Source organism: Macrococcus sp. DPC7161 (assembly GCF_004117835.1).
In the GTDB taxonomy this organism is placed as follows: Bacteria; Bacillota; Bacilli; order Staphylococcales; family Staphylococcaceae; genus SDSC01.
In genome coordinates this window covers 57,672-139,708 of sequence record NZ_SDSC01000005.1, presented here as the reverse complement: position 1 = coordinate 139,708, position 82,037 = coordinate 57,672, and the positions used below count along the sequence as shown (strand labels likewise).

The following is an 82,037-nucleotide window of genomic DNA, read 5'->3' as shown; positions in this document are numbered from 1 at the left end:
TCAAGATGAGATTTCCCAACTTCGGTTATAAGATCCCTCAAAGATGATGAGGTTAATAGGTTCGAGGTGGAAGTGCAGTAATGTATGGAGCTGACGAATACTAATCGATCGAAGACTTAATCAATTTAAAAGATTTTTTACACGGTAATGTTTGGTTACCTAATTTTCTTACTTATCTAGTTTTGAAAGTATAATATATATTTTCATTTGTCTGGTGACGATGGCAAAGAGGTCACACCTGTTCCCATACCGAACACAGAAGTTAAGCTCTTTAGCGCCGATGGTAGTTGGTCTTACGGCCCGTGAGAGTAGGACGTTGCCGGGCAATATAAAAAGAGATCCGAAAGGGTCTCTTTTTTTGTTTATTATTTGTTTAATTTATTACTGAGTGGGCTGTAAATAGCAAATACAGCCCACTCACCACGAATTTTCAACATTAAATAAAAAGCAGTTATAAAAGTATGTTAAAATAAATATTATTTATAAAAAGGTGACAATATGAATTTAACGATTAATGATATTAATGATACAAAATGTATTGCAACGATTTTAGCACAACATGTTAAACCGAATAATGTAATTTTATTAAAAGGAGACTTAGGTGTTGGTAAAACAACATTTAGTCAATTTTTTGGTGAGGCTTTAGGTGTTGAAGGTATTATCAGTTCTCCAACTTTTAATATTATTAAATCTTATGATGCACGTTTGCCTTTTCACCATATGGATTGCTACCGCTTAGAAGGTGCGGAGGATGATTTAGGTTTTGATGATTATTTCTATGGTAATGGTGTGTGTTTGGTTGAATGGCCACAGATGATTGAAGATTTTTTGCCTGAAGATTATTTAACAATCGAAATTTTGCGTGTAGATGAGATGCGTAGAGAAATGATGATTGTTGCTAATGGAAAACAATCGGTGCAGTTGTTGGAGGTTTTAAATGATGAAATTACTAAACATTGATACGAGTAACCAGCCATTGTCTGTAAGTATTACAGATGGTATCGAAGTATTGGCTGAATTTAATAGTGGTATGCGAATAAATCATTCTATTACTTTAATGAAAAAAGTTGAAGAACTTTTGGCATTTTGTAATTTAACGATGAAGGATATTGAAGGGATTTGTGTAGCAAAAGGACCTGGTTCGTATACGGGGTTAAGAATTGGTGTAACTGCTGCTAAAACTTTGGCATATACTTTGAATATTCCGTTGTATTCTGTGTCTAGTTTACAAGTGATGGCTGCTACTACGAGAATGCATGATTTTTTAATGATTCCAGTAATTGATGCTAGAAGAGATCACGTATTTACGGGTACATATCGTTTCAAAGGAACACATTTAGATACAATCACTGAGGATCGATATATTTCTATTGATGCATTAAATCAGGAATTAATGGCACAGCATTTGCCTTATTTATTTATCGGTGTGGATGCTGAAAAATTAAAAGATAAATTAAAGGGGCCGACTTTTTACACACTACCTAAAAGTTCAGAAATGCGTCGCATCATCAATAAAGAGTATCCTGAAAATGCATTTACTTTTGAGCCGGCTTATTTAAGAATGTCGGAGGCGGAACGTAATTGGATAAAAGCGCAGGATTAACAATTCGTAAAATGATAGAGACTGATGTACCTGCAGTCTTTGAAATAGAAAAGCGTGCATTTCCTAAAGGTTCGTGGACGATTGATGCTTTTTATCATGAAGTGTTACATAATGAGCATGCACATTATTTTGTGATGACTTTAGATGATATGGTCATTGGTTATTTAGGCATGTGGATTGTGATTGATCAAGCTCAAATTACTACAGTCGCTGTTTCAGAAACAGTACGTGGTATGGGCTATGGTGCATTGTTATTAGAATATGTGATGAATTATGCACGTTTGACTTGTGAGATGATGAGTTTAGAAGTAAGAATTGAAAATATTGCGGCACGTGGTTTATATGAAAAGTTTGGATTCACATATGGTGGAGTAAGACGTGATTATTATGGACCAGGTGAAGATGCTAAAGTAATGTGGGTGAAATTAAGATGAGTGATACTAAAATATTAGCAATTGAAACAAGTTGTGATGAGACAGCTGTCAGTATTGTGCAAAATGGTTACCAAGTGCTTAGTAATGTAGTAAATAGCCAAATTGAATCTCATAAACGATTTGGTGGCGTTGTACCTGAAGTCGCTAGTCGTCATCATGTGGAGAATATTACAATGGTGATTGATGAGGCGTTGCAACAAGCACAAATGTCAATGGATGATATTGATGCTGTTGCAGTTACTGAAGGACCTGGATTGATAGGTGCTTTATTAGTTGGCATCAGTGCAGCGAAAGCATTGGCTTTAAGTCATAATAAGCCATTAGTACCTGTCCATCACATTGCTGGTCATGTTTATGCAAATCATATCGAGAAAAGATTAACATTTCCTTTATTAGCGCTTGTCGTGTCTGGCGGCCATACTGAATTGGTTGTGATGAAAGATCATTTAGACTTTGAAATTATTGGTCAAACACGTGATGATGCAGTAGGAGAAGCATACGATAAAGTTGCGAGAACAATTGATTGCCCGTACCCGGGTGGTCCACATATTGACCGCTTGGCTACCTTAGGTGAAGATAATTTAGAGTTACCAAGACCTTACCTTGATGACAGTTATGACTTTAGTTTTAGTGGTTTAAAAAGTGCTGTCATTAATAAATTACATAATTTAAATCAAAAAGGGATATCTTATAAAAAAGAAGATGTTGCAGCGAGTTTTCAAGCGAGTGTGATTGATGTTTTAACTGAAAAAACATTTAAAGCTCTAAAGGCATATGACATCAATCAATTATTGATTTGTGGTGGTGTTGCTGCAAATAGAGGATTACGTGAAAGAATGACAACTATGTGTGAAGCTGAAGGCATCGAATTAATGATTCCTAAAATGAATTTATGTACAGATAATGCGGCAATGATTGGTGCAGCTGCTTATTATGTATATCAAAATCAACACTTTGCTGACATGTCATTAAACGGAAAATCAAATATGAGCATACATTAAGGAGTGAGACATTATATTGTCTCCTCCTTTTTTGTACACATTTTCCCTACAGAACATATGTACTTATGAACAAGATGTCAACAAATTGTGGATAACTTTTTGTCAATAGGTACTTATACACGATAAATAACTTTATTTTTATGTGAAAAAATGTGGATAACTAGGATAACTTTGTGGATTATTGTAGTTATGGGCTTTTTCTTGTGAATAAAAATGTGCACAAAAAAACCGACAAAAAGTCGGAATTTTTGCTTAAGATTCTAATTGTATTTCTAGTTCGCTCCATTGTTCGATAAGCGATTCAAGTTCACTTTGATTTTTTGTTAATGTTTCATTTAAAGCGTATGCTTTTTCATGATCATTAAAATTTTCTGGTAATGTTAATTGGTGCTCAATTGTTTCATTCTCTTGTTCGATTTGCTCAATCATTTGTTCTATTTTTTCTTTTTGACGCTCTAATTTACGTCTCTCTTTTTGCGAAGATTTTTGAGCTTGGTAATCGTTCGGTTGCTTTTCAATTATTTTTTCATCAACTGCTGACTCGAGCACACGTTTTTCTTCAAGTTTTTCTAAATAATATTGATAATCGCCTAAATACAAATCATTACCTTGTGGGTGAATATCTACGATTTTTGTTGCGATTTTATTAATGAAGTATCGGTCATGGCTGACAAATAGTAATGTACCTGGATAATGAATTAATGCATCTTCAAGCACTTCTTTTGCATCTATATCCAGATGGTTTGTCGGCTCATCAAGAATAAGTACGTTATTGTTCTCAAGGGACAACTTTGCAAGTTGTAGTCTTGCCTTTTCGCCACCTGATAAATCATTTACAATTTTCTTTACATCATCTTGCACAAATAAAAATCGACCTAATACTGTTCTGATTTCTTTCTCAGGTAATGTCGGATAGTACTGCCATAATTCTTCTAAAATTGTATTATTCGATTCAAATTCTGCTTGCTTTTGGTCATAATAACCAATTTGTAAATTGGCACCATACTTCACTTCACCGCTTAATGGGGGAATTAGTTTGGCAATCGTCTTAATTAATGTCGATTTACCGATACCATTTGGTCCAATAATCGCAATACTATCTTGCTTAGAAACATCTAATTGGATATGAGAACTAATCGGTGCATCGTAACCAACTGTTAAGTCATCTAATTTAAGGACGTCATTGCCTGTTTCTTTATCGAAAGTAAATCTTAAAGTCATTGAGTGGTCATCTAATTTTGGATTATCGATTTTCGTCATTTTTTCTAAGACTTTACGTCTTGATTTAGCCATTCCTGAAGTAGAAGCTCTAGCGATATTTTTTTGTACGAATGTTTCAAGACGTTTGATCTCATCTTGTTGCTTTTCATAGGCTTGCATCATTTTTTCATAATGTGCATCACGCTGTTCGATAAACTTTGAATAATTCCCAACATATTTTGTAACTTGGCCAAGCGCAACATCATATACAGTATTCACGACTTTATCCAAGAAGAAACGGTCATGAGAGATGATGACAATAGCACCTTCATAAGTTAATAAATAATTTTCTAGCCAAGCAGTTGTTTCCATATCTAAATGGTTCGTCGGTTCGTCTAGAAGAAGTAAATCAGGCTTTTTTAATAACATTTCTGCTAAGGCAAGTCGTGTTTTTTGTCCGCCAGAAAAAGTGTCAATTTTTTCATTGAAATCAGCTTCTGAAAAGTTAAGTCCAGTTAGGACCTGTTTGATTTTATGTTCGTAAGTATAACCATCAAGTGATTCAAATCGATTGTGTAGTTGATCATATTGTTTTAATTTATTTTGATATTCAACAGAATCAGCTTCGTGGCTATGTTCACTTAAATATGAAGTAATATAATCGATTTCATTTTTGAGTTGATCAAGATGTGCAAAAGGTTTTTTCATGGCTTCATACACAGTTCCTTCTGCATTAAGTGTCATTGCTTGTGTTAAGTAACCTAATTTTATATTTTTTGAAATACTTAAATTGCCTGAGTCAAAATTTTCTACGCCGGCAAGAATTTTCATTAAAGTTGTTTTCCCAGCACCATTACGACCAACAATGGCAATGCGGTCATTTGATTTGACTTCAAATTTCACATTCTGAAAAATATCGTCACCTGAGAAACTTTTTGTTAAGTTCGATGCTTGTAATAATATCAATTGATTCACCTCGTTAATATTGTACATTAGTTATCATTTATAGGGAATTCCTTTAGTGATTTTTGTGAAATAACTCATAGTAAATGCATAATGAATCTGTTATAATATTTATGCTGTGAAAAATATCACAAATAAAATTGGAATCAGGTGGACGTATGACTAAGGAAGATGTAAAAATTCCAAAAGCAACATTAAAGCGACTACCATTGTATTATCGTTTTGTTAATACTTTATATAATTCAAATGTAGATCGTGTTTCTAGTAAAGAATTAAGTGAAGGGTTGCAAATTGACTCAGCTACCATTAGACGTGATTTTTCTTATTTCGGAGAATTAGGGAAAAAAGGTTATGGTTATAATGTAAATTTCTTATTAAACTTTTTTAAAACAACATTACAACAAGATATGATAACAAAAGTAGCAATTATTGGTATTGGTAATTTAGGGACTGCGCTTGTGAAATATAACTTCTCAATCAATGACCGCATGAAAATCACTGCAGCATTTGATGCAAGCCCTGAAATTATTGGCAAAAAAGTGGGAAATTTAGAAGTATTCGATATGAAGAATTTCGAAAAAATTGCCAATGAAACTGGGGTACAAGTTGTGATTTTAACGGTGCCAGGAAATGTCGCACAAGATGTCGCAAATTTAGTGACAAATGCCGGAATTAACGGTATATTAAACTTTACACCAGAACGTTTAACTGTACCTCATGGTGTACACGTACACCATATTGATTTAGGTGTCGAGTTACAGTCATTAATATTCTTTATGAAAAATCATTAGGGGGATTTAAATGTTATTCATTAATACACTTGGTATGGTTACACCAGCTATCGCAATATTTTTAGGTATTGTTGCCTTAATTATTTTTGGACCTAAGAAATTACCTGAATTCGGACGCTCTATGGGTGAGACGTTAAAAGAATTTAAAGATGCAACAAATGGCATTTTAGATGATAAAGACGACAAGAAAGATACAGATCAAAAGTAATGCTTAGAACGGCAAATGTTTGCCGTTCTTTATTTTAGGGGTGTATGCATGGATAAAAATAATTTAACCGTTGTCGAACATTTAGAAGAGTTACGTGCAAGGTTAATGATAGTAGGTTATTTTTTAATCGGTGGTTTGATTTTAGGATTTCTGGTCGGAAAACCAGTCATGAAGTATTTAACACATGACAATGTGCCAAAAGGAATTGTGTTAAATTTCCAAAAGGTGTCTGACCCATTAACTGTTTACTTATCAATAATTATGATTATCGCTGTGATTATCATTTCACCAGTGATTTTATATCAATTGTGGGCTTTTATCTCACCTGGGTTACATCCAAGAGAGCGCAAAGTAACATTAAGTTATATACCAATCAGTTTAGTATTGTTTTTAGCAGGTTGTTCATTTAGTTACTTTATAATATTCCCATATTTTATTGTGTTTTCATTACAACTTGCATCTGAGATGGGACTGAATGCAGTAATAGGTGTGAATGAGTATTTTAATGAACTTGTTAAAATAACAATCCCATTTGGTTTAGTATTTGAGTTACCAATACTATTACTGTTTTTAACACGACTGGGTATTGTAACACCGAAGTTTTTAAAGAAAAATAGAAAATACGCATACTTTATTTTGATGGTCATTGCCGCGGTAATCGCACCACCAGATACAATGACTTATATCATCTTTGTGTTGCCGATGATTTTCTTATATGAAGTAAGTATACAAATCAGTGCGATTGGCTACCGACAGTATTTAAAAGCCGAGCAGAAACTTATCGAAGAAGAAATTAATAACATGTAGAATCAATCAAGAGCATCCAAGGGGTGCTCTTTTTTTGTTGGGGTAGTGGCACGAACGCAGAGTGACTCGCTCGGAAAATGTAACGAACTGGAAAAAGCGGCGCGAACTCAGAGTATTTCGCGCCGAAAATGTGATTAACTGGATAAAGTGGCGCAAATCCATAGCGACTCGCGCTGAAATTGTAATGAACTGGAAAAAGCGGCGCGAATCCAGAGAAACTCGCGCTGAATTTGTAACAAAATGGAAAAAGCGGCGCGAACGTAGAGTGACTCGCGCCGAAAATGTAACGAACTGGAAAAGACAGCGCGAAATAGCCGGACATCCTCATACACACAGTACCCAACGCCTTATCAAATGATATACGTACCTCTTTTTGGACCAGGTCGATAGTGTGCTCTTATATATTTTTCAAATAGATGCGATCTGTTTTCAAAACCTGCGAATTGCTGTAGTGCTTTTACAGTTGCAGTATTTGTTAGGTATATATGTTTATAGTCTTTAACCAATAGCGCAAACAATTCATTTTTAGTAAATACATTTCCACAACATTTACAAATACCAAGGTTTCTCTCAAGTTGAATGGTATTGATTTGCTTACACTTTGGACAGCGTAATCCTTTTTGAATTTCAATACAATTTAAATCAGTAGCATGATCATATTTTGAAACATCACGATGATGTGCAATTAACCATTTGGCGATTGGTAATGAATCATATGTGACAAACTGTGATTGATTGTTCGCAATGAATCGTGGTAAATCTTTTAATGTAATACATGAGCCATCGTGTATTGCGTAGCCACTTTTCATATTCGTAAATACTGTAATGGCATCTATATCAGGTACATTTTTAAAATGCTGTTTTAAATATTTTCTTAAAAAAATTGTTGATCTATTCGCTTGTGTAAAAGGGTGTTCGTGGGGATTTCCGTTTAATAAAAAGGCTTGTTGAGTGACTTCGATATTTCCTGTGTAGTACTTTGCATCTACGATTAAAATTTGATGATTAAAAAATAGCAATGTATCAAACTGTCGTTCGACGCCATTGTTCAGAAGGCGAATATCACTAAGTTCAATACCACTAAATTGGATTGTATTCATGACTTCATCAAGCAGTTGTTCGCCGTAATATCCTCTCATTCGTAGTTCATGTTTATCAAATATCACTTGTGTACGATATTTCAAATGCTCTAATTGCAGGTCATATTGATTTAATTTCCTTGTCTTGAGTCGCATATATCCTCCAAGATGATTCGTGTTGTTATTTTCTTTATACCATATTTTCATTTCATGCTAAACTAATATATAAGGGGTTGATAAAGTGAGTAATATTAACGATATTGCAAAGTTAGCCGGCGTGGCAAAGAGTACGGTATCAAGGTATTTGAATGGTGGATCGGTGAGTGAAAAGACACGTTTAAAGATTGATGCTGTTGTAAAAGAAACAGGTTATCAACCCAATCAGTTTGCACAAAGTTTAAAAAGAAAGCGTACGAATATGATTGGTGTTGTAATACCAAGGTTAAATTCTTATGCGAGTAATGAAACTTTGATTGGTATTGAGTCCGTGATGCGAGAGATCAATTATCAAATACTAATTGCCAATACGAACTTGGATACTAAACGTGAAATCGAAGCTTTAAAGACATTTGAAACGAGTAAGATTGACGGCATTATTTTACTTGCAACAATCATTACACCTGAACTATTAGCTTGTATTAAAAAAATAAAAGTGCCTGTGATGATTGTCGGACAAAATCATCCGAATTTGTATACAGTCATTCAAAATGATTATGAAGCTGCAAAAATGTTAGGGGCATATTTTAAAACGCACCAAAAAGATAATTTAGCTTATATCGGTGTGTCTGAAACTGATGAGGCAGTAGGTGTCAATAGAAAACACGGCGTCATTGATGGTTATGAATATCCTTTAGATATTTATGAGACGACATTTAGTTTGAATGATGCATATCAACTTGGTCTTAAAGTTTTAAATGAGAAAGATTATAACGGTATTATTTGTGCAACAGATAATATTGCTTTAGGTATTCTAAAAGCAGCACATGAACTGAAGATTAATGTACCTAAGACATTATCGATTGCAGGTTTTGGTGGGTATGAAACAACTTCTATTGTCTCACCACAAGTGACAACGATGAAATACGATTATATTGCGACTGGTGAAGTTGCAGCACGTGCTTTATTAAAAAGAATTAATGATGAAGAAATTCCCCAAATACATGTGATGCCTTTTACACTAGAAGAGAAAGAAAGCGTTGACATCATTCGTGATGCAACCTAAAATGAAGGTAAAATAGAACCGGTTCCACAAAGTGGACGAATAACGATATAAGGAGAAAATTATGATTGAATGGGACAGAGCAGCACGCTATAAAAAGTTATCAGAAATAACTGAAGCGGAATTTGAAGCTTTACAATTGAAGACCGATCAGTCACCTTGGAGACAAGCATTTCATATTCAACCGATTTCAGGTTTACTTAATGATCCAAATGGTTTTTGTTATTACAATGGTGAATATCATTTATTTTATCAATGGTTTCCACTTGGACCTGTACATGGTTTAAAGCATTGGTATCATACAACGAGTAAAGACCTTGCAACGTTTAAAAATAAAGGACTTGCTGTAACACCTGATACAAAGTGGGATTCACATGGTGCTTATAGTGGTTCTGGTATTGTTGTAAATGGACAATTTTATATCGTATATACTGGTAATCATAGAACTGAAGCATGGAAACGTGTACCTTATCAAGTGATTGCACAAATTGAAAATGGTGAAGCCATCAACAAAACAAAGATTATTGATGGTCCACATGAGGGATATACAGATCATTATCGTGATCCAAAAGTTTGGTATGAAAATGGATTATATTACATGGTACTTGGTGCTCAGCGAACGAATGAAACAGGGACGATTGTTGTATATACTTCAATGGATTTTAAAGAATGGACTTTTAAAGGTGAATTAGAAACAACGTATGATGACTTTGGTTACATGTGGGAATGTCCTGATGTATTTTCATTAAATAACCAAGATGTTGTCCTATTCTGTCCTCAAGGTCTTGATCCTGTTGATGGCAAATATCAAAATATTTATCAATCAGGTTACTTGATTGGCCATATCGATAGAACAACTTTAGAGATGACACATGGTGAATTCCAAGAGTTAGATCATGGATTTGATTTTTACGCACCTCAAACGACGTTAGATAAAGATGGCAATCGTATTCTTATTGGTTGGATGGGCTTACCAGATACGGATTATCCAACAGATGAATATGGATGGGCGCATTGTTTAACGTTACCTCGTGTATTAACGATTGAAGATGGAAAGTTACGACAAAGGCCTGTTCCAAGCTTACAAAAATTGCGTCGAAATGAAGAAACAGCATTAGGCTATGCAACGCGTAGAAATGTGAAGTTACATCCATACGAAGGTAAAGCTTACGAATTGATTGTTGATATTTTAGAAAATGAAGCACCAGAATTTTATTTAGAATTAAAGGTATCTAAAAAAGAATCGACGCTAATGACTTATAATAAAGCAGAACGTCGATTAACATTAGAACGCTTTGATTCAGGACGTGTGTCACAAGAAGTGGTTGGAACTTCAAGAAGCATCGTATTGGAAAAAGATTTATCTCAACTACAAATCTTTGTAGATCATTCAAGTATTGAGATTTTTATTAATGATGGTGAAGCGGTAATGACGTCACGTATTTTTGCATCAGAACAAGCAACAGGTATTAGAACAAGCACAGCCAATGGACAAGTGTATTTAAAGTTTACAAAATATGATTTGATAGGTGAATAATATGGGTAAATTATACGCAATTGGAGAAGCATTGATTGATTTTATTCCGCATACTAAAGGTGTTAAGTTAAAGGAAGTTAAAGACTTTGAAGTGCAAGTTGGTGGTGCACCAGCGAATGTCAGTGCAACAGTGGCTAAATTAGGTGGACAAAGTGCATTGATTTCACAATTAGGTGAAGATAGTTTTGGTGATTTAATTGTAGACACATTATCTAATATTGGAGTAGATACATCACATATTTCTAGAATTAAACATGCGAATACTGCACTTGCTTTCGTTAGTTTAACAAGTGATGGAGAGCGTGACTTTTCATTTTATCGCAATCCATCTGCAGACATGTTACTGAGTGAAAAAGCGATTCAACTTGATATCCAGCGTGATGATATTTTGCATTTCTCATCAGTAGCACTGGTGCCATCACCGATGAAAGAAGCACATGAATATTGTATCGACCAGTTTACAAAAGCAGGCGCAACGATTGTATTTGATCCTAATTTAAGATTCCCACTATGGCCAAACCTAGATGCGCTAAAGGAAACGGTTCAAGCATTTTGTAAAAAAGCGCACATTTTAAAAATTTCTGACGAAGAATTAGAATTTATTACTGGTATTAAAGATGAAAAATTAGCGATTCAAAGTTTATTGAACGGTGTGACTGAGGCAGTTATATATACAAAAGGGAAACATGGTGCTGAAGTTCACTTTAAGGATGGTTTTGAATCATCTGAAGGATTCACTGTTCACGTTGAAGATACTACAGGTGCTGGAGATAGTTTTATCGGTGCAATCAATTATCAACTATTGCAACATGAAGATAAGTTAGCTGCATTAAGAACGCATGCGACAGCGATGTTAAGATTCGCTAATGCGGTTGGTGCCATTACAACTACGAAAAAAGGTGCGATTCAAAGTTTACCAAGTATAGATGATGTAAACGAAATATTAGAATTGTAAAATATTTGTAATAGGGATACCGGGAACTTTAGAAATCATTTATAATAAATGAAAATTCATCTAAGAGGTAGATTATGGATTCTTTATTATTGTCGATTTCAAAAAGGTATCAACAATTTTCTTCTGTAGATAGACGCATTGCGGATTTGATTATAGAACAACCTAAAGAAATTGTGCATATGCCAGTGAAGTTACTCGCTGTGAAAGCATGCGTGAGCGAATCAGCATTAGTGCGCTTTGCGAAACGTATTGGTTTATCTGGTATTAAACAGTTAAAAGTTGAAATTGCAAAAGAATTACACACGATAGATGTTGTCACAAGTGATGAACATACGGTAGGCCATATGATAGATGAAGCAACATATTACTTACAATTTGCGCAAAAGTTTATTCAACAAGAAACGATTAGTCATTGTGCGAAGAGAATTTCTAATGCCCGAAAAATACTGTTGTTTTCATCGGCACAATATCAATTAGGCATTCAATATTTAGATGAACGATTGAAGCAGTTAGGTTATACACCGATATATTGTAGTCAAGAATGCTCATTACCTCAGTATCTAAAATATATGAATGAAATGGATTTATTAATATTAGGTACTAATGATAAGTTGCAGATGACAACCAATGTACCGATGATTAATGTTACAAATCAAAAGGCATATAAAGGACGAGAAGTGATACGAATCATTCCACATGAACGATTACCTCAGTTTGATATATTAATCTTTATGCTTATTGTTGAAATGTTAATAAAGGAACTCAAAAAGGATTAAGTTGATTTCAACTTAATCCTTTTTTATTTATAGACTTATTATTTTTTAATAATCAAACGATTTTCAACTGGTGAAAATTCTTTAGGACCCGCTTGTGAGCCGATTGAACCGAATGGCATTTGTGCAACAAATTCCCAAGTTGAAGGAATATCAAATAATGCACGAATTTCTTCATCACAAACGCCGTTATAATGTTGTAAGCTTGCACCTAAATCTACTTCACTGAATGCTTGCCAAACTGCATATTGGTGCATAGCATTTGAATGATGTGCCCATTCTGGGAATTTTGCAGCATAGCTTGTGAATTGTTCTTGTAAACCTTCAGTTACTTTTGTATCGATGTAATAAAGCACTGTGCCGTATGCAGCTTTAAAGCTGTTTAACTTTTGTTCTGTGGCAGAAAAATCACGATCTGGACCCATTTTTTCTTTAAGTGCATGCATTAATGTATCCCAGAACTTTTTGTGTTCATTATTTAATAATAAAACCATACGAGTACTTTGAGAGTTAAATGCACTTGGTGTATGTTTAATCACATCAGTTAAAATATTTTCAATTTCACTGTCTGAAACAGTCGACTTTGGTTCTAAATGATAAATTGAACGACGCTTTGATAAATCTTGAGTAGCTTTCTGTTTATTAAATAATCCCATGAAAAACACTCCTTTTATTGTTTTACCATTACTTGAATGGCAATATTATTTGGATCTAATATAGTATCTGAATTCCCGTCTTTTAGTGTTTTTAATCCTAAAGATTCAATTTTACTTGTGAAGTAAGCTAAATCCTCTTCATTTGGGATATTGATTTCATACTTTCTTAAACCAGGTAATGAGATAGAAGCGGGCGCTGTTTGACCTTGCCAAGTGTTTAATCCTAAATGATGGTGATACCCACCAGCAGACATAAATGCCGCTTGATGACCGTAATAAGTCATAACATCCATACCGAACACGTCTTCATAAAATTTAACCGTATTTTCAATGTTTAAAACTTGTAAATGCATATGCCCTACAATTGTATCTTCAGGCATACCGTTGAATAGACGATTTTGGTTGGCATCCAATACACCTTGGTAATCCATTTCAACGGTACCCATAACGATATCTCCGTTATCACGCCATTGCCATTCTTTAGAAGGTAAATCACGGTAGATTTCAATACCGTTACCTTCAGGGTCTGCTAAATAAATAGCTTCTGAAACATCATGGTCACTAGCACCGTGAAGTGGATATTGTGTTTTAATTAAATGAAAGAAGATATTGCCTAAGTCTTCACGACTAGGTACTAAAAATGCCATATGGAATAACCCAGCTGTTTGTGTTCTCTTCTCATTTGTTTGATATAAATAAACTAACTTTCTTTCGCCAACACCTAATGCAACATAGGTATCTGTTTGTTCGATAATATTCATTCCTAAAATTTCATTATAAAAACGTACGCTATTCTCTAAAAAATTAACATTTAAATGCACAGCACCGATATGTGTATCCGTTGAAAAAAATTTTTGTTCCATATTGATCTCCTTTAATATACTTTTTATACTTGATATAATTATTATATTTTAAATTAATCTATTTGTAAACTAAAACATATTGCAATAATAAATATTATATTAAGACTGTGTAACATTCGCCATTCTGAATAGAATTATTTCACTTTCTCTATTATAATTGAATTAATTGTAATTTGGAGGAGAGCGTATGAAAAAAAAGAACTTCCATTCAATATTGATTTCAACAGGTATCGCAGTGATCGTATCACCGATGTTACATATAGATGCAACTTATGCAAAGACAAACAACACAATTGAAATTGTAACGACTGAAACACCGAAAGTGGATCAATCGAATGAAACTAAAAGTACAGAAACTTCTGTTGAACCAAAGACACAAGAAGCGAAAACTACAGAAGTAACTACAGAAAAGCCATCAAAAGAACAACCAACCATTCAGTCACCTAAAACTGAAGAAGTAAAAACAACGGAACAACCTACAGAAGAAACAACATCAGAAATTGTTACCGATGAAGTGCCGTCAACCAATGAACCAACGCCTTCGACAGAACCGGCTAAACCATCTACACCAAGTGCACCAGTAGATACACCACAGCCAACACAACCTCAAGAACCAACAACGAGTGAACCTTCAGTGCAAGAACCAACGACCAATGTTCCTGATTTAGATTTGCCGCAAATTGATGCAATCAAACCTGGAAAGTTTAAACCTTTAAATGGGGAAGATTATTATCGTGATTTGGATGAACAAGTTGGTTTATTTGTAACGAAAAAGATTAACGGTGAAAAAACAATTAAAGACGAAGTGAATGAAGATACAGATAAATCTTCATCTAAAGAAAAAACTTCGAAAAAAGAAAAATCAAAAAAAGAAAAAGAGCCTAAATCATTACCAGATACAGGTGAATCAATGCCACTAGTATTAATGAGTATGAGTTTAATGGCTGTTGGATTTTTATTAATAACAAGAAAAAGAAGCGCGTAATTGCGCTTCTTTTTTTAGAATGAACTTGTATCGATATTTTCGATATATTGATCTAAAAATGTCATGATTGTTGATAAAGTACCTGATTCAAATGGTGATACTAAGTTACCTTCTTTAACTAATGCATTAAATGGTAATGAGCCACCAATTTTACATAAGTGTAAGTAGTCTTTCCAAGCGCTATCAAAGTCCTCTGTTGAACGTTTAAAGAATTGGAAGGCACATACTTGCGCTAAAGTGTAATCGATATAATAGAATGGTGAAGCAAATATATGACCTTGTTTATGCCAGAAGCTACCATCAACTAATGGTGCAATGCCATCGTAATCTCTATTCGGTAAATATTTAGCCTCAAGCTTTTTCCACTCAGCTCTTCTTTCCTCTTTCGTTAATGTTGGATTCTCATAAACAATGTGTTGGAATTCATCAACAGCAACACCATATGGTAAGAATTGAATCGCATCACCGATATGTTTATAAATGAATTTCTCTGGATTCTCAAAGAATAATTTCATCCAAGGATACGTAAAGAATTCCATACTCATTGAATGGATTTCACAAGATTCATGTGTTGGCCATAAATAGTCAGGTACTTCTAAATGTTGAGATGAATATACTTGGAAAGCATGACCAGCTTCATGAGTTAACACGGTAATATCCCCATCTGTACCATTAAAGTTAGAGAAGATGAATGGTGAGTTGTAATTGTTGATGAACGTACAATAACCACCAGCTTCTTTACCTTTTTTCGCTTCAACATCAAACAATTCTCTTTCCATCATAAAGTCATAAAATTCAGCTGTTTCTTTAGAAAGCTCGTGATACATTTTACGACCATTTTCTAAAATCATCTTCGCATCATCTTTAGGCATTGCATTACCGTTATTGAATTTAAAGTCTTCATCATAAAACTTCAATGTATCAACACCGATGCGTTTTGCTTGAGCTTGATAAAGTTTTGTTGCTAAAGGTACGACGTGTGTAGCGATTTGTTCGCGATAATTTTTAACCATTGCTTGATCATAGTCAACGCGACGCATTCTCACATAACCTAATTCGATAAAGTTCTTAAAACCAAGTGTCGTTGCAATTTGATGGCGTACTTTCACTAATCGATCGTAAATATCATCGAAGTCTTCTAAATGTTTACCACGGAAATCTTGAGTAGCAATTAATGCAGCTTTTCTAACTTCACGATCAGGATTTTGCATATATGCTGCAAGTTGCGCTAAGTTTAATGTTTTACCATCAAATTCAATTTCAGCACTCGCTACTAATTTACTGTATTCTGAAACAATTTTATTTTCTTCATTAATCAAATCTTTCACTGAATCATCGTATTGTTTAACATAAAGTTCAGCTAGTGCAAATAATTGTTCGCCATATTTTTCGATTAATTCAGATTTGAATTGAGATTTAGTGATGGCATTATAATAAGCAGATTCTAACCATACAATTTCTGCACCATTTTCATCAAAGAAGTCACGTTCTTTTGAATAAAATTCATCAGTCGTGTCGATAGAGGCACGCACATATACAAGTGCAGACTCTGAATCAACGGCTTTACGGATTTCATTCATTTGATCAATTAACTGAATTTGAGTTTCAACATCTTGAGCATCTTCAAATTGTTGAATTAATGCTTTGAATTCAGTTTTTACTTTTTCTAAATCTGGTCGAGTATACTTGTAATCTTGAAATTTCATCTAAATTCTCCTTATATTTTGAAAATTAAAACTATTAATACTATTGTACGCGATGATACCAATAAAAGGAATACTTTTTAAAAACAAATGTTGTATAATAAAAGTGTTAAAAGGAGGATGGATCATGACAGAAATTAAAGAAGCACTCGCATTAAAGGTTGCAGAATTAGTAAGAGCAACGCATGAAGCAAAGATTCCGGTAATGGTACTATTCGAAGGGATACCTGCAAGTGGGAAGTCAAGATTATCAAATGAATTATTGTTAACACTTGATGCAAAATATACGCAATTTTATGCAACAAAAACACCAACTGCAGATGATTTACGCATGCCATTTTTATATCCATATTGGAAGAACATGCCGAAAAAAGGGGATGTAACGATATTCTTTAGAAGCTGGTATGCATCAAAATTAGATTATGAAGTACACGGATTAAAAAAGGAAATTTATAAAGATTATGATGTATTAAATCACGAAATTAAAGGTTTTGAGTCAATGCTTCAAGACGATGGCTATGAAATCATTAAATTCTATTTAACAGTTAATGAAGAGAAACGATTAGAGCATATCGCTCAAACAAAAGAAAATCCATTAACAAGATGGAAAGCGCAAGAATACGAAACAGCCATTCCGACAAAAAGCTATGAAAAAGGCATGAAGCCATTAATGAAACTGACTGAAGACTTATCACCATGGGTACATATTGATTACACTGAACGTGGTAAAGCAGTGAATGAAATGTATGAAGTCATTATTGAACGTTTAGAGAAAGCATTAAAGGCACAACAAAAGAAAAAAGATACAAAAGTCGTAGATGGCAAATTCTCAGATAAATTCGAAACCGATATGTTTGAAGATACAGAAGATGAACTAAAGAAAAAAGATTACAAAAAACTATTGCCAGAATTACAACATCGTATGCGTGAAATTCAGTATGCATTGTATGACAGAAAAATACCATTAATATTAGTTTATGAAGGTATGGATGCAGCAGGTAAAGGTGGAAACATTAAACGTATCCGTGAAAGTTTAGACCCAACAGGATATGAAGTCAATGCCATTTCAGCACCTACAGAAACAGAACTTGCATATCATTACTTATGGCGATTTGCTACAGATATGCCAAGAACAGGTCATATAGAAATCTTTGACCGCAGTTGGTATGGCCGTGTGTTAGTAGAACGTGTAGAAGGCTTTGCAAGTACAGAAGAATGGTCACGTGCTTACAAAGAAATCAATCAATTTGAAAAAGCACTTCAAATTGAAGGTGCAATCATCATTAAATTCTTCTTAGTATTAGACAAAGAAGAACAACTCGTCCGCTTTGAAGAACGTCAAAATACACCAGAAAAACAATGGAAAATCACTGATGAAGATTGGCGTAACCGTGAAAAATGGGATTTATATTTAGAAGCTAGTAAAGATATGATCGATAAAACATCAACAGATGAAGCACCGTGGGTTATCGTACCAGCAAACAATAAAAAAGCAGCACGTATCAAAGCATTGAAAACAATCATCGAAGCATGTGAAGAAAGACTTTGGGGCGTAAAACGTTATTAAGAATAGCTAGAAAAAACCGGACAAAGTCCGGTTTTTGTTTGTTTGTGATATATGTAATGTTTTATGAGTGTCGAGTGAGCGAAGTTACTTAATAGTCGCTCACTCACTATCAAATATGATTGATTTATGTGTCGAGTGAGCGAAGACACTTAATAAACGTTCACTCACTATCAAATATCGTTGATATTTATATGTCGAGTGAGCGAAGACACTTAATAGTCGCTCACTCACTATCAAATATATGATTGATTTATATGTCGAGTGAGCGAAGTTACTGAATAAACGCTCACTCACCATCAATAAATAAATAAATATCTCCATAAACAAACAATATCACCGTAGATTCACTAGAAGTAATCTACGGTGATATTGTTATTGTATGATATGTAAAATGATTTGTGCAGTTTGCTTTGCTTGTTGTTGTAAGTGCTCTAATTTATCAGCAAAGACTAATTGTACTAAAACAACCGTCGTATTCATCATCGCATGTGCGAACATTGGCACGATGATGCGCTTTGTTGCGACATATAAGCCACTAAATACAAAGGCCATTCCTAAATAAATTAATGTATGATCAAAGTCACCATGTGCTGCTGCGAAGATCAATCCACTGATTAAACCACTAATAATAAATGCAATTACACGGTTAAATTTCAAGAACTCAAATAACTCACCAAATATGACTTTCCTAAAGACATATTCTTCTAGAATCGGACCAAATACCGAAATTAATATGATAAACATTGGCATCTTTTTAGCGACTTGCATTAAATTCTTTGTATTTTGGCTTTCGATTGGTTGATTTAAAATATATACATTTATCATACCCATAATCATTTGTGCGAAGAATGCTAAAAACACACCTGCGAACATCCAAATTAATGTTTCTGTCCACTTTGCTTTTTTAGAACGTTCTAATCGTGTTTCATTCTTAACGCGTGTATGCAAAAAGACGATTAAAATTGTAGCTACTATAAATGTCGGTGGTAACCAACTGAGTGCGATTTGATTAATCTCATTATAAGATAGACCTTTAGATTTATAATACAACCCAGGAATGAGTGTAATAAATTGTGCACCTAAGTAAATTAAAAGGGTCAAAATATTAACAGATAAGCGATTCAACTTCATAATTAACTCCATTCATTAATAATACTACTATTGTACATTAGATTTGATGAAATGATAAATTTTTTAGTAGAAACAAAATCATTTGCATTTTTGACCTTCTTTGATTATTATAAAAAGTAGATTAGCACTTTATAAGTTAGAGTGCTAACACATTACATCAACATCCAATGTAGGATGTACTACAAGGAGGAAATACTGTGTTAAAACCATTAGGAAATCGTATTGTCATTGAGAAAACTGAAAAAGAGCAAACTACTAAAAGTGGTATTATCTTAACAGATTCTGCTAAAGAAAAATCAAATGAAGGTACAGTAGCAGCAGTAGGACCAGGTCGTTTATTAGAAAATGGCACACGTGCAGCAATGGAAGTTTCAGTAGGCGATCATGTCGTATATTCACCATATGGTGGCACAGAAGTTAAAGTTGGCGATGCAACTTATTTAGTATTAACTGAAGAAGACGTATTAGCAATCGTGCAATAATACTAAGTTAATTATACATAATCAATTGATGAAAAATAATATAGAACATAACGGAGGATAAATCATGGCAAAAGAACTTAAATTCTCAGAAGATGCAAGACGTTCAATGCTTGCAGGTGTAGATAAATTAGCAAATGCAGTGAAAGTTACATTAGGACCTAAAGGACGTAATGTCGTTTTAGATAAAAAATTCGTTGCACCATTAATTACAAATGACGGTGTTACAATCGCGAAAGAAATCGAATTAGAAGATCCGTACGAAAATATGGGTGCAAAATTAGTTGCAGAAGTTGCAAACAAAACAAATGAAATTGCTGGTGACGGTACGACAACTGCGACTGTATTAGCACAAGCAATGATTCAAGAAGGACTTAAAAACGTAACAAGTGGTGCAAACCCTGTTGGTATTCGCCAAGGGATTGATAAAGCCGTTGCTGTTGCATTAGATGCTTTAAAATCAATTTCAAAAGAAGTAAGTAGCAAAGAAGAAATTGCACAAGTTGGTGCGATTTCAGCTGCAGATGAAGAAATTGGGCGTTTCATTTCAGAAGCGATGGAAAAAGTAGGTAACGACGGTGTTATTACAATCGAAGAATCAAAAGGATTCAAAACAGAATTAGAAGTTGTTGAAGGTATGCAATTTGACCGTGGATATGCATCACCATACATGGTAACAGATTCAGATAAAATGATTGCAAACTTAGAAAATCCATACATCTTAATCACAGATAAAAAGATTTCATCATTCCAAGATATCTTACCTGTATTAGAGCAAGTTGTACAAACATCACGTCCAATCTTAATCGTAGCAGAAGACGTGGATGGCGATGCATTAACAAACATCGTATTAAACCGTTTACGCGGCACATTTACAGCAGTAGCAGTAAAAGCACCAGGATTTGGTGACCGTCGTAAAGCAATGTTAGAAGACTTAGCTATCTTAACAGGTGGACAAGTCATTACAGATGACCTTGGCTTAGAATTAAAAGAAACAACAATCGATATGTTAGGTACAGCTGCGAAAGTACACGTTACTAAAGACGATACAACAGTAGTTGAAGGACGTGGCGACGCACACAATATCGATGCACGTGTTTCACAAATTAAAGCACAAATCGAAGAAACAACATCAGACTTTGATCGTGAAAAATTACAAGAGCGCTTAGCGAAATTAGCTGGCGGCGTTGCAGTCATCAAAGTCGGAGCAGCAACTGAAACAGAATTAAAAGAACGTAAATTACGAATTGAAGATGCATTGAACTCAACACGAGCAGCTGTTGAAGAAGGTATCGTTGCAGGTGGTGGTACTGCTTTAGTATCAATTTATAACGAAGTAGCAGCAATCGAAGCATCAGGTGATGTACAAACAGGTGTGAACATCGTATTGAAAGCATTAGAAGCACCAATCCGTCAAATCGCTGAAAATGCAGGATTAGAAGGATCAATCATTGTAGAAAAAATTAAACACGCTGAAACAGGCGTTGGTTACAATGCAGCAACAGATGAATGGGTGAACATGCTTGAAGCGGGTATCGTAGACCCTACAAAAGTAACACGTTCAGCATTACAAAACGCAGCATCAGTAGCAGCATTATTCTTAACAACAGAAGCGGTAGTTGCAGACATTCCAGAACCACAACCAGCAATGCCAGATATGAGCATGGGCGGCATGCCAGGAATGATGTAAAGGTACTTTGGCAGCTAAAAAATAAGAAGTATTGTGCTTTTTAATATATTTTTAATGCAATAACCACTTTTCAATTAATTTTGAAAGGTGGTTTTTTAATGTTGTTATAGTTTGCAATTTTAGATTTTATTGATGATAAATACATCGAATTTGTTAAATAAAAATAATCATTGAAAATGGAACTAAAATAACAATAATGTTAATAACCATAGAAACAATTGATAAAGTTTTCTTTTCAGTAATACTCATTCCATATGCACTTAAACATAACAATATTATTGCTAAAAGTAATGGAACCCCAAATGGCACTGCGAAAAACGAATCATTGGTTCCATGGTCGATAAAACCAGTACTTACAGAATAAATTAAATTCAATATAGATAATACCAGAGCAATTAACTGAAACCTGTTGGTATTTACCATGTCTACACACCTCCTTATATGCAAGTTACTTGCATTGTAACAATACTTGTATTGTATTTAAATACTTATACTGTAATTTTAAGGTAACATTAAGGTTTAGTTCTGGTTATACAGAACAGTAGTGTGGCATTAGATGTAACAAAACATATTTGTGGAACTTTAAACCCAAAAACCACTTTTCTAAATTTTTATTTTGAAAAGTGGTTTTTTATGTTTTCTTAAATGTTCTAAACAAAACACTTTGAAACATTATTAAAGTTTTTCATTCAATTATATAATTGAATAATACTTATTGTTAATGTATACTTTATTCAATTAATTAATTGAATAAGGGGTATTTTTATGTCTAATAATGATATGTGTAGTGTAGTATGCAATAATTTAGAACAAGTCAATCGAGTGAAACGACATTTGGATCAATTACCGATGAAAGAAGTTACGTTGTTTCTAAAAGCCATCGCTGATGAAAATCGTTCGAAGATTGTCAGTGCATTATGTACTGAAGAAGAACTATGTGTATGTGATATAGCCTGTATCCTAGATATTTCAATTGCCAATGCATCAAGTCATTTGCGTAAGCTTCATAAACAAGGGGTTGTTAAAACAAGGAAGGACGGTAAATTGGTCCATTACAGTCTTGATGATCGACACGTTAAATTAATTATGGAAACGACAATAGAACATATGGAGGAAAAATTATGAGTAAGAATAATGAGAGAAAAACTTATCGTATACAGAACCTTTCCTGTTCTAACTGTGCAAAAACATATGAAGCTAATTTGAAAGCATTACCTAATGTGATAGATGCAGAAGTTAATCATGCAGCTGCAAAGATATATATCACTGGTGAAGCAACGATTGCTGAGATGGAGAAAGCAGGAGCTTTCGATAATATAAAAGTTAGAGACGCGAGTGAACGTAAGGTTGAAAAAGAAAGTTTTTGGAAGAAGAAAGAAAATTATTCTGTTTATGTGGCAGCAGTCATCGTAGTTATCAGCTTGATACTTTCCTTTACTTTAGGAGAAAAACATATTCTGCCGACAATTGGTTATTTAATAGCAATCATCATTGGAGGATATTCTTTATTCATTACAGGATTTAAAAACCTGATACGATTGAAGTTTGATATGAATACTTTGATGACCATTGCAGTCATCGGTGCTGTTTTAATTGGAGAATGGCAGGAGGGTGCAACTGTAGTCATTTTGTTTGCTATAAGTGAAGCGCTGGAACGTTATTCCATGGATAAAGCGAGACAATCTATCAATCTTCTTATGGATGTCGCACCTTCAGAGGCATTAATCCGAAGAAATGATACTGAACAGACAATGAATGTCGCAGATATTTGTGTCGGGGATATTATGATTGTCAAACCAGGTAAAAAAGTTGCCATGGATGGTATCGTCATTAAAGGTAATTCTACAATCAATCAGGCTGCTATTACTGGGGAAAGTGTCCCGGTAGTCAAAGAGATAAATGATGAAGTTTTTGCAGGTAGCCTAAATGAAGAAGGATTACTGGAAGTTAAAGTCACAAAACTTGTTGAAGATACGACAATCTCAAAAATTATTCATCTCGTTGAAGAAGCACAAGCTGAACGTGCACCTTCTCAAGCATTCGTTGATAAGTTTGCAGAATATTATACACCAGCCATAGTAATAATTGCTGTATTAGTCATGCTGATACCACCGTTATTGCTAAACGGTTCATGGCATGAGTGGTTGTACCAAGGCCTTGCAGTGCTCATCATTGGATGTCCATGTGCACTCGTTATTTCTACACCTGTTGCAATAGTAACAGCAATTGGGAATGCAGCACGTCAAGGTGTTTTAATTAAAGGTGGGATACATCTAGAAGAAGCAAGTCATATTGATACGATTGCTTTTGATAAGACTGGCACATTGACTGAGGGGATTCCTGCAGTAACTGATATCTACCCTAGTGATAATGAATCACTTATCAAAGCAGCTGCACTTGAAAATGGTTCACAACATCCACTAGCTGCAGCAATCTTGCGAAAAGCAGAAACAGAACAGTTACATTATCAATCTGTGACAGTCGAAAATTTTCAGTCGATTACAGGAAAAGGTGTTAAAGGTGACATTGATGGTAGAACATATTATATAGGTAGCCCGACATTATTTGAGAATCTAGGGTTCGATGTTGATGAGAGGATTGAAACGTTACAAGCAGATGGTAAGACAGTGATGTTATTCGGCAGTGATAAAATTGAATTGATTATTGCTGTAGCAGACGCACTACGACCTGATGTGATAGACGTCCTCAAAGAGTTGAATCAGATGCAGATACAAACGATTATGTTGACAGGTGATAATGAAAGAACAGGTCAGGCAATTGGAAGACGTGCTGGACTGACATCTGTACAGGCGAACTTGATGCCTGAAGATAAACTTAATATCATACGTGAAATAAAAAAACAACATAAAGTTGCGATGATAGGTGATGGTGTAAATGATGCACCTGCGCTTGCAGCAGCTGATATTGGTTTTGCAATGGGTGGCTCGGGGACAGATACAGCATTAGAAACTGCAGATATCGCCTTGATGTCAGACGACTTAAAGAAACTCCCTTATACGATTAGACTAAGTAAAAAAACATTAACAGTTATTAAACAGAATATTATCTTCTCTCTGCTTATCAAACTGATTGCCTTACTACTTGTCATTCCTGGATGGTTGACACTTTGGATTGCCCTCTTCTCAGATATTGGAGCTACTTTGATAGTCACACTCAATAGTATGCGTCTTATCAAGACCAATAATAAATAATATGAATTGAAACCGAACAATATCTAACAATGTCGTTCGGTTTCAATTCTATCGATCATTAATTCAACAACACTTTAAAAAAATCTAAATATGCTTGTGGCATGAAGTCAAAGCCAGTTCTACAGAAAACATTAACCAATCATAATGAATAATAATAGCGATATATATACATTCGAATACACCCATTAAATTAACGATTTGTATAGATACCTATCATAATAGTGCTACTTTTCCTCATTTTGAAATATTACCCTTTTTACCGTATTCCTTATTAAATTGTATAAGATTATAATTTGTATGTATGAATATATAGACAAGGAGATATGGGATGAGTTTTAAGAGAATAATTACTTCAATCATTACGCTGATTCTTCTTGCCATGCTCGGCATCATGGCATTGCCTTATATGAAAGGTGAAAAGCACATATTCAATAAAGAATCACATGAAGTGAACAAAGTAAAAGCGACAACAAAAGAGAAAATTTTATCAGCAGCAAGTCAATTAGAAAAAGATTTAAAAAAACAAGATTTGTATGCATATGATTCGAAGTATGTGGTGCAAGATGAAAAATATAAATCATTATATCCAGATATGCTGCAAGCTTTGATTAAGAACAACACAAATAAAGATATTAGAGACGTGCAATTTGGATTTGTTGCATGGGATAAAAATGGTTTGCCAATAAAATTAAAAGGTAACATAGATTTAGGAAAAAGCTACATACGTGGTGTGAATGGAGATGCAGTAAATTTAACTGCGAAAGGTACATTCGGTGAAGCACATGGCTTTGAAATCGATAAAGATTTAGAAGTCGATACATTTAAACCAATCGTTGTGAGTTATACAGATTTCAAAGGCAACAAATGGCACAATCCAAAGTTTGATGAATTTTTTAAAGTATACGAAGGTAAACGACTAAAAGACATTAAAGATAGTGATAAATACATCTATTACAAAAATAAAAAATCAAAAACACCTGAAAAAGTTACTTTGAAAAATGATGCGAAATTACCAGAGAACTTAAATCAAAAGAAATTTGACGAAATCAGTAAGAACATTCAAAAGAAAAGTGAAGCATCGCCAGAAGAATTAGAAGCTTATATCGCATATTTAAAGTTAATGGGATTACTAGCGTATTTAGATGCATATGAAGCAATGTATGGATTAGATGATATTTACAACTACTACGACATCGAAGAAACAAATCCAGATGACTACAACTTCGATGATTATGACTTCTCATCAGAATACGATGATTCAAGTGAATATTCAGATGAAAGTTATGACGATACATATGATACAGAAGAAACACCTGATGAATACAGTGATGAAGAAAACTACGAAGATACCACTGAATCATCTACTGATGAGTACACAGATGAAACGTACACAGAAGATACTGAAGAAGCACCAGTTGATGATACATACAGTGAAGATACTACAGAATTATACGATTCAAGTGAATATGTAGAAGAATAAACGTACTTAATGCACCCGTTATGGGTGCTTTTTTTCATAAAAAATTAACAAAGTGTGTAAATTCTACTATTGTAAAAGAAAAAAAGTCCTATATACTTAAATCGTAAGTATTTCGATTTAGAAAAGAGGAAAATAAAATGACAAGTAAAATTTCAAAGATTGTATTATCAACAGGACTCGTATTTAGCGCAGTAACACCAATCGCAACAATACAAACACATGCAGAAGAAACACAAATGGCAAAAGTGTTTGTAAATAATGAAGATGCAGAAAGCATTGCAAACGTAAAAGTAAGCTTACTATTAAACGGAAAAACAGTAGCAACAAGTAAAACAGATGCGCAAGGAATGGCAGCATTCTCAGAAAAATTAAAATCAAAAACGGATTATGAAATTCAAGTAGAAGGCATCAAAATGACAAATGCTAACATACGCATTGGAAGAGAAGTACGCGTATCAGTCGACTCAAACCAATTAAAAGAACAAATGAAAAAAGGGATTACATTTAAAGCATATGTGATCAACGATAAATATGAATATGTTAAAAATCAAAAAGTAACAATTAAAGCTATTTCAGGTAAAAGACAAACACTAAAAACAGTGAAAACAAACAGCAAAGGATTAGCACAATTCACTAAATTACCAGAACAACGTAGCATGACTGTATACTTAAACGGAGAAAAAACAGGATATAACTTACGAGGCATCGAAGGAAGCCAATTTGCTTATACATTCTATGTGAATAAAAAAGGAAAAGGCAAATACGATGTAAAAACAAAAGGTGCAAAAGTAACTGTTATAGATGAAAATGATAATCCATTAAACAAACAAAAAGTTGAAATATATCGTGGAAAAACAAAAGTAAGAACAGGATACACAAGTAAAGACGGCCATGTTTCATTCTACAAATACATTACAGTAGGAACAATGTATAACATCAAAGTAAACGGCAAAATGATACCAAATAAATTCACAAAATCAGGTGCAAATGAATTTGTATATGTAGCAAGTAAGTAGTAGCGAAATTCAAATCGATTTGGTAAAATAAGGGTGAAGTAGCAAGAGATATATTAGATACTAAAATATCCAAATGCATAAGGGGTGGCATATGAAGTATATTAAAATGTATCCGAAACAATTTATCCTATTATTTATATTAACATCATTATATATACTGTTAAACATGTATGGAGTAAGAGATTGGATCGTTACTATAATATATGCATTATTTGTTTTTGCATACACATACACAATGTTCTACTCTAGCAGCCAAGAAGAAGAACTGAACAAATTGATTGATGAAGAAGTAAGACGATTGGGTTATTCACGAGAGCAATTGTATCAAGTAACAGGATATAATCGATTTGAAGTCAGTGAGAATTCATTAGGCCAGACGCAATTTTGGATAACTCCTAATAAGAAGAAAGCACTACTGAAGAAATTAAGAAGTATTGAAAACTAAATCAACAAAACAAAAGTGCATTCATATGGATGCACTTTAAGGTGCTTATTTAATTCCATGGTTTGATAGAGATATTGAATCAAAATATTAGTGACAATTTCATATTATTTGTTGAGAACACTGCATTATTTTTAATGTGGTGTTCTTATTTTATTATTTAAATTTTTTTGAAAATCTTTTTTGTTGTACTCAAAAATTGTACAAATTATTGTTGACATGTATTTTTGTTAATATTACAATTGATAACGGTTATCAATGATAATGATTATCAATTAGGAGGAAATGAGATGAAAAGGTTATTTGTAGTGTTATTATCATTTGTCACATTACTTGCGGCATGTGGTAAACCATCTGATTCTAAGGATGTTAATAAAGGTAAGGAAACAATCGCTGTGAAACATGCGATGGGGACAACGGATGTGCCTAAGCATCCGAAACGTGTTGTTGTTTTAACGAATGAAGGAACTGAAGCACTTGTAGCTTTGGGAATTAAGCCAATTGGTGCTGCGAATTCGTATGTTGGTGATCCTTGGTATGATCATTTAAAGGATAAATACAAAGGAATTGAACCTGTTGGGAATGAAAGTGAAATTAATATTGAGCGTATTGTTAAGTTAAAGCCTGATTTAATTATCGGTAATAAGTTTAGACAAGAGGCACAATATAAGAAACTATCTGCAATTGCACCGACTGTATTTTCTGAGGAATTACGTGGTGATTGGAAAGAGAACTTTAAGTTATATGCGAAAGCAGTGAATTTAGAAGATAAAGGTAACAAAGTGTTAGCAGATTATAATCAACATGTGAAAAAGACGAAAGAATCACTTGGTGATAAGGTAAATTCAAAAATTTCTATGGTGCGTTTCATGCCAGGGGATGTGCGTATTTATCATAAAGATACTTTCTCAGGTGTGATTCTTGATGAAGTTGGTTTAAAACGTCCTAAAGGTCAAGATAAGAATGATTTTGCTGAAAAAGGTTTAACGAAGGAAAGAATTAGCGCAATGGACGGCGATTATTTATTCTACTTTACGTTTAATACACCTAAAGAAGATGTGACGACTGTAGAGAAGGAATGGGTGAATGATCCTGCATTTAAAGCGTTAAACGCCTCTAAGAAAAATCATGCGATGAAAGTTGATGACTCGATTTGGAATACTTCTGGTGGTGTGTTATCTGCAAATATGATGTTAGATGATTTAAAGGAGAAGTTATTAAGTGAAAAATAGGCATTTGCTGAATTTTTCGTTTGTCATTTGTTTTTTGATTGTATTGATTTTCTTAAGTTTTATGTTAGGGTATCACCGTTTTAGTGTCGTGGATTTATTTCGTGTTTTTTTGATGCGTGAGTCTATTTCACATGATGAAATATTGTTTGATTTAAGATTACCTCGCACAACGATTGCGATATTAGTCGGTATGCTCTTAGGTGTGAGTGGTGTTTTAATTCAGACGATTACGAGAAATCCTTTTGCCAGTCCGGGTATTATGGGCATCAATAGCGGGGCAAGTTTATTTGTAGTTTGTGCCATTGTTTGTTTTCATATAACGGGTTCGTTTTGGTTAAGTTTGATTGCATTTATGGGCGCATTTATTGTGAGTTGTTTAATTGTTGTTGCAACGATATTCCCTAAAAAGCCATTGTCCATTATGGAACTGACATTGTTTGGTGCAAGTATCAGTGCATTTTGTATGGCCCTTACGCAAGGGTTATTGATTTACAATGAATCGGCGATAGAACAGGTCATTTATTGGTTAAGTGGTTCTGTGAGTAATCGTAAATTAACAGTGCTCACTTATTTATGGCCATTGATTGTTATAGGCTTATGTTTCGCATTTTTTAATATCAAACATTTGAATTTGTTTCATTTAGATGAAACAGCAATGTCAGGTGTTGGTGGTGATTTTGTAAAGATAAAGTTAATCGTGATGATGATTGTTGCATTACTTAGTGGTGCAGCTGTTGCGATTGCTGGTCCGATTGCTTTTATTGGTTTAATTACACCACACCTCACACGCTTATGGTTTAAAAGTTATAATCATTTAATGTTAATACCCGCTTCAGCGCTTGTAGGTGCTTGTGTATTACTGTTAAGTGATATATTAAGCAGGTTTATTTTATACCCTCAAGAATTGCCAGTAGGTATTGCGACTGCATTAATCGGAGCACCAATATTTTTCTATTTAATCTTGAATCGAAAGGCGCAAACACTATGAGATATGTGATACAAATTTTAATAGGCGTTTGTGGGCTATTTATAGCTTTAATGTTTGGCGATACGATCATTTCACCGATTGAAGTGTTTAAGAGTTTATTTTGGATGAGTGACGATTATATTCATTTAATTATCCATACCCTTCGTTTGCCAAGGGTGTTACTAGCAATGATAGTCGGTGCAGCATTAGGGATTGCGGGTTGCTTATTGCAACGTATTACGAAGAATGCCCTTGCATCTCCAGATGTCATTGGAATTTCTCAAGGTGCAGTTGTTGGCAGTTTGTTCTTCTTAATCATACTGACAACTAAAAGTGAAAAGTTATTGTTTCCAATTGCATATCAAAGTGTTAGTGCAATGATAGGTGCAACGCTTGTGACCATTTTATTGTATGTGTTTGCGTTAAGAGGGCAATTTAAGAAAGAACGTTTAATTTTGTTAGGTATTTGCTTTAATATTTTCTTTCAAGGTTTGACGATGTTACTCATAATGTCATCTAGTAAACGCAGTGCACAAGCACAAATTTGGATAACAGGCTCTGTACATTTAGCAGAATACTATCAAGTCATTGTGATGCTGATTGTTACGATATTGACAGTACTCATCATGATTGTAATCGGAAGACATCTTGATATTCATCAACTTGGAAGTCAAATGTCTAATGGACTTGGCTTGAACTATCAAATGATTACAGTTATCACCTTATTACTCGTGAGCATATTAACAGGTTTAAGTATGAGTTTTGTTGGTGGTATTCAGTTTGTTGGTTTAATCGCACCACATGTTGCCAAAAGATTTAAAGCAACATCTTTTGTGTCATTGATGTCAATGAGTGCACTTATAGGGAGTTTAATTGTGTTATTTAGTGATTTGATTGGCCGCACATTGTTTAGTCCCATTGAAATACCAGCCGGCGTATTTACAGCTTTTATCGGCGCACCATTCTTTATGTATGTCATGTTTAGAAATAGGGCAATGAAGTCCTAACGGATCGCTAAATGATTGAATTTTTAAATCCGAATAATGATAAGAAAATAACATTTATTTTCAAATCATTGTTCGGATTTTTTATTTTATAAAAGCTTTAAAAGGAGAAAAATTTATGAGTTTAAATCATTCCGAATATAAAGAGACAGCTCTAAAGTATTTTAGGGATGTTTCTGAAAGTAAATATAATGAATTATTTGAAGCGGCAAAAGCTGATATTTGTAATCGTGTCATTAGTTGTGAACAATTAGAACACATTGAAAATACAAATACTTGGGAAGTGTTGCATGATGAACTGGAGCAATCAGTACAAAATCTTACTTTCAGTTTATTGCAATATCACGTTGACCATCAAAATTATTTTGGTCGTTATGAAAATATATTTGAATTTGTGAATGCGTTTAAAATGAAAGATTATTTCTTTGAACAAAGTGTCACATTGGGTCATGCGACGCATCCTATGACTAAAACTAAATTAGGGTTTATACCGAAAGAGGTATTACGTTATGCACCAGAGTTTAGAAATGATGTTGAAGTGATTCCGCTTTTATGTCGTAAGGAGGATGTCGTGAGCCATGGGGTAAACACTATTCCTAAATCATTTACTGCACAACTTCAAGCTCACATGGAGCAACATCATCTAAATATAGATGATTACGCATTGATTTGGCTGCATGAATGGCAATATGAGCACTATTTAAGGAAACGTCAAGAATCATTAATTGATACAGGTATTGTGCTTCCAATACCATCATTGAAAGTAAGCGGAAAGCCATTACTATCGTTTCGTTCGTTACATGTACCAGCGTTTGATTGTGTCATTAAAACAGCAGTGAATGCGCAAGCAACAAGTGCAGTGCGTAATGTGTCGATGGCGTCAGTTACAAATGGCATGCTGTTAAGTGATTATGTGTCAAAAATATTTGAACGTGATTATCCGAATTGCTTTATTCAAAAAGATTTAGGTGGTGCTTCATTGAATATTGAACCTCATCAAAATAAACTGAGTTGCATCTATAGAGAAAGTATTCCAGTTGAATCCAATCAATATGCGATGGTTGCAGCAAGTTTAATTACGAAAAGTTTTATTACAGATCAATTTATTATTTTTGAAGCAATTGAAATGATAATGGCGCATCAAGATATTAATTTTGAAACTGCTGCATTGAAGTTTTTTGAAAGCTATACGTCACTATTAATCGATGCAACATATCGATTGATGTTAGAACATCAAATCAGTTTAGAAGCACATATGCAAAACACGTCGATTGTATTAGAACAAGGGATGCCAGCGCGTATTTACATTAGAGATTTCGGCGGTGTTCGAATTAAGAATCCATCCATTCCAGTAGATAATACGACAGGGTTAATTACCGATTCATTTCAAGATTTACTGAATGTGTTTACACATGCCGTATTATACAATCATTTATTTCTTATTATCGATGTATTAGGAAAGCATATTGATTGTACTGAATTGTATGAAGTGATTAGAAAACATATACAACATATTAATATGTTGATGACTCCTGAAATCGATGTTTTACAAATGGATAGATTACCTATTAAATCGCTTCTTAAGATGCGACTGTTTGATGATGGTTACAGCTATCAATACGCTACCATCCGTAATCCATTAAAAAGTGAGGCTGAAGTATGTGGGAAACAGTAGTACAACAATATAGTAAGACATTTTCTTCTGAAGAAATCACAAAAAGTATACAGCAAGCAAAAGTCGAAACGATGCGTAAAATCATCCGTTGTATCGTTGATGAACAGATTTATCCTGTGAAAATCACAAAAACGGGATATTGTATAAACTTATTTAATGGCATAGCAAACTATGATGCCAATCATTCTATTGTAAAGTTTGAAAATGATGTGATAGAAGACCCATTAATCTTTTTAGAACAATGTCTTGAACGTAAAACGGATCATCCAACAAATCATCCATTCATATTAGAAATAGAAAATCATTTGATTCATCAATCGTTGAGTTATCTACATTGTAGTCATGTGCCTAAAAGTGCACATCCTATATTAAGTGGGGATCAATGGGTGATTACAGGACATAATATTCATCCTTGCTCTAAAACAAAATTGGGGATGCCAATACAAGAAGTGATGCGATATGCACCAGAATACAATCAATCCTTTAAATTAAATTGGATCATGGTTAAAAAGTCATTACTATTTAATAATTTATGTGATGATCATATGGAAAAACTTAAGGCATTTAGTGAATTTGATGGTGAAATATCGGATGATTATTATCTTGTACCGGTGCATCCATATCAATATCAATATGAACTGGCATCAATATATGAAAGTGAAATTAAAGAGAACTCTATCATCATGTTAGATCATCAAGGCGGTGTTGTGAAGAGTACCTCTTCATTTAGAACGGTTTGTCCTTTAGATCATACATTCCCTATGATTAAACTGCCAATCAATTCACAAATGACGTCAACGGTACGTTCTATTAGTAATAACAGTGTAATGAACAGTAAAAATATCAGCACATTCATTGATGAAATATACGAACACGATCCTTTATTAAAAACAATTAGTTCACCAATGGCTGAATATGGTGGTATGACCTATTGTCACTCGAATGTATTGAAGCAACGTAATTTATCGTTTATATTGCGAGAAAATCATGCAAAAGCATTACAAGGTAAATCAATGTATACAGCAACATGTCTTTTTGAACGTGATCATACTGGCACAAAGATTTATCAACAGTTAATAAATAAATCACAATTGAATCCTTATGAATGGTTTGAAAACTATATACAATTATTGATTAAAACAACGATTACACTAATGACTAAGTACGGTGTAGGGATAGAAGCACATATGCAAAATATTTCAGTATGTTTTCAACAAGGGAATCCTGTTCATTTATTCATCAAAGATTATGGCGGTGTTAGAATCGATATATCTAGGACGGGTAATCGATTGAAAATCAATGAAGGGCATACACATGCAACGACGAGTAGCATGCATGAGAAAGTACAAAATACATTGATTTCAAATCATATATCAACCATCATTTCTCATCTTGTCGCTGATTATCCATTGGAAGAAATGGCTTTATGGAAAATCGTATGTCTCTATATTCAACAAGTATTTGAACAACTATCGAAAGAGCAAATTCCTTGGCTCGATGATGATTTTTGTATATTTAATGCAAAGACTTTAAAACAAAAAGCACTCATGTCAATGCGACTTACAAATGCAAAAAATGATATTTATATCGAAAAGGAAAACCCGTTGTATGTGTACATTCATTAAAGAAAATAAAGCACTTCAACGTTTCTTGATAGGACAAATCATTCAACGAACGAGTGATTGGATTGATATTATCGTTTTAAACTGGGTCATGTTACATATATTCAAAGATCCAATGTCAATTGCTTGGTTAAATGCAGCAAGATTATTACCACAATTATTACTTTCAATGATAACAGGGAAATTAGTCGATCGTTTGAAATCAAATGTATTACTATATTGGACACAATCATCTATTTTTATATGTACCATTATTATCATGTTGTCGTTTTATACTCAAAATTTACTGAGTATTTATATCTTTGTTGCAGTGAGAGCTTACTTTCAATCTGTAGATAATGTACAACGCAATAAAGTTTTTCCTTACTTTGTGTCGCAATCATATTTAAAACAAATCATAAGTTTGAATGCACTCATTATTAATTTAACACGCATCATCGGCCCTTTTATTGGCGGGTTATTACTAGGACTATTTGATGATTATGTTTTATTGCTAATACCAATGTTGAGTAGTATTTGTGTTGTATTACTGAATAAGACCTTACCAGACAATCAATGTGAACGAACGAATCAGCATCAAATTATGAAATATTTAAAAAATCATCCCCTTATTGTACACATCATGATCAGTAGTATATTATCAATGCTATTTGGCTTTTCGTTTACGATATTATTGCCGATGATTGTAAAATATTCGTTTCAACAATCAGCAACGATGTATGCACTGTATACAGCATTGATTGCTGCAGGTTCTGTGATTGTTTTATCAATGTTTATTAAAAGTAAGCGAACGTGTTCCATCCAAACATTATTATTTTGGTCCGTGATTTTTACGATATCTGTCGTGATGTTAATGGTAGCAACACATCCTTATTTTGTGATGATTTCATTGTTTGTTATGGGATTTGCATCACAGGGATTTCGAACAACACACCGTGTTTTAGTTCAACAACATACAAGTGAGCAATATAAAGGAGCGGTATTAGCTGTGACGATGATGGATAGGGGATTTATTCCAATTGGAGGCGTGTTGCTTACTTATATTTATAAAACTTTTGGCATCAACGTTACATATATGACCATGCTCCTAGGACTCGTGTTAATGACATTGATGTGTATTTATATGTTAAAGGAGGTAAGAAACAATGCATCATATATATCAGGAACTTAGGAATACTAATAAAGACTATTATATTTATGATTTAAATGCATTAAAGCAACGTGCTGCTTATATTACTGATAAATTGAATCACAACGTTTACTATGCGGTGAAAGCAAATAGTCATCACCGTATATTAAGCACATTGTTGCCATACGTTGCTGGATTTGAAGTGGCATCGGTCGGTGAAATAATGAAGGTAAGACAAATTTCAAGTGATGCGCATATCATTTTTGGTGGCCCAGTAAAGACTTATGATGATTTGAAGTATGCAATTGATCATCACGTTTCAAGTATTCAAATTGAAAGTTTATTTGAATTAGATCATTTAATAGCATTAACCGAACAAAAAGAATCATCGATAGATGTATTAATAAGAATCAATTTGAAAGATATTCAAACAAGTGCAAAATTAAAGATGGCTGGTGCAACACAGTTTGGAATGCCAGATGAAGATATAAAAGAGGCAATGAATTTAATCAAAAGTTCCCCTTGGATAAACTTTAAAGGATTGCATTTTCATGCGATGAGCAACAACTTAGATGCAAATGCACATATTGCATTCATTCAGCAGGCACTTCAATACCATCATTCAGACATAAATGTACCAATAGAGACAATGAATGTTGGTGGTGGGATTGGAATTGACTATCAGCATAAGGTAGCCTTTGATTTTGAACATTTTGCTGAGCGTGTTCATCATATGCCAAAACTGACATTTGAAATAGGAAGATATCTTGTTGGGCCGATTGGATACTATGCGGCGAATGTATTTGATATCAAAAAGAATCAAGAGAGTAATTTTGTATTGCTTAACGGTGGTACAAATCACTTTAGATTTCCAAAAGCATGGCATCATCAACATTATCACACAGTATATCGTCCAACCAAAACGCAACGTAAAGGTAGAACAAAAATACTTTCAAATGAAGAAGCCTTTTTTGCTGGGAAATTATGTACACCAAATGATGTGTTTGGTACAAAATATCATATAGATAATATTCAAACAGGCGATTGGGTTGTTTTTCATTTTGCAGGCGCATATGCTTATGATATTAGTCATATCAATTTTTTATCACACCCTGAACCTGAAATTATTTTTGTGACTACATAATCGATTATTTCAATCCCATATTGCCGATACGTCTTTCTATGCTTATAATTATGGGTATCGAAATTAAAGGATGAGGTTCATGTATTTTATTGTTGGTGATGTTCATGGTTGTTTTCATACTTTAAAGAAGGTATTGAAGGCTTGGGATCGTACATGTGAACAACTCATATTTGTTGGTGATTATATTAATAAAGGAAAACACTCTAAAGAAGTAGTGCAGCTGGTTCGTCAATTAGAACGTGAAGGTGCAATTTGTATTATGGGTAACCATGAATATCAAATGAGTCAATATATAATGCAGCACACAGCGTTTGATGATATGAAAGAAAATTATCAATATACGATTAAGCATTATGATTTAAAGAAGAAGTATCGTGATGACGTACATTGGATGGGGCATTTGCCTTTATATTATAAAGATGCACGCATTTTTGTTTCACATGCGGGAGTTAATTTTCTTGGATTCAGGAAGTTTAATAAAGAAAGCAGTTATTCTGTATTAAGATATCGTGGTAAATTAAAGCGTATGAAGCAATTGCAAGTTATTGGGCATACACCTGTCATGCAATCTAAACCTAAATTCGATGCGAAATCGAATGTGTTAAACATTGATACCGGTGCTGGCAATTATCAATATTTATCGGCAGTACGCATTAATCATAAAGGTGAAGTGGTGGAGACCATTTCTAAGAAAATAGAGAAGGAAGACGAAATTTAATCGTCTTCCTTTTTTAGTGTTGATTCTAATATTTTTGCTATTACTCTAATTTATCAATTTGTTGTATTTGTTGGTTAAGTTGTTCAGCATCAATTGTTTTATCGATGGATACTGCTGAGTCAATGATGGTTTTGTCTTGGATGGTAAGTGTACGTGTTTTGATTTGATTACTGAAATAGTCATCATGACTGACGAATAGAATGGCAGACTCAAATCGATTCAACATATTGATTAAGATGTCTTGCATTTCGATATCAAAGTAGTTGGTTGGCTCATCTAATATGAGTATATGTGCAGGTGTAAAATACAGCTTAACGAAAGAGAGTCGACATTTTTCTCCCATAGATAAATCTTTTACAAGTTGATTCATTTGTGATTCAGTAAACCGAAAAGATGCTAAGATGGTTCTTAATTTACTTGTGTCTATTAAAGTTTCTTGTACTTCTTCTAATACGGTACGTTCTGGATTTAAATTTTCTAGTTGTTGTGAGAAATAACCGATTTTTAAGTTCGGGATTTGTTGAATGCTTTGTTGCTCACCGTAATCACCTAAGATGAGTTTAAGTAAGGTCGATTTACCACTGCCATTTTTTCCTTTTAGATGGATGCGTTCTTTCGGTTTGATTTGAAATGTGACGTTATTGAATATTGTTTTATCGTCATATTGAAAATTCAACTGGTTCACTGTAATGAGGTGATTTTTGTTGATGTTTTCATGGTTTAAGTTGTAATCTGTACGCTTTTCTTTTTCTATTTTGCCTTCAAATTTTTCGATTTTTTGTTCTAGTTGATGGGTTTTTGTTTTCATCCTCTTTGCAAGTCTTGCCATTTTCTTTTGTTCATCTGGATTTCTGTTACTTGTGTTTTGATCCATCGTATGATGCCATTCTTTCATATTTTGAATCATGGCTTTCATGCGTTTCTTTTCTTTTTGTTCTTTATGGATGCGTTCTTGATTCGTTTTATGTTCGAGGTCTTTTTGTATTTTATATTGATCGTAATTCATTTCAAATTTGCGAATACCATCATGTGTGAGTTCAAGAATTTCGTGTGCGGTTTGATTGATGAAATCACGGTCATGTGTTGCATACAAGATGGTATGATCTGATTGATTCATCCACTGAATCAGCCATTGTTTCGTCTCAATATCAAGATGGTTAGTCGGTTCATCAAATAACAATGTCGTTTTCCCTGATATTAATAATTTGATTAATGCGATTTTTGTTTGTTCTCCACCAGATAGTGTTTGGATACTTCTATCTGCATCTGTTTCACTGAATCCAAAGCGTTTCATCATCGTGATGATTTCTTGTTCAATTTGATAACCATCTTGTTCGATATATGCTTCGATATACGTATAATCTTCGTTCATTTTCTTCTTAATTTGATAAAGCGTTTCACGTGAACTTAAAATATAATCCAATACGTTATCTGTGGTTTTAGGCAATGTTTGTTCAAGTATGCCGATATTGTGATCTTGAGTTAATAGCGTCTTTAAAAGTGTTGTTTTGCCAATACCGTTATTGCCAATGAGTGCCACATGTTTGTGTGTGTCAATAACAAATGTTAAATCGTTAAACAGTCGTTTATCTCCTGCATTAATGTTTGTTTTATTAAGTTTAAGCATGATATCACCTCATAAAAAAATGTATCTCGCACAACGCACAGAGATACACTAAATAGACGGATATCTAATTTTAGACACCACAATTTAGACAGACTTATCCCAATAATAAAAACGTTGTGCAAGTTGTTGTTCAATTTGCTGAGTTTTCATTATTGAATAATCATCTCTAAATATAGATGCCTCCTTCTTTTGAATTAGATGTAATATAACACAATTTTGATTGTATTTCAAATGAATGGTAATTAGTCGCTACTAAGCTTTAATCGTTGTATAATTATGAGATAGAGGTGGATTATGAAATATAAATATTTGTTTTTTGATATTGATAATACTTTATTAGATTTTAACAAAGCGGAAGAAAATGCACTCCGTAAGATGTTTGAGGCGCTTGGTTTAGCATATCATCATGAAATACTAACAGATTATAGACGTATTAATGGAGCATTGTGGAAAAGGCATGAAACAGAAAACTTACCCATTAAAGAAGTATTAAATACACGTTTTGCGAAATTATTTGAAACTTACGGCCAAACGGTTGATGGTGAAAAGATGGAGAGGCAGTATCGCAAGTTGTTAGAAGAAGGGCATGATTTAATGCCGAATGCGATGTCGATATTGGATGCATTATGTGATTATCCATTGTATATTGTGACCAATGGTGTTAAAGAAACACAACATAAACGACTTAAGTTAGCAGGTATTCATGATAAGTTTGAAGCATTGTTTATTTCATCTGAAATTGGCTACCAAAAGCCGAATCCAGTATTTTTCGAAAAAGCTTTTTCAACGATTTCTGATTTTGATCATAAGCATGCACTCATTATAGGTGATACGTTAGGTGCAGATATTTTAGGTGGGAATAATGTCGGTGTAGATACGGTTTGGTACAATCCACAACGAAGAGAAAATATCTCTGAGATTCGACCAACATTTGAAATTCATGATTTAATGGCGTTGCAATCTATTATAAAGGGTGTGTAAGGAATGTGGATGGATATTTCTCAAGAGTTACACAATGGTATTGCCAACTGGCCTGGGGATACACCATTTAAGTATCAATTAGATACGACGATTGATGAAAGTGGTGTAAATGTAGGGCGTGTTGAGGCGTCGTTTCATATTGGTACACATTTAGATGCACCTTACCATTATGATAATGATGGTTTAAAGATTCATGAACTAGATATCAATAAATTGATTGATCGCGCACAGATTATTGAATGCTTAGATATCGATTGTATTACGGTATCAGATATTGAAGGAATTGAAATTGAAGCACCCATTGTTTTGTTTAAGACACGTTATACGAAACAATTGGATGCTTTTACAGAGAGTTTCTCTATCCTTTCAGAAGGCTTAATTGATTATTTAAAGCAGCATAATGTCGGAATTATTGGTGTAGATACGCCGAGTGTTGATGCTTATGAGGACGATGCCTTACCTGTTCATCATGCATGTAATCGTGCCAATATTTTAATCATTGAGAATTTAGAATTAAGTAAAGTGAGAGCAGGCATTTATGACTTTATTGGATTACCGATTAAAGTGATTGGTGATGCCAGCCCAATTCGAGCAGTTGTGAAACGTGTCTAAAGGAGGCAATATGAAAGTAGGAATTATTGGTGCAGGATTTAGTGGAATGACTGCTGCAATATTGTTAGAACAGCTCGGAATCGACGTCAAGATTTTCGAAAAAAGACATACATTAACACAACTTTCAGTCAAAATTGGATTCAACCAAAATGTATTTAAAATTTTTGAAACTATCGGTATTGCACAAGAAGTTCAAGCACAAAGTTCTAGTGCGCCCGCATTAAACATTTATACTAGTGAAAATAAACAATTGAAACATATTCCGTATGCATCTACGGAATTCGAACAAGGTTTTATTGATAGAGATGTGTTATTTCAATTACTAAAGTCGAAGTTACAATCAGATATTCAGTTGATACACGAAGTCGTAAAAGTAGATGAAAATTCAGGGACGATTTATTTTTCTGATGGGACTCATGAAACATTTGATGTCGTCATTGCGAGTGATGGTGGTTTTTCTAAAGTGCGTCAACAATTCTTTGGTATAGAGCCGACATTTCGTGGCTACACTTGCTTTAGAGGGATTGTAAATGATATTGATATGACAACGGATGTTCATGAATATTGGGGGAAAAAGGGACGTATACAACTTGTGAAAGTACAAGATGACGTGTATTGGAGCGCGTATATTAATGCATATGAACAAGATAAAAACTATAAACAATACACAAAATATTCATTACAAAAGCACTTCGTACATTATCCTCCATTAGTTCAACAAGTGTTTGAACAAACGAGTGAGTATTTCACACAACAAGATATTTATGATTCAAAGCCATTAGATGCATTTACAAAAGGGAAAGTCGCATTGATCGGTGATGCGGCTCACATGTTAACACCCAATTTAGGGCAAGGTACCGCATTTGCCATTGAAGATGCAGTTTGTCTTGTTCAACAGTTGATGAAATATGATGATGTTGAAAGTGCATTAAAGGCATATGATAAACTCAGTGTAAGCTATATGAAGAAAGTGACATTAAACGCAAGAAGAATCGGTAATTTGGCACAGTTGGATGCCAATCGACAAATTGCAATACGCAATAAAATGATGAAGACATTACCATCTCGCTTTGTAGAGAAATGGTCATTTTCACTCAATCATCGTTTTATCAATTAAAAAAAGAGCCATTGGCTCTTTTTTTAATTGAATTGATTAAGTATATCGTCTTTAACAGCTTCCCAAAATTCAGGTGAATTTAAGTATTTATCATGAATTTGATGATGTTTCTCTTTTTGTAATGCTTCAAAATCAGGATGTGATTTGTCAGGTAAATCACTTCTTACTTCAGTAACGAAGTCTTGAACGACTTGAGCACGTGGGCCCCATTTTGCAACTTCTTCAAAATCATCATTTAAGAAAATAAAAATAGGAATACTGCGTGCCGTACCATTTGTTAAGTATGCATCCATTAAATCTAAATTGCTATCTCTTAAAGAAAACTTCACTTCTAAATCTGTAGCTTCGGCAATACGTAATAATACTGGGATGTTCATCATCGCATCGCCACACCAGTCTTCAGTGATGACGATAACTTTAGATGCTTTTTCTCTTACCATTTGTAATCTCGCGTCCGCTTCATCTAAATGAAAGGCATTGTAAATCGACTCAGACTCAGAACGGTTGACTTGCATGTGATTGAAATATGCTTCTTTTGTTAAACCTTTTTCGAAATAATGTTTTAATGTTTCCATAATCGCACTCCTTTTTATTTTAGTATAACAATGTGATATATTATTTCAATTTTAAGGTATTATTCATGTACAATTAATGCGCAGTGTGTAATGATATTGTTGAATAAATGGAAAGTAGTGATGACATGAAACGAAATATAGTAATTGGTGCAGTTATCATTGTATTGATTGCAATAGGCGTATGGATTTATCAATACACAACAACACCAGATACTTCTTTAGCAGATGAAGCCATTGATAATATACGTATTGGCGATACGGTAGATCATTTGAAAGAAGATTTCATTAAAGATCAACAAATCGTATTAGAAGGTAAACAGTTCTACAAATCACGCCAACATAAAGGTATGATTGTCCGAGTGAGTGATAAATCAAAGAAAGTTTCAGCAATAACAGTGTTTAAGAATAAAGATGTTGCGACAAGTAGAAATGTTCATGTTGGTGACACGACAGATGAAGTCACTGAAGTATATGGTGACACATATAAAAAATCAGTACTACCAAATAAAAAAAGCAGCATTACTTATAAAGATCGAGAACATAAAATGACATTAAAATTTACAATCAGTAAAGACCATGTTAAACGTATTGAGCTCTTCTCAGAATAATAGAAATATTATAAAATAAAGATATGTTTCGGAAATCGATATAAATGTAAGGGGGAAACATATTGGAATATTTAGAGTTAGTTAAAAAATATGCAGAAACAGTAGTACGAGTAGGTTTGAATGTACAGCCTGGACAAAAAGTTGTACTGAATGCAGATATTGATGCAATTGATTTTGTACGTGCGGTTACAAAGGCATCATATGAAGCAGGCGCATCTGAAGTCATTCAAAAGTTAACAGATGGTCCATCAACTCAAATGAAATTTGAATATGCACCGATGGAAGTGTTTGAAACGATTGAACAATATAAAATAGATGAGACAAGTGCATACTTAAAAGAAAAAGTAGCACATTTAAGAATCTATTCTCAAACACCAGAATTATTAAAAGATGCAGACCCTAAAAAGATTGCCGCAAATGCGAAAGCTTTAGGTGAAGCGAATAAAGACTTTGCACGTGCAGTAGGTAGATATGATTTTTCATGGTGTATTGTGGCGTTTCCTAACGTTGCATGGGGAGAACTTGTATTCCCTGAATTAAAGGGCGAAGCAGCACGATTAAAATTGTTAGATGCAATGATTAAAGCAGTGCGTGTGGATAATGAAGACCCAGTAGAAGCATGGCGCATTCATAATGACAATTTAAACACACGTGCAAGACAGTTAACTGAAAAAGCATATGACCGCTTGCATTATAAATCATCGAGAACAGATGTAGAAATCGGTTTAACTGAAAATAACATTTGGTTAGGCGCAAGTGCAGTGAATAGTGATGGTGTTGAAATTCAAGTGAATATGCCAACAGAAGAAATCTTCACATCACCAGATTATCGTAGAGTAAACGGTGTGATTGGAAATACAAGACCACTTGCATACCAAGGTGCGATTGTTGATGACTTTAAATTGACATTTAAAGATGGCGTTGTCGTGGACTTTGAAGCGGGCGTTGGTTATGACGTATTAGAAAATATGTTAAACAACGATGAAGGTGCAAGAAGATTAGGAGAAATCGCATTAGTACCAGACGATTCACCAATATCAAATTCAGGCATCTTATACTACAACACATTGTATGATGAAAACGCATCATGCCACGTCGCATTAGGACGATCATTCCCGAATACGATTGAAGCGGGTAAAGACTTATCGAAAGAAGCATTATTTGAACGCGGATTAAACCAATCAAATATCCACGTAGACTTTATGATGGGTTCAAGTGATTTATCAATCGATGGCATTAAAAAAGACGGCACAGTAGAACCCGTATTTAGAAATGGAAATTGGGTAATATAAGATTTGAAAGGATGAGTTGTTTTGATGACTCATCCTTTTTTTGTTTGGTGTTATGAATTTAAGTGAAATGTGAGTGAGTAGCTAGTATTCGATAAATACTAGCCAGTCGGCCATGAAATCAAGTAAAAATAGGGTTGAGTAGCTAGTATTCGTTAAATACTAGCCAGAAACATTTTTAATATCATATCAAATGTATGTTAAAATGGAAACAAATATTCTAGGAGATGATTCAAGTGACAGGACCAAGTTTAAAGCAATTACATGCACATAAACAAATTCATGATACAGGGTTAGGTTTAGCGATTGAAATGACGGATGATTTGATTGTGAAATTCCGTGAAGGTGATGAAAAAGAAATCGTAACGCAAGTTGTAGAAATCGTTGAATTTTGGGAATCACGTGTGTTAAGTCATGCGGAAGCGGAAGAAGAAGCGGGTGGTTTATACGCTGAGATGGAAGCGAAATCTCCTGAGCTACATGATAAAGTTCAAATGTTAAAACGCGATCATGATTTATTAAAGCAAGTTGTTACTAAAATTAAAATGCAAATGGAGAACGAAGGTTTTTCAACGCAAATCATCGATTACTGCCGTACATTAATTATTTTAAACGAAATGCATTCTCGTGATGAAGAAAAGTTTTTATTAGCATAACATAAATAGAGAAGTTCCTATTATTTTAGGGACTTCTCTTTTTTAATTTAATTTATTTTAATAATACTTCCAATAAATAATCAACTGTAGCAACAATATGTGTTGGGTTTGCTGCTTTAATTTCTTCTAAAGAACCGTAGCCATATAATACACCTATAGAGTCGATTTGATTGTCATGTGCACCATTGATGTCAAATTTACGGTCACCAATCATTATCGTTTCTGCTTTGTTCAATTGATGTGTTTCAATTACATGTTGAATAATTTCTGCTTTATGACTCATCGTACCATCAAGTTCACTACCTTGAATCATTTCAAAGAAGTGGTCTAAATTAAAGTGTTGTAAGATGCCTTTTGCAAATACAGTCGGTTTACTAGTAGCGACAAATAATCTGCAGCTTTGTTGTTTTAATGCTGCCAGTACAATGTCGATCATTGGATAAGGTGCATTCTCATACATACCTTGCTCTTTAAAGTATTCACGATACATACTAACGGCACGTAAGTTTTCATCACCAATTAAACCGTAATCCGCTTCAAAGCTATCTGCTAGTGGCGGTCCAATAAAATGTAATAGATCATCATTTGTTGGTGCTTCGATGCCCATTTTAGTGAGCGCATAAATGATTGAATTGGTAATGCCTTCTTTTGGATCAGTAAGTGTACCGTCTAAGTCGAAGAGTATATTTTTGTACATTTGTGCCTCCTTTATGCTTTTTATTTTATTTTAAATTAATTTTATTATTTTTAAAGGGAATTATTTGATTATATGCATTTTGTTCAATAAAATGGAATTATCAATATGATTGGACGTGGGGATTATGTACGAAGTTAAAACTGAAATAAAGATTATCCCAGATGGCTTTGAATCTGTTAACGCTTATTTTCACCGCTATGTATTAAGAAATTATATTGAACTTGGTGCCAAATTAATTGGTAGATGGATTGATGATGATCATACGGTGATTGTAGAGATTTGGGGATTTGACGATCAGTTACATTACCAAAATTTCTTTGAAATGCGCAAAAAAACGTCTCATTATCAAAAGAGTTTATTCGAAAAAGTAGCTAATGATAAATGGATTATTTCTAAGAAGGAAGTTCATTTGACGCCTACGGGTGATTACTTTCAACCGAAATACAGTGTATCTGCAAGTGTGTATGTAGAAAATGAAGAGGGTGAAGTATTATTAGTACGCAGTTTGCATCGCAGTGATACGTTAGAATTGCCAGGCGGTACTTTAGATCCTGGTGAAACATTGATGGACTGTGCGAAACGTGAAGTGAAAGAAGAAGCGGGATTAGATGTAGAGATTGTTGGATTGGTATACGTTGCTCAGAATGTATCCAATGGTGTAATTTCTTATGTGTTTCATGGTAAAGTCGTTGGGGGAACACCAACCAATTGTGCAGAAGAAACAACTGATGTGGCATTTTATGAAGTGAATGATTTTAATATTGATACTTTAATTACAAGACCGCATTTTAAAGAGCGATTGGTTGAGAGTAGAAAGTTAAATTATCAAAATATGGATTTCATTAAAATTAGACCATATGAATTATTACATAGAAGTTAAAAACAGTGAGACCTGTCTCACTGTTTTTTATTGGTTTTGTTCCAGTCTTTTATTCAACGGAACAAAAACAGCAACTTCGGTAAAGAACTTCACACTCACCCAAAATCAAAAAGCGATTTTGGTTCATGTTCAGTTTTTACTCGTTGCTGATCGTTTTGTCCCAGTCTTTTATTATTCACTGGCAAATGTAAGTTGTGTTCTGAGTGTGCCTTCGATGGCTGTAAATTCAGGGAGTTTCCCTTGATGAAAGTCTTTCAATGATAGTGTATAACGTTTGCCTTGTCCTAATGTGATATGCATGGCTAACTTTTTCGGTTCATATGCAGTAGTATGAATCGTACCACTCCAACTTGCATAATTATCACAGAAGATGCCTTTATCAGGATGATTCATAATATGAAATGCTTCATCTAAAGTGAGTGTATCATTTACTTGGTTGGTTAAATGATGCATTCTTGATTGTGATTCTTCTAAATATCGTCTATTCTCATGTGTTAATACTTCAAAGTGGTTAGTACAGTAATGATGGTCTCTTACAATCACATCTCTTGGTGTCGCTTCTACAATCTTTGTTACACCACTTTTGTCTAGTAATATATAACTAAAGCTTGCACGATGTGGGATTTCCTTTAATAAATCCACAGCCATCTCTACAGAATCACACGTTTCTAATATTAATCTACCAATCATAAAGCATACAAAGCCGTCTCCAGGGACTTTGCGATGCATAAAGTTATATCCCATGGCGAGTCCTTGAAGATTGATGCCATCCATGCGACCAGTAATTCGGCTTACTGGTGCTAATGTAGGTATGCCGCCATCTGTTGGTTCAAAGTATGTGATGCGACCATCATAAGTTGAAGGATGATAATCGTAATTTCTAACAAGATAATCTTCGGTCGTAAATACTGAACAGCCACTTGGTTTCTGGTAAACACGGTAGTGCCCAAAGTTTAATAGGACATTGTGTAAATCCATTTTCAATCCATCTTGTAAGCCCATTAATTCGTCCCATATATACGGTGCAAACTGATTGTATGCGGCTTTAGTTGCTTCTACATCGATATCAAATCGAGGTCTTCTAATACGCCAATCTCTTTCTCTATTTTTCATCATCAATGTTTGTTTAATCCATTCACTTTGATATAGCCCAAAGTCATAATGATTGCCGCTAAAATAGGTAATGTCACTTTTGACGTGCTGTATTATTTCTGATTCACTCATTTTTATCATCCTTATTTAAAGCTTTCGGTAACGAGGTTAAGTACATCTTTTAAATGCATTGTTTTCATATGTCTGATATTTTGACCAGCCCACATGCTCATATAATTTGAATTGTTTTGTGCTTTACTTGTACTTCTGATCGGTTTTGTCATTTGATGCATGACAGGGTAATTCGGCACGTCATATTTTTTGAGTTGATCAATTAAATCATTTCGAATACCACGCGCAGTTTTACCCGTGATTTTATCAGTTTCGACGGTTGCAGTTTCTATTGCTTGTGAAATCGCATTTTTATGAATATCACTTGCGATAGATTCATACGTGTTTAAGAATCGTGTCCCCATTTGGAAATAATCTGCACCTAAAATATTGGCAGCTTGAATGGTTTTATTATCTACAATGCCACCTGCTGCAATGATCGGTATAGAAACAGATTGCTTTACTTGAGGGAGTAGGGCAAATAAACCGATACTTGGTTGATTTAAAAAGCCACCACGATGTCCACCGGCTTCATAACCTTGACAAACGACGAAATCCATTCCCGCTTCTTCAATTCTAATTGCTTCCTCAACACTATTCGCAGTCCCAATTGTAATAATACCGTTCTTTTTCAATCGTTGAATAAGTTGAATGTCTGGTAAGCCAAATGTAAAGCTCACAATAGGAACCGCTTCTTGAATACAAAGCTCAACATATTGTTCTGTCGTTGGATACGTTTGATATTCATAGGTTGTTTGAATACCGAGTTCCTTTTCAATTTCATTTAGGTGTGTCTTTACAGTTTCAAATTGTTCAATAGTTTTGTAATGATGATCGAGTACAAACAAATTTACCATAAAAGGCTTTTCTGTCAGTTGCTTTACTGCTTGAATCTCTTCTTGAAGTGCTTCAATCGATAAATTACCACCTGCAATGGCACCAAGACAACCATAGTTACTGATGGTACTTACAAATTTTGCATCAGTAATCCCGCCGGCCATCGGTGCTTGAATAATTGGAAATTGTATTGGAAGTTTCATTTGCATCACCTCAACTTTATTGTAATCAAAGTAGCGCACATTGCCAAAAAATATGACAGTTAAAAAATACAATCATAAATTTATTCAAATGTATGACTTTAAAATAGACTATTAAATCAGAATGATTGTGATATAATAAATGACAAATATTAGAATTGAGGGGATTATATGAGTATTATTGATTCACAGTTACGCCAAGGGGAACAAGTTATTAATAAAACAGAAGCAGCAATGCAATTACATAAAGCACCTCAAAGTTATCCAGGGTTTATCGTGTTGACCAATCAACGTATTTTTTGGGTAGCAAGTGGTGGGTTACATGGCTATGAAGTAGACAATTCATTCGAATTAGAAGCAATCAGTAAAGTTAAATGTGGTACGGTCATTATTTTTTACCGCATTGTGATTTATTTGAAAAATGGGGACAGCATACTCTTTAATCAAGTCGACAAAAGAAGCGCAAAAGCCTTTGTTGAAGCTTACAATCAATTAACAAATTAGAAAAAATAACAAAAAAACTTGATATTACTTATTCGTAACATCAAGTTCAATATATGCGCGAACCAATTGGCGTTTATCAACGACTGTATCAAATGTGAAAATACAAAGTGCACCGGTTGGAGATTGTGTAAATTTCAAATCGCCTGTGGCAACTTTGATTACGACAATATTTGCACTACATCGTTCGGTTTTATAGAGCACATCGAATTGCCATTCACGATCATTTAAATCGACGGCATCGAGTCTTTTTTTCAATAGGCCAACAAAATCATCATAAGATAATGATTTTTCAGTACCATCTTGATACACGATATTTGTTTTGATATCTTTAGCTACTATTGATTTGATTGTTTCAATATCATTGCTTTGCCATGCGGCAAGAAAATGTACGTGTGGCATCGTATCCTCCTTAATTAGTTTATCTGTTTTATTATATCTATAAATTATAAAAGTGCAAGGTATTATTCGTGTTTGTAATCTTATTGTGTGATAGAATAAGTCAAAAGAAGTAAGGAGGACGTTAAGATGAAGTGTTTCTTAAAAGGACTATTCCTATTTATTTTAATTTTATCAATTATCGCTACAGCAAGTATCGCATTCTTCTTCGTAAGTTTCAAAAAGGATTTCGAAGATATCGAACGTCGTACACGTGATATCGTTGCTAAAATCGAAGCAGAAAATGCGTAAATATTATAAAAAATTGAGTGGAACGAATGTGTTTCACTCAATTTTTTTATTAATATTTATTTGTGCATTGTACATTATATAATAACTACCTAATTGTATCTTGTTATATCTAATGATTATTGTTATTTCTTTTTGTTACAAATAACAATAATAAACCTGAACCTAATGCAATGATTGCAGCGATAGGAAGTAATGTTTTCATCGCTTCACCTGTTGATGGTAATTCTTCTGAAGACGCACTTTCACTTGATGGTGTTTCAACCGGTTGTCCACTTGATGCGTTATCGCTATTACTTGAACTACTAGAAGCCACACGATCATCTGGATCTGTAACGACTGGCTTACTGCTGTATGATTTTAGAGGAGAAACATTTGGTTTTTCAACCTTCACTTGAGGTTTTTTAACGTTTGTTTCTTTTTGATGTGTACTTTTGATTTCTTTTTTTGTTGATTCTTTATTGTCTTTATCTGCTTCATCTTCAGTTGATGAATTTGGTTTATATAATCTTTGGATCGTTGTACGTTTACCTTCTTGAGATGGGGTAATCGGTGTGATTTCATGTTTAGTATCTAGAGTTTCCATAATGAAATGGACATGTGTATCAACTTCTACTGATTTTGCATCTTCACCAGATACATCTTGTGAAACAGTATAATGACCATCAGCTTCTAAATCATCAAATTGGACCTTAGCAGTCTCAATCTTAGCAGATTGTACGAATTCACCATCTTTGAATAAATACAATACATCAGTAGCTTCATCATTCGTATCGACTTCTTCAACACTAGTTGTTTCTGCCTTTTTTTCCTCAGCCGTTAATGCCTCGGTACTTTTATCTTCAGTATTATTAGATACATTTAATGATTGAAATGGCGTATAGTCTTCATTCACGATATCTAGAGTAATTGAATGTGTTTTTTTATCTTGATGACTTACATCACTATTCTCTACACTGCTATCGTTATCCTTTTTAACTTCTTTAACATTATCAGCCTTTAAATGAATATGATTGACTTTTGTCGGTGTAACATCATAAGTTACATCATCAACTTTAATTTGGTTAACATCTTCAATATTTAAAACACGGATACCGTCATCTAGTGTTGTATATATTTCTGTTTTATTGTGATTGATGATTTCAAATGAATGTACTTTATGATCATCAAATGCAATCACAAGTGGTTTGGATGCAGCATGTGTCGGTAATGACATCATGAGTAATGGGAGGGTCATCATTGCTGTTTTGATTTTTTTCATTTTCGTCTCCTTTTTGTGATTTGATTTTATTATGTCATAAAACATAAAGCTGTACTATATAAATACTAAAATTTTACAAAAAATTTAACCAATTGATAAAGGTGATTACATTGTTACAAATTTGAGATGAAAACCGCTTTTTTGAACTTATAATCTCCTACATTTGTTAAAGTAGTGTCACATTACATATATCTAAAAATGCAATAAAACATGTTTGATTCGAAGGGCGTATACTACCAATGACGAGCATGGCCCACTGGTCAATCTTCTCAATCATCATTTCAACACTTTCTATCCAACCATCATGAAAATATTCAATACACACCGCTTGATTGTTATTGATGGCAATGTGTAATGTTTGGTTGATTTCTTCTAAACGATCTTCTGAAAGTTCTAAGCGCTCCGTTTTGCTTTGGTTTTTAATTTGTGATTGTATATATTCATATTGTTGCGGCATTGTAGCAAATGGTGCCCATTTAATCATGCCACGACCTTTTGGAATATCTCGTTTTAAAGTGTCTTTTGGACGTCGTTTATAGTTTAATTCACCGTAAATAGGATGTATCATTCGTATCAACTCACTTTCATTAATTTAAGTATACGAACATACGTTCTGTTTTACAAGTGGAAGTTGATGAAAAAAATATAAAATAAAATTAAAAATAAAACCGAGCATCTCCAAAATAAAAATGTGATTTTAGGGATGCTCGGTGCTTTATGATGGATTAAAGGATGCGTCATCATTTTAAAATGACAGCTTCTTAATGTTGCGAATAGATACGTAACAAGTTTCACCGTTCGTAAAGTTAACGATGCGTTCTTTTTTATTTACCGATTTGATGTAATCTTTGTTCACGATATAACTGTGATGGCATCTAAAAAAGCGCTCATCTAAATTATCATAATCCTTTAAAGAGCCATAAAACTCAATAATGCGGTTCGTCAAATGAAGTATGATACGATGTGGATTCGGTGAAGATTCAAAATAAATGATATCATCGTAATCGACAAATAGGGTTTGACTACCTGATTTGATTTCTAGTTTATTAACGTAATCCGTATTGGCAAGGTGACTTAAGCGTTCATAGCTAACATTTAAACATTCAATCACGCGCTTTTGTAAGTTATCGAAATCATCTTTAATGATGAAGTCCATCGCAGCGACTTTATATACGAAAGTCAAATATGTGAGTTCACTATGACTCGTCACAAAAATAATACTTCCAATCGGATCATATTTTCGAATTTCTTGAGCTAGCATAATTCCATTTTCTTCAGTGCCAAGATGGATGTCCAAAAAGTAGAGACCAATGTCATTTGCTTGTTTAACCGCTTCGATTAACGTTTTAGGGTCGCCTGTTGCACAATAGATGCTCATATCTTTTTGTTCAAATGTGATGTAATTGGTAATGATTTTTTTCATATGCTCTAATTGTGTTTTAGAATCTTCACAAATAAAGATTTTCATATGGACCTCCTACTGATGAATCAGTTCGATTTTTTGGATAAACATATGATTGCTAATCGATGTATCCACAAACATGTTTGGTAGTGTTGCAGAAATTTCTTTTAATGTGAGTAATCCAAAACCACGATCATTACCTTTTGTTGAAAAGCCTTTTTGATACAATTTATGAATCGAAGGTAAGTTATCTTCACAGCGATTGGTCATAATAAATAGGATGCTGTGCTCTGTTTTAATAATGGCCGCATCGATTTTTGGATCATCAATTTTTTGAGATGCCTCAATTGCATTATCCCATATAATCCCTATGGCACGCGATAATTTGATCATATCTACATTTATATCTTCATCAAAGATCTCATCCGACACTTCAATAGATAAAGGGATATGCGCTTCTTGTGTGCGAATAATTTTAGTTGTGAGTAAGCCTTTTAAAGGGGTGACATGCACTTTTTCAAGGCCGTGTAATTGCAATAACTGATAATCAATATCTGCTTTAAGCGGCACAATATTTGTATTAAAGTATTCTGTTAATCCTTCAATATCATTAGTATGAATGTAATTGGTCATTGTAGACAAAATATTAATGTAATCATGCTTAAACTGACGCATTTCTTGATTGATTTGTTCTAATGACTTCGTGTATTCAAAATAATCTTCGTTTTCTTTTTTCGCTCTTTTATACATATAGTTACGATGTAAATAACGAGATAACACCGCAATGATTAAAATACTAAATAAAATATACATTAAAAAGAACAAAACAAAGCGTTTATAATTATCAAAATGCGTTAGTGATTCAAAAGTAATCAATGTATAAAACGCAATAATACTACAACTTAAGAAAATCATTAATATCATCACAAATGTCTTATCATACAACATACTCGTATGTTTTAATCGTGTCGTACCAAGCTTGAATAAATAAGAAAATAAAACCATAAATACTAAAAACAATATAAAATATAAAAAATAAAAAGGTGTATCGAATATTGATTTGTGAAACACATAATAAAGTAATAAAGTAGACAAATGATCAGAAATGACACCGATAATAATACATAGACATGCATTGAGTAAACTATGCATCAAGTTTCTCGAACGATTTAAATAGCCAAAATAAACCACAAAGTAAACAATCGCAAAAATCTTTAAGATAAAAAATAACGCAATCGAGGGCACTACAAAGAAACAAGCAATGTGCCCTAAATCACGTTTATCATACTTTACATCTTCTAAAATCATCATTGCTAAAGTAAAACTAAAGCATTGAAACGTAATGAAAAGAATGGATTCTAAAAAAGTAAAACTAAATGGAATCATTAATTTTTACTTTCAAATAATTCTTGGTCAAGTTCTGATTCATTAAAGTAGAAGTAGCAGCTTTTTAAGATGCTGAAATCACCTAAATGAATTAATGCAGAAATCGCTTTTGATAAAATACTTGTGAAAAATGACATAATTATCGCTCCTTTTTAAATATAGGTAAAAGACTAATGGATTGAATACAAATACCCACAATCATCATTTGAGATAGGGGACGTGGTATTAGCATGGCGATGATGCATAAAATAAAAGCAGTGAACATAGATTGTCGTTTTAACTTTGCATGATGCTTTGTTGCAATAGGGTGTTTCGATGTAGGACTAGGTGCAAAAATCGTGATGAGGATGAAACTGAAACACATTAAACCGAATAACAAGTAAAAAGGTAAAATCACCTTAGACAATAAATAGGGCAAACCTACAAATACTAATGTACTATAAAGCATACATAAAATAAAACGTTGTAAGTGGGCACCGAAACTTGTTAAACGAATCACAAAATAACTTAAGTGCATAATCAATGTATAGAGTAAAACTTCTAAATAAAAACTCAAACCATAAATGATAAGCATTAAGAATACATTCTTCTTAACAATATTTACGCCACGCTTTAACTTTAAAACATCTAAGTCACTTAAATCAAATTGATCTTGAAGGGTAGAATACATCAATATTGCCTCCTAAAATCATTATACGCAATATAATCTAGCAAAAGTTAAAGCCTTCATAACTGTCGGATTTTTATTCCTAAGTGTTAAAACGTAACAATTTTGAACTAGAATATATTAAAAATATAACAGAAATGAATGAAAAACGGCAAGTTAAGAATGAAATGCACCACGATGATAAAGGGTGCGTATAATAAAAGTATCACATGAGTGATTAAAAACGGATGGAGGTAATGAAAATGACTGCAGATATCATCAACGCTATCGTAGGATTTATCACTTGGTTAGCAAAAACAATTACAGCATTTGCTGGTTAATAAAATGAAGTACCATCATGACACAAGGTACTAATCGCAAAATATCACATGAATAATTAATATCGAATGGAGGTAATGAACATGACTGCAGCTATCATTGAAGCTATCGTAGGATTCATCACTTGGTTAGCAAAAACTATCACAACATTTGCAGGTTAATAGAATGAACGCGCCATTTTAGGCGCGTTTTTTATGTAGGTTCATCGCTACAAATATGCAACATACCCCAATAATACCTAGGAAGCATACGTAACTTGCCATAAAGATATCCCCTGTATAAGCCCCAATGACTAAACCGGAACTGGCCACTAAGCTTGCACCACTAAATCCTAATGAACTAAAGGCAATGTAACTAGCACGTTGATCGTCAGGCATAAGTTTTGCTTGATATACTGAATAGATTGGGCTGAACATTAATTCTCCTATCGTTGCAATCAATACAGCAAGCAACAATAAATACCAGGTATTTAATGCGTGACTAATTGCATATCCTCCTGCATACAACATGGCCCCAACCATCATGACGTACTTCGGATTGAATGGTTCTACTAACTTGCTGATTAAGAAGGTGATGGTTACGACTAAGACGGTATTTTCAATCAGCATTAAACTCATCATTCTCACACCATCCACATGTACACCAAATAAATCTACTGGTTTAAATTCATGATGTAATCTCACCCCGATATAATTCGTCAATGCAAATTCTGCCGAATAGATAAATACGACTGCAATGGTAAACATCACAAAAGGTAAGTCTTTTAATGCGATGGCATAATTTTTTAACAAGTCGTGTACCCAATGGGTATGTACGATTTTTTTCTCTCGTCTTGTTGTAGGATCATCAAGAAACTTCATAAAGATAATCGTATTAAGAATAAAGATGATAATAATAATGATAAACAAAAGCATGCGATGTTCTTTATAAAATAAACCACCAATTGCAGTACCAATCGCTGTCGCTAAGTTGTTAGACCAATAATTAAATACGTATACATATTTACGTTGTGCTTCTGTTGTTGAGTCTACAATTAATGCATCCATCGCCGGGAATATCATTGAACCGCTGACTGCTGTTAGCATAAAGAGTATCGTTACAACGTACGGTTGATTGATACTAGGATGAATAAACAATGCAATTAAAGCGATTAAGACAGTAAAGAAGATTTGGCCAGAGATTAATATGCCTTTACGACTGAAGCGGTCAGCATAATAGCCACTCATTAAATTACAAATCAAGCCAAAAATAACGTTAATGGATAACAAAATACCAGAAGTCACTTTACCCAATTCATCTGCGATATACAGTACCATAAAAGGCATAATACTCATAGAAATGGCATGATCAAAAAAGCCACAAAAGATACGCAGTTTAACGTTTTTAGGAAAATCTTTAAATTTCATGATGCACCCCCTTAGATTGTAATAGGTTAATTATAGAGGAAAAAGTAGAGGGATGGGGAAGCTTTTTTTTATTTGCGGATATATTAATGATTGGTTATTAATATAAAAAACCACATGAACAAAATGTTCATGTGGTAATATATTATTTCGTTATTGCTAACATTAATTCTCTAGCAACTTTTGCAGCAACTGCATTAGATACACCTGTTGGGTCATATGGTGGTGATAATTCTACGATGTCTGCTGCAACGACGTTTAATTGTTCAAAGACTTTAAACGCAGGTTCTAATTCACGGAATGTTAATCCACCTGGTTCTGGTGTGCCTGTTCCTGGGAAGATAGATGGGTCTAAGCAATCTAAGTCGATTGTGACATAGACTGGTGTATCTCCAAGGATTTGTGGCAAGTCTTTTAATGTATTGATTGTGAATTTTTCTAACGTTGTATGTGTATCGCTCCAGTCGAATTCTTCTTTCGTACCTGAACGAATACCATATTGATAAATACGACCATCTCCAACGATGTCATGAATACGACGAACAACAGTCGCATGTGATAAAGGTTCACCCATATAATCATCACGTAAATCTGTATGTGCATCTAATTGTACTAATACAACGTCTGGATATTTTTCATGTACAGCACGGAATGGGCCAAGTGTTACTAAATGCTCGCCACCAATCATAAACGGCAATTTGTTCGCGTTTAAAATTGTGCGTGCTGTATCTTCTAATTCTTCTAGTACTTTTACTTTATTACCGATTGTAATATCCACATCACCAGTATCGATAATATTCACATCTTCTAAATCTTTGTTTAAGTATGGGCTATATGTTTCTAGACCATAAGATTCTGAACGAATTGCGTCTCCAGCAAATCTTGTACCTGGTCGGTTAGATACTGTACCGTCAAATGGGGCACCATAGATGACTGTTGTTGCATCTTCAAACGATGCTTCACAACTCATATAAACATGCTTATTTGCTTTCATCTGCTAACATCTCCTTAACAAATGTCGGTAACATAAATGCACCAGTATGGATGTCAGTATTGTAGTATTTTGTTTTAATGCCAAGTTTGTTCCATGCATCTAAATCCGCATCTTTTAAAGGATCAAATGATTTTGAAGCGAAACCAAATAACCAATGACCTGATGGGTATGTTGGCATATGGAATTGGTAAACGCGTGTAATCGGGAATAATCCTTTAATTTTTGAATGTGCACGTTTCATTTCATGTGCATATCCTTCATAATATGGTGATTCATGTTGGTTAATTAAGATACCATCGTCAGTTAATACACGGAAACAGTTGTTATAAAAGTCATGCGAGAATAATCCTTCGCCAGGACCGATTGGGTCTGTTGAATCTACTAAGATTAAGTCGTAGTAGCCAGCTTCTTTATTTTTCACATAAGCTAAACCATCTTCAAATAATAATGTAACACGTGGATCTTCTAATTTACCTGCTGTAATTGGTAAGTATTGTTGTGACAGGCGTACAACGCGCTCATCGATTTCAACCATATCGATTTGTTCGATTGAAGCGTAACGTGTTAATTCACGTACTGTACCACCGTCTCCGCCACCAATTACTAATACTTTCTTGATGTTAGGGTTAGTTGCCATTGCAACGTGTGTGATCATATCGTGATATACGAATTCGTCTTTTTCGTTTACCATCATTAAACCATCTAAAGTGAAAAACGTACCAAATTCATCTGATTCGAAGAAATCAATTTGTTGGAATGGTGTTTGTTCTGAATGTAAGTGTTTCTTAGTTTTAATTGAAAATTTAACGTTGTCTGTATGATTTTCTGTGTACCATAAATCTAACATGATGTATCCTCCTTATTTAACTTCAACTTCGATTGGTTTGAATGATTCTACAACGATTTCACCGTTTGAGTATTTGTGAATTTTATCCGCCATACCACGACCAATTTCCATTGAATCTGATAATTCAGCTTTTAATTCACGTTGTAAGAAATCTTCTGCTAACCAAGGATCTACTGTGTCACCACAAGTAAATACGTCTACAGATGCATAACCATATTCTGGCCAAGTGTGGATTGTTAAATGTGATTCAGAAATGATAACCGCACCACTTACACCGTATGGGTTAAATGTATGGAAACAGCTTTCTACAATTGTTGCACCAGCAACACGTGCAGCTTCGTTCATTAATCTTTCGATTGTATCGTGGTCTTTCAAGATTTCTTTATCACAGTTGTAATATTCAATAAATACGTGTCTTCCTAAAGTTGTTAATTTCATTTTTCATTCTCCTCAACAATATAAATTTCATTTTTATTTTCTGCACCAATCTTAATGATTGGTTGGTTATTTACAAACTCCCAATAATCAATGACATCTTGGCTGATGACTTCACCGGCCATGAGAATTGGAATACCGGGAGGGTATATCATTAAACTTTCAGCACAAACTTTCCCAAGTGCGTCATGTAATTTGATGGCTTTCTTTTCACTATAGAATACATCTCTTAAACCCATTTTTTGTTCTGGAATTTCAAGCTGCTTTAACATTGGTGAAACATCATTTTCATTGACACGATAGAAGCGTTTAGAAATATCTTTCAATGCTTCAAGTAATGTGTTTAATTCAGTTGCGTTATCCATAAAGGATACGATGCCCATAATCATATTCGGTTCAGAAAGTTCCATTTGTATGTCGTAGTCACTGCGTAATAATTTATAAACTTCAAAACCAGAGATTGGCATATGATGATCGATATAAATTGTTAATTTCGTTGGATCTAAATATTGATCATAAGTTGTTTCAAAATGTGTCTCATCTAACATATGAAATCCAGGGACTTTGTTGATTTCAGCTTTAAAGTCATCCACAAGTGTTAATACATGCTCGATTTTACTTTTACCGTCTTTTGCTAAATGTTGTCTTGCAAGATCAAGACTCGACATCAATAAGTAAGAAGCTGAAGTACTCGTCAATATGTTGATAACACTTTTTACTTTATGTTGCAGTGCTTCATCACCACGAACGAGTAAGATACTCGTTTGAGTAAATGAACCGCCTGTTTTGTGCAAGCTTGTTGCAGCAAGATCAGCACCTGCTTCCATACTCGACATCGGTAATTTATCTGAGAATCTTAAATGTGCACCATGTGCTTCATCAACCAATACTTTCATATTGTGTTGATGTGCTAAATCAACAATTTCTTTTAGATGACTGGCAGCACCGAAGTAAGTTGGGTTAATTACAAATACTGCTTTTGCATCAGGGTGTTGTGCAATCGTCTGTTTCACAGTTTGCACACTGACGTTATGGCTAATACCAAATTGTGTGTCGAATTCTGGCACAATATAAATCGGTGTGATGTCGGCAAGTGCCATCGCATTTAATACTGATTTATGGACATTTCTCGGTACAATCAATTTATCTTTAGGTTTACAAACAGAAAGGAGCATGGCTTGAATGCCTTGCGTTGTACCATTCACTAAAAAATGAGCAGCATCTGCTAAAAACAAATCTGCCATTAAACTTTGCGCCTCTTTAATGACTGATGTTGGATGATCAAAGTTATCAAGTTGTGGCATAGAATTCACGTCATGTCTTAACGTTTTAATGCCGTACTCGTTTAAGCGATAACTTTTATCAATCCCACGCTTATGACCAGGTACATCAAAACTTGTTACTTGCTGTGATTCATATATGTTTAAAGCATCATATAAAGGTGCAAATTGATGCTTTTGTAAATCAATGTGTTGAAAAGGTTTTAAACCTTGAGTGGTTATCAAAAAATCACCTCTAATGCAAATTGCAATAATAAAATAAGGTTTATACTTAACTAATTGTTCTGTATAACTGCTTCTTTTATATTTACCAAACAAATTGTAATGTATTACTAAACTTCTTGCAAGAAAAAATTGCATTAAAATTAAATAAATTATGATAATGCATATTTTGTTAACAATAACTGACATTATGTGTTTTTTTAGACATACAAATTAATGGAAGTAGATTGTTAAATCATATGTAAGGGGTTAATATTTTATAGTATGAAAACAGTTTGCTAAAATGAAAGTACAATGTTTGGAGGGAATAATATGATAACAGGATATATTGGTTCATATACAAAAGAAAATGGTAAAGGTATTTACAAGTTCTCTATTGATGAAGATAAAAAGGTGATTCATAGTGTAGAAACTGGCTATGAAGTACAAGCTTCAACATATATTGCAAAGTATAAAGATCATTTATATGGTATTAAAAAATCAGATAATCAATGTGGTATTCAAAGTTATCAAATAGAAAGTGATGAAACACTGAAAGCGACAAATGATGTATTACCACATCAATCAACAGGATGTCATATTTCAATCTCACATGATGGTAAGTATTTATTAGAAGCGGTATATGGAGATGGTGTCGTTAGATTGTACGGTCTAGACAAAGATTTAAATATTGAACGCTTTATCGATACACACCAACAAAAAGGGAATGGCCCTAATACAGAAAGACAAGACAATGCTCATACGCATTTTATTCAAGAAACACCAGACCATAAATATGCAGTAGCTGTTGATTTAGGAACAGATGAGGTCATTACATTTTCATTTGGAGAAGATGGTTTTGAACAAGTCCATACATTAAAAGTGGCACCCGGAAGTGGCCCAAGACATCTAGTCTTCCATGAAAATGGCAAATACGCTTATTTATTTACTGAACTTTCTAATAAAGTGACGGTACTTGAATACAATCAAGGTCAATTTAAAGTATTAGAAACATATCAAGCATTACCTGAAGCTTTTGATGGTCATTCACAAGGTGCTGCAGTACGCATGAGTCATGATCAACGCTTCGTTTATGTTTCTAATAGAGGACATCAATCGATTACAGTATATGAAGTGTTAGGGAATGGAGAAGCGTTAAAGAACGTTGGATGCGTTGAAAGTGGCGGCGATTGGCCAAGAGATTTCAATATTGATCCATCAGATCGTTTCTTAGTATGTGCACATGAAAGAAGTGGTCATTTAGTACTCTTTGAACGCGATATTGAAACAGGATTATTAACAATGGTAGATAATACACAAAAAGTACCAGAAGGCGTTTGTGTGATTTTTAATTAAACAGATTATTAACAAATCAAAGCGAGGCATCTATTACAGATGCCTCGCATTAGTTTTATTTAAAGATTTGTTTAACGTATCTGAATTTCCCTTTATAAGGTGGGAACATCACACCAGATTCTAATTTTGTACTTTTTGTCATGATGCTTTTTTCATGGCTAAATAATAAATATGAATGTTTACCATGATAGCTACCAATACCAGAGTGACCGACGCCTCCGAATGGTAAGTTCGGGTTTGTTAAATGCATAATTGTGTCATTTACACATCCACCGCCAAATGAAACTTCACGCATGATTTGATCTGTGAAGTCACGGTCTTCAGAGAATACATATAATGCGAGTGGTTTTTCATATTGATTGATGAAATCAAATATTTCTGTTTTATCTTGATAACTAATGATTGGTAATAAAGGTCCGAATATTTCTTCTTGCATGATTTGTTGAGTACTTTTTACATCACTTAATAATGTTGGTGCGATATACAGTTCATTTGCATCATGTTGTCCACCAATGACAATGTTATTTTCTGCATCATTTAATAATGAAATTAAGCGATTAAAATGTTTATCATTCACAATACGTCCAAAGTCTGGGCTTGTTTCAGGTGTTTTACCGTAAAAGTCAGTAATGGTCGATTGCATCGCAGATATAAATTTATCTTTAATACTTTCATCGATAAGCACATAATCTGGTGCTACACATGTTTGACCCGCGTTCATAAATTTACCGAATGCAATACGTTCAGCTGCAACTTTTAGATTGGCTGTTTTATCAATAATTGTAGGACTTTTACCGCCTAATTCTAAAGCTACAGGTGTAAGATGCTTACTTGCTTTCTCATAGACGATTTGACCAACTCGTGTACTTCCTGTAAAGAAAATGAAGTCGAATCTTTCATTTAATAATGCTTCTGTTGTTTCTTGTTCGCCTTGAATTACTTGTACATACTCAGTATCAAATACACTTTCAATAATTTGTTCGATGACCATACTCGTTTGTGGTGTGAGTTCTGATGGTTTCACAATAGCTGTATTACCTGCTGCAATGGCACCAATTAAAGGTTCCATCACTAATTGGAATGGATAGTTGTATGGACCAATGATCAGCACAGTACCATAAGGTTCACGGTATAAATAACTCTTTCCTGGAAACTGTAGCATAGGTGTATGAATCGATTCTTTTCTTGCCCATCCTTTTAATTCTTTAATGAATAATGATAATGATTTTAAAACAATCCCAATTTCAGTCGCATAGGCTTCGACTTTACTTTTACCTAAATCTGAATTAAGCGCATCTATGATATCTGTTTCATGTTGTTGAATCGCTTTTTTTAAAGCTTTTAATTTTTTTCTTCTGAATTTTACTTGTTTTGTTTCATGTGTTTTAAAGTAAGACTTTTGATTGGCTACAATTTCATGAATGTTCATAATGACACCTCTATAAAAAGTTTTCTTAAAGATTTACTTAATTTTATAATAAAACGATAAAATGATAAAATAAATGGAACTATATAGATGAGGTGACTTATGAAATTTGGATTTATCGGTACGAATTGGATTACAGACAGATTGATTGCATCTGGTGCATCAATTGAAGACTTTGAACCTTATAGCGTTTATTCAAGAACGATGGACAAAGCGAAAGCATTTGGAGACAAACATGCATTAAAATACTGTACGGATGATTTAGAAGCATTTTTAAATGATCCTGAATTAGAAGCAGTTTATATTGCGACGCCTAATTACATTCATCACGAACAAGCAATTAAGGCATTACAACATAATAAGCACGTTTTATGTGAAAAGCCAGTGACTATCAACAGTGAAAATTTAAAAGCCATTTTGAATGCTGAACAAGACTCTGATGGTTTATTTTTGGAGGCAATGAAAAATTTATATGCGCCTTCTTTTGAAAAGGTGAAATTTTGGTTGGAAACAATTGGACCTGTAAGACATATCAACTTTCATTACCATCAATATTCATCAAGATACGACAAATACAAAGAGGGTATCATTGAAAATGCTTTTAAACCTGAGTTAGGTAATGGAGCAATGATGGATATTGGTGTGTACACAATAAGTCCGTTAATCGATTTGTTTGGTACACCAGAAAGTATACAAGTTAGTCACTTAAAACTTTCTTCTGGAGCAGATGCGCATGGTAGCATTTTATGTCAGTATGAAGATAAAGTGGCGAATTTAAATTACTCTAAGATTGTGGATTCGCACTTGCCTTCTGAAATTATTGGTGAACGTGGCATTATAATAATTGATAAAATTTCTGCACCGAATGTCGTGCAATTATTAAACCGTCAAAATGAAGTGGTTGAAACATTTGAAAGCCCAAATCCACCAATGTCTTATGAATTAGACCATTTTATTAATACGGTTAAAGCAAATGATAAAGTAGCTTCAAAAGTAGCGTTTAAACATGAAACTTCAATACAAATGATGCAGATGATTGATACTTTAAAAACAATGCAAGCATTAAGGTTTTAGTAATGACGAAAGTAAATAAAGCATGGTTATTACTAGTCTTAGGTGGCTTGTTGGAAGTGGCGTGGGCAGTTGGTTTGAAATATGCGCATGGTTTTACCAATTTAAAATGGACGCTGATTACGCTATGCATTATGGTGATTTCTTTTTATTGTTTTGGTTATGCATTAACAAGACTTGAAATTGGTACAGCGTATGCCATTTACACAGGGATTGGTGCTGTAGGGACGGTAATTTATGGTGTTGCATTTTTGAATGAACCAATGCACTTATTAAAGTTGTTTTTTGTTGTGTTATTAATAGGATCAATCATTGGTTTAAAAGTTATTGCAAAGGAGTAATTTATGAATTGGATGATATTAATCAGTGCGGGACTGATGGAAGTCATTATGGTGATGGCACTCAAAAAAACCGATTCATTTAAAGTTAAAAAATGGACTGTCATTTGGTTTATATTAAGTTTATGTAGTTTATTTTTATTGAGTATTGCTTTAAAAACCATTCCACTCGGAACTGCATACGGTGTGTGGACAGGCATTGGTGCGATGGGGAGTGTTATTGTAGGAATGCTTGTGTATAAAGAAGAAGTAAATTTGCTGAAGCTCATTTTAATCGTTTGTATAATTGTTTCAATTATCGGCTTAAAAGTTGTATAGTATAAAATATCAAATTAATGATTGATTATTCAGAAAATTTAATTTATAATAAAGCTATACCATTTTTTCATTCTTTCAATATAAAAACCGCGTTCGTTGAACGCGGTTTTTATATTGTTATTAATTCATATTAAGCTAATACTTCAGTTAATTGAGGTACAACTTGTTTTTTACGAGAAACAACACCTTTTAATAAAGCTGTGTCATTTTCTAAAGAGACGTTAAATGCTTTTTCAACAGCCGCTTGTTCTTGACCTAAAGCCAATACTTTAGAATCAGAATTTAAAATATCCGTTACAACTAATACGAATAAATCATAGCCTTCTTTTGCAGTTTCTGCATTGATTGCATTTGTTAATTCTTCTTGACGGTTTAATACTTCATCAATATCGACAGTGTTTACTTGTGCAACACGTACTTGTTTTTCACCCATTGCGAAACTTTTTGCATCGATATTTAATAATTCTTCTGCAGATTTATCACTTGTTTTCGCACCAGCTTTTAACATTTCTAAACCGTATGCTTCAACATCAACGTTTGCAATTGCAGCTAATTCTTTCGCTGCCTTAACATCTTCTTCAGTACATGTAGGTGACTTGAATAATAATGAGTCAGAAATAATTGCAGAAACCATTAAACCAGCAATTTCAGGTTTGATTTCAATACCATTTTCTTTATACATTTTATTTAAAATAGTTGCTGTACAACCTACAGGCTCAGCACGGTAGAATAATGGTCCAGCAGTTTCAAAGTTTGCAATACGGTGGTGGTCCACAACCATAGAAATTGTTGCAGATTCAATACCGTCTGCTGATTGTTGGAATTCGTTGTGGTCTACTAAAATAACTTCTTCGCCGTTTAAAGCATCTGTTAATAAACGTGGTGCATCTACTTTGAAATAATCTAATGCATAAGCTGTTTCACCGTTTAATTCGCCTAAACGAACTGCTTCGATATCTTTGCCTAAAGCTTTTTGTAAATCTGCCATTACTAATGCAGATGTAATTGTGTCTGTATCAGGATTTTTGTGTCCAAAAGTTAAAATTGTCATGAGTAATCTCCTTTAATGTGTATTATAAACTTTATTTTATCATGATTAAGAATGTGTATCTACAGCCATGCCTAATACATTTTTAAAATGTTTTAAAGCATATTCATGACCAGTTTGATCAAAACTCGCAACACAATTTTCATCAACTGTGACTTTGTAACCTAAATTGAATGCGTCAATAACAGTATGCAACACACAAATATCTGTACATACGCCCGCAACTTCTATTTCTGTAATACCACGTTCTTGAAGTAATTGATGAAGTGGTGTACCACAAAAACTAGAATAACGACGTTTATCTAGCCAAAATATATGTGGCTCATTTTGTTCTACAGAATATAAATCATGAATCTTTCCGTATAACTTTCTGCCATCTGTGCCTTCAATGTTATGTGGTGGAAAAAGCTTCGTTTCTGGATGAAAAGCATCATTTTCGTGATGTAAATCCATCATGACAAAAATCGGTAACTTTTTTGATGAATATGTTTGCCATTTTTCATAAATAGCAGATTCAATTGCTTGTGCAGGCGCACCACAAGTTAATTTACCATCCGTTGCTACGAAATCATAAGAATAGTCTACTAAAATAAATGCTTGAGTCATTTTCAAAACCTCTCTCATGTTTATTTTGTTATATTTAGTATAATATACTATTAGACAATATATCGATATTTATGAGGAATTTGGTGAAATAATGGAACAAAGAAGAATCAACGTTAAAGATTATGGTGCAACGACTAGAAATATGTTATTTGATACGATTGGTATTCAACGTGCATTAAACGAAGCAAAGAAAGGGCCTGTTGAAGTATATATCCCAGAAGGGACATACTATATCGCTAAAGAATTGGTCATTTACAGCCATACATATTTGCATTTACATGAAAATGCAGTATTAAGACGCATGAGTCCATTTGCAATGCTTAAGAACGGTGTTAAAAATGGTCAATATAAAGGTTACGATGGACATGGCCATATTAAAATAGAAGGTGGTACATTTGACCAATTCGGACATGTACTGAATTATAACAATACGATTATGTCATTAGGACATGCGAGAGAAATTGAAATTAAGAACGTTACATTTAAAAATGTCGTCTCAGGACATGCAATTGATGCTTGTGGCATAGATGGTTTTAAAGTGAGTCATTGTAAGTTTTTAGGATTCCGTGATGATGGTGGGACACGATACTTTTCTGAAGCCATTCAATTAGATTTACAGCTTAAAGATTCATTTCCAAAGTTCGGTTCGTATGACGGAACGATTACCAAAAATGTGATTATTGAGCATTGCTATTTTGGGAATTCTAACGAGCCGATGATGAAACCATGGAATAGAGCGATTGGATCACATGCATCAATGCATGAAAATTTTTATGAAAATATTACTATCAGACATAATACATTCGATAAAATGGGTGACTATGCATTAACTTTCCTAAAGTCGAAAGTACTTCATGTTCATGATAATACGTTTAATGATTGTGAAGGTGGAATACGCTACTTGGCTGTGAAAAAAGGGAAATATACCTTTGATTTATTCGGTAAAGAACATGGCACAGAAGCGGGTGAATTAACTTTAATTAGAAATAACCATTTTCATTCTATCAATTCAAAATATGCAATCTTATTTCAAAGTTTTGATGAGGTTAAAAATAAAGATATCTTTATTGTGGATAATGTCTTTAGTGAAGATGAGTCATGTACGATAAAAATAGGTGAAGCGGAAAATGTCGTATGTGTAAAAAATAAACATCTAAAGAAAGTCAAAAAAGAACGTGTAAATGCATTTTATGATGCATTGTTAACGGAAGAAGAATCTGTGTCTGAAAATTAATAGATATAGATAAATAAAGAAATAAAATAAAAAGAAATAAAAAATTGCGCTCAGACATTTAATAATGTCTCGAGCGCATTTTTAATGGTAAGGGCATTTATTTGAATGATTGTCCTCTTGTTTGGTTGGTTTCTTTTTATAATAAAAGTTCGGATTATGGTATGTATTGTCATATCCTTTATGCCAGTTATGTACGAGCGATGGTGAAATAGGTGGAATCAGCCAAGTCCAATCTCCAGTAACTTGACGTCCGCATTGGTTTTCGTTTTGTTCAAATTTCTCAAATTGCTTACTCGCTGTGTAGTGATCGACGATAGAAACATTATTAGATTTATAGGATTGATGTACTGCATAATTTAATTCAACCAACGCTTTATCTCGCCAATATGTACTTGTTTTACTCGTATCCAAATCAAATGCATTCGCAACAGTGTTTAATAAGTCATAGCGATACGTATCTAATAAATTACGACTGGCAATTTCAGACACCATATACCAACCATTAAATGGTACAAGCGTGTATATAACGCCACCAATGTTTAAGTCCATGCTACTGATGATAGGAATGGCATACCAAGTTAAATTTAAAGCATCAAACTTCGGAAATTGTGGATGCGTTAAAGGGACATCAAGGATGATGGATTCATCGATAGGATGTACTTTGGTTTCACCGTTATACGTATATAGCCAGGGTAAAAATTTCGATTGTACTTTTGATGATTGAATGTCTTCAATTTGTTGTAATATCGGACGAACAATAGGATCGTTGCTGTAACGAATCAGTTGATCGTTATGTAAGATGAAGGTTGTATTGGGCTTGAATATGCTAATGGTAGGTATAATTCTCCCATCGTTTGTTGCATATTTAATATGATCTTCTAATGCATTAATAATGTCTGAAGCATCATCTAAATGCCTTAAATCTTTCACTTCAAGCTTGTCCCAAAACAATCTGCCAATACATCGATTACTATTACGCCAAGCTACACGTGCGCCATAAATTAACTCTTCTTGTGTATGGTAATACGTACCGGTTGACTCAATTTCTTGTTGAATGACTTCAAGTCGTCCATTTAACGTAGCATGGTCTTTATTTAAATCTTGATACATTTGTGTAATGAACGATTGAGCGTCCTTAAACATTAGTTCACCTCTTTTTTCGGTAAGGCTTCAAAGAAACTAGCCGTTTCACAAGCGCGGTCCACGATACATGCTTTGACGCCTACAGCTTCTAATAATTTAATATCTTCAATATTGCGTATACCGCCTGCAGCGATAATTGGTAAATTAGTTAAACCAACAATTTCTTTATTCATTTCAATATTCGGTCCAAGTAATTTACCGTCTTTTGATAAGTCTTTGTAAATAATGCCTTTTAATTTAAAATCTTTTACTTTATGAATAATATCACTAACAGTTAAGCGACTTTTTTGTTTCCATTCATTTTGAAGGATTTCATTTACATTTGCATTTAAGACCAAATAAATTTTATTTGGGTAACGATTCGTAATTTGTTTTAACCATAATAAATCGCTTAACCCTTTATTACCAATAGCGATAGCATCAACACCACTTTTTAAATATTGTTCTATCGCCTCAATACTGCGAATACCACCACCTACAACAACGGGTAATTGAGAGCGAGTAATCAATTGAAAAATCTTGTCTGTCGCTTGAGGTTTTTCTCTCTCAATGCCTTGAATATCAATCATATGAACATGACTGAATGCTTGATATGATTGGTATAAATCTAATGCGTCTTCAGGAGACCTAGATGCTGTTGTTTTAGACAGACGATCTAAGTTTATGGAAGGCCAAATATTAATCATTACATACAACTCCTATTTTTCTCTTTCTTTTATTGATTACATTGCTATTTATCGGTGTAAAGTTGTTTTTATTAAATTCATCTTACTGATTGAATCGACGCAATTGTCTGCCTTTAAAAAAGGTGATTAAACTGATTAAACATAAGATGAATGCTATATAACTAAAGAACTGTGTATTATTTGAGATGGATAATGTGACGCCGCCACCAATTGGACCGAATATGCTACCAATACTAAAAATAATGCCGCACATGATGTTACCTGCAGGTAATAGTCGTTTCGGTGTGAGTTCGGTCATATAAGTAACGCCTAAAGAATACAATGATCCAACACATGCACCTGATATAAAAATAAATGCCATTAATACATAAAATTGATTAAAGAGTTGGCATAATAAAAATGTTGTCGCACCACATGCAGTTAGTATAGTTAGTAAACGACTGCGCCCAATGACATCACTTAAAGTGCCTATCGGTACTTGAAATAATATGGCTCCTAAACTAAACATCGGCAATAGTATTGCGATTTGTGTTGTTGTTAGCCCTGTGTTTAAAGCATAAACAGGTAAGTTACTGTTTAAACTAGCCTCTAATACACCGTACATCATTGGAAATAAAAAGGCTAACCAACTTACCTTTAAAACATCTTTAAAGTTAATCATTGTATGTTTTAAAGTGAGGTGTGTCGTTTGATCTTCAGGTTTTTCAGGTGATAAGAGCAATACAAGTAGTATAGCGCCAATAGAGAGCAATGCACATAAATAAAAAGGTATATTTTCATTAATATTTTGTGTCATTGCAATGATTGGCCCCAACATAAATCCTAATGAGAAACTTAAACCATATATAGAAATCGTTCGCCCGAGCATGTGTTTAGGTGTACTTTCTGTGAGCCAAGATTGTGTTGAAAAGTGAAGCATATTATCTCCCACACCGACGAGTAGTCGTAAAAGAAACCAAAATATTAAATCGTCATTCATTGGAAATAATAAAAGTGGAATGACAATAAATAAACCACCTAATAATATTAAATATTTATATCCGAGTTTCCTAAGCATTTGTTCTAAAAATAAAGAGGCTAAAAATACCCCAATATATATACTGGTCGCATGTAATCCATTAATAAAACTTGTCACATCTTTTTTCTCTAAAAGTATGGCGATTAATGGTAACAGCATCCCTTGTGTTAATCCTGAAATTGAAACAATGATGGTCAGTATAAAAAATCTTTTTTTGTTCATCTTTTTCCCTCGCATTTAACTCTATTGTATCAAAATTTTGTAAAAAAATACTTCGATATTCGATAAATTAAAAGGTTATGGTACTATGTTGTTAATAAATACTTCTAAAGGTGAGATAAATGTATAAAAATAATGATGATAGTTTAATGTTACACACGGATTTGTATCAAATCAATATGGGGGAAACATATTGGCATGATGGCATCCATGAAAGATTAGCAGTATTTGATGTTTATTTTAGAAAGATGCCATTTGATAGTGGTTATGCAGTCTTTGCTGGCCTAGAGCGTATTGTTGATTACATTAAAGGCTTTAAGTTTAGTGAAACGGATATTGAATATCTTGCATCACTTGGCTATCAAGAAGATTATTTAAATTATTTAAAGGATATGAAATTTACAGGGAATATTCGCATGATGCAAGAAGGTGAAATTTGTTTTAATAATGAGCCACTTATTCGTGTCGAAGCACCTTTGATTGAAGCACAAATTTTAGAAACAGCCATTTTAAATATTGTAAACTTCCAAACATTAATTGCTACGAAGGCAAGTCGTATTAAACAAGAAGTTAAAGATCAAATTGTAATGGAATTTGGTACAAGACGTGCGCAAGAATTAGATGCAGCCATTTGGGGCACACGTGCAGCTTATATTGCAGGGTTTGATTCAACAAGTAACGTTCGAGCTGGTAAATTATTTGGCATGCCTGTATCAGGTACGCATGCGCATGCGATGGTACAAACTTATGATGATGAATATATCGCATTTAAAAAGTATGCAGAACGTCATAAAAACTGTGTCTTCTTGGTAGATACATTCCATACATTGAAGAGTGGCGTACCAAATGCGATTCGTGTAGCAAAAGAATTAGGAGATCAAATTAACTTTATCGGTATCCGTTTAGATTCTGGAGATTTGGCATATTTATCAAAAGAAGCACGTAAAATGTTAGATGCAGCTGGATTTAAAGATGCCAAAATCTTTGCATCTAATGATTTAGATGAAGAAACGATCATTAACTTAAAACTACAAGGTGCTAAAATCGACGCTTGGGGTATTGGTACTAAGTTGATTACAGCTTATGACCAACCAGCATTGGGTGCGGTTTATAAGTTAGTTGCCATTCAAAATGAACACGGTGAATATGAAGACCGTATTAAAATATCAAATAATGCAGAGAAAGTAACGACACCTGGTAAGAAAAATGTTTATCGCATTATTAATAATCAAACAAACAAATCTGAAGGAGATTACATCACTTTAGAACATGAAGATCCAAACTTAGAAAAGCCATTAAAAATGTTCCATCCTATTCATACTTACAAACAAAAGTGGATTAATGATTTCGTAGCGAAACCACTACATGTTGATGTATTTAAAGAAGGTCAATTGGTTTATGAATTACCAACTTTAGATGAATCAAGAGCTTACTTACAAGAGAACTTAAATTATTTATGGGAAGAAACAACACGTATATTAAATCCTGAAGAATATCCTGTCGATTTAAGCTTGGCATGTTGGGAAAATAAAAACGAAAAAATCTATCAAGTGCAAATGAAAGTGAGTGAAATGAAATGAACTTGCAACAAAAAATAGTCGAAGAAATGCAAGTGAAAACGAACTTTGATGCTCAACTTGAGTTCACTGCTATTATTACATTTATAAAAGATTATTGTCATCGTTATCCATTTATAAAATCTTTAGTACTTGGTATATCAGGAGGACAAGACTCAACGTTAACGGGTAAGCTTTGTCAAATGGCTGTAAATGAATTGAAAGAAGAAGGAAGAGACATTCAATTTATTGCGGTTAGGCTGCCATACGGTGTTCAAAAGGATGAACAAGATTGCCAAGATGCACTGCAATTTATTCAACCTGATAAAATATATACGATTAATATTAAAAATGCTGTTGATGCTAGCATTCAAACATTAACAGATGCAGGTGTGACGTTGTCTGACTTTCATAAAGGGAATGAGAAAGCACGCGAACGTATGAAAGCACAGTATGCGATTGCTGCATATCATCAAGGGATAGTCGTTGGGACAGATCATTCAGCTGAAAGTATTACTGGATTTTATACAAAATATGGTGACGGGGGAGCGGATATCGTACCAATCTTTGGTCTCAATAAACGTCAAGGTAGAGCGATATTAAAGTTACTAGGTGCACCGAGTCATTTATATGAAAAAACACCAACAGCTGATTTAGAGGAAAATAAACCACAATTGCCAGATGAAGTGGCATTAGGCGTGACTTATGATGAGATTGATGATTATTTAGAAGGTAAATCAATTGATTCTGCTTCAAAGGAAAAGTTAGAACAACATTATTTAAAAACGCAGCATAAACGACTTTTACCAATCTCAAGGTTCAACTTTGATGAATTGATTTAACAGCTATCTTTTGTTAGAATGGCTCGTATATAAAGGAGTGTTGATGTTGTTAGAAAATCCTTGGATAATGGTGCTGGTCATATTTTTAATTAATATTATTTATGTAACGGCATTAACTATGCGAATGATTTTAACTTTAAAGGGATATCGCTACTTTGCTGCAGGTGTTTCTGTGATTGAAGTTTTAATTTATATCGTTGGCCTAGGCCTTGTAATGAACAGTTTAGATCAAATTCAAAATGTGTTGGCATATGCATTTGGGTTTGGTGTCGGAATCATCGTAGGGATGAAATTAGAGGAAATGATTGCATTAGGTTACATCGTTGTTAATGTGACTACTGCAGAGTATGATAAAGAAATTCCACGTACATTAAGAGATTTAGGTTATGGTGTGACACATTATGCGGCAAAAGGCAGAGATGGAGATCGCTTAGTTATGCAAATCTTAACACCAAGAAAATACGAACTAAAGTTAATGGATACTGTGAAACAATTAGACCCTAAAGCATTTATTATTGCTTATGAGCCAAAAAATATACACGGTGGCTTCTGGGTGAAAGGTGTTCGTAGTAAGAGGTTAAAAGCGTATGACACAGAAGAAATTTGAAGTACAAGATAATGAAAGCATTCAAGAGTGTCTTGAACGTATGAAAAAAGAAGGCTATATGCCTGTAAAAAGGTTTCAAAAACCAATATTTCAAGAATTGCAAGATGGTTCTATTGAAGTATTAAAGGAACAAATTATTTTTACTGGAAAGAAAATCGAACTTTAATCATATAAAAAACGAAGTTTAATGTGAAAATAAGTGTTAAAAATAGACATATACACGTACGATATTAAAAGGATAACTTTAAATGTACGTGTATGTGTTTTTTTGTTATAATAGGTTTGTAAATTATAAATCGGAGGAATCTATTCATGATTGAACGTTATTCAAGAGAAGAAATGTCTAGTATTTGGACAGAACAAAATCGTTTTGAAGCTTGGTTAGAAGTAGAAATTTTAGCGAGTGAAGCTTGGGCAGAGTTAGGTTATATTCCTAAAGAAGATGTAAAGTTAATTCGTCAAAATGCTCGTGTTGATGTAGAACGTGCTAAAGAAATTGAATTAGAAACACGTCATGACGTTGTTGCATTCACACGTCAAGTTTCTGAAACATTAGGTGAAGAAAAGAAATGGGTACATTACGGATTAACAAGTACTGACGTAGTGGACACTGCATTAAGTTATGTAATTAAACAAGCAAACGACATTATTGAAGCGGATCTTGAAAGATTCATTGAAGTATTAAAACAAAAAGCATTAAAACACAAAACAACATTAATGATGGGACGTACTCATGGTGTACATGCTGAACCAACAACTTTCGGTTTAAAAATGGCTTTATGGTATATGGAAATGAAACGTAACTTAAAACGTTTCAAAGAAGTACGTAAAGAAATCGAAGTAGGTAAAATGAGTGGTGCCGTTGGTACATTCGCGAATATCCCTCCTGAAATTGAAGCTTATGTATGTGAAAAGTTAGGCATTGGTTGTGCAGAAATTTCTACACAAACATTACAACGTGATCGCCATGCATACTACATTGCAACTTTAGGTTTAATTGCAACATCTATCGAGAAATTTGCAGTTGAAGTTCGTGGTTTACAAAAGACTGAAACACGTGAAGTTGAAGAAGCATTTGCAAAAGGTCAAAAAGGATCATCAGCAATGCCACATAAACGTAATCCAATCGGTTCAGAAAACGTTACAGGTATCGCACGTGTGATTCGTGGATACATTACAACAGCTTATGAGAACGTACCATTATGGCATGAACGTGATATTTCACATTCATCAGCAGAACGTATCATGTTACCTGATGTGACAATCGCATTAGATTACATGTTAAATCGTTTCACAAACATTATTGATAACTTAACAGTTTATGAAGAAAATATGAAAGCCAACATGGAAAAAACATTTGGATTAATTTATTCACAACGTGTTATGTTAACATTAATCGACAAAGGTATGGTACGTGAGGAAGCTTACGATACAGTACAACCAAAAGCGATGGAATCATGGGCTACAAAAACACCATTCCGTGAGTTAGTTGAAGCAGATGAAAAGATTACAAACTTATTATCTAAAGAAGAATTAGATGAGTGCTTCAATGAAAATCATCACTTAAATCAAATCGACACATTATTCAAACGTGCTGGTTTAGAATAATTATTGGAACTTTATATGTAATAAATTGCCTGGGACAAAGTCTCAGGCAATTTTTTGTATTATCAGCGGTACAATAGCAGCAACCGCGGTAAAGAACACTATTGTAACGTCCTCATAAAATAAAATGTTTAAATGTATGCTTGAAGGTGAATAAGTAAGTATACTTAATAATTAAGGAGTGTTTATTTTGGCAACGACAGCAGTACATTTAAGTAATGGTGATATATTATATACAGGAATGAGTCATCAATCATTGGTGAAATCTATCTCTGAAAACGATCAACCATTTATATTAAATGCATCGCGAAAAAAAGATTTAAAAGATAACTTTAATGCATTAATCGTCATTCAAAATGTGATGTATTTTGAAGAATTAGAAGGATAATATAAAGATTAAATGGCGCTAAGAATCTGCCATTTATAATATGTAAACGAGGTGAGACACTGTGTCTCATCTTTTTTATTATTTTTAATTTATTTCAAATTATTAAAAGAACAAAAGTTTTTGAACAATTTTTTATTATTTTTTGAAAAAAGTTTCTAATTTGAATGCATTTTTATTATAATATTATTAAGAACAAAATGATTCACTGTACTTTAGTGATGTAATGCGTTAAAATTTGTAGTATAGATTTTATTAGGGGTTGAGGAAATGCAAATTGAAAAATTAAGAGGCAAACAACTAGATGATTTATTCGATTCTATTTTAACGTTGAAAGATAGAGAAGAATGCTATCAATTTTTTGATGATTTATGCACAGTGAATGAATTGCAATCATTGTCACAACGTTTACAAGTGGCTAAAATGATTAAGCAAGGATATACCTATGCTGCTATTGAAAAAGAATCTGGTGCTTCTACTGCAACGATTTCACGTGTAAAGCGCTCATTACAGTGGGGAAATGACGCATATTCTATGGTGATGGATCGTTTGAACCAATCGGAATCTAAAGGGGAATAAAGTGTTGAATCAATTTGATTCAGCACTTTTTTTGTCGTATAATTCAGTATGGAAAAGAGGGAAAAAATGAAAAAATATGTCATATTATTGTCTGCATTACTTCTTATAGTGGGGTGTAGTAATTTAAAAGAGCAGACTGCCTCAAAAACTGATGAAGTTAAAAAGACAGTTGAAGAAAAAGTAGTAAAAAAAATCGTAAAACCACAATATGAGAAAAAAGTGATTGATGGTAGAACTTATATTAATGGAATCCTAATTGTAAATAAGCAAATTGGATTACCAAAAGATTATAATCCAGGAGAAGATCCGGTAGCACATCAAGCAATAGAGCAGCTCATGCAAGCAGGCAATCGTACAGGGTTACAATTTGTCTTAAGAAGTAGCTTTAGAAGCTATGATAATCAAGCCATGCTATATCAAAATTATGTAGCAAGAGACGGAAAGGCTGCAGCGGATACATATTCTGCAGAACCAGGGCATTCTGAGCATCAAACAGGACTTGCTTATGATGTCGGCTCTGTAGTTAGTGCAAATGATTTTCGAGTGAGTTTTGGGACAACGCCTGAAGGTGAGTGGTTAAAGCACCATGCACATGAATTTGGTTTTATTATTCGATATGGTGAAGGCAAAACACATATTACAGGTTACCAATATGAACCGTGGCATGTACGTTATGTTGGGAAAAAGGTTGCGAATGAAATATATAAGAGCAATAAGACGTTAGAAGAATATTTAGGATTGTATCCGAAAGACTTAACAGAAACTGTGAAATAAAATGCTTGGGACGAAAGTTCCAAGCATTTTATTTTGCAAGCTAGACGGCGGAACATAAGTTGACTTTACGACTAAAACCTAAGAAAACGATAAATTAAAAATTGATTTATTCGTTTTCTTAGGTTTTTGCTTGTGTCAGAGCACTTATGTACCAGACCCTCCTCAAACGTATGTTCTTATCTCGTGAAATTGAAACAAAAAATGATATAATATTACTATTGAAAATTATAAATTCGAGGAGTAATTATGTATAACGTACAAGATTGGCAACATGTATTTAAATTAGACCCAGCTAAAGTAATATCAGATGAAGCATTAGAGCAAATTTGTGAATCTGGTACGGATGCTATTATTGTGGGTGGTACTGACAATGTGACGATGGAAAATGTACTGGATTTGATGAGTAGAGTGAGAAGATATCCATTACCTTGTGTACTTGAAATTTCAAATGTTGAAAGTGTCATTCCTGGTTTTGATCGCTATCTTGTACCAAGTGTATTGAATACTGCGCATTCTAAATTCCAAACAGGGCAATTACAAGAAGCGTTAAAGGCATTTGGCCATATGATTCAATTTTCAGAGTTATCTATGGAAGGTTATGTGATTTTAAATCCAGAAAGCAAGGTGGCTCAATATACGGAGGCCAACACACAGTTAAGCAGTGATGATATTTCAGCATATGCGATGATGATTGAGCAATTATTGAATTTCCCAGTTATGTATATTGAATATAGTGGTACATTTGGAGATGTTGAAATGTTAAAGTCTGCGAAATCACAACTGCAAAATACAAGATTATTTTACGGTGGTGGCATCGATGATTTACAGAAAGCAAAGACCATGTTATCCGTTGCTGATACGATTGTTGTAGGCAATATTATTTACACAGATTTAAAATCGGCTTTATCTACTGTAAAAGCAAAGAAAGAGGTTTAGTATGAATCCCTTATTATCTAGAATGAATGATGAACAAAAACAAGCGGTACAAACGACAGAAGGACCGCTTTTAATTATGGCAGGCGCTGGTAGTGGTAAGACAAGAGTCTTAACGCATCGTATTGCATACCTTATTGACGAAAAGTCGGTATCACCTTATCAAATTTTGGCCATTACATTTACGAATAAAGCGGCAAAAGAAATGAAAGAACGTGTTGAAGCATTAGTCGGTGAACAAGCGGAGGCTATTTGGATTTCAACGTTTCACTCGATGTGCGTACGAATTTTAAGACGCGACATTGATCGTATTGGTATCGAACGTAATTTTTCAATTTTAGACCCAACAGATCAACGTAGTGTGATTAAAGATGTCTTAAAGAAAGAAAATATAGACCCTAAAAAGTATGATCCAAAAATGTTTGTGGCGACCATTTCTAATTTAAAAAACGAATTAAAAACGCCTCAAGATGCGCAAGATGAAGCAACGGATTATATGAGTTTAATGGTGGCGAATGTTTACAAAAAATATCAAGACATCTTACTTAAAAATCACGCATTAGATTTTGATGATTTGATAATGACGACATTAAAGTTATTTGAACGTGTTCCAGATGTATTAAATTTCTATCAAAATAAATTCCAATACATCCATGTTGATGAGTACCAAGATACAAATAAAGCACAATATTTATTAGTAAAGATGCTGGCAGATAAATTTAAAAATTTATGTGTTGTAGGTGATTCGGATCAATCGATTTATGGTTGGCGTGGTGCAGATATTTACAATATTTTAAGTTTTGAAAAAGACTACAAAGATGCAAAAACGATTTTCCTTGAGCGAAATTATCGTTCTACTAAAAATATTTTGTTTGCAGCAAATGAAGTCATAAAAAATAATAATGAACGTAAACCTAAAGCATTATGGACAGATAATGATTATGGCTCAAAGATTAAATATTATAAAGCATTTTCAGAACGTGATGAAGCGACATATATCGTTTCGGAAATTCAAAAGAAAATGCGAGAAGGTTATGCTTTAAAAGATATGGCCATTTTATATCGTACGAATGCACAATCACGTGTATTAGAGGAAACGTTAATGAAATCGAACATTGCTTATACGATGGTCGGTGGCGTAAAGTTCTACGATAGAAAAGAAATTAAAGATATTTTAAGTTACTTGCGTTTGATTGCAAATAGCAATGATGACATCAGTTTAACGAGAATTATAAACACACCTAAACGTGGGATTGGACCTGGAGCGCTGGAAAAGATTGCAAATTATGCTGAACAAAATGGCATTAGTTATTTCGATGCGATTAGTGAAGTAGATTTTATCGGATTGCCTAAGAAGACCACTGAGAACTTAGTAACGTTTTATGAAATGATGGATCATTTCATGCAACAACAAGAATTTTTATCAGTAACAGAGTTAACTGAAGAAGTATTAAAGCAGTCTGGTTATTTAAAAATGTTAGAATCTGAAAATACGATAGAAAGTCAAAGTCGTATTGAAAATATTCAAGAATTTTTAAGTGTGCCTAAGGACTATGATAAAGTAACACCTGATGATGAAAAGTCTTTAATTAATTTCTTAACAGATTTATCGCTTGTCGCAGATGTAGACAATGCGGACTTAGAATCGGGTATTACATTAATGACGATGCACTCAGCAAAAGGACTAGAGTTTAAAGTCGTATTTATTGCTGGTTTAGAAGAATCGATTTTCCCACACTCTAGAAGTTTAGATAACGAATCTGAAATGGAAGAGGAACGTAGGTTAATGTATGTTGCCATTACAAGGGCAGAAGAACATTTATATGTATCTCATTGTGATACTAGAACTTTATTTGGTAGAACTCAAGCGAATAAAAAGTCTAGATTTATTGATGAAATGCCACAAGACATCTTAGAATTACCAGAGAAAAAAGTCAAAAAACCATTTGAAAAAAGAACGCATTCACGTGTGGTTACTGATCATAAAAAAGTGGAATCAGATTATAAAGTTGGCGATAAAGTGCTGCATAAAGCATGGGGTGAAGGCTTAATTAGTAATGTCACAGACAGAGATGGTTCAGTGGAATTAGATATCATCTTCAAATCTGTTGGGATGAAGCGATTACTTAGCCAATTTGCACCGATTACAAAGAAAGAATAATAGAGGTAATATACATGGATAAATCAAGAGTAGCAACATTGCATCAGTTGTTAAATCAATACAATTATGAATATCATGTTTTAGATAACCCAAGTGTACCAGATGCTGAATATGATCAATTGTTACACGAACTGATTGCAATAGAAGAAGCACATCCTGAATTAAAGACGGATGATTCACCAACTGTACGTGTTGGTGGAACACCGCTATCAAGATTCGAAAAAGTGAACCACGATACACCGATGCTTAGTTTAAGTAATGCATTTTCAGAAGCTGATTTAAGAGCATTTGATGAACGTATTGTTAAAGATGTTGGGCAAGTAGAGTACATGGTAGAACTAAAAATTGACGGTCTTGCTGTCAGTTTGAAATATGAAAAAGGAAAATTCGTACAAGGTTTAACAAGAGGTGATGGTACAACTGGTGAAAATATCACTGAAAATTTAAAGACTATTCATGCCATTCCTTTATCAATTGACTCACCATTAACATTTGAAGTTCGTGGTGAAGCGTATATGCCTAGAAAGTCGTTTATTAAATTAAATGAACAAAAAGAAAAACTTGGTGAAACACTAGCAGCAAACCCTCGTAATGCAGCTGCAGGATCATTGCGCCAATTGGATTCAAAAATTACTGCAAAACGTAACTTAAGCGTATTTTTATATAGCGTTAATGATTTAAAAGAATTGAATGCACAAAGTCAAAGTGAAGCACTAGATAAATTAGATGAATTAGGTTTTGTAACAAATCATGAACGTGCACTTTGTAAAAATATTGATGAGGTCCTTCAATACATTGAAAAATGGACGAAATTAAGAAATGACTTAGCTTATGATATTGATGGTATCGTTATTAAAGTCAATGATTTACATAAACAACAAGAACTTGGCTTTACAGCGAAAAGTCCGAGATGGGCGATTGCTTATAAGTTTCCAGCTGAAGAAGTTGTGACGACATTACTTGATATTGAGTTATCTGTAGGAAGAACTGGAGTAGTAACACCTACCGCTGTATTAGAACCGGTTAAAGTCGCAGGGACAACAGTAAGCCGTGCGTCTTTACATAATGAAGATTTGATTAACGAAAAAGACATCAGAATTGGTGATAGTGTTGTTGTTAAAAAAGCAGGGGATATTATTCCAGAAGTCGTTCGTGTAGTTATGGATAGAAGAAAGCCTGATGCAGTCGTATTTAAATATCCAGAAATTTGTCCTTCTTGTGGCCATCATTTAGTACGTATTGAAGATGAAGTTGCACAGCGTTGTATTAATCCTAAGTGTGATGCTAAACTCGTTGAAGGTGTGAATCACTTCGTATCTAGAACTGCAATGAATATTGATGGTTTAGGTGAAAAGATTGTCGAAAGCTTATTTAATGAAGACTTAATACAAGATGTTGCAGATATTTATGGTTTAACAAAAGAAATGTTGTTACCGATGGAAAGAATGGGTGAGAAAAAGGCAACGAAGTTATTAGAAGCTATCGAAAATTCAAAACAAAATTCACTAGAACGCTTATTATTCGGTTTAGGTATTAGACATCTTGGCGCGAAGGCTTGTCAAATATTGGCTGAAAATTATATGACGATGGATCGTTTAAAAACAGTCACAGTAGATGAATTGGTTACAATCAATGACATCGGTCATAAGATGGCAACGAGCTTAGTGACTTACATGGAAAATGAAGACATCATCCGCTTGATTGATAAGTTAAAAGATTATGGTGTGAATATGTCATATACAGGTACATTAAAGACAGAAATAGAAGGTCACCCTGCATTTGAAGGAAAAACAATTGTGCTAACAGGAAAATTAAGTGTTCTATCAAGACAAGAAGCAACAAAACAATTGACGAATTTAGGTGCTAAAGTAACAAGTTCTGTGACGAAAAAAACAGATTTGGTCATTGCAGGTGAAGATGCAGGATCAAAACTTGTAAAAGCTGAAAGTTTAAATATTGAAATTTGGTCAGAAAATGATATGGTTAAAGCACTAGAAGATTTATAAGTTAGGAGAACAAGATGAAGCGTTTAGGAATCATTATACTTTCAACAGTATTACTTGCTAGCTGTTCAAATCAAAGCGCAAATAATAATAAAGAAAAGAAACAGGAAAAACAAATTTCAACTGATATTCAAATTTCAAATGATTATTACAGAACATTGTTGCCATTTAAAGAGAGCC

The 82,037-nt window shown here is 33.7% G+C and carries 84 protein-coding genes and 2 rRNA genes (1 of these 86 only partly in view); 56 read left to right on the top strand and 30 right to left on the bottom strand.

What is annotated here, in order from left to right:
* The 6 genes from ER639_RS08755 to tsaD form a co-directional block, all read left to right on the top strand.
* Positions 1-124 (top strand): 23S ribosomal RNA (locus tag ER639_RS08755); the annotation flags it as partial.
* Between the two features lie 86 nt (positions 125-210).
* Positions 211-325 (top strand): 5S ribosomal RNA (gene rrf / locus ER639_RS08750).
* A 173-nt stretch (positions 326-498) separates the two neighbouring features.
* Positions 499-960, top strand: coding sequence for a tRNA (adenosine(37)-N6)-threonylcarbamoyltransferase complex ATPase subunit type 1 TsaE (gene tsaE / locus ER639_RS08745; protein WP_129065406.1), 462 nt, complete (start codon positions 499-501; stop codon positions 958-960).
* A complete protein-coding gene (gene tsaB / locus ER639_RS08740; RefSeq protein ID WP_240664017.1) occupies positions 938-1,603 on the top strand; it encodes a tRNA (adenosine(37)-N6)-threonylcarbamoyltransferase complex dimerization subunit type 1 TsaB in 666 nt (221 codons plus the stop codon). Before tsaE ends, tsaB begins: the two co-directional genes overlap by 23 nt.
* Positions 1,604-1,614: 11 nt before the next feature.
* Positions 1,615-2,037: a ribosomal protein S18-alanine N-acetyltransferase gene (gene rimI / locus ER639_RS08735; RefSeq protein ID WP_129065412.1), complete on the top strand. Its 423-nt coding sequence runs from the start codon at positions 1,615-1,617 to the stop codon at positions 2,035-2,037.
* A complete protein-coding gene (tsaD, locus tag ER639_RS08730; RefSeq protein ID WP_129065405.1) occupies positions 2,034-3,038 on the top strand; it encodes a tRNA (adenosine(37)-N6)-threonylcarbamoyltransferase complex transferase subunit TsaD in 1,005 nt (334 codons plus the stop codon). The genes rimI and tsaD overlap by 4 nt, the downstream gene beginning before the upstream one ends.
* Before the next feature lie 252 nt (positions 3,039-3,290).
* Here the strand turns inward: tsaD and ER639_RS08725 are convergent, their stop codons facing one another.
* Positions 3,291-5,204 carry an ABC-F family ATP-binding cassette domain-containing protein gene (locus ER639_RS08725; protein ID WP_129065404.1) on the bottom strand — a complete coding sequence of 638 codons (1,914 nt, stop codon included), beginning with the start codon at positions 5,202-5,204 and terminating at the stop codon, positions 3,291-3,293.
* 155 nt (positions 5,205-5,359) lie between these two features.
* On the opposite strand from ER639_RS08725, the gene ER639_RS08720 reads away from it, so the two are divergent.
* From ER639_RS08720 to tatC, 3 genes are read left to right on the top strand one after another with little or no spacing between them, the layout of a single operon-like run.
* Positions 5,360-5,992 (top strand): redox-sensing transcriptional repressor Rex, encoded by a 633-nt coding sequence (locus tag ER639_RS08720; protein WP_129065403.1) that lies wholly within the window; start codon positions 5,360-5,362, stop codon positions 5,990-5,992.
* A gap of 10 nt (positions 5,993-6,002) precedes the next feature.
* On the top strand, positions 6,003-6,200 hold the full coding sequence (gene tatA, locus ER639_RS08715) for a twin-arginine translocase TatA/TatE family subunit (RefSeq protein WP_129065402.1): 198 nt from the start codon (positions 6,003-6,005) through the stop codon (positions 6,198-6,200).
* A 48-nt stretch (positions 6,201-6,248) separates the two neighbouring features.
* The gene (gene tatC, locus ER639_RS08710) at positions 6,249-7,007 is read left to right on the top strand and encodes a twin-arginine translocase subunit TatC (protein ID WP_129065401.1); all 759 of its coding nucleotides are present in this window, start codon (positions 6,249-6,251) and stop codon (positions 7,005-7,007) included.
* 350 nt (positions 7,008-7,357) lie between these two features.
* Here the strand turns inward: tatC and ER639_RS08705 are convergent, their stop codons facing one another.
* Positions 7,358-8,242, bottom strand: a complete 885-nt coding sequence (locus ER639_RS08705; protein ID WP_164993409.1) for a nuclease-related domain-containing protein — start codon at positions 8,240-8,242, stop codon at positions 7,358-7,360.
* Positions 8,243-8,327: 85 nt separating this feature from the next.
* Between ER639_RS08705 and ER639_RS08700 the strand changes: the two genes are divergently transcribed.
* The 4 genes from ER639_RS08700 to ER639_RS08685 all read left to right on the top strand — a co-directional run bounded on the left by ER639_RS08700 (position 8,328) and on the right by ER639_RS08685 (position 12,573).
* The gene (locus tag ER639_RS08700) at positions 8,328-9,308 is read left to right on the top strand and encodes a LacI family DNA-binding transcriptional regulator (RefSeq protein WP_129065399.1); all 981 of its coding nucleotides are present in this window, start codon (positions 8,328-8,330) and stop codon (positions 9,306-9,308) included.
* 64 nt (positions 9,309-9,372) lie between these two features.
* Positions 9,373-10,842 carry a sucrose-6-phosphate hydrolase gene (locus ER639_RS08695; RefSeq protein ID WP_205757707.1) on the top strand — a complete coding sequence of 490 codons (1,470 nt, stop codon included), beginning with the start codon at positions 9,373-9,375 and terminating at the stop codon, positions 10,840-10,842.
* Position 10,843: 1 nt separating this feature from the next.
* Positions 10,844-11,797, top strand: a complete 954-nt coding sequence (locus ER639_RS08690; RefSeq protein WP_129065397.1) for a carbohydrate kinase family protein — start codon at positions 10,844-10,846, stop codon at positions 11,795-11,797.
* A gap of 74 nt (positions 11,798-11,871) precedes the next feature.
* The gene (locus tag ER639_RS08685; protein WP_129065396.1) at positions 11,872-12,573 is read left to right on the top strand and encodes a MurR/RpiR family transcriptional regulator; all 702 of its coding nucleotides are present in this window, start codon (positions 11,872-11,874) and stop codon (positions 12,571-12,573) included.
* Positions 12,574-12,611: 38 nt separating this feature from the next.
* Here the strand turns inward: ER639_RS08685 and ER639_RS08680 are convergent, their stop codons facing one another.
* Together ER639_RS08680 and ER639_RS08675 are read right to left on the bottom strand one after the other, a co-directional pair.
* The gene (locus ER639_RS08680; protein ID WP_129065395.1) at positions 12,612-13,226 is read right to left on the bottom strand and encodes a nitroreductase family protein; all 615 of its coding nucleotides are present in this window, start codon (positions 13,224-13,226) and stop codon (positions 12,612-12,614) included.
* 14 nt (positions 13,227-13,240) lie between these two features.
* Positions 13,241-14,089, bottom strand: coding sequence for a VOC family protein (locus ER639_RS08675; protein WP_129065394.1), 849 nt, complete (start codon positions 14,087-14,089; stop codon positions 13,241-13,243).
* Positions 14,090-14,276: 187 nt separating this feature from the next.
* On the opposite strand from ER639_RS08675, the gene ER639_RS08670 reads away from it, so the two are divergent.
* Positions 14,277-15,074: an LPXTG cell wall anchor domain-containing protein gene (locus tag ER639_RS08670; protein WP_129065393.1), complete on the top strand. Its 798-nt coding sequence runs from the start codon at positions 14,277-14,279 to the stop codon at positions 15,072-15,074.
* 14 nt (positions 15,075-15,088) lie between these two features.
* Here the strand turns inward: ER639_RS08670 and ER639_RS08665 are convergent, their stop codons facing one another.
* Positions 15,089-16,780 (bottom strand): M3 family oligoendopeptidase, encoded by a 1,692-nt coding sequence (locus ER639_RS08665; protein WP_129065392.1) that lies wholly within the window; start codon positions 16,778-16,780, stop codon positions 15,089-15,091.
* 124 nt (positions 16,781-16,904) lie between these two features.
* On the opposite strand from ER639_RS08665, the gene ER639_RS08660 reads away from it, so the two are divergent.
* Complete coding sequence (locus tag ER639_RS08660; protein ID WP_129065391.1) at positions 16,905-18,344, top strand: phosphate--AMP phosphotransferase; 1,440 nt, start codon at positions 16,905-16,907, stop codon at positions 18,342-18,344.
* A gap of 372 nt (positions 18,345-18,716) precedes the next feature.
* Here ER639_RS08660 and mroQ read toward each other — a convergent pair whose 3' ends face one another.
* A complete protein-coding gene (gene mroQ, locus ER639_RS08655) occupies positions 18,717-19,475 on the bottom strand; it encodes an intramembrane glutamic endopeptidase MroQ (protein ID WP_164993408.1) in 759 nt (252 codons plus the stop codon).
* A gap of 197 nt (positions 19,476-19,672) precedes the next feature.
* On the opposite strand from mroQ, the gene groES reads away from it, so the two are divergent.
* Together groES and groL are read left to right on the top strand one after the other, a co-directional pair.
* The gene (gene groES / locus ER639_RS08650; protein WP_129065389.1) at positions 19,673-19,957 is read left to right on the top strand and encodes a co-chaperone GroES; all 285 of its coding nucleotides are present in this window, start codon (positions 19,673-19,675) and stop codon (positions 19,955-19,957) included.
* Between the two features lie 64 nt (positions 19,958-20,021).
* Complete coding sequence (groL, locus tag ER639_RS08645) at positions 20,022-21,644, top strand: chaperonin GroEL (RefSeq protein WP_129065388.1); 1,623 nt, start codon at positions 20,022-20,024, stop codon at positions 21,642-21,644.
* Positions 21,645-21,797: 153 nt separating this feature from the next.
* On the opposite strand, the gene ER639_RS08640 is transcribed toward groL, so the two are convergent.
* The gene (locus tag ER639_RS08640) at positions 21,798-22,067 is read right to left on the bottom strand and encodes a hypothetical protein (protein ID WP_129065387.1); all 270 of its coding nucleotides are present in this window, start codon (positions 22,065-22,067) and stop codon (positions 21,798-21,800) included.
* Positions 22,068-22,409: 342 nt separating this feature from the next.
* Here ER639_RS08640 and ER639_RS08635 point away from each other — a divergent pair, with 342 nt between their 5' ends.
* The 13 genes from ER639_RS08635 (at position 22,410) to ER639_RS08575 (ending at position 37,285) form a co-directional block, all read left to right on the top strand.
* A complete protein-coding gene (locus ER639_RS08635; RefSeq protein ID WP_129065386.1) occupies positions 22,410-22,769 on the top strand; it encodes an ArsR/SmtB family transcription factor in 360 nt (119 codons plus the stop codon).
* The gene (locus ER639_RS08630) at positions 22,766-24,856 is read left to right on the top strand and encodes a heavy metal translocating P-type ATPase (protein WP_129065385.1); all 2,091 of its coding nucleotides are present in this window, start codon (positions 22,766-22,768) and stop codon (positions 24,854-24,856) included. The genes ER639_RS08635 and ER639_RS08630 overlap by 4 nt, the downstream gene beginning before the upstream one ends.
* A 328-nt stretch (positions 24,857-25,184) precedes the next feature.
* Positions 25,185-26,336, top strand: a complete 1,152-nt coding sequence (locus tag ER639_RS08625; protein WP_129065384.1) for a DUF5780 domain-containing protein — start codon at positions 25,185-25,187, stop codon at positions 26,334-26,336.
* A 137-nt stretch (positions 26,337-26,473) separates the two neighbouring features.
* A complete protein-coding gene (locus tag ER639_RS08620; RefSeq protein WP_129065383.1) occupies positions 26,474-27,352 on the top strand; it encodes a hypothetical protein in 879 nt (292 codons plus the stop codon).
* A 91-nt stretch (positions 27,353-27,443) separates the two neighbouring features.
* Positions 27,444-27,797 (top strand): hypothetical protein, encoded by a 354-nt coding sequence (locus ER639_RS08615; RefSeq protein WP_129065382.1) that lies wholly within the window; start codon positions 27,444-27,446, stop codon positions 27,795-27,797.
* Positions 27,798-28,084: 287 nt separating this feature from the next.
* On the top strand, positions 28,085-29,026 hold the full coding sequence (locus ER639_RS08610) for an ABC transporter substrate-binding protein (protein WP_129065381.1): 942 nt from the start codon (positions 28,085-28,087) through the stop codon (positions 29,024-29,026).
* A complete protein-coding gene (locus ER639_RS08605) occupies positions 29,016-30,014 on the top strand; it encodes a FecCD family ABC transporter permease (RefSeq protein WP_240664016.1) in 999 nt (332 codons plus the stop codon). Before ER639_RS08610 ends, ER639_RS08605 begins: the two co-directional genes overlap by 11 nt.
* Positions 30,011-31,000 (top strand): FecCD family ABC transporter permease, encoded by a 990-nt coding sequence (locus tag ER639_RS08600; protein WP_129065380.1) that lies wholly within the window; start codon positions 30,011-30,013, stop codon positions 30,998-31,000. Before ER639_RS08605 ends, ER639_RS08600 begins: the two co-directional genes overlap by 4 nt.
* Positions 31,001-31,115: 115 nt before the next feature.
* Entirely contained in the window at positions 31,116-32,672 is a 1,557-nt protein-coding gene (locus ER639_RS08595; RefSeq protein WP_129065379.1) for an IucA/IucC family protein, read from the top strand.
* The gene (locus tag ER639_RS08590) at positions 32,657-34,297 is read left to right on the top strand and encodes an IucA/IucC family protein (RefSeq protein ID WP_129065378.1); all 1,641 of its coding nucleotides are present in this window, start codon (positions 32,657-32,659) and stop codon (positions 34,295-34,297) included. Before ER639_RS08595 ends, ER639_RS08590 begins: the two co-directional genes overlap by 16 nt.
* Positions 34,281-35,465: an MFS transporter gene (locus tag ER639_RS08585; protein ID WP_164993407.1), complete on the top strand. Its 1,185-nt coding sequence runs from the start codon at positions 34,281-34,283 to the stop codon at positions 35,463-35,465. The genes ER639_RS08590 and ER639_RS08585 overlap by 17 nt, the downstream gene beginning before the upstream one ends.
* Positions 35,440-36,567: an alanine racemase gene (locus ER639_RS08580; RefSeq protein WP_129065376.1), complete on the top strand. Its 1,128-nt coding sequence runs from the start codon at positions 35,440-35,442 to the stop codon at positions 36,565-36,567. Before ER639_RS08585 ends, ER639_RS08580 begins: the two co-directional genes overlap by 26 nt.
* Before the next feature lie 79 nt (positions 36,568-36,646).
* Positions 36,647-37,285 carry a metallophosphoesterase family protein gene (locus tag ER639_RS08575; RefSeq protein ID WP_164993406.1) on the top strand — a complete coding sequence of 213 codons (639 nt, stop codon included), beginning with the start codon at positions 36,647-36,649 and terminating at the stop codon, positions 37,283-37,285.
* A gap of 40 nt (positions 37,286-37,325) precedes the next feature.
* On the opposite strand, the gene abc-f is transcribed toward ER639_RS08575, so the two are convergent.
* Positions 37,326-38,912, bottom strand: a complete 1,587-nt coding sequence (gene abc-f, locus ER639_RS08570; protein ID WP_129065374.1) for a ribosomal protection-like ABC-F family protein — start codon at positions 38,910-38,912, stop codon at positions 37,326-37,328.
* Positions 38,913-39,206: 294 nt separating this feature from the next.
* Between abc-f and ER639_RS08565 the strand changes: the two genes are divergently transcribed.
* Genes ER639_RS08565 through ER639_RS08555 form a run of 3 tightly spaced genes read left to right on the top strand, consistent with a single transcriptional unit; the run spans position 39,207 to position 41,622 of the window.
* The gene (locus ER639_RS08565; RefSeq protein ID WP_129065373.1) at positions 39,207-39,893 is read left to right on the top strand and encodes a YjjG family noncanonical pyrimidine nucleotidase; all 687 of its coding nucleotides are present in this window, start codon (positions 39,207-39,209) and stop codon (positions 39,891-39,893) included.
* Positions 39,894-39,896: 3 nt separating this feature from the next.
* Complete coding sequence (locus ER639_RS08560; RefSeq protein ID WP_129065372.1) at positions 39,897-40,505, top strand: cyclase family protein; 609 nt, start codon at positions 39,897-39,899, stop codon at positions 40,503-40,505.
* A gap of 10 nt (positions 40,506-40,515) precedes the next feature.
* On the top strand, positions 40,516-41,622 hold the full coding sequence (locus ER639_RS08555) for an FAD-dependent monooxygenase (RefSeq protein WP_129065371.1): 1,107 nt from the start codon (positions 40,516-40,518) through the stop codon (positions 41,620-41,622).
* Between the two features lie 23 nt (positions 41,623-41,645).
* Here the strand turns inward: ER639_RS08555 and ER639_RS08550 are convergent, their stop codons facing one another.
* Positions 41,646-42,197 (bottom strand): thioredoxin family protein, encoded by a 552-nt coding sequence (locus ER639_RS08550; RefSeq protein WP_129065370.1) that lies wholly within the window; start codon positions 42,195-42,197, stop codon positions 41,646-41,648.
* A gap of 125 nt (positions 42,198-42,322) precedes the next feature.
* Between ER639_RS08550 and ER639_RS08545 the strand changes: the two genes are divergently transcribed.
* The 3 genes from ER639_RS08545 (at position 42,323) to ER639_RS08535 (ending at position 44,750) form a co-directional block, all read left to right on the top strand.
* Positions 42,323-42,805 (top strand): hypothetical protein, encoded by a 483-nt coding sequence (locus ER639_RS08545; protein ID WP_129065369.1) that lies wholly within the window; start codon positions 42,323-42,325, stop codon positions 42,803-42,805.
* Between the two features lie 62 nt (positions 42,806-42,867).
* Positions 42,868-44,097: an aminopeptidase gene (locus tag ER639_RS08540; protein ID WP_129065368.1), complete on the top strand. Its 1,230-nt coding sequence runs from the start codon at positions 42,868-42,870 to the stop codon at positions 44,095-44,097.
* Positions 44,098-44,330: 233 nt separating this feature from the next.
* The gene (locus ER639_RS08535) at positions 44,331-44,750 is read left to right on the top strand and encodes a hypothetical protein (RefSeq protein WP_129065367.1); all 420 of its coding nucleotides are present in this window, start codon (positions 44,331-44,333) and stop codon (positions 44,748-44,750) included.
* 52 nt (positions 44,751-44,802) lie between these two features.
* On the opposite strand, the gene ER639_RS08530 is transcribed toward ER639_RS08535, so the two are convergent.
* Positions 44,803-45,447, bottom strand: coding sequence for an HAD family hydrolase (locus ER639_RS08530; protein ID WP_129065366.1), 645 nt, complete (start codon positions 45,445-45,447; stop codon positions 44,803-44,805).
* Between the two features lie 124 nt (positions 45,448-45,571).
* On the opposite strand from ER639_RS08530, the gene ER639_RS08525 reads away from it, so the two are divergent.
* On the top strand, positions 45,572-46,327 hold the full coding sequence (locus ER639_RS08525) for an NUDIX hydrolase (RefSeq protein ID WP_129065365.1): 756 nt from the start codon (positions 45,572-45,574) through the stop codon (positions 46,325-46,327).
* A gap of 171 nt (positions 46,328-46,498) precedes the next feature.
* Here the strand turns inward: ER639_RS08525 and ER639_RS08520 are convergent, their stop codons facing one another.
* Positions 46,499-47,533 carry a C45 family autoproteolytic acyltransferase/hydrolase gene (locus tag ER639_RS08520; RefSeq protein WP_129065410.1) on the bottom strand — a complete coding sequence of 345 codons (1,035 nt, stop codon included), beginning with the start codon at positions 47,531-47,533 and terminating at the stop codon, positions 46,499-46,501.
* 29 nt (positions 47,534-47,562) lie between these two features.
* Complete coding sequence (locus ER639_RS08515; RefSeq protein ID WP_164993405.1) at positions 47,563-48,570, bottom strand: NAD(P)H-dependent flavin oxidoreductase; 1,008 nt, start codon at positions 48,568-48,570, stop codon at positions 47,563-47,565.
* A gap of 168 nt (positions 48,571-48,738) precedes the next feature.
* Between ER639_RS08515 and ER639_RS08510 the strand changes: the two genes are divergently transcribed.
* Positions 48,739-49,071 carry a PH domain-containing protein gene (locus ER639_RS08510; RefSeq protein ID WP_129065363.1) on the top strand — a complete coding sequence of 111 codons (333 nt, stop codon included), beginning with the start codon at positions 48,739-48,741 and terminating at the stop codon, positions 49,069-49,071.
* 24 nt (positions 49,072-49,095) lie between these two features.
* Here ER639_RS08510 and ER639_RS08505 read toward each other — a convergent pair whose 3' ends face one another.
* On the bottom strand, positions 49,096-49,470 hold the full coding sequence (locus ER639_RS08505; RefSeq protein ID WP_129065362.1) for a hypothetical protein: 375 nt from the start codon (positions 49,468-49,470) through the stop codon (positions 49,096-49,098).
* Positions 49,471-49,596: 126 nt separating this feature from the next.
* Here ER639_RS08505 and ER639_RS12305 point away from each other — a divergent pair, with 126 nt between their 5' ends.
* On the top strand, positions 49,597-49,758 hold the full coding sequence (locus tag ER639_RS12305; RefSeq protein WP_164993404.1) for a hypothetical protein: 162 nt from the start codon (positions 49,597-49,599) through the stop codon (positions 49,756-49,758).
* Between the two features lie 109 nt (positions 49,759-49,867).
* On the opposite strand, the gene ER639_RS08500 is transcribed toward ER639_RS12305, so the two are convergent.
* The 11 genes from ER639_RS08500 to ER639_RS08455 form a co-directional block, all read right to left on the bottom strand.
* Complete coding sequence (locus ER639_RS08500; protein ID WP_164993403.1) at positions 49,868-51,016, bottom strand: LPXTG cell wall anchor domain-containing protein; 1,149 nt, start codon at positions 51,014-51,016, stop codon at positions 49,868-49,870.
* 166 nt (positions 51,017-51,182) lie between these two features.
* Positions 51,183-51,584, bottom strand: coding sequence for a YolD-like family protein (locus ER639_RS08495; RefSeq protein ID WP_129065360.1), 402 nt, complete (start codon positions 51,582-51,584; stop codon positions 51,183-51,185).
* A gap of 177 nt (positions 51,585-51,761) precedes the next feature.
* Positions 51,762-52,484, bottom strand: a complete 723-nt coding sequence (locus ER639_RS08490; protein WP_129065359.1) for a LytR/AlgR family response regulator transcription factor — start codon at positions 52,482-52,484, stop codon at positions 51,762-51,764.
* Positions 52,485-52,493: 9 nt separating this feature from the next.
* Positions 52,494-53,804, bottom strand: a complete 1,311-nt coding sequence (locus ER639_RS08485) for a sensor histidine kinase (protein WP_129065358.1) — start codon at positions 53,802-53,804, stop codon at positions 52,494-52,496.
* Entirely contained in the window at positions 53,804-53,941 is a 138-nt protein-coding gene (locus ER639_RS12300; protein WP_164993402.1) for a hypothetical protein, read from the bottom strand. Before ER639_RS12300 ends, ER639_RS08485 begins: the two co-directional genes overlap by 1 nt.
* A 2-nt stretch (positions 53,942-53,943) precedes the next feature.
* Positions 53,944-54,474, bottom strand: coding sequence for an accessory gene regulator B family protein (locus tag ER639_RS08480; protein WP_129065357.1), 531 nt, complete (start codon positions 54,472-54,474; stop codon positions 53,944-53,946).
* 494 nt (positions 54,475-54,968) lie between these two features.
* Complete coding sequence (locus ER639_RS08475; RefSeq protein ID WP_129065356.1) at positions 54,969-56,195, bottom strand: MFS transporter; 1,227 nt, start codon at positions 56,193-56,195, stop codon at positions 54,969-54,971.
* 142 nt (positions 56,196-56,337) lie between these two features.
* The gene (gene speB, locus ER639_RS08470; RefSeq protein ID WP_129065355.1) at positions 56,338-57,186 is read right to left on the bottom strand and encodes an agmatinase; all 849 of its coding nucleotides are present in this window, start codon (positions 57,184-57,186) and stop codon (positions 56,338-56,340) included.
* Positions 57,173-58,033: a polyamine aminopropyltransferase gene (speE, locus tag ER639_RS08465; protein ID WP_129065354.1), complete on the bottom strand. Its 861-nt coding sequence runs from the start codon at positions 58,031-58,033 to the stop codon at positions 57,173-57,175. Before speE ends, speB begins: the two co-directional genes overlap by 14 nt.
* Positions 58,034-58,045: 12 nt before the next feature.
* Positions 58,046-58,471: an adenosylmethionine decarboxylase gene (speD, locus tag ER639_RS08460; protein ID WP_129065353.1), complete on the bottom strand. Its 426-nt coding sequence runs from the start codon at positions 58,469-58,471 to the stop codon at positions 58,046-58,048.
* A complete protein-coding gene (locus tag ER639_RS08455; protein ID WP_164993401.1) occupies positions 58,468-59,973 on the bottom strand; it encodes an aminotransferase class I/II-fold pyridoxal phosphate-dependent enzyme in 1,506 nt (501 codons plus the stop codon). The genes speD and ER639_RS08455 overlap by 4 nt, the downstream gene beginning before the upstream one ends.
* A 309-nt stretch (positions 59,974-60,282) precedes the next feature.
* Here ER639_RS08455 and ER639_RS08450 point away from each other — a divergent pair, with 309 nt between their 5' ends.
* Positions 60,283-61,305 carry a lactonase family protein gene (locus tag ER639_RS08450; protein ID WP_129065351.1) on the top strand — a complete coding sequence of 341 codons (1,023 nt, stop codon included), beginning with the start codon at positions 60,283-60,285 and terminating at the stop codon, positions 61,303-61,305.
* Positions 61,306-61,360: 55 nt separating this feature from the next.
* Here the strand turns inward: ER639_RS08450 and ER639_RS08445 are convergent, their stop codons facing one another.
* Positions 61,361-62,737 carry an aldehyde dehydrogenase gene (locus tag ER639_RS08445; RefSeq protein ID WP_483306238.1) on the bottom strand — a complete coding sequence of 459 codons (1,377 nt, stop codon included), beginning with the start codon at positions 62,735-62,737 and terminating at the stop codon, positions 61,361-61,363.
* Between the two features lie 96 nt (positions 62,738-62,833).
* On the opposite strand from ER639_RS08445, the gene ER639_RS08440 reads away from it, so the two are divergent.
* The 3 genes from ER639_RS08440 to ER639_RS08430 are packed head-to-tail and all read left to right on the top strand — an operon-like array spanning position 62,834 to position 64,458.
* Positions 62,834-63,805 carry a Gfo/Idh/MocA family protein gene (locus ER639_RS08440; protein ID WP_129065349.1) on the top strand — a complete coding sequence of 324 codons (972 nt, stop codon included), beginning with the start codon at positions 62,834-62,836 and terminating at the stop codon, positions 63,803-63,805.
* Positions 63,806-63,807: 2 nt separating this feature from the next.
* Entirely contained in the window at positions 63,808-64,143 is a 336-nt protein-coding gene (locus ER639_RS08435; protein ID WP_129065348.1) for a DMT family transporter, read from the top strand.
* A 3-nt stretch (positions 64,144-64,146) separates the two neighbouring features.
* Positions 64,147-64,458, top strand: coding sequence for a DMT family transporter (locus tag ER639_RS08430; RefSeq protein WP_129065347.1), 312 nt, complete (start codon positions 64,147-64,149; stop codon positions 64,456-64,458).
* A gap of 130 nt (positions 64,459-64,588) precedes the next feature.
* Here the strand turns inward: ER639_RS08430 and ER639_RS08425 are convergent, their stop codons facing one another.
* The gene (locus tag ER639_RS08425; protein WP_129065346.1) at positions 64,589-65,509 is read right to left on the bottom strand and encodes a manganese-dependent inorganic pyrophosphatase; all 921 of its coding nucleotides are present in this window, start codon (positions 65,507-65,509) and stop codon (positions 64,589-64,591) included.
* A 45-nt stretch (positions 65,510-65,554) separates the two neighbouring features.
* Positions 65,555-66,112 (bottom strand): cysteine hydrolase family protein, encoded by a 558-nt coding sequence (locus tag ER639_RS08420; protein ID WP_129065345.1) that lies wholly within the window; start codon positions 66,110-66,112, stop codon positions 65,555-65,557.
* A gap of 91 nt (positions 66,113-66,203) precedes the next feature.
* On the opposite strand from ER639_RS08420, the gene ER639_RS08415 reads away from it, so the two are divergent.
* Positions 66,204-67,346, top strand: coding sequence for a glycosyl hydrolase family 28-related protein (locus ER639_RS08415; protein ID WP_129065344.1), 1,143 nt, complete (start codon positions 66,204-66,206; stop codon positions 67,344-67,346).
* 81 nt (positions 67,347-67,427) lie between these two features.
* On the opposite strand, the gene ER639_RS08410 is transcribed toward ER639_RS08415, so the two are convergent.
* The 3 genes from ER639_RS08410 to ER639_RS08400 all read right to left on the bottom strand — a co-directional run bounded on the left by ER639_RS08410 (position 67,428) and on the right by ER639_RS08400 (position 70,415).
* The gene (locus tag ER639_RS08410) at positions 67,428-68,489 is read right to left on the bottom strand and encodes a nitric oxide synthase oxygenase (protein WP_129065343.1); all 1,062 of its coding nucleotides are present in this window, start codon (positions 68,487-68,489) and stop codon (positions 67,428-67,430) included.
* Positions 68,489-69,175, bottom strand: a complete 687-nt coding sequence (locus tag ER639_RS08405) for a HisA/HisF-related TIM barrel protein (RefSeq protein WP_129065342.1) — start codon at positions 69,173-69,175, stop codon at positions 68,489-68,491. Before ER639_RS08405 ends, ER639_RS08410 begins: the two co-directional genes overlap by 1 nt.
* 82 nt (positions 69,176-69,257) lie before the next feature.
* Positions 69,258-70,415 carry an MFS transporter gene (locus ER639_RS08400; RefSeq protein ID WP_129065341.1) on the bottom strand — a complete coding sequence of 386 codons (1,158 nt, stop codon included), beginning with the start codon at positions 70,413-70,415 and terminating at the stop codon, positions 69,258-69,260.
* Positions 70,416-70,534: 119 nt separating this feature from the next.
* On the opposite strand from ER639_RS08400, the gene ER639_RS08395 reads away from it, so the two are divergent.
* The 12 genes from ER639_RS08395 to ER639_RS08340 all read left to right on the top strand — a co-directional run.
* The gene (locus ER639_RS08395) at positions 70,535-71,992 is read left to right on the top strand and encodes a nicotinate phosphoribosyltransferase (RefSeq protein ID WP_129065340.1); all 1,458 of its coding nucleotides are present in this window, start codon (positions 70,535-70,537) and stop codon (positions 71,990-71,992) included.
* Entirely contained in the window at positions 71,989-72,810 is an 822-nt protein-coding gene (gene nadE, locus ER639_RS08390; RefSeq protein ID WP_129065339.1) for an ammonia-dependent NAD(+) synthetase, read from the top strand. The genes ER639_RS08395 and nadE overlap by 4 nt, the downstream gene beginning before the upstream one ends.
* 43 nt (positions 72,811-72,853) lie before the next feature.
* Positions 72,854-73,417 (top strand): DUF2179 domain-containing protein, encoded by a 564-nt coding sequence (locus ER639_RS08385; RefSeq protein ID WP_483306237.1) that lies wholly within the window; start codon positions 72,854-72,856, stop codon positions 73,415-73,417.
* Positions 73,398-73,583 (top strand): NETI motif-containing protein, encoded by a 186-nt coding sequence (locus ER639_RS08380; protein WP_129065338.1) that lies wholly within the window; start codon positions 73,398-73,400, stop codon positions 73,581-73,583. Before ER639_RS08385 ends, ER639_RS08380 begins: the two co-directional genes overlap by 20 nt.
* Positions 73,584-73,729: 146 nt before the next feature.
* Positions 73,730-75,025 (top strand): adenylosuccinate lyase, encoded by a 1,296-nt coding sequence (gene purB / locus ER639_RS08375; protein WP_129065337.1) that lies wholly within the window; start codon positions 73,730-73,732, stop codon positions 75,023-75,025.
* Positions 75,026-75,212: 187 nt separating this feature from the next.
* Complete coding sequence (locus ER639_RS08370; protein WP_129065336.1) at positions 75,213-75,410, top strand: hypothetical protein; 198 nt, start codon at positions 75,213-75,215, stop codon at positions 75,408-75,410.
* A gap of 267 nt (positions 75,411-75,677) precedes the next feature.
* Positions 75,678-75,986: a YerC/YecD family TrpR-related protein gene (locus tag ER639_RS08365; RefSeq protein WP_129065335.1), complete on the top strand. Its 309-nt coding sequence runs from the start codon at positions 75,678-75,680 to the stop codon at positions 75,984-75,986.
* A 66-nt stretch (positions 75,987-76,052) separates the two neighbouring features.
* Positions 76,053-76,760: a M15 family metallopeptidase gene (locus ER639_RS08360; protein ID WP_129065334.1), complete on the top strand. Its 708-nt coding sequence runs from the start codon at positions 76,053-76,055 to the stop codon at positions 76,758-76,760.
* Between the two features lie 246 nt (positions 76,761-77,006).
* Complete coding sequence (gene pcrB, locus ER639_RS08355) at positions 77,007-77,696, top strand: heptaprenylglyceryl phosphate synthase (protein WP_129065333.1); 690 nt, start codon at positions 77,007-77,009, stop codon at positions 77,694-77,696.
* 1 nt (position 77,697) lies between these two features.
* A complete protein-coding gene (gene pcrA / locus ER639_RS08350) occupies positions 77,698-79,854 on the top strand; it encodes a DNA helicase PcrA (RefSeq protein WP_129065332.1) in 2,157 nt (718 codons plus the stop codon).
* 14 nt (positions 79,855-79,868) lie between these two features.
* Positions 79,869-81,860 carry an NAD-dependent DNA ligase LigA gene (ligA, locus tag ER639_RS08345; RefSeq protein ID WP_129065331.1) on the top strand — a complete coding sequence of 664 codons (1,992 nt, stop codon included), beginning with the start codon at positions 79,869-79,871 and terminating at the stop codon, positions 81,858-81,860.
* Between the two features lie 14 nt (positions 81,861-81,874).
* Positions 81,875-82,037: the beginning of a CamS family sex pheromone protein gene (locus ER639_RS08340; protein WP_129065330.1), read on the top strand. The gene runs 1,010 nt beyond the window's last position; 163 of the gene's 1,173 nt are visible here — the first part of the coding sequence; it begins with the start codon at positions 81,875-81,877; the stop codon falls past the right edge of the window.

Coding starts and splice junctions, on each gene's coding strand:
- ER639_RS08635 (WP_129065386.1), top strand. CDS start 22,410: ATGTCTAATAATGATATGTGTAGTGTAGTATGCAATAATTTAGAACAA.
- ER639_RS08475 (WP_129065356.1), bottom strand. CDS start 56,195: ATGAAATTTAAAGATTTTCCTAAAAACGTTAAACTGCGTATCTTTTGT.
- ER639_RS08420 (WP_129065345.1), bottom strand. CDS start 66,112: ATGACTCAAGCATTTATTTTAGTAGACTATTCTTATGATTTCGTAGCA.
- ER639_RS08440 (WP_129065349.1), top strand. CDS start 62,834: ATGAAATTTGGATTTATCGGTACGAATTGGATTACAGACAGATTGATT.
- tatA (WP_129065402.1), top strand. CDS start 6,003: ATGTTATTCATTAATACACTTGGTATGGTTACACCAGCTATCGCAATA.
- ER639_RS08585 (WP_164993407.1), top strand. CDS start 34,281: ATGTGTACATTCATTAAAGAAAATAAAGCACTTCAACGTTTCTTGATA.
- mroQ (WP_164993408.1), bottom strand. CDS start 19,475: ATGAAGTTGAATCGCTTATCTGTTAATATTTTGACCCTTTTAATTTAC.
- ER639_RS08415 (WP_129065344.1), top strand. CDS start 66,204: ATGGAACAAAGAAGAATCAACGTTAAAGATTATGGTGCAACGACTAGA.
- ER639_RS08575 (WP_164993406.1), top strand. CDS start 36,647: ATGTATTTTATTGTTGGTGATGTTCATGGTTGTTTTCATACTTTAAAG.
- ER639_RS08675 (WP_129065394.1), bottom strand. CDS start 14,089: ATGGAACAAAAATTTTTTTCAACGGATACACATATCGGTGCTGTGCAT.
- ER639_RS08500 (WP_164993403.1), bottom strand. CDS start 51,016: ATGAAAAAAATCAAAACAGCAATGATGACCCTCCCATTACTCATGATG.
- ER639_RS08360 (WP_129065334.1), top strand. CDS start 76,053: ATGAAAAAATATGTCATATTATTGTCTGCATTACTTCTTATAGTGGGG.
- ER639_RS08560 (WP_129065372.1), top strand. CDS start 39,897: ATGTGGATGGATATTTCTCAAGAGTTACACAATGGTATTGCCAACTGG.
- ER639_RS08525 (WP_129065365.1), top strand. CDS start 45,572: ATGTACGAAGTTAAAACTGAAATAAAGATTATCCCAGATGGCTTTGAA.
- ER639_RS08405 (WP_129065342.1), bottom strand. CDS start 69,175: ATGATTAATATTTGGCCTTCCATAAACTTAGATCGTCTGTCTAAAACA.
- tsaD (WP_129065405.1), top strand. CDS start 2,034: ATGAGTGATACTAAAATATTAGCAATTGAAACAAGTTGTGATGAGACA.
- ER639_RS08480 (WP_129065357.1), bottom strand. CDS start 54,474: ATGTATTCTACCCTTCAAGATCAATTTGATTTAAGTGACTTAGATGTT.
- ER639_RS12300 (WP_164993402.1), bottom strand. CDS start 53,941: ATGTCATTTTTCACAAGTATTTTATCAAAAGCGATTTCTGCATTAATT.
- ER639_RS08410 (WP_129065343.1), bottom strand. CDS start 68,489: ATGTTTAAGGACGCTCAATCGTTCATTACACAAATGTATCAAGATTTA.
- pcrA (WP_129065332.1), top strand. CDS start 77,698: ATGAATCCCTTATTATCTAGAATGAATGATGAACAAAAACAAGCGGTA.
- ER639_RS08610 (WP_129065381.1), top strand. CDS start 28,085: ATGAAAAGGTTATTTGTAGTGTTATTATCATTTGTCACATTACTTGCG.
- speB (WP_129065355.1), bottom strand. CDS start 57,186: ATGAAAGCAAATAAGCATGTTTATATGAGTTGTGAAGCATCGTTTGAA.
- ER639_RS08530 (WP_129065366.1), bottom strand. CDS start 45,447: ATGTACAAAAATATACTCTTCGACTTAGACGGTACACTTACTGATCCA.
- tsaE (WP_129065406.1), top strand. CDS start 499: ATGAATTTAACGATTAATGATATTAATGATACAAAATGTATTGCAACG.
- ER639_RS08690 (WP_129065397.1), top strand. CDS start 10,844: ATGGGTAAATTATACGCAATTGGAGAAGCATTGATTGATTTTATTCCG.
- ER639_RS08555 (WP_129065371.1), top strand. CDS start 40,516: ATGAAAGTAGGAATTATTGGTGCAGGATTTAGTGGAATGACTGCTGCA.
- speD (WP_129065353.1), bottom strand. CDS start 58,471: ATGAAATTAACAACTTTAGGAAGACACGTATTTATTGAATATTACAAC.
- ER639_RS08425 (WP_129065346.1), bottom strand. CDS start 65,509: ATGACAATTTTAACTTTTGGACACAAAAATCCTGATACAGACACAATT.
- ER639_RS08490 (WP_129065359.1), bottom strand. CDS start 52,484: ATGAAAATCTTTATTTGTGAAGATTCTAAAACACAATTAGAGCATATG.
- ER639_RS08630 (WP_129065385.1), top strand. CDS start 22,766: ATGAGTAAGAATAATGAGAGAAAAACTTATCGTATACAGAACCTTTCC.
- ER639_RS08565 (WP_129065373.1), top strand. CDS start 39,207: ATGAAATATAAATATTTGTTTTTTGATATTGATAATACTTTATTAGAT.
- nadE (WP_129065339.1), top strand. CDS start 71,989: ATGAACTTGCAACAAAAAATAGTCGAAGAAATGCAAGTGAAAACGAAC.
- ER639_RS08680 (WP_129065395.1), bottom strand. CDS start 13,226: ATGGGATTATTTAATAAACAGAAAGCTACTCAAGATTTATCAAAGCGT.
- ER639_RS08670 (WP_129065393.1), top strand. CDS start 14,277: ATGAAAAAAAAGAACTTCCATTCAATATTGATTTCAACAGGTATCGCA.
- ER639_RS08510 (WP_129065363.1), top strand. CDS start 48,739: ATGAGTATTATTGATTCACAGTTACGCCAAGGGGAACAAGTTATTAAT.
- groL (WP_129065388.1), top strand. CDS start 20,022: ATGGCAAAAGAACTTAAATTCTCAGAAGATGCAAGACGTTCAATGCTT.
- ER639_RS08365 (WP_129065335.1), top strand. CDS start 75,678: ATGCAAATTGAAAAATTAAGAGGCAAACAACTAGATGATTTATTCGAT.
- speE (WP_129065354.1), bottom strand. CDS start 58,033: ATGTTAGATTTATGGTACACAGAAAATCATACAGACAACGTTAAATTT.
- pcrB (WP_129065333.1), top strand. CDS start 77,007: ATGTATAACGTACAAGATTGGCAACATGTATTTAAATTAGACCCAGCT.
- ER639_RS08665 (WP_129065392.1), bottom strand. CDS start 16,780: ATGAAATTTCAAGATTACAAGTATACTCGACCAGATTTAGAAAAAGTA.
- ER639_RS08430 (WP_129065347.1), top strand. CDS start 64,147: ATGAATTGGATGATATTAATCAGTGCGGGACTGATGGAAGTCATTATG.
- ER639_RS08495 (WP_129065360.1), bottom strand. CDS start 51,584: ATGATACATCCTATTTACGGTGAATTAAACTATAAACGACGTCCAAAA.
- rimI (WP_129065412.1), top strand. CDS start 1,615: ATGATAGAGACTGATGTACCTGCAGTCTTTGAAATAGAAAAGCGTGCA.
- tsaB (WP_240664017.1), top strand. CDS start 938: ATGATGAAATTACTAAACATTGATACGAGTAACCAGCCATTGTCTGTA.
- ER639_RS08515 (WP_164993405.1), bottom strand. CDS start 48,570: ATGAAACTTCCAATACAATTTCCAATTATTCAAGCACCGATGGCCGGC.
- ER639_RS08400 (WP_129065341.1), bottom strand. CDS start 70,415: ATGAACAAAAAAAGATTTTTTATACTGACCATCATTGTTTCAATTTCA.
- ER639_RS08385 (WP_483306237.1), top strand. CDS start 72,854: ATGTTGTTAGAAAATCCTTGGATAATGGTGCTGGTCATATTTTTAATT.
- ER639_RS08580 (WP_129065376.1), top strand. CDS start 35,440: ATGCATCATATATATCAGGAACTTAGGAATACTAATAAAGACTATTAT.
- ER639_RS08625 (WP_129065384.1), top strand. CDS start 25,185: ATGAGTTTTAAGAGAATAATTACTTCAATCATTACGCTGATTCTTCTT.
- abc-f (WP_129065374.1), bottom strand. CDS start 38,912: ATGCTTAAACTTAATAAAACAAACATTAATGCAGGAGATAAACGACTG.
- ER639_RS08590 (WP_129065378.1), top strand. CDS start 32,657: ATGTGGGAAACAGTAGTACAACAATATAGTAAGACATTTTCTTCTGAA.
- purB (WP_129065337.1), top strand. CDS start 73,730: ATGATTGAACGTTATTCAAGAGAAGAAATGTCTAGTATTTGGACAGAA.
- ER639_RS08450 (WP_129065351.1), top strand. CDS start 60,283: ATGATAACAGGATATATTGGTTCATATACAAAAGAAAATGGTAAAGGT.
- ER639_RS08620 (WP_129065383.1), top strand. CDS start 26,474: ATGACAAGTAAAATTTCAAAGATTGTATTATCAACAGGACTCGTATTT.
- ER639_RS08550 (WP_129065370.1), bottom strand. CDS start 42,197: ATGGAAACATTAAAACATTATTTCGAAAAAGGTTTAACAAAAGAAGCA.
- ER639_RS08660 (WP_129065391.1), top strand. CDS start 16,905: ATGACAGAAATTAAAGAAGCACTCGCATTAAAGGTTGCAGAATTAGTA.
- ligA (WP_129065331.1), top strand. CDS start 79,869: ATGGATAAATCAAGAGTAGCAACATTGCATCAGTTGTTAAATCAATAC.
- ER639_RS08640 (WP_129065387.1), bottom strand. CDS start 22,067: ATGGTAAATACCAACAGGTTTCAGTTAATTGCTCTGGTATTATCTATA.
- ER639_RS08600 (WP_129065380.1), top strand. CDS start 30,011: ATGAGATATGTGATACAAATTTTAATAGGCGTTTGTGGGCTATTTATA.
- ER639_RS08595 (WP_129065379.1), top strand. CDS start 31,116: ATGAGTTTAAATCATTCCGAATATAAAGAGACAGCTCTAAAGTATTTT.
- ER639_RS08720 (WP_129065403.1), top strand. CDS start 5,360: ATGACTAAGGAAGATGTAAAAATTCCAAAAGCAACATTAAAGCGACTA.
- ER639_RS08380 (WP_129065338.1), top strand. CDS start 73,398: ATGACACAGAAGAAATTTGAAGTACAAGATAATGAAAGCATTCAAGAG.
- ER639_RS08705 (WP_164993409.1), bottom strand. CDS start 8,242: ATGCGACTCAAGACAAGGAAATTAAATCAATATGACCTGCAATTAGAG.
- tatC (WP_129065401.1), top strand. CDS start 6,249: ATGGATAAAAATAATTTAACCGTTGTCGAACATTTAGAAGAGTTACGT.
- ER639_RS08615 (WP_129065382.1), top strand. CDS start 27,444: ATGAAGTATATTAAAATGTATCCGAAACAATTTATCCTATTATTTATA.
- ER639_RS08485 (WP_129065358.1), bottom strand. CDS start 53,804: ATGATTCCATTTAGTTTTACTTTTTTAGAATCCATTCTTTTCATTACG.
- ER639_RS08505 (WP_129065362.1), bottom strand. CDS start 49,470: ATGCCACACGTACATTTTCTTGCCGCATGGCAAAGCAATGATATTGAA.
- ER639_RS08685 (WP_129065396.1), top strand. CDS start 11,872: ATGGATTCTTTATTATTGTCGATTTCAAAAAGGTATCAACAATTTTCT.
- ER639_RS08395 (WP_129065340.1), top strand. CDS start 70,535: ATGTATAAAAATAATGATGATAGTTTAATGTTACACACGGATTTGTAT.
- ER639_RS08545 (WP_129065369.1), top strand. CDS start 42,323: ATGAAACGAAATATAGTAATTGGTGCAGTTATCATTGTATTGATTGCA.
- ER639_RS12305 (WP_164993404.1), top strand. CDS start 49,597: ATGAAGTGTTTCTTAAAAGGACTATTCCTATTTATTTTAATTTTATCA.
- ER639_RS08435 (WP_129065348.1), top strand. CDS start 63,808: ATGACGAAAGTAAATAAAGCATGGTTATTACTAGTCTTAGGTGGCTTG.